Origin of the sequence: Cellulophaga baltica, assembly GCF_900102165.1 — a bacterium.
Lineage (GTDB): Bacteria > Bacteroidota > Bacteroidia > Flavobacteriales > Flavobacteriaceae > Cellulophaga > Cellulophaga baltica.
Genome location: NZ_FNBD01000008.1, coordinates 1 through 115,343, shown reverse-complemented (window position 1 = coordinate 115,343; position 115,343 = coordinate 1). Strand labels below are relative to the sequence as shown.

General features: G+C 34.8%; 102 protein-coding genes and 2 pseudogenes (1 of these 104 running past the window's edge). 29 read left to right on the top strand and 75 right to left on the bottom strand.

Annotated elements, in window-relative coordinates; genetic code table 11:
• The 5 genes from folE to BLQ19_RS14495 all read left to right on the top strand — a co-directional run.
• Nucleotides 1-506, top strand: the 3' portion of a protein-coding gene (gene folE / locus BLQ19_RS14515; protein ID WP_025615036.1) for a GTP cyclohydrolase I FolE. The gene continues 94 nt to the left of window position 1, outside the view; the window shows 506 of its 600 coding nt (coding positions 95-600); its start codon lies off the left edge, out of view; it ends in the stop codon at nucleotides 504-506.
• 63 nt (nucleotides 507-569) lie between these two features.
• Nucleotides 570-869, top strand: coding sequence for a hypothetical protein (locus BLQ19_RS14510; protein ID WP_024480651.1), 300 nt, complete (start codon nucleotides 570-572; stop codon nucleotides 867-869).
• Nucleotides 870-972: 103 nt separating this feature from the next.
• On the top strand, nucleotides 973-1,926 hold the full coding sequence (locus tag BLQ19_RS14505) for a tRNA dihydrouridine synthase (protein ID WP_074538829.1): 954 nt from the start codon (nucleotides 973-975) through the stop codon (nucleotides 1,924-1,926).
• Nucleotides 1,927-1,968: 42 nt separating this feature from the next.
• A complete protein-coding gene (locus tag BLQ19_RS14500; RefSeq protein ID WP_074538828.1) occupies nucleotides 1,969-4,161 on the top strand; it encodes a B12-binding domain-containing radical SAM protein in 2,193 nt (730 codons plus the stop codon).
• Nucleotides 4,162-4,185: 24 nt separating this feature from the next.
• Nucleotides 4,186-5,028, top strand: a complete 843-nt coding sequence (locus tag BLQ19_RS14495; protein ID WP_029446366.1) for a DMT family transporter — start codon at nucleotides 4,186-4,188, stop codon at nucleotides 5,026-5,028.
• On the opposite strand, the gene bamG is transcribed toward BLQ19_RS14495, so the two are convergent.
• Nucleotides 5,025-6,284: a BamG family beta-barrel-assembly machinery protein gene (bamG, locus tag BLQ19_RS14490; protein ID WP_074538827.1), complete on the bottom strand. Its 1,260-nt coding sequence runs from the start codon at nucleotides 6,282-6,284 to the stop codon at nucleotides 5,025-5,027. The genes BLQ19_RS14495 and bamG overlap by 4 nt on opposite strands.
• Nucleotides 6,271-7,602 (bottom strand): DUF4270 family protein, encoded by a 1,332-nt coding sequence (locus tag BLQ19_RS14485; RefSeq protein ID WP_074538826.1) that lies wholly within the window; start codon nucleotides 7,600-7,602, stop codon nucleotides 6,271-6,273. Before BLQ19_RS14485 ends, bamG begins: the two co-directional genes overlap by 14 nt.
• A 244-nt stretch (nucleotides 7,603-7,846) precedes the next feature.
• Here BLQ19_RS14485 and BLQ19_RS14480 point away from each other — a divergent pair, with 244 nt between their 5' ends.
• The 5 genes from BLQ19_RS14480 (at nucleotide 7,847) to BLQ19_RS14460 (ending at nucleotide 17,155) form a co-directional block, all read left to right on the top strand.
• Entirely contained in the window at nucleotides 7,847-8,845 is a 999-nt protein-coding gene (locus BLQ19_RS14480) for a Kelch repeat-containing protein (protein WP_083332256.1), read from the top strand.
• 74 nt (nucleotides 8,846-8,919) lie between these two features.
• Nucleotides 8,920-9,264, top strand: coding sequence for a DUF4907 domain-containing protein (locus tag BLQ19_RS14475; protein ID WP_024480658.1), 345 nt, complete (start codon nucleotides 8,920-8,922; stop codon nucleotides 9,262-9,264).
• 235 nt (nucleotides 9,265-9,499) lie between these two features.
• On the top strand, nucleotides 9,500-10,309 hold the full coding sequence (locus tag BLQ19_RS14470; RefSeq protein ID WP_254788384.1) for a sensor histidine kinase: 810 nt from the start codon (nucleotides 9,500-9,502) through the stop codon (nucleotides 10,307-10,309).
• Nucleotides 10,310-10,311: 2 nt separating this feature from the next.
• On the top strand, nucleotides 10,312-11,037 hold the full coding sequence (locus tag BLQ19_RS14465) for a LytR/AlgR family response regulator transcription factor (RefSeq protein ID WP_024480660.1): 726 nt from the start codon (nucleotides 10,312-10,314) through the stop codon (nucleotides 11,035-11,037).
• Between the two features lie 157 nt (nucleotides 11,038-11,194).
• The gene (locus BLQ19_RS14460; protein ID WP_083332255.1) at nucleotides 11,195-17,155 is read left to right on the top strand and encodes an endonuclease; all 5,961 of its coding nucleotides are present in this window, start codon (nucleotides 11,195-11,197) and stop codon (nucleotides 17,153-17,155) included.
• Between the two features lie 77 nt (nucleotides 17,156-17,232).
• Here BLQ19_RS14460 and BLQ19_RS14455 read toward each other — a convergent pair whose 3' ends face one another.
• Genes BLQ19_RS14455 through BLQ19_RS21060 form a run of 7 tightly spaced genes read right to left on the bottom strand, consistent with a single transcriptional unit; the run spans nucleotide 17,233 to nucleotide 21,471 of the window.
• Nucleotides 17,233-18,717, bottom strand: coding sequence for a cryptochrome/photolyase family protein (locus tag BLQ19_RS14455; RefSeq protein WP_074538824.1), 1,485 nt, complete (start codon nucleotides 18,715-18,717; stop codon nucleotides 17,233-17,235).
• Nucleotides 18,717-18,848, bottom strand: coding sequence for a DUF2256 domain-containing protein (locus BLQ19_RS14450; RefSeq protein ID WP_074538823.1), 132 nt, complete (start codon nucleotides 18,846-18,848; stop codon nucleotides 18,717-18,719). The genes BLQ19_RS14455 and BLQ19_RS14450 overlap by 1 nt, the downstream gene beginning before the upstream one ends.
• Nucleotides 18,849-19,478 carry a flavin reductase family protein gene (locus tag BLQ19_RS14445; protein ID WP_074538822.1) on the bottom strand — a complete coding sequence of 210 codons (630 nt, stop codon included), beginning with the start codon at nucleotides 19,476-19,478 and terminating at the stop codon, nucleotides 18,849-18,851.
• Nucleotides 19,468-20,604 carry an FAD-binding domain-containing protein gene (locus tag BLQ19_RS14440; RefSeq protein ID WP_074538821.1) on the bottom strand — a complete coding sequence of 379 codons (1,137 nt, stop codon included), beginning with the start codon at nucleotides 20,602-20,604 and terminating at the stop codon, nucleotides 19,468-19,470. Before BLQ19_RS14440 ends, BLQ19_RS14445 begins: the two co-directional genes overlap by 11 nt.
• Entirely contained in the window at nucleotides 20,605-20,892 is a 288-nt protein-coding gene (locus BLQ19_RS14435; protein WP_024480665.1) for a TIGR03643 family protein, read from the bottom strand. It abuts the gene before it with no gap.
• Nucleotides 20,893-20,894: 2 nt separating this feature from the next.
• Nucleotides 20,895-21,293 (bottom strand): DUF2452 domain-containing protein, encoded by a 399-nt coding sequence (locus tag BLQ19_RS14430; RefSeq protein WP_074538820.1) that lies wholly within the window; start codon nucleotides 21,291-21,293, stop codon nucleotides 20,895-20,897.
• A 1-nt stretch (nucleotide 21,294) separates the two neighbouring features.
• Entirely contained in the window at nucleotides 21,295-21,471 is a 177-nt protein-coding gene (locus BLQ19_RS21060; protein ID WP_038508188.1) for a Lacal_2735 family protein, read from the bottom strand.
• Between the two features lie 108 nt (nucleotides 21,472-21,579).
• Between BLQ19_RS21060 and BLQ19_RS14425 the strand changes: the two genes are divergently transcribed.
• The 3 genes from BLQ19_RS14425 (at nucleotide 21,580) to BLQ19_RS14415 (ending at nucleotide 27,571) form a co-directional block, all read left to right on the top strand.
• Nucleotides 21,580-22,038, top strand: coding sequence for a hypothetical protein (locus tag BLQ19_RS14425; protein ID WP_226990039.1), 459 nt, complete (start codon nucleotides 21,580-21,582; stop codon nucleotides 22,036-22,038).
• Nucleotides 22,039-22,112: 74 nt separating this feature from the next.
• Nucleotides 22,113-26,441: a CusA/CzcA family heavy metal efflux RND transporter gene (locus tag BLQ19_RS14420; RefSeq protein WP_074538819.1), complete on the top strand. Its 4,329-nt coding sequence runs from the start codon at nucleotides 22,113-22,115 to the stop codon at nucleotides 26,439-26,441.
• 5 nt (nucleotides 26,442-26,446) lie between these two features.
• Nucleotides 26,447-27,571, top strand: a complete 1,125-nt coding sequence (locus BLQ19_RS14415; protein WP_029446373.1) for an efflux RND transporter periplasmic adaptor subunit — start codon at nucleotides 26,447-26,449, stop codon at nucleotides 27,569-27,571.
• Between the two features lie 59 nt (nucleotides 27,572-27,630).
• Here the strand turns inward: BLQ19_RS14415 and BLQ19_RS14410 are convergent, their stop codons facing one another.
• The 4 genes from BLQ19_RS14410 to BLQ19_RS14395 all read right to left on the bottom strand — a co-directional run bounded on the left by BLQ19_RS14410 (nucleotide 27,631) and on the right by BLQ19_RS14395 (nucleotide 33,582).
• Nucleotides 27,631-27,840 (bottom strand): YgaP family membrane protein, encoded by a 210-nt coding sequence (locus BLQ19_RS14410; protein WP_074538818.1) that lies wholly within the window; start codon nucleotides 27,838-27,840, stop codon nucleotides 27,631-27,633.
• Between the two features lie 15 nt (nucleotides 27,841-27,855).
• The gene (locus BLQ19_RS14405) at nucleotides 27,856-31,050 is read right to left on the bottom strand and encodes an efflux RND transporter permease subunit (RefSeq protein ID WP_074538817.1); all 3,195 of its coding nucleotides are present in this window, start codon (nucleotides 31,048-31,050) and stop codon (nucleotides 27,856-27,858) included.
• Between the two features lie 139 nt (nucleotides 31,051-31,189).
• The gene (locus tag BLQ19_RS14400) at nucleotides 31,190-32,266 is read right to left on the bottom strand and encodes an efflux RND transporter periplasmic adaptor subunit (RefSeq protein WP_074538816.1); all 1,077 of its coding nucleotides are present in this window, start codon (nucleotides 32,264-32,266) and stop codon (nucleotides 31,190-31,192) included.
• An 8-nt stretch (nucleotides 32,267-32,274) separates the two neighbouring features.
• Nucleotides 32,275-33,582, bottom strand: a complete 1,308-nt coding sequence (locus BLQ19_RS14395; protein ID WP_074538815.1) for a TolC family protein — start codon at nucleotides 33,580-33,582, stop codon at nucleotides 32,275-32,277.
• Between the two features lie 232 nt (nucleotides 33,583-33,814).
• Between BLQ19_RS14395 and msrB the strand changes: the two genes are divergently transcribed.
• The 3 genes from msrB to msrA (BLQ19_RS14380) are packed head-to-tail and all read left to right on the top strand — an operon-like array spanning nucleotide 33,815 to nucleotide 35,314.
• A complete protein-coding gene (gene msrB, locus BLQ19_RS14390) occupies nucleotides 33,815-34,270 on the top strand; it encodes a peptide-methionine (R)-S-oxide reductase MsrB (protein ID WP_074538814.1) in 456 nt (151 codons plus the stop codon).
• A gap of 12 nt (nucleotides 34,271-34,282) precedes the next feature.
• Complete coding sequence (gene msrA / locus BLQ19_RS14385) at nucleotides 34,283-34,810, top strand: peptide-methionine (S)-S-oxide reductase MsrA (protein WP_074538813.1); 528 nt, start codon at nucleotides 34,283-34,285, stop codon at nucleotides 34,808-34,810.
• A 12-nt stretch (nucleotides 34,811-34,822) separates the two neighbouring features.
• Nucleotides 34,823-35,314: a peptide-methionine (S)-S-oxide reductase MsrA gene (gene msrA / locus BLQ19_RS14380; RefSeq protein ID WP_029664991.1), complete on the top strand. Its 492-nt coding sequence runs from the start codon at nucleotides 34,823-34,825 to the stop codon at nucleotides 35,312-35,314.
• A gap of 52 nt (nucleotides 35,315-35,366) precedes the next feature.
• Here msrA (BLQ19_RS14380) and BLQ19_RS14375 read toward each other — a convergent pair whose 3' ends face one another.
• The 6 genes from BLQ19_RS14375 to BLQ19_RS14350 form a co-directional block, all read right to left on the bottom strand.
• Nucleotides 35,367-35,780: a DoxX family protein gene (locus BLQ19_RS14375; protein WP_074538812.1), complete on the bottom strand. Its 414-nt coding sequence runs from the start codon at nucleotides 35,778-35,780 to the stop codon at nucleotides 35,367-35,369.
• 150 nt (nucleotides 35,781-35,930) lie between these two features.
• Nucleotides 35,931-36,284: a hypothetical protein gene (locus BLQ19_RS14370; protein ID WP_024480678.1), complete on the bottom strand. Its 354-nt coding sequence runs from the start codon at nucleotides 36,282-36,284 to the stop codon at nucleotides 35,931-35,933.
• 115 nt (nucleotides 36,285-36,399) lie between these two features.
• Nucleotides 36,400-37,089, bottom strand: coding sequence for a ribose-5-phosphate isomerase RpiA (rpiA, locus tag BLQ19_RS14365; protein ID WP_074538811.1), 690 nt, complete (start codon nucleotides 37,087-37,089; stop codon nucleotides 36,400-36,402).
• A 29-nt stretch (nucleotides 37,090-37,118) separates the two neighbouring features.
• Nucleotides 37,119-37,595: a DUF305 domain-containing protein gene (locus BLQ19_RS14360; RefSeq protein ID WP_074538810.1), complete on the bottom strand. Its 477-nt coding sequence runs from the start codon at nucleotides 37,593-37,595 to the stop codon at nucleotides 37,119-37,121.
• 622 nt (nucleotides 37,596-38,217) lie between these two features.
• Nucleotides 38,218-40,719, bottom strand: coding sequence for a heavy metal translocating P-type ATPase (locus tag BLQ19_RS14355; protein WP_074538809.1), 2,502 nt, complete (start codon nucleotides 40,717-40,719; stop codon nucleotides 38,218-38,220).
• Between the two features lie 69 nt (nucleotides 40,720-40,788).
• Entirely contained in the window at nucleotides 40,789-41,346 is a 558-nt protein-coding gene (locus BLQ19_RS14350; RefSeq protein ID WP_074538808.1) for a helix-turn-helix domain-containing protein, read from the bottom strand.
• Nucleotides 41,347-41,533: 187 nt separating this feature from the next.
• On the opposite strand from BLQ19_RS14350, the gene BLQ19_RS21415 reads away from it, so the two are divergent.
• Entirely contained in the window at nucleotides 41,534-41,728 is a 195-nt protein-coding gene (locus BLQ19_RS21415; protein WP_024480683.1) for a hypothetical protein, read from the top strand.
• A 71-nt stretch (nucleotides 41,729-41,799) separates the two neighbouring features.
• On the opposite strand, the gene BLQ19_RS14340 is transcribed toward BLQ19_RS21415, so the two are convergent.
• A complete protein-coding gene (locus BLQ19_RS14340; protein ID WP_074538807.1) occupies nucleotides 41,800-44,646 on the bottom strand; it encodes a DUF2135 domain-containing protein in 2,847 nt (948 codons plus the stop codon).
• Between the two features lie 400 nt (nucleotides 44,647-45,046).
• Here BLQ19_RS14340 and BLQ19_RS14335 point away from each other — a divergent pair, with 400 nt between their 5' ends.
• Both BLQ19_RS14335 and BLQ19_RS14330 read left to right on the top strand, forming a co-directional pair.
• Nucleotides 45,047-46,840 (top strand): hypothetical protein, encoded by a 1,794-nt coding sequence (locus tag BLQ19_RS14335; protein WP_083332260.1) that lies wholly within the window; start codon nucleotides 45,047-45,049, stop codon nucleotides 46,838-46,840.
• A gap of 340 nt (nucleotides 46,841-47,180) precedes the next feature.
• Nucleotides 47,181-47,408: a hypothetical protein gene (locus BLQ19_RS14330; protein ID WP_024480687.1), complete on the top strand. Its 228-nt coding sequence runs from the start codon at nucleotides 47,181-47,183 to the stop codon at nucleotides 47,406-47,408.
• A 148-nt stretch (nucleotides 47,409-47,556) separates the two neighbouring features.
• On the opposite strand, the gene BLQ19_RS14325 is transcribed toward BLQ19_RS14330, so the two are convergent.
• Nucleotides 47,557-48,813 carry an NAD(P)/FAD-dependent oxidoreductase gene (locus BLQ19_RS14325; RefSeq protein ID WP_074538805.1) on the bottom strand — a complete coding sequence of 419 codons (1,257 nt, stop codon included), beginning with the start codon at nucleotides 48,811-48,813 and terminating at the stop codon, nucleotides 47,557-47,559.
• Nucleotides 48,814-48,992: 179 nt separating this feature from the next.
• Between BLQ19_RS14325 and BLQ19_RS14320 the strand changes: the two genes are divergently transcribed.
• The gene (locus BLQ19_RS14320; RefSeq protein WP_074538804.1) at nucleotides 48,993-49,520 is read left to right on the top strand and encodes a glutathione peroxidase; all 528 of its coding nucleotides are present in this window, start codon (nucleotides 48,993-48,995) and stop codon (nucleotides 49,518-49,520) included.
• Nucleotides 49,521-49,570: 50 nt separating this feature from the next.
• Here the strand turns inward: BLQ19_RS14320 and BLQ19_RS14315 are convergent, their stop codons facing one another.
• From BLQ19_RS14315 to BLQ19_RS14275, 9 genes are all read right to left on the bottom strand, one after another.
• Nucleotides 49,571-50,062 (bottom strand): CIA30 family protein, encoded by a 492-nt coding sequence (locus BLQ19_RS14315; RefSeq protein ID WP_074538803.1) that lies wholly within the window; start codon nucleotides 50,060-50,062, stop codon nucleotides 49,571-49,573.
• A gap of 26 nt (nucleotides 50,063-50,088) precedes the next feature.
• The gene (gene tamL, locus BLQ19_RS14310) at nucleotides 50,089-52,404 is read right to left on the bottom strand and encodes a translocation and assembly module lipoprotein TamL (RefSeq protein WP_074538802.1); all 2,316 of its coding nucleotides are present in this window, start codon (nucleotides 52,402-52,404) and stop codon (nucleotides 50,089-50,091) included.
• A 14-nt stretch (nucleotides 52,405-52,418) separates the two neighbouring features.
• Entirely contained in the window at nucleotides 52,419-57,395 is a 4,977-nt protein-coding gene (locus BLQ19_RS14305; protein WP_074538801.1) for a translocation/assembly module TamB domain-containing protein, read from the bottom strand.
• A gap of 184 nt (nucleotides 57,396-57,579) precedes the next feature.
• Nucleotides 57,580-58,815: a sulfate reduction electron transfer complex DsrMKJOP subunit DsrP gene (gene dsrP / locus BLQ19_RS14300; protein WP_074538800.1), complete on the bottom strand. Its 1,236-nt coding sequence runs from the start codon at nucleotides 58,813-58,815 to the stop codon at nucleotides 57,580-57,582.
• Nucleotides 58,816-58,905: 90 nt separating this feature from the next.
• Nucleotides 58,906-60,036: a 4Fe-4S dicluster domain-containing protein gene (locus BLQ19_RS14295; RefSeq protein WP_074538799.1), complete on the bottom strand. Its 1,131-nt coding sequence runs from the start codon at nucleotides 60,034-60,036 to the stop codon at nucleotides 58,906-58,908.
• A 10-nt stretch (nucleotides 60,037-60,046) separates the two neighbouring features.
• On the bottom strand, nucleotides 60,047-60,676 hold the full coding sequence (locus BLQ19_RS14290; RefSeq protein WP_029446394.1) for a multiheme c-type cytochrome: 630 nt from the start codon (nucleotides 60,674-60,676) through the stop codon (nucleotides 60,047-60,049).
• A complete protein-coding gene (locus BLQ19_RS14285) occupies nucleotides 60,666-61,382 on the bottom strand; it encodes a cytochrome C (RefSeq protein WP_074538798.1) in 717 nt (238 codons plus the stop codon). The genes BLQ19_RS14290 and BLQ19_RS14285 overlap by 11 nt, the downstream gene beginning before the upstream one ends.
• 3 nt (nucleotides 61,383-61,385) lie before the next feature.
• Complete coding sequence (locus BLQ19_RS14280; RefSeq protein ID WP_074538797.1) at nucleotides 61,386-63,713, bottom strand: periplasmic nitrate reductase subunit alpha; 2,328 nt, start codon at nucleotides 63,711-63,713, stop codon at nucleotides 61,386-61,388.
• A gap of 10 nt (nucleotides 63,714-63,723) precedes the next feature.
• Nucleotides 63,724-63,957 carry a hypothetical protein gene (locus BLQ19_RS14275; RefSeq protein ID WP_024480698.1) on the bottom strand — a complete coding sequence of 78 codons (234 nt, stop codon included), beginning with the start codon at nucleotides 63,955-63,957 and terminating at the stop codon, nucleotides 63,724-63,726.
• Nucleotides 63,958-64,133: 176 nt separating this feature from the next.
• Here BLQ19_RS14275 and BLQ19_RS14270 point away from each other — a divergent pair, with 176 nt between their 5' ends.
• From BLQ19_RS14270 to BLQ19_RS14260, 3 genes are read left to right on the top strand one after another with little or no spacing between them, the layout of a single operon-like run.
• Nucleotides 64,134-65,333 (top strand): molybdopterin molybdotransferase MoeA, encoded by a 1,200-nt coding sequence (locus tag BLQ19_RS14270; RefSeq protein ID WP_074538796.1) that lies wholly within the window; start codon nucleotides 64,134-64,136, stop codon nucleotides 65,331-65,333.
• 6 nt (nucleotides 65,334-65,339) lie between these two features.
• Nucleotides 65,340-65,681: a winged helix-turn-helix domain-containing protein gene (locus BLQ19_RS14265; protein WP_025615069.1), complete on the top strand. Its 342-nt coding sequence runs from the start codon at nucleotides 65,340-65,342 to the stop codon at nucleotides 65,679-65,681.
• A 3-nt stretch (nucleotides 65,682-65,684) separates the two neighbouring features.
• The gene (locus tag BLQ19_RS14260; RefSeq protein ID WP_074538795.1) at nucleotides 65,685-66,125 is read left to right on the top strand and encodes a molybdenum cofactor biosynthesis protein MoaE; all 441 of its coding nucleotides are present in this window, start codon (nucleotides 65,685-65,687) and stop codon (nucleotides 66,123-66,125) included.
• Between the two features lie 100 nt (nucleotides 66,126-66,225).
• On the opposite strand, the gene BLQ19_RS14255 is transcribed toward BLQ19_RS14260, so the two are convergent.
• The 21 genes and pseudogenes from BLQ19_RS14255 to BLQ19_RS14155 form a co-directional block, all read right to left on the bottom strand.
• A complete protein-coding gene (locus BLQ19_RS14255; RefSeq protein WP_074538794.1) occupies nucleotides 66,226-67,515 on the bottom strand; it encodes an alginate export family protein in 1,290 nt (429 codons plus the stop codon).
• Nucleotides 67,516-67,645: 130 nt separating this feature from the next.
• The gene (locus tag BLQ19_RS14250; RefSeq protein WP_074538793.1) at nucleotides 67,646-68,137 is read right to left on the bottom strand and encodes a DUF7738 domain-containing protein; all 492 of its coding nucleotides are present in this window, start codon (nucleotides 68,135-68,137) and stop codon (nucleotides 67,646-67,648) included.
• A 76-nt stretch (nucleotides 68,138-68,213) separates the two neighbouring features.
• On the bottom strand, nucleotides 68,214-68,999 hold the full coding sequence (locus BLQ19_RS14245) for an MOSC domain-containing protein (RefSeq protein WP_074538792.1): 786 nt from the start codon (nucleotides 68,997-68,999) through the stop codon (nucleotides 68,214-68,216).
• Between the two features lie 291 nt (nucleotides 69,000-69,290).
• On the bottom strand, nucleotides 69,291-69,509 hold the full coding sequence (locus BLQ19_RS14240; protein ID WP_074538791.1) for a hypothetical protein: 219 nt from the start codon (nucleotides 69,507-69,509) through the stop codon (nucleotides 69,291-69,293).
• 60 nt (nucleotides 69,510-69,569) lie between these two features.
• Nucleotides 69,570-70,013: a GNAT family N-acetyltransferase gene (locus tag BLQ19_RS14235; RefSeq protein WP_074538790.1), complete on the bottom strand. Its 444-nt coding sequence runs from the start codon at nucleotides 70,011-70,013 to the stop codon at nucleotides 69,570-69,572.
• Nucleotides 70,014-70,136: 123 nt separating this feature from the next.
• Nucleotides 70,137-70,850 (bottom strand): pirin family protein, encoded by a 714-nt coding sequence (locus BLQ19_RS14230; protein ID WP_074538789.1) that lies wholly within the window; start codon nucleotides 70,848-70,850, stop codon nucleotides 70,137-70,139.
• A 190-nt stretch (nucleotides 70,851-71,040) separates the two neighbouring features.
• On the bottom strand, nucleotides 71,041-71,913 hold the full coding sequence (locus BLQ19_RS14225) for an AraC family transcriptional regulator (RefSeq protein ID WP_074538788.1): 873 nt from the start codon (nucleotides 71,911-71,913) through the stop codon (nucleotides 71,041-71,043).
• Nucleotides 71,914-72,101: 188 nt separating this feature from the next.
• Nucleotides 72,102-73,427 (bottom strand): YHYH protein, encoded by a 1,326-nt coding sequence (locus BLQ19_RS14220; protein ID WP_074538787.1) that lies wholly within the window; start codon nucleotides 73,425-73,427, stop codon nucleotides 72,102-72,104.
• Nucleotides 73,420-74,040, bottom strand: a complete 621-nt coding sequence (locus tag BLQ19_RS14215) for a YbhB/YbcL family Raf kinase inhibitor-like protein (RefSeq protein WP_074538786.1) — start codon at nucleotides 74,038-74,040, stop codon at nucleotides 73,420-73,422. The genes BLQ19_RS14220 and BLQ19_RS14215 overlap by 8 nt, the downstream gene beginning before the upstream one ends.
• 1 nt (nucleotide 74,041) lies before the next feature.
• The gene (locus BLQ19_RS14210; RefSeq protein WP_074538785.1) at nucleotides 74,042-75,058 is read right to left on the bottom strand and encodes a hypothetical protein; all 1,017 of its coding nucleotides are present in this window, start codon (nucleotides 75,056-75,058) and stop codon (nucleotides 74,042-74,044) included.
• A 136-nt stretch (nucleotides 75,059-75,194) separates the two neighbouring features.
• Nucleotides 75,195-75,896: a thioredoxin family protein gene (locus BLQ19_RS14205; RefSeq protein WP_217637583.1), complete on the bottom strand. Its 702-nt coding sequence runs from the start codon at nucleotides 75,894-75,896 to the stop codon at nucleotides 75,195-75,197.
• The gene (locus tag BLQ19_RS14200) at nucleotides 75,883-76,413 is read right to left on the bottom strand and encodes a TlpA family protein disulfide reductase (RefSeq protein WP_074538784.1); all 531 of its coding nucleotides are present in this window, start codon (nucleotides 76,411-76,413) and stop codon (nucleotides 75,883-75,885) included. The genes BLQ19_RS14205 and BLQ19_RS14200 overlap by 14 nt, the downstream gene beginning before the upstream one ends.
• A gap of 260 nt (nucleotides 76,414-76,673) precedes the next feature.
• Complete coding sequence (locus BLQ19_RS14195) at nucleotides 76,674-77,246, bottom strand: hypothetical protein (protein ID WP_074538783.1); 573 nt, start codon at nucleotides 77,244-77,246, stop codon at nucleotides 76,674-76,676.
• A 191-nt stretch (nucleotides 77,247-77,437) separates the two neighbouring features.
• Nucleotides 77,438-78,157, bottom strand: a pseudogene (locus BLQ19_RS14190) (3-ketoacyl-ACP reductase).
• 10 nt (nucleotides 78,158-78,167) lie between these two features.
• Nucleotides 78,168-79,694 carry a Dabb family protein gene (locus BLQ19_RS14185; protein WP_074538901.1) on the bottom strand — a complete coding sequence of 509 codons (1,527 nt, stop codon included), beginning with the start codon at nucleotides 79,692-79,694 and terminating at the stop codon, nucleotides 78,168-78,170.
• 4 nt (nucleotides 79,695-79,698) lie between these two features.
• Complete coding sequence (locus BLQ19_RS14180; RefSeq protein ID WP_369798386.1) at nucleotides 79,699-80,166, bottom strand: GlcG/HbpS family heme-binding protein; 468 nt, start codon at nucleotides 80,164-80,166, stop codon at nucleotides 79,699-79,701.
• Nucleotides 80,167-80,302: 136 nt separating this feature from the next.
• Nucleotides 80,303-80,875 (bottom strand): Crp/Fnr family transcriptional regulator, encoded by a 573-nt coding sequence (locus tag BLQ19_RS14175; protein ID WP_029446416.1) that lies wholly within the window; start codon nucleotides 80,873-80,875, stop codon nucleotides 80,303-80,305.
• Nucleotides 80,876-81,046: 171 nt separating this feature from the next.
• Nucleotides 81,047-81,412 (bottom strand): hypothetical protein, encoded by a 366-nt coding sequence (locus BLQ19_RS14170; protein ID WP_074538781.1) that lies wholly within the window; start codon nucleotides 81,410-81,412, stop codon nucleotides 81,047-81,049.
• Nucleotides 81,413-81,484: 72 nt separating this feature from the next.
• On the bottom strand, nucleotides 81,485-82,261 hold the full coding sequence (speB, locus tag BLQ19_RS14165) for an agmatinase (protein ID WP_074538780.1): 777 nt from the start codon (nucleotides 82,259-82,261) through the stop codon (nucleotides 81,485-81,487).
• Nucleotides 82,262-82,356: 95 nt separating this feature from the next.
• The gene (locus BLQ19_RS14160; protein ID WP_139150267.1) at nucleotides 82,357-83,265 is read right to left on the bottom strand and encodes a hypothetical protein; all 909 of its coding nucleotides are present in this window, start codon (nucleotides 83,263-83,265) and stop codon (nucleotides 82,357-82,359) included.
• 188 nt (nucleotides 83,266-83,453) lie between these two features.
• Nucleotides 83,454-84,014, bottom strand: coding sequence for a hypothetical protein (locus tag BLQ19_RS14155; RefSeq protein WP_074538778.1), 561 nt, complete (start codon nucleotides 84,012-84,014; stop codon nucleotides 83,454-83,456).
• A 520-nt stretch (nucleotides 84,015-84,534) separates the two neighbouring features.
• On the opposite strand from BLQ19_RS14155, the gene BLQ19_RS14150 reads away from it, so the two are divergent.
• Entirely contained in the window at nucleotides 84,535-87,030 is a 2,496-nt protein-coding gene (locus tag BLQ19_RS14150; RefSeq protein WP_074538777.1) for a PAS domain-containing sensor histidine kinase, read from the top strand.
• A gap of 110 nt (nucleotides 87,031-87,140) precedes the next feature.
• Here BLQ19_RS14150 and BLQ19_RS14145 read toward each other — a convergent pair whose 3' ends face one another.
• Entirely contained in the window at nucleotides 87,141-87,701 is a 561-nt protein-coding gene (locus BLQ19_RS14145; protein ID WP_081688240.1) for a DUF421 domain-containing protein, read from the bottom strand.
• 313 nt (nucleotides 87,702-88,014) lie between these two features.
• On the opposite strand from BLQ19_RS14145, the gene BLQ19_RS14140 reads away from it, so the two are divergent.
• Both BLQ19_RS14140 and BLQ19_RS14135 read left to right on the top strand, forming a co-directional pair.
• On the top strand, nucleotides 88,015-88,413 hold the full coding sequence (locus BLQ19_RS14140; protein ID WP_074538776.1) for a hypothetical protein: 399 nt from the start codon (nucleotides 88,015-88,017) through the stop codon (nucleotides 88,411-88,413).
• The gene (locus BLQ19_RS14135; protein ID WP_254788382.1) at nucleotides 88,373-88,699 is read left to right on the top strand and encodes a SemiSWEET family sugar transporter; all 327 of its coding nucleotides are present in this window, start codon (nucleotides 88,373-88,375) and stop codon (nucleotides 88,697-88,699) included. The genes BLQ19_RS14140 and BLQ19_RS14135 overlap by 41 nt, the downstream gene beginning before the upstream one ends.
• 84 nt (nucleotides 88,700-88,783) lie before the next feature.
• Here the strand turns inward: BLQ19_RS14135 and BLQ19_RS14130 are convergent, their stop codons facing one another.
• Both BLQ19_RS14130 and BLQ19_RS14125 read right to left on the bottom strand, forming a co-directional pair.
• Nucleotides 88,784-90,541 carry an FAD/NAD(P)-binding protein gene (locus tag BLQ19_RS14130; RefSeq protein ID WP_074538775.1) on the bottom strand — a complete coding sequence of 586 codons (1,758 nt, stop codon included), beginning with the start codon at nucleotides 90,539-90,541 and terminating at the stop codon, nucleotides 88,784-88,786.
• Nucleotides 90,542-90,682: 141 nt separating this feature from the next.
• Entirely contained in the window at nucleotides 90,683-92,494 is a 1,812-nt protein-coding gene (locus BLQ19_RS14125) for an alpha-amylase family glycosyl hydrolase (RefSeq protein ID WP_083332254.1), read from the bottom strand.
• Between the two features lie 219 nt (nucleotides 92,495-92,713).
• On the opposite strand from BLQ19_RS14125, the gene BLQ19_RS14120 reads away from it, so the two are divergent.
• Entirely contained in the window at nucleotides 92,714-93,259 is a 546-nt protein-coding gene (locus tag BLQ19_RS14120) for a hypothetical protein (protein WP_074538774.1), read from the top strand.
• A gap of 71 nt (nucleotides 93,260-93,330) precedes the next feature.
• On the opposite strand, the gene BLQ19_RS14115 is transcribed toward BLQ19_RS14120, so the two are convergent.
• Nucleotides 93,331-94,182 (bottom strand): SDR family oxidoreductase, encoded by an 852-nt coding sequence (locus BLQ19_RS14115; protein WP_024480729.1) that lies wholly within the window; start codon nucleotides 94,180-94,182, stop codon nucleotides 93,331-93,333.
• Nucleotides 94,183-94,367: 185 nt separating this feature from the next.
• Nucleotides 94,368-94,814 carry a response regulator gene (locus BLQ19_RS14110; protein WP_024480730.1) on the bottom strand — a complete coding sequence of 149 codons (447 nt, stop codon included), beginning with the start codon at nucleotides 94,812-94,814 and terminating at the stop codon, nucleotides 94,368-94,370.
• Nucleotides 94,815-95,076: 262 nt separating this feature from the next.
• Here BLQ19_RS14110 and BLQ19_RS14105 point away from each other — a divergent pair, with 262 nt between their 5' ends.
• Together BLQ19_RS14105 and BLQ19_RS14100 are read left to right on the top strand one after the other, a co-directional pair.
• The gene (locus tag BLQ19_RS14105) at nucleotides 95,077-95,229 is read left to right on the top strand and encodes a YqaE/Pmp3 family membrane protein (RefSeq protein ID WP_029446430.1); all 153 of its coding nucleotides are present in this window, start codon (nucleotides 95,077-95,079) and stop codon (nucleotides 95,227-95,229) included.
• 183 nt (nucleotides 95,230-95,412) lie between these two features.
• Nucleotides 95,413-97,542: a catalase gene (locus BLQ19_RS14100; RefSeq protein WP_074538773.1), complete on the top strand. Its 2,130-nt coding sequence runs from the start codon at nucleotides 95,413-95,415 to the stop codon at nucleotides 97,540-97,542.
• Nucleotides 97,543-97,596: 54 nt separating this feature from the next.
• Here BLQ19_RS14100 and BLQ19_RS14095 read toward each other — a convergent pair whose 3' ends face one another.
• The 19 genes and pseudogenes from BLQ19_RS14095 to BLQ19_RS14010 all read right to left on the bottom strand — a co-directional run.
• Nucleotides 97,597-98,031: an RbsD/FucU domain-containing protein gene (locus BLQ19_RS14095; RefSeq protein WP_074538772.1), complete on the bottom strand. Its 435-nt coding sequence runs from the start codon at nucleotides 98,029-98,031 to the stop codon at nucleotides 97,597-97,599.
• A gap of 111 nt (nucleotides 98,032-98,142) precedes the next feature.
• Nucleotides 98,143-98,913 (bottom strand): SDR family NAD(P)-dependent oxidoreductase, encoded by a 771-nt coding sequence (locus BLQ19_RS14090; RefSeq protein ID WP_074538771.1) that lies wholly within the window; start codon nucleotides 98,911-98,913, stop codon nucleotides 98,143-98,145.
• A 367-nt stretch (nucleotides 98,914-99,280) separates the two neighbouring features.
• A complete protein-coding gene (locus tag BLQ19_RS14085; RefSeq protein WP_024480734.1) occupies nucleotides 99,281-99,496 on the bottom strand; it encodes a hypothetical protein in 216 nt (71 codons plus the stop codon).
• A gap of 138 nt (nucleotides 99,497-99,634) precedes the next feature.
• On the bottom strand, nucleotides 99,635-100,435 hold the full coding sequence (locus BLQ19_RS14080) for a hypothetical protein (protein ID WP_074538770.1): 801 nt from the start codon (nucleotides 100,433-100,435) through the stop codon (nucleotides 99,635-99,637).
• A gap of 10 nt (nucleotides 100,436-100,445) precedes the next feature.
• A complete protein-coding gene (locus BLQ19_RS14075; RefSeq protein WP_074538769.1) occupies nucleotides 100,446-101,105 on the bottom strand; it encodes a hypothetical protein in 660 nt (219 codons plus the stop codon).
• A gap of 71 nt (nucleotides 101,106-101,176) precedes the next feature.
• Entirely contained in the window at nucleotides 101,177-102,337 is a 1,161-nt protein-coding gene (locus BLQ19_RS14070) for a YHYH protein (RefSeq protein ID WP_074538768.1), read from the bottom strand.
• Between the two features lie 177 nt (nucleotides 102,338-102,514).
• Nucleotides 102,515-103,162, bottom strand: coding sequence for an alpha/beta hydrolase (locus BLQ19_RS14065; protein ID WP_074538767.1), 648 nt, complete (start codon nucleotides 103,160-103,162; stop codon nucleotides 102,515-102,517).
• A 42-nt stretch (nucleotides 103,163-103,204) separates the two neighbouring features.
• Nucleotides 103,205-103,603 (bottom strand): VOC family protein, encoded by a 399-nt coding sequence (locus BLQ19_RS14060; protein ID WP_074538766.1) that lies wholly within the window; start codon nucleotides 103,601-103,603, stop codon nucleotides 103,205-103,207.
• Nucleotides 103,604-103,608: 5 nt separating this feature from the next.
• Nucleotides 103,609-106,341, bottom strand: coding sequence for a leucine-rich repeat domain-containing protein (locus BLQ19_RS14055; RefSeq protein WP_074538765.1), 2,733 nt, complete (start codon nucleotides 106,339-106,341; stop codon nucleotides 103,609-103,611).
• A 3-nt stretch (nucleotides 106,342-106,344) separates the two neighbouring features.
• Nucleotides 106,345-107,448: an AAA family ATPase gene (locus BLQ19_RS14050; RefSeq protein WP_074538764.1), complete on the bottom strand. Its 1,104-nt coding sequence runs from the start codon at nucleotides 107,446-107,448 to the stop codon at nucleotides 106,345-106,347.
• A complete protein-coding gene (locus BLQ19_RS14045; RefSeq protein WP_074538763.1) occupies nucleotides 107,441-108,691 on the bottom strand; it encodes a vWA domain-containing protein in 1,251 nt (416 codons plus the stop codon). The genes BLQ19_RS14050 and BLQ19_RS14045 overlap by 8 nt, the downstream gene beginning before the upstream one ends.
• Before the next feature lie 777 nt (nucleotides 108,692-109,468).
• The gene (locus BLQ19_RS14040; RefSeq protein WP_083332253.1) at nucleotides 109,469-110,071 is read right to left on the bottom strand and encodes an RDD family protein; all 603 of its coding nucleotides are present in this window, start codon (nucleotides 110,069-110,071) and stop codon (nucleotides 109,469-109,471) included.
• A gap of 191 nt (nucleotides 110,072-110,262) precedes the next feature.
• Nucleotides 110,263-110,733, bottom strand: a complete 471-nt coding sequence (locus BLQ19_RS14035; protein ID WP_074538762.1) for a COG3650 family protein — start codon at nucleotides 110,731-110,733, stop codon at nucleotides 110,263-110,265.
• A gap of 599 nt (nucleotides 110,734-111,332) precedes the next feature.
• Entirely contained in the window at nucleotides 111,333-111,869 is a 537-nt protein-coding gene (locus BLQ19_RS14030; RefSeq protein ID WP_175444438.1) for a GNAT family N-acetyltransferase, read from the bottom strand.
• 453 nt (nucleotides 111,870-112,322) lie between these two features.
• Complete coding sequence (locus tag BLQ19_RS14025; protein ID WP_074538761.1) at nucleotides 112,323-113,042, bottom strand: DUF2071 domain-containing protein; 720 nt, start codon at nucleotides 113,040-113,042, stop codon at nucleotides 112,323-112,325.
• A pseudogene (locus BLQ19_RS21860) lies at nucleotides 113,029-113,163 on the bottom strand (DUF6984 family protein); the annotation flags it as partial. The pseudogene BLQ19_RS21860 and the gene BLQ19_RS14025, both read right to left, overlap by 14 nt.
• 421 nt (nucleotides 113,164-113,584) lie before the next feature.
• Nucleotides 113,585-114,106: a hypothetical protein gene (locus BLQ19_RS14020; protein WP_139150266.1), complete on the bottom strand. Its 522-nt coding sequence runs from the start codon at nucleotides 114,104-114,106 to the stop codon at nucleotides 113,585-113,587.
• Between the two features lie 281 nt (nucleotides 114,107-114,387).
• Nucleotides 114,388-114,924, bottom strand: coding sequence for an alpha/beta hydrolase family protein (locus BLQ19_RS14015; RefSeq protein WP_074538759.1), 537 nt, complete (start codon nucleotides 114,922-114,924; stop codon nucleotides 114,388-114,390).
• Between the two features lie 99 nt (nucleotides 114,925-115,023).
• The coding region (locus BLQ19_RS14010; RefSeq protein ID WP_139150265.1) for an integrase core domain-containing protein at nucleotides 115,024-115,343 on the bottom strand (320 nt) is incomplete at its 5' end.

Sequence of the window (115,343 nt, the reverse complement as noted above, 5' to 3'; positions counted from 1 at the left end):
ACGTTACAAGAGAAGGATTAGTAAAAACTCCAGAACGTGCTGCTAAGGCTATGTTATACTTAACACAAGGATATCAACAAGATCCTGTTGAGATTTTAAAGGGTGCAATGTTCAAAGAATCCTATGATGATATGGTAATCATTAAAGACATTGAATTATATTCTCTTTGTGAGCACCACATGCTACCATTTTTTGGAAAAGCGCATATTGCTTATATCCCTAATGGTCATATTGTAGGTCTAAGTAAAATACCGCGTGTTGTAGATGTTTTTGCAAGACGTTTGCAGGTTCAAGAGCGTTTAACTCATGATATATTAGAATGTTTAAATGATACCTTGAAGCCTAAAGGTGTAGCGGTAGTTATAGAAGCTTCACATATGTGTATGATGATGCGTGGTGTACAAAAGCAAAATTCTGTGACAACTACTTCTGGGTTTAGAGGGCAGTTTGAGAAGCAAGAAACAAGAAATGAGTTTTTAAAATTGATTAGTTCTAAACTTTCGTAATCATAGTCGCATATTTTTTGGCATCTATTTTGATTATAATTAATTAAAATAGTAAATTTAAATATGTCAGAATTAAAAGATAATAAAGTACGCAACCTGTTTTTAAGCCTTCTTTTTGATGCTTTAGGACTCGTGTCGTTTGTAATTCCAGGAATAGGAGAGTTTTCAGATATTATCTGGGCACCAATTTCTGCTTGGTTAATGACTAGGCTGTACAAAGGTAAAATAGGGCAGGCTGCCGGAATGGTAACTTTCGTAGAGGAGTTAATTCCTGGGTCAGATTTTATTCCAACCTTTACCATCATGTGGTTTTATACCTATGTATTTAAAAAGAAAAAAGAAGAAGTGATTATAGAAGCATAAAAAAATCCTCGGGAAATTTCCCGAGGATTTTTTGTTTAATAAAGTAGGCTAGATAGATAAAAGTATTTGACAAGGATGTATCTTTGCCGCCAATCTATTTTTAATGAGTTTTACCTTACTATCTTCTCCATTACAGGGCTTTACCGATTTTCGTTTTAGAAATGCATTCCATCACTTTTTTGGTGGAATAGATACTTTTTATGCGCCTTACATTCGTTTAGATGGTAAATTGGTCATCAAATCATCGTATCAACGCGATTTACAGCTTGAAAATAATACCGATTTAAGTCTTATCCCGCAAGTAATGACTAATGATGCAGATGAGTTCCTATTTGTCGTAAAGTACATTCAAGATTTAGGCTATACGGAGTTAAATTGGAATTTAGGTTGTCCATACCCTATGGTGACTAAACGTGGCATGGGCTCTGGGTTAGTAAAAGAAGCAGATAAGATTGATCATATTCTGGACCGCGTACACGCAGAAACCAATGTTACCGTTTCTATGAAAATGCGCATGGGTTATGAAGATAGTAGTGAGATATTAGATACGTTTCCAATTTTAGATAAATACCCTATCAAAAATATCGCAATACATGCACGTATAGGTAAGCAGCTTTATAAAGGAGGGGTAGACCTAGATGCTTTTCAACGTTGTGTAGATAGTACACGTCATAAATTATATTACAATGGTGATATTACTTCCGTACAAACCTTTAAGAATATGCAGGAACGTTTTCCGAGTATAGACCATTGGATGATTGGCCGTGGTTTGATAGCGGATCCTTTTCTACCAAGTATGATTAAAGCAAATACGTTTGAATATCCAGAAGATAGATGGGCAATTTTTAGTGAATTTCATGAGACTATATATAAAGATTATGATGCTTTTTTATCGGGCCCAACTCCAATAAAGATGAAAATGCAGGGGTTTTGGGAGTTTTTCTCACAATCATTTTCAAATCCACAGAAAACATTTAAAGCGATAAAAAAAGCAAATAACCCAAGGGCTTACCAAAGTGCTGTAGCGGAAATTTTAAAGAAAGAAATGAGCTTGTAGGAAACTATAGCCTTACCTTTGCAGCTTATTTTTTAGTCCATTTTGAAAGATATTCTACTTATAACACCTCCGTTTACGCAATTAAACACGCCTTATCCCGCAACGGCTTATTTAAAAGGGTTTTTGAATACAATAAACATTTCTTCTTTTCAAATCGATTTAGGTATTGAAGTAATTCTAGAATTATTTTCAAAAAATCAGTTTCAAAAAATATTTGATTATGCCAAGGAGCATGCTACGATTGTATCAGAAAATTGCCATCGGATTTATGCTTTAAAGGATGTTTATTTACAAACGATAAATCCTGTTATCGCATTTTTACAAGATAAGAACCCAACATTTGCGCGACAAATTTGTACAGATGGTTTCTTACCGGAAGCCTCACGTTTTCAGCAGCTAGACGATTTAGATTGGGCTTTTGGTGAAATGGGATTGCAAGATAAAGCAAAGCATTTAGCGACTTTATATCTAGAAGACTTATCAGATTTTATCGTAGAATGTATTGATGCTAATTTTGGATTTAGCAGGTATGCAGAGCGTTTAGGGCGAAGTGCAAATTCTTTTGATGAATTATATGGTAAATTACAAGAAGAGGTTACCTATATAGATGAATTAACTTTAGCTATTCTAGATCATCATATAAGAAACGTACAACCTAAATTAGTATGTTTTTCAATTCCTTTTCCAGGTAATTTGTATAGCGGATTTAGAAGTGCACAGTATATAAAAAAACATTTTCCCACCATAAAAATTGGAATGGGTGGCGGTTTTGCAAACACAGAATTGCGATCTGTTACCGATACGCGTGTTTTTGAATTTTTTGATTACATCACCCTAGATGATGGTGAATTACCTGTGGAATTATTAGTGAACGCGGTTACCAATAATCCAAATACGCTAGGGGAGTTTAAAAGAACCTTTTTAGTGCAAAATGAAAAGGTAACCTATCTAAATACAGCGAAAAGAGCAGATTATAAGCAAAGTGAGGTAGGAACTCCTGATTATACCGATTTACTTTTAGACCACTATATTTCTGTAATTGAGATAGCAAATCCAATGCATAGCTTGTGGAGTGACGGGCGCTGGAATAAATTGACCATGGCACATGGTTGCTATTGGGGGAAATGTACCTTCTGCGATATTTCATTAGATTATATAAAAGTATACGAACCCGTTGCGGCTAAGCTTTTAGTAGATAGGATGGAAACACTTATTGAACAAACAGGAGAAAACGGCTTCCATTTTGTAGATGAAGCAGCTCCACCTTCTTTAATGAAGGCCCTAGCGATAGAAATTTTAAAACGAAATTTAATAGTTACTTGGTGGACCAATATACGGTTTGAAAAAAGCTTCACCTCTGATTTGTGTAAGCTATTAAAGGCTTCTGGCTGTATAGCAGTATCAGGGGGCTTAGAAGTGGCGTCTGACCGGTTATTAAAATTGATTGATAAAGGGGTGACGGTTGCTCAGGTGGCGCAGGTGACACGTAATTTTACGGAGGCGAACATTATGGTGCATTCCTATTTAATGTATGGCTACCCAACGCAGACCGTCCAGGAAACCGTAGATAGCCTTGAAATGGTACGTCAACTTTTTGAAGTAGGGGTGTTACAATCAGGTTTTTGGCATCAGTTTGCACTAACAGCCCACAGTCCCGTCGGGATTAATCCGTCAGCATATGGTATTATCCCAGATATTAAGGAAATCACCTTTGCCAATAACGATATTGATTTTAAGGATACTACGGGTATCGATCATGAGCAATTTAGTTTCGGCTTAAAAAAATCACTTTTTAATTATATGCATGGTATTGGTTTTGAAACTCCTTTACAGCAATGGTTTGATTTTAAAATTCCGAAATCACAAATTGAAAAAAACTTCATTGAGAATTGTTTGGAAACACCCCTTGCACTTAGTGCGAAGCCCACAGCTAAAATTCTTTGGTTAGGCGGTATGCCACAATTAGAAATTAGTACCAAAACAAAACGTGGACAATCTTGGGAGCAATTAAAAATGATGTTTCATGATCGAAAAAATGTTACCACCATTACTTTAGAAAAAGAGACAGGGGAGTGGTTGTATCAACAGTTAGAAAAATTACAAGTACAAGAAGGGGCATTGATCTCATTTGGAGTCCTAAAAGCAGATTTTGAAATGCAATTTGAAAACTTTGAATTGTTTTGGTTTTCAAAACCTCTGCAGACCTTAAAAGAAACAGGATTACTAACGCTTTAAATAAAGTAGAAAATAGCGTCATACATGAATTTTAAACAAGCCTTAGGGTATATGGTTATTAGTACTTTGTCTTTCACTTTTATGAATGCCACCGTAAAATATCTGGCTCATTTGCCCGCCTATGAATTAGTATTCTTTAGATCCTTAGGAACGTTAGTTCTAACGCTTTCTTTTTTAACATATCACAAGATTCCAATTTTAGGAAATAAAAGAAAATTACTAATTTATAGAGGTTTGGCGGGGGTTACCTCTATGACCTTATACTTTATGTCTTTAAAGTATTTAACGATGGGTACGGCAGTTTCTTTACGCTATATAGCACCAATATTCGCAGCATTTTTTGCCATTTTCCTATTAAAGGAAAAAGTGAAGTTTCTACAATGGATATTCTTCGGAATTGCTTTTGGAGGGGTAATGATATTAAAAGGTTTTGATGGCACGCTAGACCCATTTGGGTTGGTCTTGATTATAGCAGCTGCTTTTTTTAGCGGCTTAGTATATGTGACTATTAGTAAAATAGGGAAGCAAGATCATCCGGTAGTCGTTGTCAACTATTTTATGATGATCGCAACAATAACAGGAGGGATCCTTTCTATTTTTAATTGGGTAACCCCTAAAGGTATAGAATGGCTTCTTTTATTAGGTTTAGGGATATTTGGTTATTTTGGTCAATTGTATATGACCAAAGCATTTCAATCTGGGACTACCACTCAAGTAGCACCCCTAAAATATATAGAGGTGCTTTTTACGGTAACCGTAGGATTACTTTGGTTTAATGAAATTTATACCTTGTGGAGCATATTAGGTATAGTGATGATTATTGGCGGATTAATACTTAATGCGCTGTATAAATCTAGAACCTCTTAGTTTATTTTACGTTGTCTAAACCATAAGTCTTCCAAACTCATGTTTAGGGTGAATAGGTGATAGTTTTCTTTAATTAGGACATTTTCAATTACCCCTTTTGAGCCATAACTGTATGATAAATTTATCATGGAGTTAGAATTTTTACTTACAGGTAATCCTATCCCTGTAGTAATATTAAAGCCATTTATTTTTTTGTTATTAACTTCTAAATATCCCGTATCATAATTATAACCAAGTCTATAATTAATACGATCACTGTATTTAAAACTACTCTTATTCTTGATATATTCTAAACCTACTCCTAGAATATCTTGATCTACATAACTTCCGGAAAGATCTGTTTGATTGGTAGCATCCCAATAATTCTTTTTGTAATCTGCGCTAAGCATAAAAGACTTATATAGTTTTGCGCTAAAACCGATCCCAACTTCTAAGGGCAGGTCAAAATTATCTGCATTATCAGGTTCATCAGTCTCAATGGTTACACTTGTAGATCCTTCTATTACTTTGCTTACCGAACGATCAAGGCTTCCTTTTAAGCTAGTAGGAAATTGCATGGTACTTCCTAAGGTAAACTTATCACTGAGATCAAACTGCATTCCAAACCCTAGGCGAGCACCACTATAATTGGTGGTCTCGGTTAAATTAAAAGCACTGTTACTTATGGCAAAAGATTCTGTTTCTTCAATATTTCCAAATAAGAATGAAGCACTCATTCCAAATCGTAGGTTTTCTAAAAGTGAATATCCTAAATTCAGCTTCAAATCGCTCAACGAACCTAGACCTGTTACTGAGCTTTCAAAAGTTTCCGTACTTCCTTCAATATTAGATTGAATGCCAACTAAAGAATAACCAACATCACTATAGGGAACCATGGTAATACCGGCACCAAGACCTTCTGTAATTCTAAAGGCAAAAGCAATGTTAGAAAAATTTACATTTTTCTTATTTTCGCTATAACTTCTGTTACTATAGTTATTTAATTCTCCAGTAACTCCAATATCATAGAAAAAGGAATTTTGTGGAATTAAAGCATAATTAGCAGGGTTTAAGTTGTTAATTTCAGAATCTGTCTTTATACCAATTCCCGTATATCCTAAGGCATTAGACTTTCCAATACTTGTTTGGTTAATTACTCCTAAACCATATAAGGAATAGGGAGAACTAGTTAAAGCTTCTGATTGTGAATATCCTGAATGAATTGAAATGATAAGGGTTACTATACTCGTTAAATAGGATAATTTAATTTTCTTCATCGTAAACTGCATATGTAAGTTCTAGTTTTGTTTTTGTACTGGAGTTTAGTGTACCATTTAATATAAACCGGTCTACGGTATTGGAAAAATCTTCAGGAATTAAGAGTAATGATTGATCAGAATTTAGATCGGTAGTCAGGATACTTTCAATATAAGCGGTCAAATCTATTTCGTAATAAATATCATTGTACTCTTGGTTATCTGTATTTAAGAAAGCGGTTACTGTAGAAGCATCGGTATTGTATAACTGGCTCGTTATATCATTATTCTTATCTACGAGATACACAGACATGTAATCTTCTAAAGAAAGAAAATCAGTATATGAACCAAGGACAGGCGTAATTTTTAAAACAGCTTTTAATAAAGTACCTTGTCCGCCTACATTATTTACTGTTTTAAGATAGGGTAATTCTAATTTAGTGGCTATACCTGTTCCCGATTGAATAAATGTTTTGTCATCACTATCATCACTAGATAAACTAAGCTCACCATTCGTAAGTGTTTGTAAATAATCTACAGGATCTGTGGCCGAAATAGCATTAAAAAATGGGTTAGGAGTATCGGAAGTATTAAGAATTATATCAGTGTAGCTTTGGTCTCTATCTGTTTCTCCTGCGGTAGAGTAATAAAGGCGCAAATAAAAATCAGTAGTTGCTTTTGAAAAACCTATAACAGAACCGTTATCATCAGTACCCGGAAGTAAAGCAATGCCTTTAAATTCATTGGTGAATTCTGCTGTATTTGTAATGATTTTACTTTGTAGGTTCTCAAAAAATTCTAGTCCTAAGTCATCTGAAAGTTTTATCTCTAAGGAATCTGATGATTGTGGTCTTGGCGTATAACTCAAAGTTCCTAAATCTGTATCATCATAGGCCACAGAGCTGGTATTGTAGAACGCATTATTTTCATCCGGATCAAAGTTTTCTATAAGACGCTTTATATGAATTGTATTCGTATTAGTGGTATCATTATAATAGTAGCTGTCATATTTTAAAAACAGGACAATGCTATCAAACTCTGCTTCTGTATCAATCGTATAAGAGTTAGGTAGGAGACCTGCATAGGTACCGCTGCGAACCGTTCCAAAAACAGGATCGGTATACTGACCAATTAAAGCACGGTCTGATGTCGAGGTAATGATACTATCAAACTTTACGGTAGCGGCATTGACGGTTAAGGTGTCAATAAGGACTACTCTAATATTACTATCTGTAAACAAATCTCCCGCTAAAAAATCAGAATCATTAAGGTCATCACTACAACTACCTAGCAAACCTAGTAGTACTATTGTGCTAGAAAGCCACAATTTGTTTATCATAATTTATTTTTTTTGATAAATGTATAGGACACATAATTAGCACTAGAGTAGAATAGATAAATGCGGTTATTTTTAAGACCAACTCGTAATATATTACGATAAAGCAAGATGTTCTGTTCGTAGATTAATAGTAGGGTTTCATATGTTAAAACGCCCACTTTATCTATTCTGTTTTATTTGACTTCATAAGCAGTATAGATTTGAAATCGAATTAAAAAATCAACATATTTTAAAAAATTAGTTTATGAAAGAAATGACATTAAAATATAAGATAGCCTACTTATTTGGTATTAGCTTATTATTAGTAGCAACTAGCTGCTCCAGCGATGACGATGATGATGATACAGGAAACTGGGTAGAGAAGTCTGTTTTTGATGGAAGCCCTAGAAGTGGAGCAACTAGTTTTACTATAGGTAATATAGGATACATGGGCGTAGGTTATGATGGCGATGACTATTTAAATTCTTTCTGGGCTTATGATATAGAAGGTAATTACTGGTCGCAAAAAGCAGATTTTACAGGTTCTGCACGAAATGCAGCAGCAGGATTTACCGTAAATGATAAAGGGTATATTGGTTCTGGGTATGATGGTTTGGATGAATTAGCAGATTTCTATTCGTATGACCCAGGAACTAATGCGTGGACACAGATTGCCGATTTCCCATCTACACCTCGAAGAAGCGCTATTGGCTTTGGTTTAAATGGTACAGGATATTTCGGTACTGGATTTGATGGTGATAATGATCGTAAAGATTTTTGGAAATACAACCCAACTACAGATACATGGTCAGAGCTAGTAGGTTTTGGCGGAGACAAGAGACGTGCTGCTACTACATTTATTATAAACGAAAAGGCCTATTTGGCAACTGGAGTTTCTAATGGGGTTTACCTTACAGATTTCTGGGTTTTTGATCCTGCTACAGAAGTTTGGACAGAGAAGTTAGAATTAGATGAAGAAGATGATTATGCTATTACTCGCAGTAACGCTGTTGGTTTTACACTGAATGGTTATGGCTATATCGCTTGTGGAGATCGTAGTGGTGCTAGTACTTCTGTTTGGGAGTATGATCCTGCAACAGATACTTGGGAAGTAAAAACAAGCTATGAAGGGGTTACAAGACAAGATCCTGTAGCTTTCTCAAATTCTTCAAGAGCTTTTGTTGGTTTAGGAAGATCAGGAACTTTGTACTTAGATGATTTACAAGAATTCTTTCCTTTTGCAGAATATGACGATGAAGATTAATTTGATTTAGTTATTTACAATGAATAGGGTTGTTTTATCGAAAATCAGCCCTATTATTCTTAAAATTTTGATAAATGAAAAAGAGCAATCTAGATAAAACCATAACTTTAGCAGCATTCACGATATCCTTGATAGCAATTAGTATGGTGATCATGAATTATTTAAACACCACTCCTGCTTTAGATTCAGAAGTTTTTACAGTTAAAGGAGGGTTTGGATATCAAATACAAGCAAAAGATAGAATTATAATAAAACAAGAGTATATTCCAGCGGTACAAGGAGCAGTTCCTTTTACTTCTGAAAAAGATGCCCAGTTGGTCTCAAGTTTAGTTATCAATAAGCTATTACACAATGAGAGTCCTGTCATTACTTTAAACGATTTAGAAAATTTAAATATTGAAGTGTTGAATAGGCAGTAAATTTATGGTTCTAAAGAAAAGGTACTTTTGGCAAATTCTTATTCATGTAATACTATGGCTATTTTTTTATGGCCTTTTATTATATCCATTCATTTCTCAAGAAAGACCGTTTCCGCCAGATCTTCATATTCGGTTTATTTTTTCATTTCTATTATTTTATATTAATTACTATTACCTAATTCCTAAGCTTTTATTAAAGAAAAACGTTGCCAATTATATTGTAATCTCTATTGTCTTGATAATCATATTTGGACTCATCGTTAATATTTTTGGAAATTTAGCCTTTATAAAAACTATTCCTACAGAGCTTAGCGGCTTACAAAAAAAACATTTACGTTCAGAAAATCCTGAATTTCGTTCTTTCTTCATGTCTATCATTACTTTTGGTATTCCTTATGTGGTGAGTTCATTACTTCGTATTTATATTGAATGGAACCGCAATGAAGATTTGCGCAAAATTACAGAGAATGAAAAGGTGAATTCTGAGCTTCAATTTTTAAAAACGCAGTTAAATCCTCATTTTTTATTCAATTCATTAAATGCTATTTACTCCTTATCCGTAAAGAAATCGGAAAAAACTTCCGAGGCCATTATAAATTTATCAGAACTCATGCGTTATATGTTGTATGAAGCCGATAAAGATTTGGCCCCTTTATCTAAAGAGATAGAGTATATCAAAAACTATGTACAGTTACAGCGCTTACGATTGTCAGACACGGAGAATGTACTTTTAAAAATATCAGGAGAAGACAAACAGAAATCTATTGCTCCTTTATTATTCATATCATTTATAGAAAATGCCTTTAAATATGGTACAGATTTTAAAGGGAAAACCAATGTTAAAATAAGCCTCTCTATTTTTGATGATGCTATTCATTTTAGCGTGATCAATAAAATAGGTGCTTATAGAAAAGAAGCTAAAAATTCTGGTGTTGGACTAACGAATATTAAAAATAGACTTAACTTATTATATCCAGATTCTCATGAGTTGTTTGTGGAGAATGACGGTCTAAACTATTGTGTAAGGCTTACCTTAAAATTATAATTATGAAATGTATTATTATAGACGATGAGCCATTAGCAATAGATATCATAACGGATTATTGCAGTAAGCTAGATTTTATAGAGGTCGTAGGTACCTTTACCAATCCGCTAGATGCTATAACTATCATCAAAGAGAAAAATGTAGACCTGCTTTTTTGTGACATACAAATGCCCCAAATTAGTGGAATAGATTTTATAGCGTCCTTAGATAATAAGCCCTTATTTATTTTTACCACAGCCTATTCTCAATATGCGGTAGAAGGCTTTGAGCTTAATGCCGTAGACTACTTAGTAAAACCAATTCCTTATCATCGCTTTATAAAAGCCATTTCAAGAGCTAAAGAACTATTATCTAAAAAAGAAAAACCTATGGAAGGTAATGTGTTTTCATCTCATGGAGAAACCAACGAATCAAAGAAGTTTATCTTTGTAAAAGCAGAATACGAAAGTATCAAGATAAATTTAGATGAGATTGAATATGTTCAAGGTTTGAAAGACTATTTAAAAATTCATATCACCAATACCAATAAGACAGTATTGACCCTTATGAATTTTAAAGAGATATTGGATAAACTTCCTTCCAATCAGTTTCTACGGGTACACAAATCGTTTGTGGTCAATGTAAACTTTATCAAGACGGTACAACGGAATAGGATTGTTATCAACGACACCAGAATTCCTATTGGTGAAAGCTATAAAGCAGAATTTTTCTCCGTTTTAGGCTTGTAATTTTTTACTAGCATTTACTTTTCAACGATGAATAATACCGATAAGCTATGGTTATACGGTAAAAAGAAGATTATTTCTTAACGTTCTGTTAATAAAGAATAACTTCTTACGCATTAGAATTTCTTAAGTTTGGTGGTACTAAAATAATTAGACAACTATGAAACAAAATTACTTAAGAAAGAATCTACTGCTATGGATTCTGGCATTTTTAATGGTAAACTTTGTCACGGCACAAATTCCGTCCTACTACTCAGGAACGAATATTAGTGCTACCGGCGAAAGTTTAAAAAACAATTTGGGAACACTAGTAACCAATACGCAACATACGGTATTGAGTTATACTCCAGGAGTATGGGAAGCTTTAAAGCAAACAGATTTGGACCCCGCCAACCCCAACAACGTTTTCTTACTGTACGGCTATAATGATAGTGATGCAGATGTAACTAATGACAGAACACGTTCTAAGGATAATAACGGTGGTGGATCTGGACAATGGAACAGAGAGCATTCGTATCCAAAATCATTAGGGAATCCTAATTTAGGAACAACAGGTCCCGGATCTGATGCACATCATTTGCGTGCTACCGATGTACAATTTAACGCGACGAGAAGTAACCGTCCATATATTGATTCGGAAGGTACTGCCAAAGCTTTGAATAACGGATTTTATCCCGGTGATGAATGGAAAGGAGATGTTGCTCGTATGATGATGTATATGTACATTCGATATGGCGATCGTTGTTTACCAAATACGGTAGGATTAGGGAACTCAACCTATAGTCCAGAAATGAGAGACCTGTTCTTAGAATGGAATGCAGAAGATCCTGTGTCTCAAGTAGAAATTAACAGAAATGTTCTTTTAGAGGGTATTCAAGGAAATAGAAACCCATTTATAGACAACCCAGCCTTTGCAACGACTATTTGGGGAGGACCACAAGCAGAAGATAGATTCCAAAACACATCTACTGATATAGAAGCACCTACAGTACCTGCTAATTTAGTGGCAGCAAATGCAACCATTACAGGAGTAGACTTAAGTTGGTCCGGTTCAACAGATAATGTAGCGGTATTGGCTTACCAGATTTTTAATGGGACTAATGTTGTAACTGCTACTAGCAGTACATCTTTTACTGTTTCTGGCCTAGTAGCAAATACTACCTATTCGTTCTCTGTAAAGGCAATAGATGCCGCAGGAAATAGCTCATCGGAAAGCAATACAGTAACGTTTACCACATTAGAAGATACGGCAACGCCACCAACACCCACAGGAGATTTTATAGCATTTCAAGGCTATGAAAATTCTGTAAATGATACGTGGACGTATGTGCAATCTCCTGTGCCTTGTAATACGGGTGGAGATGTTTGGGATATTGTTTCTAATGTAGGATCTATAACTGGACCTAAATCAGGAGCTAATTTCTTTGGTATTCAAGATTTAGAAGGGAATTGCGCTACCGTTGATGGAGGTAGCTTAACTTTTAATGCTATAGATATTAGCAATTATACAGGGGTGACACTCTCTTTTGAAGTACAGGTAGATGGTTTTGATGTTGCCAATGGTGATGTTCTTACGTATGAAATTTTTCACGATGCCGTTTCGCAAGGGGTGATTACGATTACCGTAGGGAGTCCTTACAGTACTGCAGGTTGGGAGCAGATTTCTCAAGCAGTACCAGATACTGTTTCTAGTGTAAGCCTACAATTGTATGCAAAACAAAACGGCGGGAGTGATTATGCCGGTTTTGATGATGTACAATTACAAGGAACAGCCGTTGGATCAGGATCATCTGATCAAGGACTGTTAATTAATGAAATTGATGCAGATCAAGAGAGTACCGATGCTTCTGAATTTATTGAGTTGTATGACGGTGGCTCTGGAAATACAAGCTTAGATGGGTATCTAGTTGTGTTATATAATGGGAGTAATAACTTAAGTTATAATACGATAGATTTATCAGGGTATGCTACCGATGAGAATGGATATTTTGTTATCGGAAGTGCCAATGTTGCTAATGTAGATTTAGCGGCTTTTACGACCAATGGAATACAAAACGGAGCAGATGCAGTAGCACTTTATTTGGCGGATGCTGCTAATTTTTCTTCAGGAACGGAACTTGTTCTAGATGCAACTTTAGTGGATGCTGTAGTATATGGAACGAGTGATGGTGATGATGTAGAATTATTAGCTTTATTAAATTCGGGTCAAGCCCAAGTAGACGAAAACGAAGGTGGTAACGGTACAGTAAATTCTATGCAACGTAGTCCTAATGGGCAAGGTGGCGCTAGGAATACTAATTTATTTGTAATGAAAGAACCTACTCCGGGTACTTCCAATGGAGGAGGTGATGCTACGACAGATACTGAAGCGCCAACAATCCCTGCGCAAGTAACTACTACGACTATTGAAGCTACAAAGGTGGAGTTGTCTTGGGTGGCAGCAACAGATAATGTTGGTGTTACTGAGTATCAAATTTTTGAGGGAACAACTTTGGTTGGCACTACAGCGGCAACTACTTTTTCTGTAGAGGGATTAAGTGCAGCGACTGTATATTCTTTTACTGTCGTAGCTATTGACGCTGCAGGTAATAGCTCAGCACTTTCAGAAGTTTTATCAGTAACCACTAGTGGAGGCGGAACATCGCCAACCGGTGCTTTATTAATAACAGGTGTTTATGATGGTCCTCTTACCGGCGGAATCCCTAAGGGTGTAGAACTTTATGCCACGGCAGATATTGCTGATTTAAGCAGCTACAGCCTTGGTTCTGCAAATAATGGAGGTGGTACTAATGGAGAAGAATTTACATTTCCAGCAGTAGCAGTAGCTCAAGGAGAATTCATATATGTAGCTACAGAGGAAGTAGAATTCAATGCTTTTTTTGGTTTTATGCCAACATTTACGGATGATGCTATGGCCATTAATGGAGATGACGCGGTAGAGTTATTTCAAAATGGAATGGTGATTGATGTTTTTGGAGCTATTGATGTAGATGGTTCTGGACAAGCTTGGGAGTATACAGATGGTTGGGCGTATAGAAATGAAAATATAGGACCAGATGGTGCTACTTTTGTGAGTAGTAATTGGACTTTTAGTGGGCCAAATGCATTAGATACTGAAACGACGAATGCAACAGCAGGAACTCCTTTTCCAGTAGCTAGTTATACCGTTTCTGGACCGACTCAAATAGTAATCAATGAAGTAGATGTAGATAATATAGGAACAGACGCTTTAGAATTTATAGAGCTCTATGATGGTGGTAACGGAAATTCATCCTTAGACGGCTTAGTCCTTGTGTTATACAATGGAAGTAATGATTTAAGCTATAATGCAATAGACCTAACAGGCTATACGACGAATGAAAATGGTTATTTTGTTATAGGTAGCTCAGCTGTTGCCAATGTATCATTAGAAGCGTTTACCACAAACGGTATTCAAAATGGCGCAGATGCAGTAGCTTTATACGCTGGAACTGCAGCCGATTTTCCAAGCGGTACACCAGTTCTTGTGAATGATGTTTTGTTAGATGCGCTGGTATATGGTACAGATGATGGTGATGATGAAGGTTTATTAGTGCTTTTAAATTCAGGAGAAGCTCAAGTGAATGAAGCTGCATTGGGAGATAAAGACAGTCAGTCTATGCAAAGAATGCCTAATGGTGCTGGTGGAGCAAGAAACACATCATCCTATACCACAGCAATACCTTCTCCAGGAACAGCGAACGGAGCCGTAATTCCGGCACCTGCAACCATATCAATTTTAGCTGCTCGCAATACCGCTGAAGGTGATGTCGTAACCGTGAGTGGTGTATTAACAGTGTCCGATCAACTGGCAGGTTCTGCTTATATCCAAGATGCTACCGCAGCCATTGCAATTTTTGATACTTCCGTACATGGAGCAGGCAATTTTATGATTGGAGATTCTATCACCGTTACCGGTACCCGTAGTGCTTTTAATGATCAAGTTCAAATTAGTACCGTAACACAAGTAGAACATAATGGAACTCCAAATGTTGCAATTACACCACAAGTAATCACTTTAGCAGAATTAGGAAATCATCCAGCAGAATTAGTAACCATTTTAAATCCATCTTTTCCTAAAGCAGGAGATATTTTATTCGGAAATTCTAATTACACTTTGTCAGATGCAAGTGGTTTAGGAGACCTTCGTATAGATAATGACGTAGAGGCAATAGTAGGTTTAGGACAACCGGCTTCTTGTTCAGAAATAACAGGAGTTGTAGGTCGTTTTTTCGAATCATATCAGTTACTACCACGTGCCAAAGCAGACATGCCTTGTGCAACGGCTTATGTTCCTTTAGACAATGGTGTAGCTATAGGTAAAGACAAAACTTTTGATGTTGTGGCTTGGAATATTGAATGGTTTGGTGATGAAACAAATTCACCAGCAGTCGGTAATCCTCTTTCAGACGCAATTCAAAAAGACAGTGTATTAACCATTTTAAGAAAAATGGATGCAGATGTGTATACGGTAGAAGAAATTTCGGATGATGTTTTGTTTGGTCAAATGGTTAGTGAAATGAACGGGTATGATTATGTGCTTTCAGAAGCAGTATCCTATCCTAATGATGCCACTGGCACACAGCAGAAAGTAGGATTTATCTACAATACCGCCACCGTTTCTGTAGTTGCAACAAAGCCTTTATTGGCAAGCATTCACCCTTATTACAATGGAGGAGACGATACAGCCTTATCTGACTATCCAGATACCGATAAAACGCGTTTCTATGCTAGTGGACGTTTGCCTTTCTTAATGACGGCAGATGTAACCTTAGCGGGTGTTACGAAGCGATTTAATATGGTAGCATTACACGCCAGAGCAAACAGTAGTTCCGGACCACAATCGCGTTATGATATGCGTAAGTATGATGTGGAGGTATTAAAAGATACTTTAGATGCGCAATTTGCAGACGCTAACCTTATTGTCTTAGGAGATTACAATGATGATGTAGATTTCACCGTAGCAGATGAGGTTAGTTCTACCGTAAGTACCTTTGATGCTTATGTTCAAGATACCGTAAATTATAAGATTCTTACGAAGGTCTTGAGTGAAGGAGATTATCGCTCGTATGTGTTTAGAGAAAACATGATAGATCATATTACGGTGTCTGATGAATTATCAGCAAGCTATATTGATGGATCTGTTAGTGTAGGATATGAGTTTTATGATACGGACTATACCACAACAGTCTCTGATCACTTTCCAGTTTCAGCCCGTTTTATATTAGAAGAATTACAAATCACAGAGGTGGTAAGTTCAGAAATAACTTGTTCAGGAGAAGCGGCTACAGCAACAGTGCAGGTTAGTGGCGGTATAGCTCCTTATGCCTATGCTTGGAATGACGGACAAACAACAGCTACTGCTACAGATTTAAGCAGTGGTTCTTATTCTGTTATAGTTACCGATGCTACTGGTACTACCGTACAAGACTCCATTTATATAGAGACATTTGAACCTATTGAGTTTACAGTAACGGATACAGCAAAAGTATTTTATGGCTATGAGGCTGAAGCATGTGCGACTATTGGTGTAACAAGTACATGGGGTGGTGTAGCTCCTTATGCGTATTCTTGGAGCTCTGGAGAAGATACGGAGTCTATTACTGTTTGTCCTAACGAAACTACATTATATACCGTAACTATTACAGATGTTAATGGATGTTCGGTAAGCGGTGAGATTACGGTAGAAGTAGAGGATGTTTCTTGTGGTAATAACTACAGAAGACCAAAAGTTAGTATGTGTAAAAATGGAAGAACGATATGTGTTTCTGAAAGAGCTGTAGAAATATTGAAGAGAAAAGGATATACATTAGGTTCTTGTGCACCTCCAACCGATAACCCTGATGGAGATATGGCTTTAAAGATTTATCCAAATCCGTTTACTTCTTATGCTATCGTTCAACAGGAAAGTACCGAAAAAGGATACGCAACTTATATTGTTTATGACTACTATGGTAGCGTAGTCTATAAATCATACGATAAGTTAAGACCAGGGACTAATAAATCTGTATTGCCATTATGGTATTTATGCAGCGGATATTACGTTCTAAAAACTTATGTGAATGGAAATTTAAAAAGTACGGAGCAAATTATTAAGAAATAATAATACGATACTTAACTATAAAAACCGCCAAGAAATTGGCGGTTTTTTTGTTTTAAACGATAGTGCAAAAATAAATTTTACTTTAAACCTATTAAGAATTTAACGGCATGTTTTAAATGTGATTCTTTCTTAGCATCGTCCATCCGGTCAAAAGTAGAGAGTAACATTTTTAACCTTGGATTTCCTTTGAAAAAATCGCGATGTTCATGCATAAATCGCCAAAAAAGTCCATCCCAGGACTGTTGCCAATCTCCTTTACCATAATTACTCATTTTCATCACGTAATTACTACCGCTGATATAAGGCTTGGTAGCAAAAGATCCGCCATCTGCAAATTGGCTCATGCCATATACATTAGGAACCATCACCCAATCATAAGAATCTATAAACAATTCCATAAACCATTTATAGACTTCTTCGGGATCAAACTCACACAATAGCATAAAATTACCAAGTACCATTAGGCGTTCTATGTGATGGCAATATCCTGTTTTTAATATTTTCTTAATGGTAGTATCTATAGGTACAACACCCGTAGTACCGGTATAAAATGATTTTGGAATCTTACGTGTAAAGTCCCAGAAATTACGGGTACGTTGGTGTACACCTTTAAGTTCATACATACCGCGCATAAACTCTCTCCATCCAATAATCTGACGCACAAAGCCTTCTAAAGAATTGATTGGGATATCGTGCTTTTCAGCATAGGCTAGGGTGGTATCAATAATGAGATGAGGTGTTAATAAGCCAACATTTAGCATGGGAGTTAATACACTGTGATTCAATATAGAATTCTCACCAACAATAGCATCTTCATAAATTCCGAACTCTGAAAAACGTTGTTCTAGAAATTGATCAAACCAAACCTTAGAGGCCTCAAAATCTATAGGATAATATACTTCCTTGGTTAGTGCGCCATAATGATCAGAAAAATGAGTGTCTACGTATTCTTTTGCTTCTTTATGGTAGCTAGTGACCTCAGGAAAATGAATGGCAGGAGGTGTTTTTTTTGCGGGATATTTTTTCCTATTTTCAGTATCATAAGTCCATTTGCCCCCCATCGGTTCATCATTCTTATCCATAAGAATACCTAACCTTTTTCGCTCCTGCTTGTAAAACGTTGTTTGATGAAAGCTTTTTTTATCTTTCTTAAAAAAATGATTTAAATCTTCTTTATTGTTTATAAATAGAGGAGAGTCAAATTCTTTTAAAGTGATGTCCTGTTTTTTACTGGTTTCTTCAATTCTTTGGCGTAACCAATAATCAGAAACTTCTATATAATTTAAGTGATGTACACCTTCTTTACTCAGCTTTTTAATTAGAACACTGATGTTAGATAAATCGTCCGTAGCTTCAATATAAATGACTTTATGATTTTTTGACTCTAAGTAAGCTTCATAACATTTCATGCTAGCTCTATGAAAAGCAATTTTCTGTTTATGAAATTTGTATTGTTTGAAGAACAAATATTCTTCAATTAAATATATAGGAGCCTCATGTTCCAGTACCGGAGAATTCTCAAATAATTGGTGCGGAAATATTAGGGTAGCATCTTTCTTCATTAGTTTTTGTTTCTTCTGCATCGTTCCGAACAGTATTTTACATTGTTCCATTCTTTCTCCCACTTTTTTCGCCATGTAAATGGCTTATTACAAACCAAACATAGTTTTTGAGGTAGGTGATGTTTTTTCATTTAAAATTTAGGTACTTCACTAGTGCGGACATAGGGATATTCAGCTATTTTAGTGATAGCGTAATAGCTATTAAGCCCTGAGATTCCTACACTATTAATCTCTTCTAAATTAATGTCCTCACTACTTTCAAAAGAAGTGTCGGGTAGAATTAAACTCGTAATTTCACCAATGACGAGTAGGGTATTATTTTGCTTTATCGGTAAAGCCTCAATAAATTGCATTCCCATTTTAAAACGACTCTCTTTTACAAAAGGAGCCTTACACGTATCTATATATTCCTCTGTAAGTCCGCAACGCTCAAATTCAGAGATAGACGCATCAAATTTTGCTGAGGTATAATGCGCATTCTTTGTGAATTCTGGATGAATATGATTAATGGTATACGATTTGTTCGCTAGGATATTATCATACGTGTTTCGTGGTACTTCACCGGTAGGTCTTAAAATAAAGCCTAATAAAGCAGGATCACTACCCAGATGTACTACAGAACTAAAGATGGCGAGGTTTGTACTCCCTTCGTTATCAATAGTACCTATTAAGTTACCAGGTTTTATACCAGAAACGGCATTGATTATTTTAATACGGTTGATACGGTCTAAGTTTTTAAGGTCAGTACTATTAAGCTTCATGTATCATGTTGTTTTTAATTTCTTTTTTGCATTTTTTCCAAAACGCAAAAAAAGAAGGGTAATATCCGTTTACAGAAAACATCCAATCTCTAGAATCTTCTATTCCTACATAGTGACTATTGGTAGGGTGCTCTTTGTAATAATATTGGGTTTTAGGGTATAAAGCGCTTAGCTCTTGAATCTCTCCAACAAAAAGCTGAATGTTCGGTATGTTTTTGGCGAGTTCCAAAGCAAATTGTATGCTTTTTTCGGACACTGGGTATTTCACAAAAAGGGATGGTTCTAGGATTAATACCTTATTTGCGGGTTCATTTTTTCTCCAATTAGGATCTAAATTGTAGAAATTATAGATATGTATGGGTATATCAGCATCCAGAGTTAAAACTTCAGCATCGGGAAGTATTGTTTTTAGGTTGAGGTTTTTGGTGTCTTTTAAGGCATCGGGAATAGGCAGATTTTCAAATTCATCATAGGCTACTTCTAAGAAGGTATTGGTTTGGTGTGTATGACAGTATCTGTTGATATTCTCTTGATTTGCATAATATTTTTTATTGCTATTTGCTCCAGCTACCCATTGCCAGCTCAAAGCATTACTTGCCCAATCGGCATCTAATAGGTGATAGTACAACCATTGTGCAGGAATTTTCCAGTGACTGTTAGCTACATTGCATGCAATACTGGCTACATACATTCGCAGATGATTGTGCATATAACCCGTTTTGTAAAGCAAGCTAATTGCTTTATCTATTGCTATTATTCCAGTAGTACCCTCAGTAATTTTACTAGGAATTTCATGATTCTCAACGTTCGGTTGTGAGTGTTTCAAATCGGAATCTATAGCATTCCCTTTATGAATCCAAACTTGCTGCCAGTAATCACGCCACGCTAATTCTTGTATAAATTTTTCAGCATTAGAAGTTGTAAATTCTCGTTCTAAAAGCGATTGGTATACTTGTTTTGTAGAAATTACGCCTCTAGATATATAGGGCGATATATAAGATACGCTACCATCAATATAATTTCTAGAACTGGCATATTTCCTCGGGTCTATTAGTGCTATTCGTTTTTGAATAGCATCCATATCCGTCGGAAATTCAGGGTTTAAAAAATTAGGGGAAGTACTCATTTATCGTTTACTAATTTTATTACCAGAAATAGCACGTTGTCTAGAGCACTTGAACCTATTAATTTCAGGATTTCTCTTTTTTAAATGCTTCTGACTAACACCACTGTTTACCCTTTTTCGCCACCTTTTAAAACTACTTTCCTTGATATTGGAACGCATTAGCCTAATGACATCTTTTTCAGGAATTTTAAATTGGAATTCAATGGCTTCAAATGGCGTACGGTCTTCCCATGCCATCTCTATGATCCGGTCTAATTCTCGTTCTGTAAATTCTAAAGTGTCTTTCATAATTAAAGTTTCTCCCAAATTTGATCCGCATTTAAATAAAAACTACCCAAAGACTCAAAGTTGCATTGGTCTGGCGCTATTATGGATAAAAAATTAGTACCGTCCTGTTTGGAATACAGATGGTATTGTTCTCCTATAATAGGCTCAAAGCAGAATTTGGCATTATATATCAAATTATTATGATCAAATTCTGCCATCATTTTATCATACGCTTCTTTTAATTCTTGATACCTAGTTTGAATTTTATGATTAACCTTGTTGATAGATCTATTTTTCCATGCAATGGTATCCATAGGTTGTATTGCAGGAGCCCCCAAATTGGTACTATAAGGTTTTAAAGCTGCATCATACTTCTGAGTATCGGTATTGAAAACCACATTATCTGGCTTTTTTGAATTCATGTTATTCCATTTTTGTGCTTAACTGTTCTATCTTCTTCATAATCTCTTCTGCTTCATATGTCTTTTGATCACTCAATTTTCTATTGGATGTAGAGAGCTTATGCGCTTCCTGAAGCAAATTCTGGTAGGTTTCATAAAGCTTATTTTTCTCTGTTTTTTTCTTAAATAGTCCAAACATTGTAAAATGATTTAATAGAATTAATAGTAGTACTGAAATGTAAAGTTACAAAATGTTTAACTATTTATATTAAATATTAAACAAAATGAATTTGAATAATTTTATGACATGGATGAGGCGCATAAAATTTACGCTAGAGGTATATCGAAAAAAGGTATCTTTGTACTCATGTTGAAATTGGTTTCCATATCATTTTCATTCCTAATTTTCATGCAGAGTTTAGGAATTTGTTTCACTGATCTAGTTAAATTAAATCAGCTGATAGAACATGCTTCGTTTCATAGTGAAGAATACGGAGATGATATTATGACATTTGTTGCTAAGCATTACGGAGAATCTAAAGCGGAACATCAAAAAGAACACCAAGAAGAAAAGGAAGATCATGAAAAACTACCTTTTCAAAATCATTCTCATATTTCTACAGTTATTGCTATTGTAAGTCCAGTGTATAAGGCAGACTTCAATAAAATAGAATTCGTTCAGCACACGATATCTAATTTCCATTACCAAGAGCCTTGTTCTTCCTTACATTCTTTAGGCTTATTTCAGCCACCCCGTATTTCATAAATAGTTTTAGATCAAAATAAATTCCATTTCATTGCTTTGATTTGGAACAGTTCTAATTATTTATATATGAAAGAATGTTATCACATATTATTCATTTTAGTATTAAGAATAAGTTTGTAATTCTCTTATTCACAGTTTTTATCGTTGGGTTTGGATTGTATTCTTTAACTCAAATACCTATTGGAGCGGTACCAGATGTTACCAATAATCAAGTACAAGTAATCACCACGTGTAGAAATCTTTCTACGCAAGACATGGAACAGTTTATAACTTATCCTGTTGAGCTAGAGATGGCAAATTTGCCTGGTGTAGAAGAAATTAGATCGGTTTCTAAATTTGGACTATCTGTAGTGACCATTGTTTTTAAGGACGATATGGGTACTTTTTTGCCCAGGCAATTAATTGCTGAAAAAATTAAATCGGCTTCTGAAAAAATCCCAGTGGGCTTTGGATCACCAGAAATGGGACCTATTACCACAGGTTTAGGCGAAATTTATCAATATATTTTAGATGTACAGCCAGCGTTCAAGGATAAATACACCACTCAAGATTTGAGGACTATTCAAGACTGGATTGTAAAAAGACAGCTCTCAGGAATTCCGGGTGTGGTAGAAGTAAATACTTGGGGAGGTTTTTTAAAGCAATATGAAGTAGCGATAGATACTGATAAACTTTATGCTATGAATATCAGTGCGCATGATGTTTTTACAGCCTTAGAGACTAATAATAGTGTTTCCGGTGGCGGTTATATTGAGAAGAAGAATCAGGCTTATTTTATTCGTGGCGAAGGTTTAATTACATCTTTATATGATATTGAAAATGTGGTAGTAAAGAATATAAACGGACTACCAATTTATATCAAGGACGTTGCTAAGGTTGGTTATGGTAGTGCTAATAGGTTTGGTGCTATAACAGCGAATGGCGAAGGTGAAAAAGTTCTAGGCCAAGTGATGATGCTAAAAGATGCAAACTCAAAAAAGGTCATAGATGCTGTGAAGTTTCGGGTAGAAGAAATTAGCAAGTCGCTTCCAGAAGGGGTGTACATCAATGCTTTTTTAGACCGCAGTGATCTTATTGCTAAAACAACCTTTACCGTAATAGAGAATCTAGTATTAGGCTGTCTTATTGTAATATTTGTTGTGGTCCTGTTGCTCGGCAATTTTAGATCAGGACTGGTGGTAGCTTCCGTAATTCCGCTTTGTTTGCTCTTTGCACTATCCTTAATGTATATTTTTGGAGTAGACGCAAATTTAATGAGTTTGGGAGCTATAGATTTTGGGATTATTATAGACGGAGCTGTTATTATTGTAGAGTTCATTGCCTTTAAAATAAGCGCTACTAGTACAGAAATAATGGCCTTACCTGAAGAAGATCAACAACAATTAAAAGACCAAATTGCTCAAAATGGAGCATCAAAAATGATGAATTCTGCAGTATTTGGCCAGCTTATTATATTAATTGTGTTTATTCCAATACTCTCGTTGAGTGGGGTAGAAGGTAAAATGTTTATTCCAATGGCGCTTACCTTTAGTTTTGCTCTTATTGGCGCTATGCTATTGTGCTTCACGTACGTGCCGGTAGCTGCCTCATTATTCTTAAAGCCTCAAAAAAAGACTGCAAGAAGATCTATCTCTACACGTTTAATGGATTGGTTGGTTGCCAAATATGACCCTATTTTAGGATGGGCACTGCATAGTAAAAAAATAGTATTAGCTATTGCAGGTTTCTTGTTAGCTTTTTCGGTTTATTTATTTACACAAATGGGAGGGGAGTTTGTTCCCACTTTAGATGAAGGAGATTTTGTCATTCAGCCAGTACTTAAAACAGGAACATCTCTGAGTAAAACCATTGAGATTACGACTCAAATAGAAGATATATTGCTGACAAACTTTCCAGAAGTACAGCAAGCCGTGACTAGAATTGGTGCTGCAGAAGTACCTACGGATCCTATGTCCATGGAAGAGAGTGATGTAATTATCATTTTAAAACCAAAAGGAGAATGGACTTCGGCCACTACTAAAGATGAATTAGCAGATAAATTTAAAGAAGCTTTAGCGGTGATTCCTGGAATGGAGGTTGAATTTACCCAGCCTATTGAAATGCGTTTTAATGAATTAATTACAGGCGTACGTGCCGATATTGCTATTAAAATTTTCGGTGATGATTTAGCGCTATTGGCCAAAAAAGGAAAAGAAATTGGTGATTTAATTGCCAATGTTGAAGGTGCATCGGATATTTCTATTGAGAAAGTAGAAGGCTTGCCAGAAATGAGTATTAAATATGACCGTAGTAAAGTGGCGCGTTACGGATTAAATATTCAAGAATTAAACGATCTAGTAGCCATGGCTTTTGCTGGGAAAACTGCAGGTAATATTTTTGAAGGTGAAAAACGATTTGATTTAGTGGTTCGTTTGGATACCTCTAAGCGAAAAGATATAGATAATCTTCAAAATTTATTTGTAGATCTTCCCAATGGGGGTAAGATTCCTCTGAGAGAATTAGCATCCATTACCTATGAGAAAGGTGCCGCTAAAATATCGCGAGATAATACGCGAAGACGCATTGTTGTAGGCATAAATGTACGAAATAGAGACCTACAATCTGTGGTTGATGATGTTCAGCAATTGATTACAGAACATATAGCATTACCGGTAGGCTATACCATTTCATACGGAGGTCAATTTGAAAATTTGCAGAGTGCTAAATCTCGCTTACTATTGGCAGTACCGATAGCGTTGGCGCTTATTTTTATCTTATTATTTTTTGCCTTCAAATCTGTAAAAGAGGCACTAATGATTTATTCTGCAATCCCCTTAGCCGCTGTTGGTGGCATCTTACTCTTATGGATTAGAGATTTGCCATTTAGTATTTCTGCAGGAGTAGGTTTTATTGCCCTTTTCGGGATTGCCGTTTTAAATGGAATCGTCTTAATCGAACATTTTAAAGAGTTAAAAGAGGAAGGATTTGAAACGATTGAAGAATTAATAAAATATGGTGCTAAAGATAGATTACGAGCTGTTTTATTAACCGCTTCTGCCGCTGCATTGGGTTTTTTACCCATGGCCATTTCTACCAATGCAGGAGCAGAAGTGCAACGACCCTTAGCCACGGTAGTAATCGGAGGATTGTTTACAGCAACACTTTTAACGCTTGTGGTCTTACCCGTGCTTTATGCAATTTTAAGTAAAATTAAGCCGATGAAAATTAAAAATAAAAGTATTCTTACCCTTGTTGCTTTAAGTGTATTGGCAATCGGACAAGGAAAGGCGCAAGAAAAGCCGTTTCATTTAGAAGACCTAATTTCTATAGCCATTGAAAATAATGCTTCTTTGAAGGCTAAAAATAATCAACTTTTACAATCAGAAAAACTGGTTCACAGTGCTTTTGATTTTGATAAGACCCAAGTGTACTATGAGTTTGATGAAAACAATTTAGCAAGTAATAATGAGCCACTAAAAGTATTTGGAGTGCAGCAAGACTTCCGTTTTCCAACGGTGTATTTTTCTCAAAAGAAAGTAAATAAAGCAAGATATGCTCTCGCCGAAAATACGTTTGAAATTCAGAAAAAGTCAATCATACGAAACTTAACTTCTGCCTATTATAATTACCAAATAGCAATAGAAAAAGAAAAGCTGTATGATAGCCTAGATAGTTTATATACAAATTTTTCAACCATGGCCAGTAGGCGTTTTGAGCTAGGAGAAACAAATTATCTAGAAAAGATAACGGCCTTATCTAAAGAAAGACAAATTAGTTTAGAATATGCTGCAGCTCAAAAAAAGGTTAGAGAAACTTATATACATATAAAAGCTATTGTACAACTTAAAGATTCTTTATGGATAGCACCAGCACTCCATTTTAAGGCAAATTTAAACCTAACAGAACCCTTAGGAAGTCCTGAAGTTAGCTTATATCAAAATAGAGAGGCATTTTTCAGAGCAGAGAAACGCTTGGAAAAACAACAGCTACTTCCAGATATCAGTCTTAATTATTTTCAAGGAACTAATGAAAGTTTAAATGCCAATTTATATGGCTATCAATTGGGACTTAAAATACCTATTCTTTTTGGAGGAAAAAATGCCAGGATTAAAGCATCTAAATATGCAGAATCGGCTTCGGCAAAGGAATTGGATCAATACAAGGTTGACTTAAATCTAAGGAAAGAAGTACTCTTAAATGAGTTAGAGCAGCATACAGCAGCACTTGCCTATTACGAAACGGAAGGAAAACAACTCTCTAACGAAATATTAAAAACAGCACTAGGTAATTACAAAAATGGAGAAATTAATTTTTATCAATACCTACAGAGTCTTGAGAGTGCCTTTGAAATACAGTTAGCTTACTTAGATAAACTACAAGATTACAATCACACGGTTGTTGCTATTAATTATTTAACACTTTAAATATCATGAAAAATATCACTTATATAAGTACTCTAGTCGTTGTTTTATTCTTTAGCTGTAAAGATGCAGAGAAGGAGACGGCAATAACAAATTTAACTTCTAACTATATAGAAATTACGGCAGATCAATTTGAAAAGAACAACTATGCATTAAGAGGCTTTAACGAAGAAGATTTTCCTAAGGTGGTAAATGCTACGGGTTTAATAGATGTTCCTCCAGAGAATAAAGCACGTGTAAGTGCTATTATGGGGGGATACATAAAATCGACCCCTTTGTTAATTGGTGATACCGTAAAAAAAGGACAAGTATTGGTAACCCTTGAGAATCCAGCATTTGTTACGCTCCAACAAGAATATATGGAACTGAATGAACAGTTGGTTTATTTGAAGTCTGAATATGATCGGCAGCAAACAATGATGGAAGAAAAAATTACATCGCAAAAGAGCTTTCTAAAAGCCGAAAGTGATTATAAAACAAGCCTTGCGCGCCAGCATGGGGTAAAGAAACAATTAGAAATGCTTCACATTAGTAGCTCTAAGGCTGCTAAGGGAATATTCACCTCCGTGGTTAGTATTCATGCGCCAATCACAGGAACAATATCTAAAACCTTTGTCTCTATGGGTACGTATGTTTCACCTGCCAGCCCTATTTTAGAAATCATTAATAACGATCATATTCATTTAGAACTCTCTGTATTTGAAAAAGATATATTAGCTATTAAAAAAGGACAGGAAATAGCCTTTAAAATTCCAGAAGCATCAGATCAAGTGTATTCCGGAGAAGTTTATCTAATGGGCAATACTATTGATGAAAATAGAACAATTAAAATTCATGGTCATATTGAAAATGAAACGGAATACAATTTTATTGCAGGAATGTTCGTAGATGCCAAAATAAGTACAAGTTCAGAAAAGCAACAGGCATTGCCTTCAGAAGCTATTGTTTCCGCCGATGACTTAAAGTATGTATTGGTTTTGGATAAGAAAGAAAACGGAGTCTATTATTTTTTGCAAAAGGAAGTAAAAACGATGGATAGTTATCGTGAAAATACTTCGATCATTAATAGCAAACAGTTTGCTAGTGATGCTCAATTTTTGGTTAAAGGGGCCTTCAGTTTAATAGGAGCTTAACTAGAAACGCTCGATAGTACAGCGTACTATCGAGCGTTTTAATTTTTCAGGAGGTTCGCCTAGCAAGAAGCACAAGAACTTCCATTATTTTTTATCCCCAACTTCTTCAAAATGGTTTCTAAAAGACACCATTTGGTGAAGGCAGACTGTATTAAGTTTACGCCAATAAATACAGTAAACCAAATCCAGTTTGGACTCATATATACAGTAAGTACAACACTTAATAATATCATAACACCTACGATTACTCTAAAATATGTATTTAACATTTTGATTCTTTTTAATTATTTATAATTCTTCTTCTCTATCATATAATACACCAAGGGTACAACCAACAAGGTTAATACTGTAGACACAATAGTTCCGCCCATTAAAGAGATAGCTAATCCTTGAAAAATTGGGTCAAATAAGATTACGAATGCTCCAATAACAACCGTTCCTGCCGTTAATAAAATGGGGGTTGTACGTACTGCTCCGGCTTCAATACAGGCTTGTTTTAGCGGCACACCTTCTGCCGTTCTTAGATTGATAAAGTCAATCAATAATACGGAGTTCCTAACCATAATTCCAGCTAAAGCAATCATACCAATAAACGACGTTGCCGTAAAAAATGCTCCCATAATCCAGTGTCCTAGTATAATTCCTATTAACGATAAAGGAATAGCAACCATCATAACAATTGGTGCTTTAAAATTTTGGAACCATCCTACAATTAAAATGTATATTAAGATAATAGCTCCTAGAAAGGCAATACCTAAATCTCTAAATACCTCTAAAGTAATTTGCCATTCGCCATCCCATTTTACCGTATAATTATCTTCAAAATCTGGCTGACCTAAATACATTTCGTTTAACTCGTAGCCTTTTGGTAACGGAATCTCTTTTAACTTTTCTTCCATTCCAAGAATAGCATACGCCGGACTTTCTAATTCCCCAGCCATATCGGCCATCACGTAAACCACGCGCTTTTGGTTTTTACGATAAATACTTTTTGCTGCTATCGTTTCCGTAATTGTTACCAAATCTGCAATTGGTACCATAGTACCTTGTTTCGATTTTACTTTTAATTGCGAAATATCAGTAATGGTAGATTTCTCTTTTTCATCTAAAGCCAATATCAACCCAACTTGGTTAACAGCATCTTCATCATATAAATTAGTAATTGCTCTGTTAGACAATGCCATATTCATGGTATACGCAATTTGTTGTGGCGCAACACCATTCAGCATGGCTTTTTCTTTGTTTATATTAAATTGATATTCGGTTTGATCGGCTTCCACCATCCAATCAATATCTACCACATCATCTGTGTTTTTTAAAATCTCTTGAACGCCATTGGCGATTTTAATTTGCTCGTTATAATCAGGTCCATACACTTCTGCAACAATCGTTGACAATACTGGAGGTCCTGGTGGTACTTCTACCAATTTAATATTAGCGTTATACTTTGCTGCAATTTTCTGAATATCTGGACGCATTACTTTAGCAATTCCGTGACTTTGAATATCACGTTCGCCTTTATCAATTAAATTCACTTGGATATCTGCCATATTAGATCCACCACGTAAATCGTAATGACGCACCAAACCGTTAAACGTAATTGGTGCAGATGTACCAACGTAATTTTGATAATTAACCACTTCTGGTCGCGTCGCTAAGTATTGCGACACTTCTTGTGCTACAACTCCTGTTCTTTCTAGCGTTGTGCCTTCAGGCATATCAATAACCACTTGAAATTCATTCTTATTATCAAATGGTAACATTTTTACAGCAACCGATTTTGTAAAAAACAACACCATTGTCGCCATTAAGACCATAAACGTTACCCCTAAAAACAACCAACGCTTACCTTTGCTTTCTAATAAAGGACGTTCAAACTTGTTATAAATCTTATAAATAAGCGTATCCTCAACAGGCTGCTCTGGCTTCTCTTCTGCGCCTTTTTTATCTTTTTCTCTTAAGAAAATATAGCCTAAATATGGTGTAATAGTTAAGGCAACAAATAAAGACAATATCATTGCAATAGACGCTCCAATTGGCATTGGTGCCATATAAGGGCCCATTAATCCAGACACAAAAGCCATAGGTAAAACAGATGCTATAACTGTAAATGTTGCTAAAATGGTTGGATTCCCAACTTCATTAATCGCATATAAAGCTGCGTCTTTAAATGGTAAGCGCTTCATCTTAAAATGTCGGTGCATATTTTCGGCAATAATAATCGAGTCATCCACCACAATTCCCGTTACAAATACTAACGCGAATAAGGTAATTCGGTTTAGCGTGTAATCCATCATATAATAGCTCAACAAGGTTAAGGCAAACGTAATTGGTACCGATAAAAACACGACCAATCCACCACGCCAACCCATTGCTAGCATCACTACAAGTGTTACCGCAAAGATAGACCCAATAAGGTGCCACAGTAATTCCGATACTTTATGAGACGCTGTTTCACCATAATTTCTAGTGACTTCTACATGTACATCATCCGGAATTAAAGTACTACGCAAATGATCTACTTTATCAATAATCACATCAGCAATTTTCATTGCATCTGCTCCTTTACGTTTCGCTACCGAAATAGTTACTGCAGGATATTCCGACTTATAATCAGTCGATTTCACACTACCTTTTCCGTAACCTATACTCACATAATTTTGCGGTACTTCTGGGCCATCAATAATTTTAGCGACTTGCTTTAAATAAATAGGTTGGTTTTCTTGTACACCAATTACCAAATTTTCTACATCAGTAACCGAAGCTAAAAACGAACCTGTATTTACTAAAAACTCGGTGTCATTCTTATCAAAACTCCCAGCACTTAATTGGCTGTTATTGGCTTTAATCATTTCAGAAACCGACAAGAAATCCAAACCACTTGCGGCTAATTTATCTTTATCTAAAACCACACGTAATTGACGATCTCTACCACCAATTTTATGCGTAATAGCCACATCATTTATCTTCTTAATTTCGGCTTCCAACTCTTGCCCCACTTGGTTTAACTGGTAATCGTCATAATTTTCACTCCACAACGTTAAACCCAACATTGGCACATCGTCAATCGCACGCGTTTTTACTAACGGAAACGTAACACCTTCAGGCATTTGGTCCATGTGCTTATTAATTTCGTTGTATAATTTCACAAAAGAACGCTCAATATCTTCGCCAACATAAAACTGTACGATGACCATTCCTTGTTCTTTCGAGGAAGTAGAGTATACGTATTCTACGCCTTTGATGTTTGAAATTAATTGCTCTAAAGGCTTAATTACACGTGACTCTACTTCTGTAGGGCTTGCTCCAGGATACCCCACAAAAATGTCTGCCATAGGCACATCAATTTGCGGTTCTTCTTCACGCGGAATTAAAAACGAACTGTACACACCAACCACCATAAATACAATCATCAAAAGCACTGTAAGCTTAGACTGCATAAAGGCTTTGGCAATTTTACCTGCGATTCCTTCTTTCATTTTGTTTTATATTTTGGGCGTTTTAACAGGCTATCCGTTGCAATCTTTTTACTTGTTATCGCTACAAATTTGCTTAGGCAAATTCACTCGAACTGACGTAAAAAGGATTTTCACTGCTATCCTTAACGCAGCATATTAGTTATTGAATTGTAATTTTGGCTCCGTTAAACAGTTTTCCTTCAGCGGAAATAATGTATGCTTCATCTGCATTTAAACCAGATAATACTTCCACTTGATCTCCAAAAGTTCTACCTAAACGCAACCAACGTAATAATGCTGTATTGCTTTGGCTTACGGTATAGACTCCAGATAATTGTCCGTTTGTTACAATAGCATCAGTTGGTAGTAAAACCATGGATGATGTTGCTTTTCTTTGCACGGGAAATTGTACTGTGGTAAACATTCCAGATAAAATGTGAGCATCCGTATTGTCTAAAGCTATTTTTACTAAGTATTGTCCGCCTGTATTCTTGGCAGATGTACTTACTTCTGTAACTTTTCCTTTTATGGTTTTATTAATCGATTTAACCAAAACAGCAACAGCCGCTCCTTTTTTAATATCAGAAATTTCAGATTCAGGAACCATAGCCATCACCTCAAAATTCCCAGGTGTTTCCATACTTATTAATGATACACCTGGATTTGCCATGTTACCTGCTTCTACATTCTTACTAGTGACTGTTCCGCTAAAAGGTGCCGTAATATTGCTGTAAGCAAACTGCGCGTTAATTTCATTTTTCATTTGATTAGCAGCTTCTAAACGTGCCTTTGCCATTTCGTAATTTGCAGTCATATCATCCATCTCTTTTTGAGAAGCACTATTTTCTGCGAATAAATTTTTAAAACGATTGTAGTCTTTTTGAGCATTATTAAAAGCAGCATTTGCTTCTGTAATTCCTGCATTTACTTGTGCTCTTTTTGCTTGCAAATCGCTATTACTAATAGAAATTAACAATTGCTCTTTACGCACTTTATCTCCAACATTTACATGTACTTTATTAACGTATCCCATCATTCTAGTGCTTAAATCTGCACTATTAGTGGCTTGGATTTTTCCGCTTACACTTAAAAAAGGACTATTCGTATTTGCTGCTATTTGACTTGTTTTTACACTAATTGTTGGCGAATTATCGACAATTGTTTTTTCGTTTTCACCACCACAACTAACTATGAATAGCATTAAAGAAAGTGTTAGAATTGTATATATGTTTTTCATCTTAAAAATTATTCTTTAGTTAAAAATTGTATGTAGGCCTGTGTGTAATTGTACTCAAAAATAGTTTGGTAATATTCTAATTGTTTTTGTGCATATTGTGTTTCGGCTAATAATAAATCGGACGTTTTTTCTAAGCCTTCCTTGAATCTGTTGGTTCTAATTCTCAAAGCCTCTTCAGATTGTTGTAAGGCCAAAGTTGTTAATTTTAACTTATTGTCAGCATCTATAAATGCACGTTTTGCTTTGCTTAATTCTAAATTGCTTTGTGATACATATTGTGTGTATTCTAGCTTCGATTTTTCAAATTCGGCCTTACTTTTTTGAGCTTTTCCAAAACGTTTGGATCCTTGAAAAATATCCCAACTTAATTCTGCTCCAAACAGGTAGCCATTGGCATCTCCTTGAAAAATTTGATCATCATACATTTGATAATTTGCAAACGCATTTAAACGGGGTAAAAATGCCATTTTGTCTGCTTTATTCATCGCTTCATAAGCATTAGTTGCCAATTGCATTGCTTTGATATCAGCACGTTGTTCAGAGATTTTTTCATTCTTCTCCGCGTCAGTTATAAGGCTTAGCTCATCAGCTGGAGTGTATAGTACATAGCGTTCATCATTCATTAAAAATGATAAATAATTTGATGCGTTTTGTACGTTACTTTTTGCGTTTTGTAATTGATTTTGAACTTCAGTAACACGTACTTCTACATTTAAAACATCTGCACGTTGCAGGTAGCCTTGTTTAAAACTATCGTCAGCTAATTTTTTATTAGCAATTGCTGCTTCTGAGGCCTTCTCTAAAACCAGAACTGCTTTGTAAGCTAATTGTAATTGCATGTATGCTTTGTCTACTTCAAACACTAAATACTCTTGAGTACGCTGTGTCTTTAAAGACATTGCATCCATTTTAGATTTGGCAGCTTTACGTTGAAATAGACCGTCCAAATTGAATAAAGGTTGCTGAATCTCAAATTTAGTAGCATAATTTTCTATTTGAGAAGGATCATTTAAGGAGACAGGATCAAAATCATTCTGAGTTAAAATTTCCTGATTTAATTTAGAACCAAAAGCCATTAACGGATTGGTAGTTGCTATTCCTGTATGACTTGCTGTAATATTAGGTAGAAATACTGCATTTGTTTGTCTGTAATCTGCTCTAGCAGCATTAAATTCTTCTTTAGAAATCTTAATACTTGTGTTATGCGCTGCGACTTTTGACAATACTTCAGATTTTTTAATGGGCACCATTTCTTGAGCACTAACCAATAAACCGGTAAGGAATAAAAAGAAACTTATATAGGTATGGTTTTTCATCAATCTATGATTTGTTATTGCAAATTTACTTTTTGTCTTAGGGCTAGTCAGTAACATTGGTTACACTGCATAGAATAATAAAGTAATAATCCTTTTGATTTATAGCGTTTCTAAACTTGTATGTTTTGGCTTTCTTTTCCGACTAATTTTTCTAGTATTAAAGTTCTTGTGCCTAAAGCTTTTAAAGTATATTTAGGCAAAAAATTGAATTAATTAAAAAAGGAAAATTGTTATGTTAACATGGAAAGATATTATCTCGTTTGCTACTAAGGGAAACCCTGAGCCAGATAAGCGGGTAGAAAAGTCTGAAGAAGAATGGAAAGCACAATTAACTCCAGAACAATATAGAGTTATGCGTAAAAAAGGCACAGAAGCACCACATACGGGAGCGCTTTGTACTAGTTATGAGGCGGGGCAATATAATTGTGCTGGATGTGATACACCTCTTTTTGATTCTAACATTAAATTTGAATCTGGAACTGGTTGGCCTAGTTTTACACAACCTATAAAGGAGAATGCCATTCAGTATATAAAAGATACAACTTTTGGAATGGTTCGGGTTGAAGTATTATGTAATACATGCGATTCACATTTGGGACACATTTTTCCTGATGGCCCTGAACCAAGCGGTTTACGCTATTGCGTAAATTCAGAATCTATGGTATTAGATACCTCTGTTGCCAATTAAGAATAAAGCGTCATGTCAAAAATAGAAACAGCTACATTTGGTGGTGGTTGCTTTTGGTGTTTAGAGGCCGTGTTTAAAGCGATACCGGATATTATGGAAGTCGTATCGGGATATGCTGGAGGTAATTGTCCCGGAATACCTACGTATAGAGAAGTGTGCTCTGGTAAAACTGGTCACGCCGAAGTAATTCAAGTAAGTTTTGATACAACACGTATAACGTATAGCGATGTTCTTAGGTTATTTATGAATAATCATAATCCTACCTTGGACACCTATTTGAAAGGCGATTATGGCTCACAATATCGTTCTATAGTACTGTATCATTCTAAAGAACAACAAGAAATTGCACTAGACGTAATACAAGAAACAGCTATTGAGTTGGCTAAAAATGTCCGTACAGAACTATCTGAATTGTCTGATTTTTTTAAAGCAGAAGAATACCATCAAGACTATTTTAATAAAAATAAGGAGGCTGCTTATTGCCGTGGGATCATAGCGCCCAAAATAGAGAAGTTAAAAAATAATTTATACAAAACATAGAAGATAAAATTTATGAGTGCATTAAAAAAAGCATATATCGCGGGTGGATGTTTTTGGGGAATGGAAGATTTGTTCAGAGTACGCCCAGGCATAAAAGATACGGAGGTTGGTTATATCGGTGGTGAAAATGAAAATCCTACCTACCATAATCATACAAGCCACGCAGAAGGAATAGAACTTACCTATGACCCTACAGAAACATCATTTAAAGAAATATTAGATTACTTTTTTAGAATACATAACCCAACAACGGTAAATCAGCAAGGAAATGACCGTGGTGCTAGTTATAGGTCCACGATATTTATTCAAAATGAAGAAGAGAAAGCTATCGCTGAAGAGGTTATTGCTATTGTAAATGCATCAGGACGGTGGGAAGGAGATGCCGTAACTACATTAGAACCATATACCACCTTTTGGTTAGCAGAACCAGAACATCAAGATTATTTATTAAGAAGGCCTAATGGATATACCTGCCATTTTGAGCGTTTTGATACATTTTTATAAAAATAAAAGCCGACAATAAACTTGTCGGCTTTTAAATTTATGAAGCACATTATTAACTCACTTTTTTTAATACAGTTTGATTACTTTTTAGTTTTTTTTTATTCTTTTTCTTTTCTTTAATTTTTTTATACATGACATAGTTAATAAGTAGCAATATGCTACAAGCTACGGCTGTGGCACCATTCCCATCTTTAGCCAGTAAGTGTGCAATTATTCCAAATACAAGATTCATAAAGAAGCCTGCATAAGCCCACTCACGGATCCAATTAGTTCTGTTTAAGATTAAAATACTGATACCTATTACTTGGGCAGTTCCAATTACTTGAACTAAATAAGCAGGGTATCCTAATATTATGATTTTTAGAACAATAGCATCGTAATTAATAGCGCTGTTGAGTACTGCTCCTAGCATAGCCAAGGAGAAAATTACCAAAGAAATAACATAGTAGGTTTTTAGATTTTTCATGGGTTTAAGTTTTTAATTATTACCTTGAAATTAATTAAAGTAAACCCTTAAAATCTTTAAAACTTGTTGAAATACAGATAGCTACAGTTTATTAGCCCGTATGTATCGATAAAAACCCTCTTATGGATATTGATTCTCGATGGCGATCGTTTATTGTTGATTATTTTCTTTGAATTTAGAATAGATCCATTGTTTCTCTCTAAGCGAGAAATTCTTTTGTTCAAACCAATCGTAGGCAGCTATTTTTTCATTCTCTATTTGAGCATTTCGTATAGCTTGTAAAGAGACCAAGTGCCAATGTGTTCCTCGCTGCCTAGCAACCGAGTAGCCTATATCTTCTGTGATAAAGGATATTTTTGGCTCGTTGTACAAACGAGTACCGTTCTTTAGTATGGCTAAAGTCTTTGTAAGTTTAACGACTTCTGAAAATGAATACCGAATGAAATCATCGAAACCATCTTGTTTTGTATTGTAAACTTTATCCCCAACCTTTAATTTATCCATGTCTTATCTAAAGTTTGCAAAAATAAGACGAACATCGTTTTTAGACTAGGGTAGCGGATTGTTACTTATTAACAAATAGTTATATGTTTGGCATGTAGTAGGTTAGGGAGTAGTGTTATTTAATTTTATTTTTCTCGAATGTAAATACTTTAGAGCCCTTTCCCATTAATACTAAGTCAGTTGTCGTTAAAAAAAAGCCAGTTTCTACTATTCCGGGGGTAGTCATTAATTCTTGATTTAATTGTTCTAAATTGTAATAAGATTCAATATTTAGATCTAGAATATTGTTATTTTCATCTGTAGTGAAAGCAACTGTATCTTGTTTTCGGAGTACAGGCTCTAGACCTCTTTTTTGTAGTTGTGCTGCAATTTGTTGGGTAGCAAATGGTATCGTTTCTATAGGAAGTTTAAACTTACCTAAACGGTTTACTTGTTTACTAGCATCAGTAATTATTATATTGTATTCAGAATTTGAGGCTATTATCTTTTCTCTTAACAGGGCGCCACCGCCGCCTTTTATAAGTTGTAAATAGGGGTCAAACTCATCTGCACCATCAATAGTTAAATCTATTTTTTTAACATCATCCAAAGATAAAATTGCAATGCCATTTTCTTGAGCCATTTTCTCTGTAGCCTTAGAAGTTGGTACTCCATATAAGGTTAATCCTTCTTTCTTAATTCGATCTCCTAAATGACGAATCATATAAGCTGCTGTAGAACCGGTTCCTAAACCAATGGTCATGTTGTTCTTTACTAATTTTACAGCAGCAATAGCTGCTAATTCTTTTTCGGAAATTTTGTTCATTATTTTAAGTTAACATGATTTACAATAGTTTAATTTTCTTCTAAACGTTTTATCATAGCTTTCATTTCTTTTATTTCTTTTTTCTGAGCTTCAATTATTTCCTTGGAAAGTTTCTTTACTTCTGGATCTTTTATATGAGCTCTTTCACTGGTTAAAATAGCGATAGAATGATGTGGTATCATGGCTTTTAACCATAATAAATCTCCAACTATAGGTTGTTGTTTTCTCACTAAAGTTAAGGCAGATATAAATAACAAAAGACTAGCTAATACGATTGCTATATTTTTTTGCTTGTTTTTGTACATTGATCGCATGGCTATAAACATGATAATTGCCATCGTAGAAATTCCTAAACAGCTCATGTAAAAACGCGTTAAACTAAAATATACGTGATCTATAGAATAGGTGTTAAGGTACATTGTTATATACATTGCGATGAATGATGCTATCAGCATCAAAACAAATTTAGTATACACATTTCTTTTTTTCTTATCTGTTGAATTCATGTGTTATTATTTAAATTAGTGTGTTGTAATTTTCTGAATACTTTTAAAGTTTGTAAGCCAAAGTTGGCATCCGCTTAATACTGCAACTAATTGTAAAGAAGCAAAGGCTTTCAAGACTATAGTATAGAAAAAATTGCCTCCTAACTAATTCTAGGTATGTGCAATCCAAAGAACCCAAACGAGCACCAATTCTTAAGGCGAATGGTTTGATAAGTTCCCTCTCTATCTGAAACATAATCTGTGATGCGTTTTATAACATAAGAGGAAAAATCGCAACCTTTTTATGCACTAGGAGTATCAACTTCGGTAATCTGATCAATGAGGATCATATTTAAAGTGGACTACATATTTTTAGCTACAGCAATGGATTCAATTTTAGCCTATATCATGTATTCATTGTGTTAACCAAAAATAGTGTTCTTTAGGAGTTTCTTTTAATTCTAAAGAATTGTTTTTTAATTCATTCTGATAGCATCTAGAAGTGTTAAATTGTTAAAAGCTAAAGGACTATTAACTTCATTGCAAGAATGGTCTCCATGAATTTCATCCAAATTAGTTCAAATAAGAAGCCCAAAATAACAATATGCTAAACCACTATATTGGGCTACTTTTCTTTTATGTATTAGGAGTCTATTTTTACGTTTTTTAATCGTAAGGCATTGGCTATAACCGATACAGAACTAAAACTCATGGCTAAGGCCGCGATCATTGGTGATAATAACATGCCAAAAAACGGAAATAATACGCCTGCAGCAATAGGGATACCCACGGTATTATAGATTAATGCGAAAAATAAATTTTGCTTAATATTTTTCATAACAGCTTCACTCAAGCTTCTTGCTTTCACAATACCATGAAGGTCACCTTTTACGAGTGTAATCATAGCACTTTCAATAGCAACGTCAGTACCAGTACCCATCGCAATACCTACGTTACTTTGGGCTAGGGCAGGAGCATCGTTAATTCCGTCTCCAGCCATGGCTACAATGTGTCCTTGATTTTGCAGTTTTTTTACCTCATTTAATTTATCTTCAGGTAACATTCCTGCTTTGAAATCTGCTAAATGTAACTCTTTAGCAACAGCTGCTGCAGTTTCCTGATTATCCCCTGTAAGCATAATTACAGCAATACCTTTATCTTGTAAAGCTTTAATGGCTTTGGCGCTTGTAGCTTTTATTTTATCTCTTATAACAACAAAACCAACCACCACAGTACCAATAGATACGTAAGATACTGTTTTGCCTTCTTTTTGATAAGAAATCACTTTTTCTACAATCTCTTGTTGCATGTTGGCTCCTGCATAGGCCATCATTTTTTCGTTTCCTAGTGCTACTTTTTGGTTGTCAATTACGCCCTCTACACCTTTACCCGTGACAGCATTAAATTTGTCTACTTTTAAAGCTTCAATATGCTGTTCTTTACCATATTTCAAAGTTGCGGCAGCTAGTGGGTGTTCACTCAAACTATTGAGGCTTACAATATATTTTAATAGCTCATCTTCAGAAAAATCACTTGTAACGCCAATATTTTCCACGGTTGGTTTTCCTTCGGTAATAGTTCCTGTTTTATCTATAATTAGGGTATCTACCGTATTCATCACTTCTAAAGCTTCAGCATTTTTAATTAGAACACCATTTTTAGCGCCGGTACCTACACCTACCATGATAGACATGGGAGTTGCTAGGCCTAATGCGCATGGACAAGCAATAATTAACACCGCTATAGCATTTACTAGCGCAAAAACATATGCTGGCTCTGGCCCCCAAATAGCCCAAACTACAAACGTGATTATAGAAATGAGTACCACAACAGGAACAAAATAACCAGAAACCTTATCGGCCAAATTTTGAATAGGAGCACGGCTACGGCTTGCATCATTAACCATTTTCACAATTTGTGATAATAGTGTCTCATTCCCCACTTTTTCTGCAACCATCAAGAAAGACTGGTTCCCATTAATGGTACCACTATTTACTTTATCGGCTACCGTTTTGCTTACGGGAATTGGCTCTCCTGAAATCATAGATTCATCTACCTTGGTTTGTCCTTCAGTAATGGCGCCATCTACCGGAATTTTTTCTCCTGGCTTAACCCGTAGAACATCTCCTTTCGTAATTTGATCTATCGAGACTTCATTTTCTTGACCATTGACGACCAAGATTGCTTTGTTAGGAGCTAATTTTAAAAGTTCTTTTACAGCGGTATTAGTTTGGCTGTGTGCTCTAGCTTCTAATACTTGGCCCATTAAAACTAAGGTAAGTATCACGGACGCCGCTTCAAAGTAAACGTGAACCGCTCCCGATGTTGTTTTGAATTGTTCAGGAAAAAAATCAGGAAATAACATCCCAAAGAAACTAAATAGCCAAGCAACCCCTGCACCGATACCAATTAAGGTAAACATATTTAAATTCCATGTTTTAATACTTCTATAAGCTCTTTGAAAGAACATCCATGTTGCATAAAATACAACAGGTATAGAAAGGATAAATTGTACCCAATTCCACCATTTTTGCTCCATGAGGTCATACAGTGGATTATTCGGAATCATTTCGCTCATCGCAATGATAAAGATGGGAAGTGTGAAGCCAAAAGCCAACCAGAATTTTTTCAAGAGTTTTTTATATGATTTTTCTTCTGCCGAAAGATCTGGTTGCATAGGAACAAGATCCATTTCGCAAATAGGACAACTTCCTGGTTCATCTCTAATAACTTCTGGGTGCATAGGGCATGTCCATTGTTCACTATTAGAAACATTCAAATTCTGTTCTTCAACGAGATCCATTCCACAAACAGGGCAGTCGCCATGCTCATCATAGGTTTTATCTCCTTCACAATGCATCGGACAATAAAATGTACCCGTACCTTGTTGTGTTGTTTTTTTTGTGTTTGTTTCCTTAGGATGCTGGTGTTCCCCAGGAATATGTATACTATAATGTCCGCCATCTGCCGCTAAGGCTTTTTGAAAAATTTCTATAGGAATATTAGCATCCATCACAATGGTGGCTTCTGCCTTGTCTAAATCAACAGAGGCTTTAGTTACACCGCTAACTTTAGAAAGTGTTTGCTCTACATGAGTTCTACAACCGTTACAGGTCATTCCGTGAATATGATACGTGTGTTCCATCTACATCAATTTTAGGATGTAAAATTAAACAGAAGCACGGAGAAAGCTTTACATAATTCGGATTCTTATTTATACAATTTGGTCTAGTTTTTTTCTATCCCATTGCTCAAGATTTTTATACGTACTCATAGACATTCCTGTAACCGTTTTAAATTGACGTGCTAGATGACTACTTGACTTATAATTCAAGGTATATGCTATTTCCGAAAAATTTAATTGCCCTAGTTGTATGTATTCTTTTACTTTTTCAATTTTTAAATTGATGGTGTATTTTTCTAAGGTGATTCCTTCTAATTTACTGAATAGTTTACTTAAATAACTTTCTGTTTTCCTTAGTTCTCTCGCAACCATTGTAGCCAAATGTGCTGTGTTTTCTTCGTTTATTTTTTGAATTAATCGCACCTTTAATTGCTCTAGGAGTGACTCTTCTTCGTTCTGTATAATTTTAAAGCCTAAAGCGCTAGGTTTGTTGCCAAGATTTTTTTGTTCAGTATGTTCGCTGGGTTGTGCAACTACCTTTCCTAATTCAATAGTAGATACTTTGTAACCTTCTGTTGTAAATACGTCTAAAACAGAAGCAATACAGCGGTTACACACCATGTTTTTTATGAAAAAAGTAGAAGCCATACTTGCAATTTACATTTTAGTACTGATTTTAACTAGGGATTAGTCCGCATAGATTTCTACAACTTACTCGTAAAAAGCGTGTTTTTTGTCTAGTTTCTTAAAGAATATAAACCTACTAATAGATACTAGACTATATTTACAATCTTTTAATACCTCTATAAATTAACGCCTAATCAAAAGTACCGCAGTGGACACTTGCAAATATGTTCTTTTTACAGCAGACAACAAATATGTTGTAGAATATCTTTTGAGACAATTGGTATTAAGTACCAGTATTACAGAAGCATTAATTTTTGAAAATTATGATCTTGCTGTAGGCTTTAAAAAAATGTTAGTCAAAGACTGTAAATTAGAGTGTTCTATAAATACTTATATAGATTAAAGTATCATTATGCTCTGTTAGTTCTCTTTTACCAAAACAAATTTTTATTAAAATCGCCTAAGGCTATTCAATTATTTCTTAAATTCTATAGTTCCTACGTTAAAGTCTCCATTCTTAGCAGGCTCCAACTGAAGTGTTAATACTTCTTTTTGCTCTTCTTTTGTTCCAAAATTGGTATAGACCAATGCACGGACAGTAACTTTATCTAAAACAGTTTGTTTTCTAGAACCGTAAAAATTAACATCTATTCCGTAAGCACCATCTATAGCATGTTTAAGTCTAAACTCTTCAGGGCCGTAACCTTGAGTTACATCATAAGATATTCTTCCTCCTAGTCGGGTATTTGTATTGTTATAGGTACATCTTTCGGTATGAGGATCTGTAATCCATAAATCAATGTCTGTTTCATTAGCGTCCCAATCAATGATAATTCTAATATCAACCGGCATATTCTTTATAAAACATGGATTTATAAACGAAATGTCTAATTTTTCCTTATGCTTTGCTATGATATTATTTATATCATGAAGTGTAATTAGTTCTATCCCATTGAAGCGAGCCAGGCTTTCTGGTTCCCATTCTTTAGCGATCACTTGGTATAAGTTATCTACAGCTTTTTGATGTTCTCCTAATTCTGTATAGGTTAAGCCTAAGTCAATATACGAATGTGGCTCAAAAGATCTTGTCTCAAGCACTTCCTTAAAAACGGCTAATGCTTCGTTATAAAAATTATACTCGTAAAGTTTTCTTCCTAGGGTTCGTAATAATTCGGTGTTTTCTAATTCTAATTCTGCCAAATTAGAAATAACGCGTAAACCTTCTGCTCTCAGAGATTTTTGAAACATATAGGTTGCTACATCAAAATAAAAGGAAGGATTAGTTCTATTTTTTTCCTTAAGCGTTAAATAGGTGGCATATATATTTTCTTTGGCTACTGATTTTAAGGTGTTGATATATGGCTCATTACTATCCCATGCTACAATAGTTATGGTAGGTTTACTTTGTTTTTCAGATTTTTTACTGCTAAGCTCGTCTTCTGAAGCAATTTCATTTACTTCCATTATCATATCGGCTTGAGGCGATGATGCTATTCTGTCAGATACAGTTTCTCTTGAACGGGACTCTGAAGGAGTAGATTTTTTGAGTTCTGGTTTTTTACTAGGAGGGTTTTTCCACCAATCAAAATCAGCATTAAAGACCTGACACAAGCTTGAAATACGCTGTGCTTTACTATCCTTTTTTTGTTCATTTTGTGCCGAGATACGGCGGTAATATTCTTCTTGTAATGATAAGGGAGGTACAATCTTATAGTGTACATAATCTGCTACGTCATCTAAAACAATTAAAGAGGTATTAGGAGTCACGAGATTAAACTTTTTTCCATGAGACCGGATAGTGCTTGCATCTTGACGTACTAATAAAGTCTTAAGTTTTTTTTGTGCCCAAATACGTTCCCCTAAATTATGATCTAATGCCTCACTATTATCAATAATGATCTTCTTTATTTCTGTGATGTTATCTCCAAACCCGAAATGTAGGGTTACTTCAGCTTGATCCCCTTCAATTTTTCCGGAAAGACTAAAATTATCTCTTAGCTTTTGGGCGCTATTCGGGAAGACTTCTTTAATTTTAGTAGTATCAAATTCTGCTTTTATAAATTGCTTTTGCTCTTGAGTTATTTTTTCAATCGTTTGATTCACGGACGCCTCGAAAGCATTGATGTATATACCGTTAGTACACGCGGCAAAATAGTCTAATAAAGAATGATTGGCTATAGCAGCTGTATTTATAGCGGTAATAGGAGCTTCAAAATTCTTGTGATTTTTAGTCCCGAAAGTTGAAATTCCATCTGAGAATAAAAGTATATCTTCTGATTTAAAGCTAGAAAAATCGATGGCGTTAATCGCAGTTCCCCCATCATAATTTACTGTTTTTAGGGCACTAATAAGTGGGCTGCAAATGCCATTAGCAATTTGGTACTTTGTAGTGGTATGTATGGTGTTTGAAAATGTTACCAAATTTACTTGGCCCTGTTGCATCCAATTTAGATACCCTTCTAAAATTTCTAATTCATTCTCTATAGCTCTATCCTTACCAGAAGAAGAAACATCCCAAACTACCGTAATGTTCTTAGGTTTTTTCTTTTCGCGCTGCTCCGGTTTTATATTTAAATAGCTGTAAAAATAGTTATCTGATGTAACAGCTCCTTTATAGGTAACCACTTTAGAGACTTTTTTGGGCCTCGGAATAGCAAAAGTAAGGTGACGTTCTAAAGTTTTATTTTCTTCTTGATATTCGCTGATATAGGAGTTCCGTGCTTCCGTGAAATCTAAATTTATTTTTGGGCTTTTACTTTTTATAATTTTAGGTTTATTTAAGACGACTTCAACCTTTACCGAAAACTTTTTTAGAACGTGTTTGATGCTTAGCGGCAACTGATAAATGAAATTATCTACATCACCATCAATCTCGTGTTCAAATGCAACTAGGGCTTTCTTATAGCCTTGTGCTGGAATAGGGTAGACTCTAGCCTTAAAATTATTCCCTTTAGTAACTTCAGCAAGACCTGGGTCAACATTTCTGCGCGTTACCGCTTCAAAGGCTTGCGTAGCAGTTTCCTTATCAACAACAACCCCTTCCCGCATTTCTCCATTTACATCTAAAGCAAAACGGGATACGGTTACGCCATTTCCTAATGGGAAATTTAGTTCTCCCTGCATCACACGGTCGTTGTCATTATAAAATTGCATTTCCAAGGTCGTCGTAGCCATATTATCAATCACAAAAACATTGATGTGAAGACTGCTTAATTCAATAGGATTAGTTCCATTTTCTGCAGGGCTAATCATAGGAATTCCCTGAGCACATAAAGTGAAAGAATACATTAAGAATACAATGAAAGTAGCATATTTATTCATATTTTTTTAGATTTTCTATAAAATGGGAGACTAATAATCCTTCTTATAACGAACATTTATTCAGCTATGGTATAAATATAGGATTTAATACTTATGAAATGGGGTGGTAGATTATTAAGAGCCTAGATTTCAATTAGTTAAAGGTCACACATGGTAATCTGTTGTGGTACTTTAAATGATATACTAGTTTGAAAATCAGGTTGTCATATACTTTGGGGATAAAGTTTTAAGCATTTGTATTGTAATACACTATGAATAACATCTAAGCGATCTTGGTTAGACGACTTTGTTCTAATAAGGCGTCTTCATCTTTTAAAAAATGATAAATATCATATACTGTGGTTATTATTAGTGCCAGTTTTGAACTTAATTATTTCGAATATATAATAGTACTATAATGATGAAAACACATAATTTTCATATTCCTGTAATGGGAATAGGCTTTACAATAGATACTCCAATTAAAGTTGCACATTTAGGCATTGATTCTGTTATTTCTTTGGTAGACGATATTTTAATAGAAAAGCTAAGAAAAATGTATGCCACAAACTTCAATCAATCATATCAAGAAATTACAGAAAATAGTGAAGATTTTAGGGCTAAACGAATAAGCTCCTATTTAAATTTAGTTCAAGAAATCGCGCAGCATAAATTTAAAGAACTTAAAGATATCAGTAATGGTGTTAGCGAAAGTTTAAAACAGTATTTTGATTTTTATCCAGAAACTTCCTCTCTTAAGCAACAGTTTAATGCCCTTATAAGCAAACACTATGATCGTAGTGAATTGAAAAATTTTCTAGATGAAAATTTGAAAATGGGTAGTATTGATGTGAATATAATGACCAAAGTAGATAAGGAGAACATTTATAAAAAGGAAAAATTACCTACGATATATAATGATGCTCATGCAGCTCTTAGAGGCTATGCAAATAGCGAGTTAGTTTCATCAGTTATATTTTCTGCGGGTATGAATCCAAGACTGTATAGCTATTTAGAAGAATTTGAAGATTTTTATCCTGACGAAAACGTAATGATAAAAAAGAAAATTGTATTAAAAGTAAGCGACTATAGGTCTGCATTAATACAAGGTAAATTTTTAGCTAAAAAGGGACTATGGGTATCGGAGTATAGGATAGAGTCTGGTCTTAATTGTGGTGGTCATGCCTTTGCTACAGACGGATATTTATTGGGTCCCATATTGGCGCAGTTTAGGGATCAAAGAGAAGAATTTATAGCTGAAACTGCAGCAGTTTTAAGTAAAGCATTAACGCTAAAAAATAGACAGGTTCCGGAAGTATCTTTACCTGTAAAATTTACAGCACAAGGTGGAGTAGGGACGGCAGCAGAGCATGATTTTTTACGCAAGCATTATAAACTTGATTCTATTGGTTGGGGGTCGCCATTTTTATTGGTGCCAGAAGCTACTACAGTAGACGACGAGACTTTGGAAAAGATTAGTAAAGCAAAAGAAAGCGATCTGTATTTAAGTAATATATCCCCATTAGGAGTTCCTTTTCATAACCTCAAAGGAAATACTAAAGATCTAGAAAAAGCGGCTTTAATTGCCAAAAATAGGCCCGGAAGTTCTTGTCCTAAGAAATTCGTAGCGTTAAATAAAGAGCTTACAGACACAGGTGTTTGTACCGCATCTAGACAATACCAACATTTGAGAATTACAGCCTTAGAAAAAGAAAATTTAGCGCCGGAAATTTATCAAAAGGAATACAATAAAATCATCGAAAAATCATGTACTTGTGTTGGGTTAGGTACTTCCGCATTGATCAAATATAATCTAGATACTAAGACAGAGGGAGAGGGTGTTTCTATTTGCCCTGGACCAAATTTAGCATACTTTTCTAAAGTAATTAATTTAAAAGAAATGATTGGGCATATTTATGGCGAACGCAATGTTATGGATCGTATGGATCGTCCTAATATATTTGTGAAAGAATTAGGTATTTATGTAGAATATTTACAAAATAAGATAGAAGAGGTAGGAAATATTTTAGATGCCAAACAACATAAATACCTCTCTCTTTTTACAAATAATTTAAAGGAAGGGATCGGGTATTACAAAAATCTATTTCAGTCAAACATGCCTGAATTTGAAAATTCTTACTTAAAAGTACTTTTAGAATTGAAAAAAAGTGAAAATATTTTAAATAATTTAAATTTAGAACGACTAATGGTATAGACAGAAAAGTGATTACAACTTTACGAGGAAATAAAGAGGAGAAAGCGCAATTGAAATTAAATAATTAAAATTAGTCTCAATTCTTTGAACCCCTATGAATGTAGGGTTTTTCCTTGTTTAACTTTAATGGACGACAGTCTTTTTTGAGAAGCTTTTATATTTTTACATATAGTAAAAAAAAATGTTTTAGGTTTTCAAAATAATATTTTTTTGATCAATATTCTTCTTTTTCAGGAGGGACAGCACATTTTTATATCTTAAAAAAATCATAATCGTTATTTCTTTGTTGTATATTGCCTTTTGTTTAATTATATTTATTTAAGAATAAACAAAAATAACTATGGATATTTTAAAAGAAGCGACAATCTTTGAAAAAGCCAAAATGAGTCATATGTCTACGAGTGATAGAGTGGTAGCTTCAAGAGAAGCAAAACGACTAATTTTAGCAATTAATGAGCGTTATAAAGAAACAAAAGACGCAAGTTTAATGGAGGTAATGAAAAGATTAACCGTAAAAAAGAAAAAAATTGAGATTAGGTTGAAAGGAAAGCCTGATTCAGGAATATAATATTAAATTAATTTTAAAATTAAATGATCCATCGGTAGCCCATGCTATCGATGGATTATTCTGTTTAAAGCAACGTTGCTTACTTTGATAAGGGATGATGATATCTCCTCTTTTTAAGACTTTAGGGTTCTAAAAGGTACTGTGTTGCTTAGGATAACATTGTTCCTGAAATTGCTTCTACAACTCCTAAAGCAGCTCTTTCTCCCGATAACATTGCAGCATTTAATGAGCCATTTAGTTGGGTGTCTCCAGCTAGAAAAATTCCAGAAGTTAAACGAGTCTCAGATGCAGGCATATCATAGCGTAATTCATCTAATTTAGGGAGTGCCTTGGGGATATGGTATAATTTTAGGAAGCTTAGGGATTCTATACCACAGTATTCTTTTAATTCTGATCTTACCTTTTCAATGAGTGTTTCCTCAGACAAATTCTGGGCATCTATGACAGTTACGGACAACAACTCTTTAGTAGTAGTCATAGCAGTAGCCAAACAAGAAGGGTAAAAAATATTATTGATTAGCGTATTATTTTCAGGAATGAGACCAATCAATGGTTTTTGAATTAGTCTTTTTTTCGATTCAAAATACAAGGCATAACAAGACTTCCATTGCGTTTCCTGACTTTTTAGTCTAGGGATTAATTTACTGGGTTCTGTGGTGACAATGGTAAAATCTGTTGCTAATTTTGTACCATCGATAAGTTCTATTTCAGTATCATTTACAATCTTAACTTTTATATTGAATTTAAAGGATGTGCTTTTTAATTTTTCAGATAATTGCTTCGGAATCGCTCCGATTCCAGCTTTGGGCAGGGCAGCATGACCTTCTCCAAACATTTTATAGACAAACTCAAACATTCTGCTAGAGGTGGCTAAATTTGTTTCTAAGAAAATTCCACTAAAAAATGGTTTAAAAAAATTGGAAATCATTTTAGAAGAAAAACCAAAATCGGTCAAATACGCTAAGGTTGTTTGTTCTTTGCTAGAAAATATTGCTGAGAGTGATTTTTTCTTTAAGAAACTATTTAATTTTAAAATTAAGAGTTTATCTGATAAACTCCCTATATCAGAAAATAGTGTAGAAAAAAGCAACGAGATTTCACGAAGGGGGTCTCCAATATTTACCTGTTTAGCATTTTTAAAAATTGTAGCTCCTGGTAAAAATTTCTGTAATTCTAAAGCTTTGTAATCTAAATATTTCTGTGCAGCAGGATAAGCTGTTAATAACACCTGAAAACCATGATCTAACTGGTGTCCTTGGAATAGTTCTGTTTTTACTCTTCCGCCAAAAGTGTCTGTAGCTTCTAAAACAACGGGAGAGAAGCCAGCTTCTTCAAGAACCTTCGCCGCAATTAAACCGCTTATGCCTGCACCGATAATATGTATTTTTGGTTCCTGTTGTTTCATGTTAATTTTTGTTTAATTATTTAAAAGTAATAATAAACAAAATTAGTATTTTTGAAACGGCTTTACGAATCATTTTATCACTTTGTGCTTTTTAATTTTTAAGGATATAGTGATTTTCTATCTCATCGTATTTTGGTGCTGTAAAGTTGTACCAAGTGTGGCCATTTTAATATTGAATTATGAAGTTAACGACTAAAGCTAAAATTGCTCCAGCGAAAGAAAATATTCTTAAAAATCATTCTATTTATGATATTCCTATTAATGATTTGAACGGAGTTCCAATTTCTTTGGAAGATTTTAAGGGAAAGAAATTACTTTTTGTGAATGTGGCGTCTGAATGCGGATTTACAAAACAATACAAAGAATTACAAAGTCTTAGTGATACCTATAAAGATAACTTAGTTGTCATGGGCTCTCCTTGCAACCAATTTGGAGGTCAAGAACCCGGTGAAGCCTCGGAAATTGAAGAAGTCTGTAGCTTAAATTTTGGTGTCAAGTTTTTACTTACGGAAAAAATAGAAGTAAAAGGTGCTAAACAACATCCATTGTATGCTTGGCTTACTTCTAAATCATTAAATGGAAAAAAGAACTCTAGTGTAAAATGGAATTTTCAAAAGTACTTAGTAGATGACGCAGGGCAATTTATAGATTACTATTATTCTATTACAAAGCCTTTAAGCTCAAAAATAACAAAGCATTTAAAATAAAATTCTTGTGGCTTCTGGGAGGTTTCTAAATTAATAACCCTTGTTTGATTTTAAATTAATTCTATGCGGTCAATTTCTAAAATAAAGTGCTCTTCTTTTTTATTCCCTACTAGAAAGGCCAACTCTTCTATGCTTTGCTGATCATAGTTGGGTAGGTTTAAGGAAGTTCCTCTAAAGGCGGGAGTTAGCTTATCTAAAGCTATTTCTATAGTCTCCCATACTCCAGAAGTGTTGAAATAAGTCGTATAAGAATGTTTGTCCGTTTGTTTTGCCTTTACTCTAAATTTATACCTTTTCCCATCTCCTTTTAAAACTATTTTTAGCTTAGTGTAGGAGGATGTTTCAATGGTAGCAAACTGATACCGTAGAGAAGAAAAACCTCCATTGTTTTCTAAAGACACATTTCCCTCAAAAACTCCTTTACCATTTTCATTGATGAAAAATGATCCAGAAGATTTTCCACCCATCACTGCATCATCTATCACAGACCATTGTGACGTAATTTTGTTGGTTTCAAAAGTATAGACAGGTAAAGGTTTCATAGGTAACACGTGTTTCGTAAGAGTTCTTAAAAAGGGTATCCAATCGCAAAATTAAGCATTAGGTTATCATCACCTCCATCAAAAAAGGGGACTCTGCTGCGCTCTCCTTCTGGTAAGTAGGGCACGCGTATTGGCGAAGCTAGATCTAGTCTTATAACAAAGCTTTGTATATCTACCCGTAATCCAAAACCAACACCAGCGCCTAATTCTTTGATCCAGTCCTTGTCAAATTTACCCTGAGTTTTTAAGCGTTCAATTAAAGCAATCCCTTCGTCGGTCTCATCCTCAGAAATTTCAGGTTCATAGGTTAGCCATACATTTCCAACATCCGCAAATAAGGCTCCTTTTAGATAAGAGAAGATAGGAAAGCGGTATTCTAAATTTCCCTCTAGTTGTATATTTCCTGATTGATCAAAATAGGAAGAATCATCATCATCTTCCGCGACGAAAGTACCGGGGCCTAAAGAGCGTATCTGAAAAGCTCTTACGCTATAAGGGCCTCCTGAGAAAAATTGTTTTACGAAAGGAAGGGTAGAGGAGTTGCCATACGGAACACCCAGACCTGCATACAATCTGGTGATAAACGTTTGCTCATTTTTCCACCTTAGGTAATAGCGAAAATCCACATCCATTTTGGCGTACTGTGCATAATCTAGACCGAAAGCGGTTTCCTTGCCTCCATTTAAAAGATTTAAAGCATTCCCCGCAATATCTAAACTCGTGGCAAAATAGTTAGGATGAGACTTATTTTCATCTACCAATTCATTATAGGTAAATTTATAATTAAGACCCGCAATGAACTGTTGTTCAAAACTACTTTTTAAATACGGATTGTCATCTAGAATTTGATCAAATTCATCCGTAGTATTCGCTAAATTCACGTAATTAATACTAATTGGGTTTAGTTCATGATATACATATTTATTGGCATTCCAAGTATATCCATACGATGTATTGAAAGAAGTAAGTGTGTATAGCTGACTTCTATCCAGAAAATCAACTCCTAAACTAATCTTTGTTTTCGGAACGTTGTACTTAAATCTGCTGGGAGAAAAAGGTACGAGTCTCGGTATAATTAGATCTGTTTTTAATCCTCCAGCAATACTACTCAGGCCAGTATTGCTTCCTCCGGATAGTTGTGTTTCATAAGAAAAGCTACCTGTAATGCTCAAAGTTTCTCCTGCCCCAAATACGTTTCTGTTATTGTAGGATACAGATATTCCTGGTCCGGCAAATCCGTTAGACTTAGTAACCCCTTGGAGTTCTGCACGTACGGATCTTTTCGTAAGTGGAGAAAGAAATATATCCATATCTAGAGCTCCGGAACCATCACTGCCTGCTATGGTATCCTTTTCCTTAAATTGAATATTTACGTATTTGTAACTACCGATAGATGACAGCCTATTGCTAGTAAGCCTTGCTGTATTTGCGTTATATTTTTGTCCTTTTTCAAAGAGAATATAAGGTTGTAATTGCTTGGGCTTAAAAAATTCTTCTTCTTGAATAAAATTGATACCATTCACAATACTGTTATAAGCTACAGACGTAGTATCGCCCACTGTATATTTTGGGAATACGGTCATTGAATCTATCGTATAAGGTATAATAGACTTTGAAGGAGTATTCTTTTTTAAGCGGAGTAATAAATCAAATTTAGGGGTGTCATAACTATTAGTGTCCGCTTCAAAAATTAGAAAATCGGCATTAAAATTATAATAACCACGTTGCTTGAGTTGATTATCGATACGTTCGCGTTCAAATTTCATTAACTCCAGATCAAATCTATTTCCAGATTTTATGGGAGTATTGGCTAAAATATCTTGAATTTCAGAATAAATAGGGAGCGAGTCTTTTTGAAGGTCAAATTTCTCTAGGCGATAAGGGCGTGGTAGTTTTGTTGTATAAGTAATAGTAGCTGTTTTGGGAGTTTTGTCTATTTGTGAAGTGACCCTACTATTGAAAAATCCTCTATTATCTAACCTGTTTAAAATTAATTTTTCTACGCGTTGCGGATCAACATCAGAAAGATAAATAGGTTCTTCACCAATTTTTTTATTCAACCATTTGTTTAAGAAGCCTGGCTTTTCTTGTTCAGCCTTAAAGTGATAGTATAAACCAAGTCGCATTCCTAATATCTTGGTATTAGGTTCTTGAGGAATTAATGTATTTAATTCTTCAGCTACTTGATTAATTTTTACAGTATCCTCTTCTGTTTCTATTTGTATCTCTGAACCTGCATATAAAACTTCGTCTTCTGGTATAAATTTCGAAACCCCACAAGAGTATACTACTAGGGTGAGTATTAGGATGAATAAGGAGCGATATCTTGCGTTTTTTTTCAATGGGATGATTGGTTTTATTTATTTTCTTTCGTAATTTTCTTTTCTTCCGTATCTTTTTTCAAAGGATTGAATAGCTCACTAAAACTGTTAAACTCTCTATTAAAGATTAAAGCGACTCCTGTAACAATAAGCTGCCCGTCAATTACATTTTGATATTCATTTTTACGAAACCCCTTTAATCGGTATCTACCGTCTTCAGACAGTAAGTACTCTAAGCTTACATTACCAATAATTGGCGTCTCACTTTGTCCTGCTTGGGCGCTACCTTCTACATCTACGGCACTTCCTGCGGTTACAATTAGTCTATTATCAAAAAGTTTTTTCTGAGCGTTGATATTTAATTGGGTCCTATCTTGGGGACTATCACCTTGATAATCAGTGAAACTATCCAAATCAAAATCGAGGTCAAAACCTGTATTCCCTAGGAGTTTATTAGAAAAGGTGTTTAGTTGTCCTGAAAGCACCTTATTTACATTGTTACGTGCAATGGTAGCTGTACCACCGCTACTACCGTCACTTCCTGCGGTAGGGAAAAATCTATTTAAGGTTAGTAACGAGAATACTTGTTTGTTTAATTCCGATTCTTGGTCGTTAAGCTGTTGTACTTGGCTGTATACAGCACCACTTAGCGAACCTTGCGAATCTTCTGGCATGTCTAAATTAAAAGAAATCTCCGGTGTTAGCAATTGCCCATCTACATTTAAATACACCATAAATGGAAGTACTTGTTGGTATTTTGAGGTAACACTAGCGTCTTCACTAGAGGTTACGCTAGACATTAAAGGGCTTGCAGAAGCTTCTACATTATAAATGGCAGTAACATCTAGTTTTGCATCAGTAGGGCTCCCTAACCAAGTAATGGTACTACCGGGCTTAATATCAAATTTTCGTTTTACTAAATTATATAGGCTTGTTTCATAATGGCCATCTTTTAATTCGTACCTACCCGATAAACTCATGGTGCCATTAGAGGCCACGCTAAAATTCAAAGCAGCATCACCAGAAACCTGAAGGTTATCTCCTGTTTTTTTATCAATAATGACATTGAAGATGGCATCATCAGCAATCTCCAACACGGTATTTACTTTGTAACCTTTAAATAGGGAAGAAGTCTCTTCTTCATCATTTCTTGTAAGAATGGCATCTGGATTTTCTTGATTGACAAAAATGACAACGCCATCTCGTTCTTCTACATCTAATTGCGATTCTGGTACTACATACGTAATATCAGTAATTTTTCTAACTTTTAGGGAACCAGTTACCACGGGAAGACTTAAAGACCCATTGATCTTTACATCCGCATCCATACTGGCTTGGCCATAAAACAATTCATTGTCTTCCTTGGTGGAGTTTATAACTTGAAACGCATCTGCTTTTAAACCCAAATCAAATGATGGATTTGTAAAATCATCTGTCAGAACAGTGCCATTTAAAACAAAACTATTGGCTTTAGAATCGTTGATTTCAAAATTATCTAAATACAAACCACTAGTATTTATTTTTAGCTTTTCATCGGTGATTTTGAAAACTGAATTCAGCTCGGCAACATTAAAGATGGCATCCTTAAAATTAAAAACTCCTTCATATTCTGGGTTGGTAGTTGTTCCGCGTACTTTGGCGCTACCAGAAATAAACCCCTCCGAATTGGTAATAGCTCCCTTGGAAAATGCTTCAATGTTTTTAAGAGATACTTTGTTTAGCTCTAAGTCTAAGTTAAGTTGGGCGCCACTCTTTGCTGCGGTATAATCTCCAGTAAGATCTAAATCTATACCACCATCTTTTAGCGTTAAATCAAAATCATAAGCAGTATTACTAGTTGATGTAGCTTTGAGTTTAAGATTTCCTAACGGATTTTGAAGGGCTTTTAGGTCGTTAATTTTAAAATCGGCTATAATTCCACTAGCTTCAAACGGATTCTCAATGACAAAACTACCATTTATGTTCCCTGAAGCTAAAGCTTCGTCGGGGTTTAAAAGGCTTAAGAACGTTTGTAGTTTGAAATTATTGAATGTAATTCCAAAATGTTCACTATCAATTCCTTCAATAGTATTACTTAAACTTAATTCTTGATTTTCTTTGGTGAATCTTATGTTTTTAAAATTCAAAATATTTTCACCGATAGCTATGGTGTTATCCTCTGGAATAGTCCAATTCTTTCTATTAAAAATTAGCCCAGAAGGATTAATATGAAGCTTGGTTGTATCTTTAGAGAATCTTACTTCTGTGGCGATATGAGCTAAGGTCGTACCATCATCAAAAAATGTAAATTCAGTAAGCAGTGCATTGTTTTTTACAGTTCCTTCAAATACCGTTTTTTTAATTAAGATAGGATCGGAAGATAGGGCGCTAAACCCTGCTTTAAGATTTAAGTCTGTAGAATCGCCCTCTATTAAAACGCTAAGGCTATCAATAGTACTGCCATTGTAACTTGCGGAAGGTATAAACAATACAGCATTTAGCTTCTTAGCGCTAGCGTCAAAATTAGCCTTCATAGTAATGGTATCTAATTTATCTACATCTTTTAAAAACACTTCAGTGAGAATAGGAGTAGGCCTGAAAGCTAGATTCATAGAAAGAACAATAGGGTTGGTTGTAGTATCTATGGCTGTGCTATCAGTAAAATATGCTTCAAACTGCTTTTGTAATGCGGTATACACCATTTCTGGCGAACCGTTAGAATTTAATTGTCCAGTTAAGAAATCACTATCAATATTTACCTTAGAGCTGTTGGTGTTTATGATCGCTTTTAGATCTATCGCATCCATATGATATTGTTCATTGTCATACACTGCGACACTTTCTAAAACAGAGGTGTTCAATTCAAAATCTGTAAGGTTTCCGCTAAACCGCGCATTCAATTTAGTACCCACCTTAATGTTTTCTTGGGTGATTCCTAAAGCATACAAATCGGCACCTATAAGGTTTAGATTCAATTTTAGGTTTGAATTGATGGAGTCTAGATGAATTGGTGCATTTGCTTCAAGGTTTAAATTTTGATCCTTAAAGTCGGCGTTAATAACGCCCTTTCCTCTCACGATTTTACCGGATAGGTTTAGGTTAGAAAAATCATAATCCTTGAAATCTAATTGTGTGAAGTTAGTTCTTAGATCAGCATTTAAGCTATTTAAACTATTGCCACTGCCTTTCAAGTCCATAGTCATGGAAATGCCACCTAATTCATTATTTTTTAGTAGCTGATCTAATCTTAAATTGTCCAGGCTTAATGTACCTGAAAAGGACATTGAATTTTTGGCGCTAAACTCACCTAGAATTTTTGCAGTTCCTTCGGGAATTTTTAGCGCTATGTTTCCCTTTATGTGCTCTGTAGAGCCGATAGCAATAGCGTCTAATTGTATGGTTTTCGGAATAGATATACCTAAGTCCGTTTCTGAAATAAAAGTAAGAATGTCTTTCCTAATAGACGTAGCTTTAAGTGTTTTGAAATCAAAAGATAAGGCATCTGGATTCATCAGGTTGTAAAGCTCTCCTTTAGCAGTTAATTGCGTGTGTTCTCCCCAATTAAGTTTCATGGTAGTAGCAAGTGTTGAAAGGGATCCTGAAGCATTTAAATTCCCTGTAAATGGTTTTGAAGCGGCTTTTTTGATAGTCTCGTTTTGAGCTAAATTGGTTTGAAAGTAATAGGCGTCATCAAGATTTAGAATAAATTCAGGAAATGACACAGCGATAACTGAGTTTTCGGGTGCCTCTAGTAATTCTTGTATGGAATTGTATTTGATAGATGCATCACCATGAATAATACTCCTATTTGTTTTTAGTTCTAGGTCTGAGACCGCGGTAGATGTTGCATTTAAACTGGAGTTAAAAGCTAGATTTCTTAACTGAAAACCACTTTGTTCTTTGAAGGAAAAAGTTTTTAAAGACAACTTCATCTGTTTTGCTTTGTAGCTAAGGTTTTCAGTAGTAAAATTCAGATTGGAAATTGCGATGTCACTTGGGTTAAATTCTCCTGGAGTAATCGTTGGTTGTCCTACCTTCAAGTTTATATTATTGTGGTTAAGATCTATTTTAGCCACCTGAACGATGTAGTTAGGCCATTCAAATTTTGTGCTATTTGTAGCGGTTTTTTCCGTAATTGGTGTGGTGGAGTTTTGATTTTCTGTTAGTAAACTAATAGTTGAATTGTTTAATTTTAATTCATTGACAGTAAATACGTTGTTTGCTAAATCTGCGGTCTCTAAATCTAGGTTAAATTGTCCAATTTTAACACTGCTAGTGAGCTGATCTGGAATAGAATTATATTGAGCAGTTACTTGTTCTAGTTTAAAATTCTCAACAGCAATGTAGGGTAGTTGGGTAGCTGTACTATCTTTAGCTTCAGGAAACGGTTTCGTCTGCTTATACGTGATATCGGTATCATACAGCATTACATTTTCAAGCTTAAACTTCATAGATTCTAATACCATTTCATCGATATCCACTTGGAGTTTTCCTAATTTAATAGCGCTTTCGATGCCTAAAAACCCATCCGTGTATCGTACATCAAAATTGGAAAGAGAAACTTCTCCAATTGTAAAAGCTACGGGGGCAGATGCTTGTGTAGTTGTGACCGTATCTGTTGCCGCAAAAGCCTCAAGTAAGAAATTGAAATTAAAAGTTTCTACCTTTTCTGCTCTACTAATATTCGCTTTTACGCCATCCCAGATTAACGATTTAAGTTCAATGTCATTCCCAAAAACTAGAGGTGATAAAGGTACGTTAGCTTCTAAGCTCTTGGAGTAGATGAGTGTGTCTCCTTTGACATCCTCGAGGTAGAGTCCTTCTAAATAAAGATTTCCTGAGAAGGTCAGGAATAGCCGATCTATTTCTACGATCGTGTTGGTTTTTTTAGAAACGTAATTAACAACTTTAGACACGATAATATCTTGTCCCCACTGGCTTCTTATAAATAGTATAATACTTATAAAAAGCAGTAGAAGTATAGCAAAAACTTTGAGTATTCGCTTCAGAATTCCTTTTTGTTTCTTTCCCATTTGAAGTGGCAAATATCTGTAATTTTAATTTAAGATATGTGCTTTACTCCTCATTAGATTAACGCAATAGCATTGTCTATGAGTTCAATGCTCCGAGTAAGCTTTTTTTTTCCGTTTTATCTTTATTTAAATGTATTTTTTACAAGCTCCACGATGTTATTCTTATCATGAGACTCTAGTTGAATTAAACGTTTTCTGCATTCTTATCTTTATACCGCAACTCACCTAATTCAATACCAATAGCTGTTTTAGCAAGGATGGTAAATACAAAGGCTCCTAAAGCCCATATACTAATGGTAACGCCTATTTCTATTCCAGAAGGTAAGTATTCTACTATTTTACCGTAAGGTCCAGGAATAAAGCCCGGAACAATTAATCCAAAGCCTTTTTCTATCCATATGGCAACAAATAAGAGTCCACAACATACATATAGTACTTTAAGGTTATTTCTAAATTTATTAAAAGTAAGAATTATGGTAGCTAATACGTTTATAGGAATCGCTGTCCAAATCCAAGGAAGTAATGCTGTTTTTCCGTGTAAGCCAAAAAACAAATAATAAGCACTTTCACTATGGTGCGTGGGCGCATAAAACTCTTTAAATAGCTCAGAAACAAGCATTATTAGGTTTATCTGTGCAGCCACAGTAACAATCATTGCTATTTTTTTGATGGTTTTATCTTCTATTTTAAAAGCAGTAAATGTACGTATTACTGCTAGTACTAAAATGATTAAAGCGGGGCCAGCAGCAAATGCTGACGCTAAAAAACGAGGGCCTAATAACGCATTATTCCAAAAAGGACGTGCTTGTAATCCTTGGTATAAAAAAGCAGTTACTAAATGTATGCCTACAGCCCAAAATACAGATAGAATGGCTCCGGGTACATAAACACTTTTCTTTGCTTCTTTATTTTGATAGTGTTTAAACAGGATGTAAAATGGGATACTGATATTAATGAAAAGGTATCCATTTAACACGATAACATCCCAAGTTAGCATGGAATTGGGGAAGTTAAAAACACCTATTCCAGGAATCATGTGCCATAGTACGGAAGGTCCGCCCATATCTGCAACGACAAAAGCTAAACACATTATTAAAGCGGCGACCGCTAGTCCTTCTCCAATTAATACAGCTTGTTTAAAATCGATATCTTTCAATACATAAGTTGGCATCACTAACATGACGGCAGCTGCCGCAACACCTACCAAAAACGTAAAGTTAGAGATGTAGAGCCCCCAACTCACACGATCAGACATTCCTGTAGCGCTCAGCCCTTCTTCTAGTTGAATGGAATAACAATACATGCCTATTAGCATTACGAGTGTTAAGAACCCCATCCAAAGATGGTACTTAGCAGATCCTTTAGTAATAGTATCTAAACTATCGATTACTAAACTTTTAAATACTTTAAATATTCCCATTATATGCTATTTAAAATCAATTTGCCTAAGAATCAATTGTTATTCTGAGCACTACGATTTATATATTTTCTGTTGTTAACCTGCTTTGTATTAGTCCATGAAGTACCAGAACTTGGGTTCTGTTCCTAAATCTTCTTTAAGTCTAAAGACTTTTTTATTTTCTAAGACCCATCGTATGGTACTCTTGGGATCTAAAAGATTTCCGAAAATTCTAGCGCCTGTTGGGCACGCCTCTACACAGGCTGGGTTTTTACCTTTACGCGTACGTTGCACACAGAAGGTACATTTTTCCATAACCCCTTTTTTACGCATTCTGTTTCCTAGGTAATGCTGATTTTTGTTTACCTCATTCTCTGGAACCTCTGGTTTACTCCAATTAAATCTTCTCCCATCATATGGACAAGCTGCCATACAATACCTACAGCCTACACACCAGTCATAATCAATAACCACAAGACCATCTTCTTCTTTCCAAGTGGCTTGTACAGGACAAACTTCTACACAAGGAGGGTTGTCACAATGAAAACATTGCGTTCCCATATAAAAATGACCTTCGGCAGGGACCTCATGGTAGTAATTATCGTCTGCTTTATCAAACTTAAAACCTTCTCCGTCTTTCATTTCATGAATACGGATGTATTGCATTTCAGAGTTGCGATCTTGATTATTTTCTTCCACACAAGCGCTTACACAATTCATGTAGCCCTGACATTTAGAAATATTAAAAGCATATCCAAAAAGTACATCTTCGGCCGCATTTTCTGCGGTCATGCTTATGTTTTTATCTGTTCTTAATTCGTAAGAGCGCATTAAACGTTCTATTGTCCCTTGCTTTTCTTCATCAGTCATCAGCTTATAGTTTCCTTTAAACTGCTCTTCCCAATCAATCTGTGCTTTTTCTTTGCTTTTGTCACCGGTAGTTACGCTGCAAGAAGTACTTACGGCGCCAGCTCCAATAAGCAGGCTAGCGGTAAGTTTCCGAAAAGCACTTCTACGGTCCATTTTTACATCAAAGACTTGATCAAAACCATCTTTATGTCTTTCTTCTCCGATAGAAGCGTTGATCGCTGCTTCGTAAAATTCATCAGGACTTAACTCTTCTTCTTTTTTAGGTGTGCTGCTACAACTACCTTCTGCATTACCACAACCACAAGTTCCAGAAGATTTTTTAGTTTTATTTAGACCTAAATCTAAAGAGTACCATTTTTTATTTTCGCTCATACCTTTATTTTTAGTGATCTAAACCTTCTTTACGTTCTATTCCTTTTTGAGTATTGTATTGCACGGGCCATCTTGTTTCAAAGCTTGGACTGTGAGGATTATGGCAGTTGACACAAGTGTTTGATGCTCTTGGAGGAGCCCAGCCCGCTACTTTTTTACCATGTGCACCACCTTTCCAATCCTCAAATTGACTTGAGTGACATTGTGCACAGAGTTTATAACTTAGGTTGAAATCTATATTCTTACCTGTTAGGGTATTTAAGCTATTCATGTCTTCCCCGTTATGGCATGTAGCACAATCCATCGCATCACTATTGGCGTGATTTAATGTGATGTCCCAATGCGCTTTTTGAGCGGTTGTTCCTTTCATTTGCGAAACGGGTTTGCTATGACATTCGATACAGGCAAAAGATTTTATCTGTCCTTTTCGTTCTGGAATAAGAAATGTAAATTCTCCTTCGGTTATTTGTATGAGTTCTGTATCCATAAGCAAATCTTCAGAACTAAGGTTGCCGTGATAAGGTCTACTTTCTCCTTCTATCTTGTCCGATATGGAGTGATACCCGTCTTTTTCTTTGCAAGAGAATAAGGATATTCCTAGAAGTAATACTACGTAATATATTAGCGTTCTATTTTTCATTTAATTGATCAAATTGTCTTAGAAATGTACTGGTGTCCACATTTGGTTGCGCATTGGTCTTTGGTAAATGGCATTGTCTGCAATTTATCCGTTCAGGGTGAGATACTATTATTTCTTTTGGAGCACTAGGTCCTCCATGACATGAAATACAACTTTCTCGCATTTGTAGTTGATGAGGAATCATTGGCGGACTCCCAACTAAAGCATTATTTGCTCCTAGACCCACTTCAGGAGGTTTTGGCTTAGAAAAGTTAAAATCTTTGAAAGTGGTATTGGTGTTTTTTGTTACATGACATTGCCGGCAGTTTACCATTTCTGGATGCGGAGTAATGGGAGCATACGCATCAAACTTGGCTACAAACCCTCCATTTTGATGACATTGAATACAAGTATTACCTCCAAAGCTACGTTCTTTAGCAACAGGGTGAGGAATGCTTGGAGGTGCACCGGGATACGCTCTATGGTTGTAGTAAGTAGCTAATGATCGTTGGTGATCTTCATCAACAGGCATATTAAAATAATCTAGGCCTGCATCATCAAACCGTCTAAAAGCGCCACTTTCTGATGGAATGAAGTTCCCTGTAGGAGTTTCAATGACAGGAGTGTAGGCTTCTTCTAAACCTACTTGATAGCTATAATTCCAAATAACGATGAACGCTATAAAGATGGCTACAAAAAACGATATGATTCCAAGTCTTTTTTTCATAGTCTATACTCTTTCAACTTTAACCGCACACTTTTTGTAATCTGGTTCTTTAGAAATAGGACAGAAGGAGTCTAAGGTAACATCATTGATTAGCATATTCTCATCAAAGAATGGAACAAATACTTGTCCTTTAGTAGGTAAACCTCTTTCGTTGATAGATGCCGGTAATGTACAAGAACCACGACGAGAGGTAACCTTGATATTTTCTCCGTTTCTGATGCCTAGAACCTTCGCATCGTCTGGATGAAACTCTACATAGGCATTTGGCATAGCTTGATGTAATACTGGAATTCTACGCGTCATAGATCCTGTATGCCAGTGCTCTACAACACGACCAGTGTTTAACCAAAATGGGTATTCCTGATCTGGTTTCTCTGGTGCGTCTTCAAAAGGACGTTGCCATATGACGGCCTTACCATCTGGTTTTCCATAGAAATGAAAATCTTCTCCATTAGAACAAGCAGGATCATATTTAGCATTGTAACGCCATTGGGTAGATTTCCCATTTACATAGGGCCAAATAGCTCCAGATTCTTTCTTTAAAACTTCAAGAGGAGCCATATTATGTTTGGCACCTTCATGAAATTGTCGGTATTCATTATATATTTCTTCTACGTGATTCTCTTTACTATAAGGAAATAAATCTCCGTAACCCATTCTTTTGGCTACTTCAATAAACATCCAAGCATCTGGAGTCGTATCGCCAGGCCCTTCTACCATTTTACTCCAATGTTGCGTTCTACGCTCAGAATTACCGTATAAACCATCTTTTTCTATATGCCATGAAGCAGGAAGAATAACATCAGCGACATCTGAGGTAGGCGTAGGAAATACGTCTGAAACCACTACAAAGCAAGATTTCTTTTCCATTGCTGGTCGGTAACGACTGGTTTTTGGTAAGGAGACCAAAGGATTGGTTGCTTGTGTCCAAATAAATTTAATGTCGCCACGATCTACAGCTCTAAACATTTCTGTAGCATGGTAGGTAGGCTTGGCAGGAATACGCGCTACAGGAACTTTCCATATTCTAGCAGCCATTTCTCTATCTTTCTTGTTGGTTACAACGCCATGTGGCAGTTTATGTGTAAAGGTTCCCACTTCACGAGCAGTACCACAAGCAGAGGGTTGCCCTGTTAAAGAGAATGGTCCGTTTCCTGGCTTTGATATTTTACCTGTAAGTAAATGAATATTGTACACAAGATTATTAATCCAAGTCCCGCGCGTATGTTGGTTCATTCCCATACACCAATAAGAGACCACTTTTTTATTAGGGTCGCCATAAATAGCGGCTAAATATTTGATGTCTTTTACAGATACTTTGGAGTATTTGGCTACTTTTTCTGGACTATAGTCTTTTAAAAATTCTTTATAGGCTTCAAAATCTATAGCCTCTGGTTTATCGGTAAACTTAAATTTATCTTCTAAACCATAGCCAATATTAGTAAGCCCTTTGCTAAAAGTACAGTGCTTTTCTACAAATGATTTGTTAACCCATCCATTCTTTATAATTTCATAGCAAATAGCATTTGCTACAGCCAAATCTGTTTGAGGTTCAAATAAAATAGAACGGTCTGAAGCAGTACTAGAGCGCGTAGTACGTGTGGCGAAATCTATAATTTTAGCGCCGCGTACAGCTTTTTGTTCTAGCATTCTTGAAAATAATACAGGATGCATCTCAGCCATATTATTTCCCCAAGTCACAAAGTAATCAGCATGATCTATATCTTCATAGCAACCCATAGGTTCATCTGCACCAAAAGAGGTCAAGAAACCAGTAACCGCACTTGCCATACACAACCGTGCATTGCAATCTAGGTTATTAGTACCAATGGCGCCTTTCATAAATTTAGAGGCGATATAGCCTTCCGGTATCGTAGATTGTCCAGAAGTATACATGGCTACAGAATCTTTACCATGAGCAGCGATGGTTTCCTTCATTTTAGAAGCTACTAAATCTAAAGCTTCACTTATAGGCGTTTGAACATAGGTTCCATTTTTCTTTACCAAGGCATGCGTGAGTCTATCTTTAGATTGGATACACATAATTTGGTGATACCCTTTTACACATAACAGACCTTTATTCACAGAGGAGTTAGGGTCGCCTTTAACGGCTACAGCTTTTCCATTTTCAGTACCTACAAGAATTCCGCAACCAACACCACAAAATCTACAAGGCCCTTTTTTCCAATCAAGGTTGGCATTTTCAGGAATCCCTTCTTCCTGTTCGCTAGCGAAAATAATTCCAGGAAACATTGATGCAGCTGCAGTAATTGCAGACATCATGGCCATTTTTTTTATAAAACTCCTTCTATTTGTTACAGAATCGTACATAGCTATATAATTATTGAGGGGTGTTAAAACCAGAAACTAGAGCCAATAATTTTAGACTACTTAAAGCTTCAATTTTTTCTTTTAGAATTTCTTCTTCCTTTTCGTCTTGAGTATCAGTGACTAATGCTAAAACATTTTGATTTTCTGCAGGAAGTACTTCGCATTGTCCAAAACCTTTTAAGGCTGTCATTAACTCTTCTTTTTTTCCTAGGATAGGATGGACTAGATAACTTTTAATTGGCATACAAAATAATTTGAATTAAGAACGAAGTGGCTTGTTTTTTTAACAAAACACTAACTATTTAGCAAAAATCTGAAAAGATTCATAATTAAAAGATGATAATTATCATAGTTCGTTTTAAACTTTGAGCGCTATATTTGAGCGGAAATAACGTATTTTTAGGACGATAAAATAATACAATGGAGAAAGGTTCTACTTTAATAAGCATAGAGGAAGCACAAAATTTAGTGCTGACATGTAGTTCTTTAGCAACTATATTATTAGAAGTACCTCTAACCGATGCTTTAGACTTTGTTCTGGCTAACGATGTTATTTCAGAAATTGATATTCCTCCTTTCCGGCAATCAGCTATGGATGGCTATGCCTTAAAAATTAGTTCAGAAAAAACCTATACAGTTATTGGGGAAATAAAAGCAGGAGATCACGCTAATCCGCCTTTAAAAAATACAGAAACTGTACGCATTTTTACGGGTGCTCCTGTTCCTGATACTGCTGATGCGGTTATTATGCAAGAGAGAGTTGCAGTAGATGGCACGCGCATGTCACCACAGATGCCATTAGTGTCAGAAATGAATATACGTCCAAGAGGGTCGCAAATTAAACGAGGAGCTACGGCTTTAGAAAAGGGAACAGTCTTAAAAGGAGCACATATAGGCTTTTTAGCCAGTATTGGGGTAACTACTGTAACTGTTTATAAAAAGCCATCTATAGGTATCGTTGTTACGGGAAATGAACTTAAAGCTCCTGGTACGCCTTTGGAATATGGCGAAATATATGAGTCTAATGGTACCATGCTTTCTGCAGTATTACGAGAGTTAGGTTATTTAGATACCGCTATTACAACAGTTATAGATGATTATGAAGAAACAAAAAACACCTTAGCAGCAGCAATCAAAAAATACGATGTGGTTATGGTTACGGGAGGTATTTCTGTAGGAGATTATGATTTTGTTGGAAAAGCGCTAAAGGCAATAGGAGTAGCCGAAATTTTTTATAAAGTGAAACAAAAACCAGGAAAACCCTTGTTTTTTGGAAAGAAGGATAGTACTGCTGTATTTGGTCTTCCAGGTAATCCTGCTGCCGCCTTGAGTTGTTTTTATATCTATGTATATCCATTGTTAAAAAAGACAGAAGGTGCCACTCAAACGCAGTTATTACGGATTGAGATGCCTATGTTAGAAGACTATAATGTTCGCGGAGACCGTGCGCAATTTTTGAAAGCTTATGTAAATGGCGCACATGTTCAAATTTTAGGAGGTCAGAGTTCAGCCATGGTACGTGCTTTTGGAGATGCTAATGCCTTAGTATTTCTCCCCGAAAATACTACCATTGTAAAAAAGGGTACACCTGTTAAAACAATTCTATTACCCACAAAATAAGAAGTTATGAACGATACTAAAATTAGGAGTAGAATTTGGATTGAAGTAGGAGATAATGTGCTTATAGGGCAGGGGAGAGTAAAACTTTTAAAAGCTATTGAAGCTCAAGGGTCTTTGGCTAAAGCAGCAAAATCTATTGGGATGTCATACAAGAAGGCTTGGACCCTTGTAGATGCTGTCAATAAATCGGCTAAAGAAGCAGTCGTAACTAAAACGGTAGGAGGTACTAAAGGAGGTGGTACGCTAATTACCCCGTATGGACTAAAACTGATAGCAGCTTTTGAAACCATAAATAAAAACTGTTGGGAATTTCTAGACCAACAAATGAAAGAATTAAATCAATTATAAAATATGTCAACAACGTATAAAAACGTCTTTACTCAAGGCGCTATTTCATCAGAATTTATAGCTCAAGCTATTGCTAAACATCAATCTAAAACAGCAATAGGAGCACATAATATATTTTTAGGACAGGTTAGAGTAGATACTATAGATGAAAAAGTAGTTGCAGCTATAGAATATTCTGCATATGAAGAAATGGCGAACAAGAAATTCCATGAGGTGCGAGAAGCTACTTTTGAAAAATTTGACCTTACCTGTATGCATATATATCATAGTTTAGGTGCCGTAAAAGCAGGAGAAATATGTCTCTTTGTTTTTGTTTCTTCACCGAGAAGAAAGGTGGTCTTTAAGGCCTTAGAATATGTAGTTGAAAAAATAAAAGCAGAAGTACCTGTTTTTGGAAAAGAAATTTTTGAAGATGAGTCTTATCAATGGAAAGTGAATAGCTAAAGACGTCATATTCTTGTTTAGAATAGTTGAAACTATATAAAATATAAAAGGGTGCAGACTTATAATTAAGTGAGCACCCTTTTACGTTCTATTAAGAATATTAATCGTTCTTATTCAAATTGGTTTTAAAAAGTGTAGGGTTAATGGTAAGTTGTACCCATCCCCAATTATTTGTAGTATCATTAGCGCTACCTCCTTTTATTAAACTCATACTATCTGAAGCAAACATTTGAGAGTAGCCAACATTCAGTTTTACAAAAGGCATTAATTTTTGTGTATAGACAAGGTCTATTTCCGTACCTAAATAGGCATCAGCATCGGCAGTCAGATCTGCATTTGCGCTAAAATAATGTCCTTTGATAAGGAGATTAGATTTTTCTCCTGTCGTGATTACTGCTTTTGCATATAAATCATTAAGACCAACAGAATTGGCATGATTACCTACGTAAAAATAATCCATGAAGCCATTAAATTTATGATTGGTACCATATAGAGGAAAAAATGATTTGTTTTTTGCGTCGCCTTCTTGATCTGTACCACTTAATAATTCTACTCCTAAACCGTAGTTCACTTTATTAGCGTTGTAGGTAGCTTCTAAGGCAACTTGATATCCTGCGAGATCTGTAGTGGCATTTGCTTTTCCAAACTGATAGTAAGCGCTTCCAGCTATATTTACGCGTTCTATAGGAAATGTAAAATAAGAACCCAAGGTCTGTCTGAAAGAGACGCCATCTGCAATATCATTAGCATCTCCGGTAAAATCTTGGAATCCTGCATTTAAGAAAAGTAAGCTCGCAGTACTATTCTCCCATGATTTTTTCAGGTAAGCATATTGCATCGTTTTATACGAGAAAAATCCCTGAATAGTATACGCATTACCTTCAATAGCTTCTTGCTCCTGACTAAATGCACCACCTAGATCTAACATAAAATTATCTTTTCTATACTTAAGAATAGCGGCATCATGAAAACGTCCTTGCATAGCCCAATCTACGCCACCAAAAATTCGTTGGTCATCATAAGAAATTACTTGTCTTCCTAGTTTTGTAGACCAATTTTCATTGATTTGTAATGCAGCCCATGCTTCAAATAGCGAGAAAGAATCATTCCCATCTACATTTAGTAATTGTCTGGTATCTCCCCATGTGCTTACGTCTTGTAAGGCGATGAATACTTGTAGTTTTTCTGCTTCGTATCCAATATTTAAACGAGTACGTTGTTTTACAAATGCGGCAGGGTCGGCATCTTCTGAAAAGAGGGTGCTGTAGCCATGGCGGTATTCAAAACGAGATCGTACATCTGCATTTATATCAAGCGTTTGTGCCGAAATTTGTAGTGTTGTAAAAACAAAAAGAAATAATAATACGTATGTAAATTTTTGGTTGCCCATAATATATAATTTGACTATTAAGCAGCAAAGATTATATATTTGGGGAGAAATAAAGATGACTTTTATCACCTAAACTAAAATAATTTAGATACTTACAGGCCTACTTTTATGGGTAAAAAAAAGGAAGATTTTAAGCACTAGGATTCCACCCTAAAGCTATAGCTACTTGCTTATCTTCTTTAATGATAGACCGGATCATATAAGGCCTATCTAAGCCTACATTTTCAATAGTTTTCTCCATTGGTTCCTGGTCAATTAAAACCTCCCCTGTGAAATTATGCAAAGGTTGGTGTCCAAGACCATATCTATTATCCACAACCAACAGCAGCATAAGCATCTTTTCAGGATCTGCAGTAGAACAATAGATTCCTAAAGAGTCCCAAAGGTATACGTTATTTTTAGTTTGTTTGATAGGTTCAATTCTAGAGGCATCACCTAAAATAGTTTTTAAGGTGCTGTAATTGGTAGGGAAATTTATGCTTGTTCCATTAATTGTAATTTGATTGGGAGTGCATGCTATTGTAAGCTCCTCTTTATTACCTTTTCTCTTGCTAACATCTCTAAAATCAAATATTCCCATATGCTGCAAGATATTATTTTTTTGAGAATAGTAAGGAATCATAATCGTTTCTTCTGCAGTCGTATTCTGAAATGCTTTATCGCTGTGAGATAATTGTATAAGAAATAGTAAAATAAGGTTACTCTTTCATTTTCATTTCTACAGTTATAGGATCTGTTGCATGTATTGTCCCTAATTTTGTAGGGATAAGGTAAATTCCCATTTCTACTTTTTTATCAGTTCTAAATTCTTTTGCAAGTGTTCTTAGGGGTTCTTGTTTTTTATCCTTTTCTCCTGTTTTGGGATCTATGGTAATTAGTGTGCAGCGTTCTGTTTTTAATACAGATACAAATTCACATTGGCCAATGGTAATTTTGGCAATAGTATTCTCTTCAAAGGGTTTAAGACCAGAAATAACGATATTGGCTCTAAAACGATCTATTTCTATGGCAGTTGCTAATTTTTTATTTAAAGCGTTTACTGATTCTTGCGTTATTAAATGAATTGGATGAAGGTCACAAAATGAAATAGCATTATGACCTGTTTGGCGTAAGTTGTCGGTATTAATTTTAATTAAGCTACAGTCAATTTCTAAAATACTACTTAACCAATTGTTAACGCTGACTGGCGCTTCTTTTCCCGAAGCAGGTTCTTTAAAGATAGCAACCTCAATAGGGTTTAAAAAGTCGTTTAAATCAATACTTTTTCTTTTTCCTCCATATTCTAATACCAAATTATCTTCTTTGAACTGTGTTTTTATTTTTAATAAAGTAGGGAATTCTCTAGCCGTAAGGACCTCCTTTTCTGAATTTAAAATTGCAAAATAGCGATCGTATTTAAAACCTATGTTCTCAACTTCAGTAGTTTGTACCGCAATTCCTTTTGCTGATTTTAAAGGGTATATATGTAGGGAATCTATTTTCATGTCTATAGCTTAGAAGCCGTTGTCAAAGAGTAAATTAAGTTATTTTTTTATAAATAATCTAGGCTACTTCAGCGATTTTTACACAGCAGCACTACTTTTTCATCGTACTTGCTTTTAGAATTACACCATTCTAGTTTTGTAGCAATTTTCTCAGAACCTTTGTATCCGAACAATTTTTAAATCCAAATTTGGCATAGAACTCTGATAATTTTTCAAATGGGAGGCACCAAATTGTAGTAGGTAGAAATGGATTTTCATTACACAAATTTTTTACAACATGTTCAGCAACTCCTAAGCCTCTGAATTAGGAAATACATAAATCCCCCCTAGTTCTATATGGCCGTTATTAATCCTAACGAGTCTACCAATACCCGCTTTTTCATTATCTACGCTAGCTATAACAATATATTCATTTTCAAAGGTAGAGGCTGCAAAGTTTACTTCATTATATTTTGAATTTATCCAAGACAACTCATCCTTTTTAGCGCTTTTTATGGAGATTTTTTTCATGCTAGTTTGTTTAAATGCTTGGAGCTACAAAGAACTAATAATGGGGTGTAAAATTCTGGATTATCTATACACATTCGGGTTATGCTTTTCCATATAGACTTCTGGATGGGGGAGTTCTGTAAATCCAAATTTCTTATAAAGCCATTCTGCTGTATCCGTTAGTAAAATCCACCTTCTTAAACCTTGTAGATTTGGGTGCTCCATTATTTCACGTATCAACCAGGTGCTCAAGCCTTTCCCGCGATATGCTTCTAGGACAAAAACATCTCCCAGGTATGCGATAGTCGCATAATCAGATATTATTCTAGCATAGCCTATTTGCTGGTTTTTATCATACAGTCCAAAATTTAAAGAATTGTCAATAGAAATCTTCAAAGTATCTAGAGGTATTCCGTGGCTCCAATCGGTTTCTTTGGATAGAAAACTATGAATTTTTGAAATATCTAACTTCGTTTTATCTGTAGACAGGGTATAATCTCCTCTATAAACCTCTTTGATTTCCAATGTAGTCTGTATTAATTATAGCTTATATAAGAATTAAAAATAGCTATTTTTAACAACATACTATAAAAAGGCATAGCATACATTTGTTTCCATGCCTTTTCAAATATTTGAGATCGGTCATCTCTACATACCCATAGGTACTTCCATTAAAAGAATACGAGCATTTTCTGTAGCTTTAATCTGGATACTTTCTGTATCCCAAATTCCCAATCCGTCTCTTTCAGAAAGTTCTTCGCTTTGGATTTCTACTTCGCCTTCTAGGATGAAAGCATATATTCCATTCCCTTCTTTTTTAATCTTGTAGGTTGCCGTATTTCCTTTCGTAAATTTTCCAATATGAAACCAAGCATCTTGATGAATCCAAACGCCTTGATCTTCCTTATTTGGCGAGAGTATTTGGTATAACTCATTTTCTTTCTCAATGTCTTTTAATGAAATTTGGTCATATTTTGGTCTTATGTTTTTCTCTTTGGGAACAATCCAAATCTGAAGAAATTTCACCTCTTTATCCTTGTTTTTATTTTTTTCTGAGTGGGTAACTCCAGTTCCAGCACTCATTGCTTGAACATCTCCTTCTTTGATAATGGTAACATTGCCCATACTATCTTTATGCTCTAAATCTCCTTCCAGAGGAATAGATATAATTTCCATATTATCATGCGGATGAGTGCCAAAACCCATTCTGGCTTGCACACTATCATCGTTTAATACCCGTAGTACACCAAAATTCATCCGTTCTGGATTTTGATAATTAGCAAAACTAAATGTATGGTGAGAATTTAACCAACCATGATTTGCATGTCCTCTTGTTGCTGCTTTGTGAAGTATTGTATTCATAGTATTTATATTTTGTTTCTTATTATTTCATAAAGAACCCTCGTATAGATTCTAAATAGATACAGCAAAGATTGGGTATTTTAGGAGGCGATGGAATATGAAAAAAGGGGAGAAGCATATGAAAATCCGATATGGAGCTTCAAATAGGACTATAATCTGGGACAAATGTCGCGTCCATAGATAATGGATACTATTCTTTTATCTCGTTTTTCTTAAAGTTAGAAGGAGATACCTGTGTATGCTTTTTAAAAAAGGCACTAAAATTAGCAGGTTCATTGAAGCCTAATTCAAACCCAATTTCTTTGTTCGATAGATCTGTAAAATAGAGGAGTCTTTTGGCTTCTGTAATAATTCTTGTTTGAATATAATCTTTAGCAGTTTTACCAATTTTTGCTTTGATTGTGCGGTTTAAGTGATCTGGAGTGATATGAAGTTCCCGGGCATAATGGCTCGTGGAATGTTCCTGTTTAAACGTATTATCTACCGCTTGTTTAAATTTTCTAATAAGATTATCTCCAGAGCTATCTACATCAGATGCTATAGGATTCATAGCACAACTTGCATTACATTCTATCAAAAGTAGTTTTAGGAAGGCGCCAATTGATAAATTTTTCATGATAGCCTCACGATGATGCCGTTTAAAAATCTCATCAGCAAAACTTTGTATGATACCAAACTGTTCTTTGTTGGGCTGTAGCGGCGGACTTTGCCCATAGTTATGAAATAGGTTTAAACTAGCTATAAATGATAAGGGGATAGAATTTTCTATTAAAAACTGATTAGAAAAAACCATGGAGTATCCTACTGATTTTTCAGTTTCTATTACTTGATGCACTTGTCCAGGAGCTACAAAATAGATTTGACCTCCAGATAAGGTATAGGTATTAAAGTCAATTTTATGAAACCCCGATGCTTTATCAACAATTAGAACGGTAAAGTAATTATGCCTATGTGGTGCATCAACTTTACCCATTCGCTTAGTATAGATAGCCTCCATTTTAGATATTCCAAAACTAACGTCCTTATCTGGGTTAACTTTCTGGTATGTTTTGACCGTGCTCATTATTCCGTAATTCCTAGTCTATAAAAATACAGCTAATTCTCTATTCTTTTTAAGAAGTAGCTTGCTATTTATATAGGTGCTGTGCTGTAATGACAAGAATTCTTTGTTCCTATGCTTAAGATTGATGTAGTTATTTTAATACCGCACTTTTGTTAGTTCTAAAGCATATAACGAGTTACCTACAGCCCTTACTTTCTTTTATAGCTAGCTTTTGATGATGTCCCGTCTGGGTGCACAAATTCATAGGTATAGTTGCCTTTAGTGTCCCATCCGTAATTAATACTATAGCTAAGCGTATCTAGTTTATACGTCAATCGATATTGATGGAGTCCTGTGTTTTCAAAAGCGGTAATTTCTGCACCACGTAGTGGTCTTAAATCTGGTCTTACACCTTTTGTTCTTGCTTGTGGTGTTATTTCATTTTCTGGTGCTTGCGTATTAGGATTTAGTGCTACTTTTCCTTTCATAGCAGCTATTAAATAAGGGTATTCTTTTATTGCGTGATATTGATACGTACTATCAGAACTAAAGCGGCCCAAATTTTCATCTAACTGTTCTTTTGTTTCGCCATAAACAGGAAAGCCATCTAAGGCATAGGCAATAGGCTTGGTACTACCAACTTTAGCTTGTAAATGTACTGGTGGCAAATGGTAGTGATAATCATCGGCCCTTCCACAGTGTCCGCCCCATTGGTCTAATTCTCCAATAGCATTAGCGTCTTCACCACGGTTGTTTAGAGGATTAAAAATAGGAATACCGTTTGCAGCAATAGCAATGGCACCTTTCATAAAATTATCTTTTGTAGAAAGCGGATTTTCTGCCAATTCTGGTTGTAATGGAATAGCCCAAGCGTTAGCTCCTGTATAGTCATGATTGATAGGGACTTGTTGCTGCCAACTTGTAATTCCTGTCATCATTTCATGATCGGGAATGCCATCTGATTCGATATAAAAATAGGTGTCATCATATTTTGTGTTCACCTTGTCAAAAGCACCAAAAATGGAGACTAAGAAGGGCACATCATTTTCGGCCATTTTAAAACTACTTGTGGACGATTTACTTTTACAGGCTACAAAAACAACGAGTAGTGTTAACAAGCTAAAAGCCCAGTAAAATTTCTTCTTTTTTGATGTGTAGTGATACGTGAAAAGTGCAACTAATAATAGTAGTAAGCCTAAGGCAAGATATAAATTAATAGGAGAAACTATACCAACAGATTTCTCTTGTGGCAAAACATTCTGTTCATGAATCCAATTAGATTTGTCCAGAATATACTGTTGCTCTTCGGTTTTGAAATCGCTGATATCGAATACCATTAATTCATGGTCCTCATTACTCAGATATACTATTTCGTCTACTTTCTGTATGAAATCTGCCGTAATTGTTTTATCATCTTCTACTAATTTCCAAACTTTTGTAGGAGTACCATGCCCACCGTCATGAGCTAATAGTTGAACACTTACAAACTGTACTACTAGAAAAAAGAGTAGTTTCTTTAGTGATTTATTATTCATGAGCATCTATAAAATTTAAACTTGTTCTATCGAGTACCGTGGCTTCAGAAATGGCCTCCATGAAAGTATGGTAGTCCACTGTAATAGCATTAGCTTTCGGAAGCGCTTTGGGTACGTCTTTTAAGGCAAATAGGGCAATGGTATAGCTATGTTCTCCTGATCCTTTAGAACATGGCGAAGTATAAGAAACAGCGGTGCCATCTTTATTAGCACCCATATACCAATTTGGATTCTTGGCCATTTTATATGGAATCTCTGTTACGGTTGGGGCTATACCCCATAGCAGCAAATAAGAATTTACTTCTGTTTTGCTATCTTTTTTCGGATAATGATACATGACAATGGCTAGAGAATTTGTGCCTTCAGGAACATTAGACCAAGATAGCGGAATGGAGTTTTCTATATCATTTATTTTTTTTTCACATTTATAGTTGTCCAACAGCTTACCATTTTCCACAGCTTTACTCTGTAATTTAAAATCAGAGTGCAGGGTTTCAAAATCATCATAATTTGTAAAAGAGGAAGCCTTAGCAGGGTTTTTACAAGAATTAAATAAAATTACTGCCGTGGTGATCCATAGAAAAATACCCCATATTGCGTTTACTTTTTTCATATTAATTAATAGTATAGCGTACTAATACTTCATTATCTAAGACCACGTTCGTAGACCAAATAAATTGAGCATCATCATTGGCATCATCAAAAATAGAGGTGAAATTAGTGTAGGCAGGTTTATTATTTACGCCAATAGTATTATTAGTGTAGGTAGATGCATTGGGCCAATTACTATCATCAAAATCAGTTTTCATCCAATCATTAGGTAATTCCCAATGCAATGCATAAAATTCCGATCCATCTTGGCCACCACTAGTATCACAATTTTCAGAATACCTATAGGCGCCCTCTTCAGATACGCAGCTTAGATCTGTAATAGGTGCAGTATAGTAGGTTTGTGCTTTCCATTTTTCGTCAGTGGTAGCAATAATGTTGTTTTCTGCATCTTTTATTACAGCCACCATTCCGCCATCTCCAGCATGAAAATCCTTTCCTCTATTGGCTTCACAGCCGACACCAAGGTGTTCTTCCCAATCTACTAATTTCATGGCGATGGTAAAAGGTTTTTGAACTTTAAAGGAGACCATGCTAGAATTAAATTCTGTAAAAGGAACTTTATCTTTTCCAACAGCTACACCATTAACATACATTTCAAAATAATTATCAGCAAATATATAGACGGTAAATACCTCTCCATCTTCATCAATTTCAATGGTATTTGGTGTGCCGATAGCAGACAAGGCTTCTTGCGGACTTGCGTATTTCTTTTCTTCGCATGAATTAAATAAATCTGCTGCAAACGGAAAAGTAGTATTGGTGTAATTTGTAGCAGCAGGTACTACCCATTTTTTTCCGTCTGTAGACGTAATTTCACCGACATCTGTTTTTCTACCACGCTCACAAGTATATATATCTTCGGCAGTGGTAGTGGCTATTCCTTGTGTAATACTGGCCGTTCCTTTATAATCAACAGCTATTTCTGCTGTGCTGTTTTGGGCCGACTTTGTTTTCGTTTTATTGTCTGCACAACTCATGATGAGTGCAATACTAATCAATAAATAAGATTTATGTTTCATGGGGCATCTATTTTTAAAAGTTCGCAGCATATTTCTGGAACTCATTGTACACAAACTGATTTTCAAAATCAAAACCTTGAAGCAGACCTACGGTACTTCAAGGTTTAAGATAACTAATTAATAAAGGAAATAAATATTATCTACTAAATTTTACGGGACACCCAATAGATTTCGTAAAATTAGGATTTGGTTTTTCTCCGTTCTCTAAGGCGCGAATAGCATTTTCTATATAAGTTACCTTTACATCTTTAGCGTTTTTAGCATTATCATCTATGGTACCTATGTATTGTACTTTTAGTTGGGCATCTAGTAAAAACACATGAGGAGTTCTTAAGGCTCCGTACTGAGGAACTATTTTTTGATCCGTATCTGCTAAATAAACAAAGGGGAATTTTTTTTCTTTAGCTCTTTTTTGCATGGCCTCAAAGCTTTCTCGGTCATTTGTAGCGCTAACATTTGGATTGATGGCAACCACAGAATATCCTTTAGGGGCATACTCTTTATGTAATGAAATTAAACGATCTTCATACATTTTGGCAAACGGACATTCGTTACAAGTAAAAACAACAATATATCCTTTTGCATTTTTAATATCAGAAAGAGAGAATAGGGTGCCATCTACATTTTTAAGTTCAAAGTCAGTGGCTTTGTCACCAATTTTGTATCCTTTCATTTCACTTAAAGTTTCTGTTTGTTCAGGATTGTGACCTCCACCAGGAGGGCCTTTGCGTTCCCCATTTTCTGGCGGACCTTTTCTGTCTTGTGCTATAACATTCATACTTGTCATTAGGCCAACGACTAGCAGTGCAGCCAATAAAAATAAATTACTTTTTTTCATGTTCTTTGTTTTTTAGGAGGTTATTAACTTCATTATTTAAGTCTTGAATATCTTTGAAAGTGCGTTCATGATAGGAACGGTTTTTAGCATTAAAAATAATGGTGAATGGTATAGCGCCAGACCAATTTGGGTAAATTTTATCTATCCAAGAATTAGCATCTGGATCATCCAATAAGACAACCTTGGAGGTAATCCCTTTTTTCTCTAAAAAGGGTTTTAATTTGGTCTCTATATCTTCTGGGAAATCTAGACTTACTAATACTACCTCAACATTTGGATTGTTTTTTTCGTATTCTTGAAATACAGGTAACTCCTTAATACAGGGAGCACACCACATAGCCCAAAAATTGACAATATAAATTTTATCAGATTTGGTGTGCAGTAGGGGCTCTAAAGAATTAAAGTTGAGGATCGGAATAGTTTTGCTACTTCCTGAAGTTTTCTTTTTCCCAGCGGTAGATTGCGCATTAGAAAATAAAACAAGCAATAAACAACCAATCAAAATCCGTAGTTTCATAATTCCTCTTTTATAATTTAAAGATGCGAAGGCTTACCATACTAAAGAATTGGAATAGATGTATGGGGCCATTATCTATACGAAATAGCTAATTTTATCGATGAGATTATTGAACTCTATTTTGCTTCAAAATTTCATAGGTATGCTCTAGTTAGGACTACAGTATTGTTTGTGAGGTCTCACATTCTTATTGGAACTATTTTAAAGATGAACGCGTGCTTAAAAACACGATGAGCTACAATAGTTTTTTCTGCTTCCGTTTATTCTTCAGCAAATAAACGAGTTATAATTTCATCATTAATCCAATAATTTAGAAAAGGCCTTAATTTCAATACTCCAGGAATATGACTCCATTGCTGGTCCTCATAGACCATAAGTATTTTGAAATCTTTACTGGTTACTATTAATTTTTTATCGGCATCATAGGTATAACGCTCTCCATAAAGTTTTTTAAAGTGACGGGTGCCTTTAGCTATAAGTTCTTGCGTGGCTTCTTCTGTAAATTCAATATGAGTTTCAGAAACGTAATCTACTAAAGTATACGCATTGTCGGTATCAGAGACCAATTCGCCTATTGCTAAGGTTTTAAAATTCTTTATTTCTGTCTTGAAATTAGGATTGCTATGTAGTTCTCCAAGAAAGGAGTTGACTTGTGCTACCGGAATTTGTTCTTTGAGTTTGGGGTATAAAGAAGCATAGAATTCTTCCGTTTTCTTCTCTTCTAAAATTTGAAAAAGCGTGTTTAAATAGGTTTCTACCTCTTTTTTACTTTGGGAAAAATTAGCGGTTGTAAAAAGGAAACAGATACTTATTAGGAAGAACTTATTTTTCATGACGATGTAGATTTCTAAAGGCTCAAAATACGAATAATCAGAACCAATAACGCCAAAATACTATTCTTTAGGAGTTTATAAAAAACTAAATACTAAAAAACAACACATAGATGGGCTGCAAGAGCCCTTATGTGTTGTTTTAGAATTTTAAGATAGATTAATTAAAAATTGCTCCATTATGAAGTATCTGATTATGGGTTTGTAGACCATAACGCAGCGCTTTTCAGCATTGCTCTTCTTGGTAATTTTAATCCTGCCACTACTAACTCTGCAAAATCTTCTGGCTGTAAAACGCGGTCTTCAGAATCTTTATCTGCAATACCCAATTCAATAGTCATATCTGAGGCTATAGTGCTTGGAGTTAGTGTACAAACTCTAATATTATTTTTGCGTACTTCTTTCATTAATGATTCTGACATCCCTATAACGGCAAATTTAGAGGCAGAATAGGCAGATACATTTGCATTTCCACCAAGGCCAGCAGTAGAAGAAACATTGATGATATCGCCTTCATTTTTAGCCAATAAGTGCGGTAATACTTCTTAAGTTACGTAATACATTCCCATAACATTGGTTTGGATAATAGCACTCCATTCTTCTGCAGGCATATCATTAAAAGAGCCAAAGGCGGCAATACCCGCATTATTTACCAAAATATCAATAGTTCCTAACTCTTCAATTATACCTTTAATACTCTTTTTAACCTCTTCATGGTCGCCAACATCAAAAACGGCATATATAGCATTAGCTCCTAATGCTTTAATTTCAGAAACCGTTTCTTTCAAGACCTTTTCATTTCTTCCTGTGATTGCGACATCTATGCCTTCTTTTGCAAAAGCTAATGCCGTAGCTTTTCCCAAACCTCTGCCGCCACCAGTAATAATGGCTTTTTTATTTTTTAAATCGTTCATTCTTTTTGTTTTATTTGTTACTGGTCCAATAATCCATAACGAAAACATCTTCTATTATTGGTCCTATATTTTCTACGAGTGCGATGTGTGCTTTATGAAATAAATAAATTTCTCTGCCATGTGCATCATTAAATGTTAAAGTGAAGGTGTGCGTAAATTTTTTACTATTGCCCTCTTCACTATCATTTAGCCCCCATTCTAAATGTATAATTTCTGGAATTTCATTTTTAAGATTTTCAAAGGCTTTTTCAGCTTTGTTAATTTGTTCTGCTGTAGCCGATGCTTTAAACTTAAGATGTACCAAATGTCTTAAAATTTGCTCATTTTTTTTCGCTTCTGGTGAAATTTTATAGGAGACAATTTTTTTTAAATCAAAACGATTAGAACCAGCTATAAGAAAGTTAGTGTCTTCTATTTTATGCGACCTTAAACCATAATAAATAGAGAAACCAGTTTCTAAATAATTGATAGGGCTTAAAATACCTTCTTTATTGAGCTTTAGAAGTTGAATACTTTCATCGTCTCTTGTGCCAACTGCCAGTACCGCTTCATTAATAGTTGCTGTTACAATTTCAATTCTTGTTTGTCCTTGTAATTTGGTTTTTTCGTCATCTTTTAGCACAAAATGTGGAACCAAAGCCCCTTTCTTATTCACTTTGAAAACACTTACACCATCACCATGATATACAAAGTTTGGTCTTTTTATAAATCCACCTCTTTCGTAATATTTATGATGTCTATGCCCTACAATTACATACTTATTTTCACCAAGGGTTACCCCTGTTACTGGATAGGCACCTGTTAGGTATCTATCTGTAGTATTATCGCTAATATTATTGATGTTTTTAATCGTACCATTGTCATATATTCTGAAACTACTTACGCCGTTATCTTGAAATCCGCTAGTATATAAATACGTCTTTCCTTTAATTTTATGGCTAAACATTCCTATGATACCATCGGTATGTATGTTATTATCATCTTTCATAGAAACTACATGGGTCAGTTTTCCATCCGGATGTATTTTAAAACTACTTAAGCCCGGAGTTTCTTCTAAGCCACCAATAAATAAATAGGAGGCATTTTTCATATGAATCACCTGCAAAGTTATCGCAGTACCTAAGTGAGTTTCATTGGTGTCTTCGACTAAAGAAACACGTTCAAGGGTTCCGTTAGCTTGTATTTTAAAGGTTTCAATAGCATTACCGTGCTTATTGGCTACAAATAGAAAATGAGAATCACCGATAGCATCGGCTACCATTCCTCTTGCTGGTCCTGTTTGCTTGTAGAGTTCATGGCGGCTGATGGCCGTAAGTTTACCTTCCACCTCTAAGGCATATACGTCTATAGCACCATAGCCTCCTGCGTAGATATAATGTTTCCCTTCTTTCTCATAACTTGTAATGGTAACGGTATTCTTACCGGTGATACTCTGAATATCTTTTCGGTATAACATTAGATCATCAGTACTTTGAGCGAAGCAAATTTGTGATAAAAAGAATACGATATTTAGGAAATATTTTTTTAGAAACATCATGGTTTTAATTTTTAGTACGTTCATTTGTTGATGCTAGTATTGCTACCGCACCAGCGATAGCAATACTTCTATCTTGGTCTATGGTACCACCACTGATACCAACGGCTCCTATAATTACGCCCTTTTTATTTTTAATAGGAATGCCTCCAGGAAATGTTATTAAACCTCCGTTAGAATGTTCAATGTTATAAATGATACCTCCAGGCTGTGTTAAAGCTCCTAATTCTCCTGTATCCATATTGAAATAGCGTGCAGTCTTAGCTTTTTTAATCGCTACATCAATACTTCCAAGAAAAGAATCATCCATTCTCAAGAACGCTTTTAGATGAGCACCAGCATCTACCACAGCAATGTTTACTAGTGTATTAGAAGCTTCTGCATGTTTTTTTGCAGCAAGTAGAACTTCAAAAGCTTCTTGATGCGTAATGTCATTAGTAGCTTGTGCATTTGTTTTGCTAGAAAGTAATGACATCAGAACGATAATAATAATACATTTAATTGGGGTGTAAACTGTCATAAATAGTGCTTATAATTTTAGGCTACAAAAATTATAAACTAATTGGAGAAAAATGTTGAACAAGTTCAACACTATCTCTTTTCATGAATTTTTAGGCTTGTTTTTTAATTTTGCTCAAAAATTCATGCGTAATTCCTAAATAATTAGCGGTTTGTCTATCTGTAAGTTTAGCTACAATTTCAGGATAATTTTTTTTAAAATGATGATAGCGTTCTTTTGCTGTTAGGCTATGGTTTTGAACCAATCTTCGTTGCCAAGCGACAATAGATTTTTGAAACATAATCCTAAAGAATTTTTCAGCAATAGGTACCGTATCATATAAGGTAGTTTTATCTTCTTCACTAATCATTAAAATCTTACTATCTTCCAATGCTTGAATATTTAAATCTGATGGTTTGTGGTTCATAAAGCTGTCTATATCCATTAACCACCAGTCTTTCGCAGCAAAATATAGGGTGTTTTCGTTTCCTTTAGTATCCATAGAGAAGATTCTAAAACAGCCTTCTATGACAAATCCCTCAAATTTACAGACTTGCCCTTGTTGTAAAAGAAATTCTTTTTTCGGTATTGTTTTTGGTTGAAAGAAACTGCAAAATTCTTCTTGTGCTCTAGTAGAAAATTTGACATTCTTATTTATATGGGTAAGGAGTAAATCGTTAATCATTAATTGTTTGTTGCTTAGGAAATGTACCGAAAATAGGCTTGTTTAAGCGAAGCTATTTACGGGTGAAAATAAGAAAATAAAAAGTGGATAGAAAAAATAGGAGCGTATCAAAATAATATAATTTGATGGCTCATGAGTTAGTTTTTATTATTTCGGTTTAGAAATAGCATATTATAGCTGGGCCACATTTTTTGAAATCATACTATACCAAAGTATCCCAGCCCATAGCCAAAGCACTAAAATGTACAGGATTCTAAGAACTATTTTTGAAGCAATTATTTTACGAGCGTAGTGCCATAGGAGGCCGCCGAAAATAAAACCAACAGCCCAAAACATCCCCACAAAAATCATAGCAGGCCATACCCAATCTCCGCTCCAATGACTAAGAGTAGGGTAGGACTTAAAAAAGAATGATACCGGGTAATAGAGTCCGGCACCCAAAGCTCCCATACTTAGAAGCCCTAAGGCAGCTGTGACAAAGAATGCAATGGCAGAAAACTTTGTGGTAAAAGCTAATGATTTCCAAAAATTGAGCATAAATTGATTTTAAATACGATACTTGCACTAATGCCTACTTGAATACAGGCTGTTACGGATTAAAAGAAACGGTTACAACATTTTACCTAAAATTTCTTTCATCATTTTAGCCGCTAAAAAAGCGGTCATTTTTTGAAAATCTTTAGGCGGATTGTATTCAACAATATCAGCGCCAATAACTTTTGTATCTATACTTTGGATTAAATTGATGACCTGTCTGGAGGTTAAACCTCCAGGTTCGTGATGCGAAACTCCAGGAGCATAGGCAGGATCAAAACCATCCATATCTAAAGAAATGTATAATGGGTTTTTAAATTTAGGAATTTTGTTAAGATCTAAATCTTTCATTTGGTGTATTTCTACCTTGAATTTATCGGCCTGTTCTGCTTGGTGTGGATTTAAAGTTCTAATGCCTACTTGTACTAGTTTAACGGCAAAACCATTTTCCATAATTCTAGCAAAAGGGCAGGCATGTGAATAACTATCGCCTTCATAATCATTATACAAATCGCAATGAGCGTCAATATGAAGAATATCTAATTTTGGATATTTTTCGTGATGCGCTTTAATTATGGGGAATGTAATAGAATGATCGCCGCCTAAACTTAGAATTTTCGCACCTGTTTTTAAGTGTTTTTTTGTTATTTTTTCTATATCAAAATAGTCCGATATCTCAAAATCGCCTTTGTCCTCAATAGCCTCGTTTTCAATGGTTATTAGGTTCTCTGTATACATATTTGCAGATCCACAATTTAATACTTCACGTATAATTGGAGGTGCCAGTCTAGGTCCTTTTTCATAAGAAGATTTTTCATCAAATTTTATTCCTTGTATAATTATCTTATACATACTTATCTTATAAAAGTTAGCTTAATTTTTGTTCGCAACCGTTTGCTTTTGGATCTATACTTGAAGTATATGGAACCTCTAGTGTCCGAGAATCTTTACTCTTCGGAGTTTACGGTAGCTTTTTTAGTATTGTTTAAGTTGTACTCCACATAGACCATAATAAGGTTAAAGGCTAAAAAAAGAACAGGGTCAAAACTGATTAATGACTCGTCTAAATTTAGAATATGCAAGATAAAAAAAGTTAAGGGAACCAAGGGCACTAATATAAATATGGAAGAGGTTAAAATTGAAAATGTTTTAATAAGCCTAAACGTGTTTTCCAATAGAAATATCTTTGCGTATGTAACCATACGGTAGGTAGTGCTTAAAACAAAAATGAGTATAGCAATATCAACACCTTGCAAGATAATGTTGCTATCATCGAAATTTGGAACTATTAACCAGCGTTCATAACTAAAATAGGCGATAACCAAAATACAAGCCAATAGTCGGTAATAGAACATCTTCCTGTTATTAGAAATAAGATAATATAATTTTAAATGCCGTTCTTTAATTCGGTTTTTTATGACCTCTGGCACCTTTAAGAGGGGATTTAAAACTCCAAGTATTGAAAATAAAACAGCAATAACAACCTGAAAATATAGGTCATCATAAAAACGGGAGTAGTAGGAAGAATTGTAGGTAGCGAGTTCAAATTGAGATAACACAATGTTCAATAAAACCAGAACAATCAAAAAAATATGAAAGTACATTGGATTTGAATAAAAAGGGGACATTGAACTTTGTACGGGATTGGTGTTGGATTGGAGTAGGTCTGTTGAAAAAGTAGTAAGCAATTTTAAACGTTTCATTCTTGTTTGCAATAGGTAAACACCACATAACAAGAAAAAGGAGAAACCACTAATGAATATAAAAAAAATGACCACATTAGGGTCTTCTAGAAGAATAGCTAAAACAACAGAGAGACAAAGTAATGCCAAAAAAAGATAAAGAATTTTCAGCATGAGCTTTTTCGTTTTTTTTCTTATTTGATTTTTTCTTCTTCTTCATAGCGATATTTCAAATCCCCTGCAAAGTATTAAATTATAGGAAGTATAGCTGTACAATACCCCAATAGAAAATAGCTAAATATATTACCAATACTACAACCCCATATAAGTATTGTTATCTTGATACTTTTTAGCATCTAGACTTATTCTTTTGTAGGAACTATATCTTCTGTAAAGGTGTTTTTATAATTGTGTAATGCTAGTTCCATAGCCCACCAATATTTCTTTTTTGTAAGGAAGGTCCAATCCAAATAATCAAACAATCCTAGATACACCCATTCCCAAACAATACAATTAAGAAACATGGTCTTAGCAATTTTTTTCTGAATTATCTGTAATTCTATTTTAGAAATGCCATTTTTAGACAGTTTTTTTATAGCCGCTATTTTTTCAGTTTCTTCAAACGCGGTATCTAAAAATGGGCGACAGATATGCTCCCAAATATCAAACCTATTACGTAAAGGAATGTTGTTTTCTTTCGCAAATTTTTCTAAAATAGTAGTACTTTCACTTTTTAGAAATATAACTTCTTGGTCTTTATATACCAGAGAAGGAGGAATAGTGTTTAAATTTATTTCAGAGATATCCTTAGCCTCAATCTTTCTTGATTTGTGTATTGAACTGTATTTGAAATAATAACCCTTTGGAAACAGCAGTTCTTTCTTTTTAAATTCAATACTTATATTATCGTAAGTCGTACTCATGCTTTATGGATCGATGAATTCTTAGTGCCTGAAATATGCAAAAGGCCGTAATATAATTCCGATTAACTCAATGTTAGCACCTAAACATTCCTGTGTAACAATTCATATTATTTCGGACTTTTCAGTGTAAAATTAGCAAAGCTCTTGGAGTAGCACCACCCAGTTTACAGTGAATAATGCTGAGGATAAAAATTTTTAAAATGACGGTTCTCAAGGGATTCTTACCAAGACTTATCCCTTATATGGCGAAAAGCTTGACTAAACTTTTAACTTATTTTGTTGGGGCTCTTTAATTTTCTAATAATTATCATCTCTTCAAGTTTATGTGTTCAAGTTAATAATTTGCTGTAATTGTAGTAAAATTATAAGTGGGCGATACTTATATTTGTTAGTTAGATACTGACGGTACTGTGGTAATTGTGAATTGAAAATAAATGTTTCAATTTACATCCAGATAGTAGCAACTTTATCTGTAGACATCAAACAATACATATCTTAACACTTTGTAGATCATTTAATTATGAGTAACAAATTACAGCAAGAAAACGTGGCTTTTTTAGAAGGAGGAGGTCAAATGGGAGAACTAATGCGAAGCTTTAATTGGGCTGAAACAGCATTAGGTACCCCGAACTCTTGGCCACAGAGCCTTAAAAGCACCTTGTCCTTGCTCTTAAATTCCCATTACCCGATGTTGTTGTACTGGGGAGCAAATTATTATTGCTTTTATAACGATGCTTTCAGAATAAGCTTAGGTAGTAAAGGTAAACACCCTAGAATTTTAGGAAAAGAAGGTAAAGAATCTTGGAGTGAGATGTGGTCTACGTTGGGGCCTTTATTAGATGGAGTTTTTGCAGATGGAAAACCGACATGGAAAGAAAACCTCTTTTTACCTATCAATAGAAATGGTACTCTAGAAGATGCTTATTGGACGTTTGGTTATAGCGCCATAAAAAATGAAGAAAATGAAATTTCTGGGATCCTAACTATTTGCACGGAAACAACCAGTAGCATAGAAGCTGTACAGAAATTAAAGGCGAGTGAGGATGAACTTAAGTTTGCTATTGACGCTACTGATTTAGGTACTTGGGATTATGATCCTATTCATGATAAATTAAAAACAAACGCGCGCGTAAAGAATTGGTTCGGTCTAGATACAAGGGAAAAAATAGAACTACACCAAGCTACCAATGCTATTATTGAAGAAGATCGGCAGAGGGTCAATGGGGCTATTCTAGAAGCTTTTGAGATAAAATCTGGCGGCAAGTATGATATAAGCTATACGATTAGAAACAAACAAACGGGACAAGAACGGTATGTTCGAGCACTAGGGAGAGCATGGTTTAACGATAATGACATTGCCTACCGTTTTAATGGAACTTTACAAGACATCACCGATCAACAGAAAAGTATAGAACAATTAAAGCTTAATGAGAATCGTTTTAGACAATTGGTCAAGGAAATACCGGTAGGCATCTGTATTATTAGCGCTGATAATTACACGGTTAATGTGGTTAATGATATGGCGCTTTTTATTTGGCAAAAGACTTTAGAAGAAGCGCATAATAGGCCTTTGTTTGAGGTGTTGACAGAAATAAAAGCAGGAATACTCCCCATATTTGAAGAACTTATTGTCACCAAAAAAGCACAGTTCGGAAATGAATATCCTTTTATACTGGAGCGCAATGGTGTAAAGGAAACCGGATATTTTAATTTTATCTTTGAACCGATTATAGCGAATGGGGTAGTCACTGAGATAATGTTGGTAGCCTTTGAGGTTACCCAAACGGTTAAAGCTAGATTTGAGTTAGAAGAATCTGAACGTCAATTTAAAAACTTTGTCATGCAATCTCCTATTCCCATGGGAATTTTAAGAGGCAAGGAAATGAATATTGAAATGGCGAATGAAAGTTTATTAAACGTCATTTGGAGAAAAAAACGACATGAAGTTGAAGGGATAAGCATGCTAGAGGTATTCCCTAACCTTATCACTTCTAAATATCCTGAAATAATTCTTGGCGTTATGAAGACGGGACTTCCGGCATCAGAAAAAGAATCTTTTGTCTTTTTTGAAGATGATAATGGGTACTGGGAGTTCTACGTAGATTATGATTACATTCCTCTTAGAGATTTAGATGGTGTTGTGACCGGAATTATGTTCACCTGTACTGATGTTACAGACCGTGTGCAAGCCCGTAAAAAATCAGAACTCTTTTCTAAAAATTTAGAGAAGCAAGTTATTCTTAGAACCAATCAATTGAAAGAGGCTAATGATAAACTGCAAATCTCTATTAGAAGTCTTGAAAATAGAAATAAAGAATTAGAAGCCTTCGCTTACGTGTCTAGCCATGATTTGCAAGAACCGCTGCGCAAAATTCAGATGTTTGCAGATAGGGTAGCGAGTAGGGAAATAGCCAATTTATCTGAAAAAGGATTGCACGATTTTAATAAAATTATTAGTTCCGCAGAGCGAATGCGAACATTAATTGAAGATTTATTAGCATTTTCAAGGACCTCTAATCAAGAAGCTAAGTTTGAAAAAGTAGATTTGCAAGAAGTACTTTTGGAAGTGATAGATACCCTATCGGATAAAATTAAAGCTACAAAAACCACCTTAACGCATGATTCATTGGCAATCGCTACGGTAATCCCCTTTCAAATTAGGCAGATATTTCAAAATTTGATAGAAAATTCCATAAAATTTGCAAAAGAAGAAGAAGCTCCAAAAATTAAAATTAAAACCTTAATTGTTCCAGGAGAAAATTTGGGATATTTAAACCTCTCTAGCGAACAGACCTATGCAGAAATTTCTTTCTTAGACAATGGTATAGGATTTGATCCAGCGTATGCAGAACAAATCTTTGAACTCTTTAAAAGGTTACATGGTAAGCTGGAATATAAAGGAACCGGGATTGGTTTAGCTATCGTTAAAAAGATCGCAGAAAATCATCATGGGGCGATTATTGCAGTGGGGAAAGAAGGAGCGGGAGCGGAGTTTAAACTTTATCTACCTTTATAAAATTCACGGTCTATAAAGCAGTAACAATACTGTTTGTTGACGTATAGTTGGTGCTCATCATTTATACGTCAACTTTAGAATAAGGCTTGCTCAGGAATAATTCTAATAGGTTACCTACCTACATCTTCTAAAAGCCAAGGATCTATGTCATCCTCATTACTTTTATGTAGGACCACCATATCTCCAGTGGTTTCAAAAATTACTGCTTTGACTTCTGAAAGCTTTACCACGTTTGCTTCTCTTAATTTGGATCTTAAATCGCCCTCTGTTACTCGTACTTTCTTTAGATTTTCTTTGAGAATGGTACTGCCATCCATCAGTAAGGTAGGTTGGTTGTCTATTAATTTTCTAAAGGGCTCATACCTACGCAAATATGCCGCAGCTAATTGAAGTCCGTACACCATCACTAAACCTATGGCACCCTCTGTTAAACTCACAGAATTAGTCAAAACCGTGGTGGCCACCATAGAACCCACAGATACCGTCATTGCAAAGTCAAAACTAGACATTTTTGAAAAACTTCTCTTTCCAAATAAACGAGTGTATAGAATGATGGCCAAGTAAATACCTATAGCAGAACAAACAATTAGGAACAAGGATTGCTTATCAATCGTTAAAAGCTTATTGATTGCAGAATTAGAAGAAATTTTTAAAGTACCATAAAGTATCATAAGAAGTTTTATTAGGTGGTTAGACTGTTTTTTTGAAATATTAAGACTACAAAATTAGGACTACGGATCAATTTCTATTGACTGTAATCCACAAATTGGGTGTTTTATTACGCTAGGGAATAGTTGCTGTAAATTCTCTGATAAGAGAATGATAAGCTATCTTTTATTGATGTAACAGGGTTCATTATTTAACGGAATGGGTTCATTAACCGTGTTGATTTAGCTTAAATTTATTTTCAATCTAGAGTGATGTGGTGCTATCTAAAATCAGATCACTCTCGGTATAACGAATAAACAATCTAAATACAGAAACATGAATCAAGATATAAACAACACCCTAAATGAGATTACTGAAATTCACTTATCCTTAAAAGAAGTTTATCAAAAACTTTCTGAAGAAGCTACGGGAGAACAACAAGAGCATTATAAGGCAAAACAAGAGCATTATGAGACCTTATCAAAAGAAATGATTCAGCTGATTTATAATTTAGGAGGAAAATACATTGAATGTAAGAACCCAACAGAGCATGAGTTAGAGGATCTTGTTGCTATGATTAGCAATAAAAAAGATACTGTATCACTTGAGAAGGTGGCAGAGAAAACGGATGAATTTAAAAAGATGGCGAGAGAAAAATATGATACCGTGCTCCACGAGCATCAATTTTCACAGGATGAAGAAGAATTACTCAAAAATCATATACATAAATTATAAACCCATTGTTGATCATTCTATGGAGTTAGAGGAAATCATAGGAACACTGGCAGGCATTTTTACAACAGGCGCTGCTGTGCCACAGATAATAAAGGCATGGCACACCAAAAAAGTTAATGATGTGTCTCCTTATATGTTTTTTGTTCTTATCATGGGTGTTTCACTTTGGACCCTCTATGGAATACTCCTTGAAGATGTGCCTATCATCATCACGAATGGTATTTCAACTTGTTTAAATGCGACAATGTTTTTATTAATAGTTAAGTATAAGCGTAAAGCTGTTTAATTAGAAAAATTTTATAAAAGAGAAAGCGTAGTTAGCACCATACTAACTACGCTTTCTTTTTTTGTATTCTAGCTGTCTGTATGGCTATGATACCAAACTACTCTTTTCTTGGATTGATTTGATGAAGTCTTCTACAACAATTTGGCTAGTTAGTTCACAAGACTGCAATCCAAAAGAGTAGGGTCTTAGTCCAGAGGTGTGGGTAAACGATAAATCATACAAATTAGGAACTTCATTTCCAGACACATCGATAAGTTTAAAATTGGTGGAAATATCAATACCGTTTAATTTTAGATACCAGCTTTTTTTATTTTTGATAAGATTAAATTGACGCTGTTCTCCAATCAGATCATACATTTTTTTTATGCTTGATACTTTGCTTCTTGCGGCACGTACTTTTCCGCTATGGACTAGAGATTGAAAAGGGAAATTCTTAAGTGAAATCGATTTTTGCCCGGAGCAAGTGATAAACTTTTTATAGCTTATCTTTTCATTCCCCACCTCTATACTAGTTTCCTTCTGGTTGCTTGTTTTTTGATCTAGAAGCTTTACAGCGCCTTTCTTTAAGCTTAGTTTCCCTCTTTTGTGTAGCGCAAGCATAATTTTAGCAGATTCTAAAGGCATGGCAGCTATGACATTTAATAAGAAAGGCATCACCTCTTTATGGAAGGTATAATGATCTTCGGCAGCTAAAAGTTCCGCATGAAAATTTAAGCTATACATCAAATCATCAATCACCTCTTTCCAATAAATGGGCTGCTCTTTTTTTATGGCGCTTTGCGCTTCTACAAGTTCTTTTTCCATACCCTTGAACGGATCTGGATATTCATGTTTTTCAGTCATAACCGCTATAAAATCTAGAAATCCAAAATCTTCGTTTTGTAAGTGGCTTACCACATCAAGCAAATCATCTTTAAATAACGCTTTGCGTAAGGCAGGCTTACATACTAAATTAAAGTAAGTATCTAAACCTAGAAATCCGTTTTCATCCAATAAATCGAGTAATACATTTTTTGTAACGTGCCTATAGACTTCTCGCATAGGCTCTTTTTGTTCGTATTGCAAATGAGGCAACCAGCCATTAAAATCATGCATTACTATGGTAAAGTGTTCCGTGTTTGCATCCGGAATGTATTCAATTTCGGCCCCTTGTTTTTCAAAATGACCATGTCTTCTAGAGAGGGAAGAGACCACATCAAAAGCGCTCAAAGAGGCACCTAAAATACCTACCGTATAATTATCATAAGTTCCTTTTTTTGGTAATACTTTAGTAATAGGCCAAGGCGATGCAAAATACCCTAGCTGCGTATTATCCTCGTTAATCCATTCATGACCTGAAGCAATAATGACACCATTACAGATAATACGGTCCTTATCTTGTATAACTAGCTCAAATTCTTGTGTCGTTTCTGAAGCTATGATATCAATAACTTCCGCATTGCATAATTCTACAACCCTGATGTTGGCGTTTTCTAAAAGGCTTTTGTAATGTTCGTATTCATTTTTAAAATACTTCCCTAAGACAAGCCGAGGATAAACGACGGTTTCAGAAATCTTGTCTGCATCTATTTGTAATGCTTCTAACGCTTCTTCAGGTTGCTCTTTTAACCAAGAGGCTAAAGATTGGCTCAAAAGTGGAATCTCTTCAGAGGAGATATTAGACATATTACACAACTCCGTATATTTCTCGGAATACGGCATGCCTATGCCTGCATTCGTTTCTTTTTCTGTGATATATATGGTAGTAATTTCTTTAGAAATTACCGTGCTATTATCGGCTATGTTTTTTAGAACGTAGAGGGCTGTTGGGCCACTACCTACGATACCTATGCTTTGTTTCATAGTGTTAATTTATGATGTAATAATTGACCATAAAATTAGTTTTTGATAGGCATTCTAATTAACTCAAACACCAAAAAGAAAAACCCTAAAACAAGGTAGGATACTAGATTATTTTAGGGTTTTAAAATATAAATAAAGTTCTTATAAGGTATATATTTGGCAGCAATATCCGGGAATAGTTAATTTACCAGTCCATTCTTGACCATCTGTTTCTTCTTGATAATGATTAATCCCTTGGATCTCCAAATCAGAAAAATCGGGATCGTAACCATTCCATGAACTGTTAAAACGCAACTTCCAATCGGAATTTTTTTCCAAACCAATTCCATAATTTTGGTAATCTATAGTACTAAAGTTCAAAATAACAAGAACAGGTTCTTTATGATCTCTATCTTCTCTAATATATGCCAGTATTTTGGTCTCATTATTGAAATGGACTATCTGAATTCCTTGATCTCTTAGCCCTGCGGTTCTATCATGTTTGCCTGTTCTTAAGCAAATTAAGTCTCGAACCAATTTCTGAATGCCTTTATGTTTTTCGAATTTACTCCAATCTAAAGCTTCCGTATCTTGAAAATATTCATCTTCAATAAATTCTTGTCCTTGAAACAGCATGGGTATCCCTGGTGCGGTTAAGGTTAAAGCTATTCCTAAGATAGCGCGTTTTTTAGCAAAAGCGCTCTCAGCATCTCCAGGCTGTATTTCTTCCGGAACTCTTGCTTTACCATTGGCCACCTCATCATGAGATTCTGTATATACAATTCTAGTAAAGACATCTGTACTATATTTAAATTCTAAAGCATCTATAATTTTTTGTAAATCTCTAGAAGTGTCATAAGGATCTTCTAGTACTTCTCTCACGGGGTGTACAAAATTCATATCCCATTGGCTTCCATAACCTAAGCCATTGTGTTCAATGGGGTCAGTCACGATATTATCTCCTTTTAAATCTTCTGCAATGGTGAGTATATGTGGGTATTTCTCTTGTAATTCCGCATTTATATCACGCATTAAAATATTCCCTTCTTCAATTTCAGTATCATAACCTAGTCCGCCACCCTCATAACGTATATAGGAAGTAGCATCCATTCGTAAGCCATCACATTTATATTTTTCAATCCACATCAAGGCATTATCCCGAAGGTATTGCCGCACTTCTGGTCTGCCATAATCAGGTCTAGTATCTCCCCATGGCGTAGCGCTCCTATGGTCGTTATAGAAATAAATACCTCCCTTATCTTCGCCCCAACCATCAAATTGCCATAAGTCTACATCGGAAGGTCCTAAATGGTTATATACCACATCTATAATTACCGCAATTCCTTTTTCATGAGCAGCTTTTACAAATCTTGCAAAAGCATCAGGACCTCCATAATCTTGTTCTATAGCAAACGGATGAGCAGGATTGTAGCCCCATGAAATACCTCCTGCAAATTCGGCAACTGGGAGTAACTCAATACAGTTTATCCCTAATTTTTGTAAATAGGGAAGTTTTTCTATCACACTATCAAAATCAGCCACTTCGTTAGGATCTTTTCTATTGAATGTACCTACATGCAATTCATAAATAACCAATTCATTCCAGTGGGCCATTTTAAAATTATCATCACCCCAATCAAAATTCAATGTTCTTACAATAGAGTTTCCTATACTACTAGTAACTTCAAAAGCATACGGGTCATTACGTTCATATTCTTTACCATTGGCATGGATAATATATTTATACTCGTCACCTTCTTTGACCGAATCAAAGGCTGCTGCCCAGTACCCATTTTCTTCTAAAGCGAGCGGCATGTTTGTCCGCTTCCAATCATTAAAAGAACCCATTACAAAAACTTTTTCAGCATTTGGAGCCCAGACTCTAAATGTTGTTTTACCATCTTTTAAAACAGCTCCCATTCCCTGAGATTTGTTAATGGTCATATCCATCTCTTTATATGCTAATTCAGCCATTTTTTTATATTTTTAAGTACTTGTTTTCTTCCATCTAAAGTAGTCTTAGTACCTTAGTATCAGTATCCCTAATAGATTTTTTGTTAACCCTAATTGCTTTGTGCCTTATTATTTTTAGGAGCTTTGCATGTGTTGCGATTGTGTTAAATCTTATATGGAATAGAGTATAGCAGCTCTAAAAAGGAATGTACTTTTCAGACCTTAAAAACAAAAGAACTAATGGGCATCAGTAAGTATACAAAAAGAGCAATTATTGGCGGGGTAATTTCTTTAGTGGCCATCATGACAGGAACCTTTTTATTAGGAGAGTTGAGTGGTTATGAAGCAAAAGTGTTAATTAAACATTCCTTATCAGGATTAAATATGCTTTGCAATACCATTGTGTTGGCTTCTGCTACTATTTTGGCCTTACTGTTAACGCTCTTGAGTATGAGTTCTGCCTCGAATACAAAACTGAAAAGAGATCATTATTTACATGTGCTACAGATTGCTAAAATAGATACCGCGGTTTTTATAATCGCTTTGATTTCGTTTTTAATCTTTAATCTTCCTATTACAGAATCTGATAATGTTCCGGATAATTGGTTTAATGCAATTTACTATGGGAGTTTGATTGTTTCTAGTATCTTAAGTTCAGCATTAATTGTTGTTGTGCTAATGCTGTATAATACCGTAGTAAATATTATAAGAATTGTAGGGCTAGGGGAGAAAGATCATCCGTTGACCATAAAAAAGGATACCACGGATAGCGAGGAGGAGTCGTAAAAAAAGAGAAAATTTCAACTTGGAGTATTGAAATTTTCTCTCTGTTCTTAAGTCCTTTTTTTAAGTAGTCATTAACCACCCACGACGATACCGCCATTGATGTGTAAAATCTGTCCTGTCATATAACTAGAGTCTTCTGCTGCTAAATACACATAAGCAGGAGCAACTTCCGATGGTTGTCCGCAACGACCTAAAGGCGTATTTTTTCCAAAATCTTCTATGCCTGTCATGGTAGCAGGAATTAAAGGTGTCCAAATAGGGCCTGGAGCTACACCATTTACAAGAATGCCTTTTGGTGCTAATTGTGCAGATAATGATCTTGTAAAAGAAGTAATAGCTCCTTTTGTGGAGGCATAATCTATAAGTTCATTATGACCCTTGTATCCGGTAACTGAAGTGGTATTGATAATTCTAGCCCCTTTTTCCATGTATTGGTACGCCTGTTGCGTCAGGTAAATCATAGATAAAATATTAGTTCTAAAGGTCTCTTCTAAGTGTTCAATAGAAATTGCAGAGAACTCTTCTTCTACATATTGTGTTGCGGCATTATTGACTAAAATATCAATTTTACCGTAGGTTTTTATCACAGTCTCTATAAGATCTTGGCAGTATGTAAAATCTTTAAGGTCGCCACTAATCTTGATACAGTTTTGGCCTTCTTTTTCTATCATATCGGCTGTTTCTTCCGCATCTTTACGCTCGTTTAGGTATGCTATAGCTATATCTGCGCCCTCTTTGGCATAATGTACCGCTATGGCGCGTCCAATACCGCTGTCGCCACCCGTGATTAAAGCTACTTTTCCTTTTAGTTTTCCACTACCTTTATAAGTAGATTTTATGATCTCAGGCTTTTCATTCATGGCCGATTCCAATCCTGGTCTTCCTATTTCTTGTGCATCTTTTTCTTTTAAATCCTTACCCATTAGTCCTAGTTTTAAGTGTTGAATTGTTATGTTGAGTGCTATCCATATATATGTGAATAGTCCCTACAAAGAAAAACTTGTTTATAGAAAATGATTGATGCTAATGCATGAAAAGTTACCCTAATCTCATCTAGAGTAGAAATTTATAGCAATAGTTAATAAGGAAATTATAAGTGTGATGCAGCTTATACTTTAAGGATAAAGTGCTCTCTCTGAAAGTTGCATAAGAAATCTGACCAGTTCATACTCAGAATTTTCTGCATACAGTTCTTTAAATCTTGAAATCGGTTAGGTTTAATTACATAAAGATTGGCCCCTTTTTCATAACAACATTGGATGTCTAGACCACTTGAAGAGGTAGAATACATAGCCACAATAACATTTTTCAGCGTTTTATGACTTCTAATAAGTTCTAAACATTCCGTACCATTCATGACCGGCATGTTTAAATCTAAAAATATAATATCGGGGATAATGTCACTATTGGCGTCGGAGAAGCATAGCGGTTCTTTGCCATTAGCGAATTCTCTCAACTCAAAATTTACGTCTAAACTTTCTAGTCCTTCTATAAAGAAAGATCTATCATCTTCATCGTCATCAACTAACCATAATATCAATTTTTTGTCAGTCATATACGCAATGAAATTTGTTTTATTGTAGTTGGTAAAATTAGTTTATTTTTCGATTGAGTCTTCCAAAAAAATAAAGATTATCGATTCTTAACTTTAAATTAATAAATAAAATTGATATTAGCACTATTATAAACAATAAATAATGATTTTATTTGGAGCGGATCACATGGACTATGAAGCATATTAGCAAAGATTTCATCGTATTGGGTTAATCTATCCGATAAAGCTATGGTAACTTTGTAGAAACAAAAAACAATAAATTATGTCATTGATAACAATACTATTAAATATATTTTTACCACCGTTAGCCGTTTTTTTAAAGCACGGTTTAGGAACTACTTTTCTGATAAGCGTCGTGTTGACCATTATTGGTTGGTTGCCAGGCGTGATACATGCGTTTATAGTTAATAAATAAAATTTTGAGTCGTTTAGTTGATGAACGCCACTGTGTAAACAGTGGCGTTTTTTGATTTCAAGCATCATCGAATCTTGCAATTGAGTTAATCATTCTTTTTTTTAAGGTAGTTCAAATTTTTACATTTATTTAGCTTTATCTCCGATTGAGGCCACTATTGGAAACACTTAAAACCCTAACACAATGGATGATAAAAGAACACCTACAGAAAAAGACAAACAATTAGAAAATTATAAGGTAGATTATACAGATAAGCCCTTAACCACACGGCAAGGTTTAAAAGTTAATGATACTAATAACTCCTTAAAAGCTGGGCCTAGAGGTGCCACTTTGCTTGAAGATTTTTTACTGAGAGAGAAAATCCACAATTTTGATCATGAGCGTATTCCGGAGCGCATCGTGCATGCTAGAGGTAGTGCTGCCCATGGATACTTTGAACTTTATGAAAGTATTGAAGAATATTCCAAAGCGGGTATTTTTACCGATACTCAACGAAAAACCCCTGTATTTGCACGTTTTTCTACGGTAGCCGGTTCTAAGGGTTCCACAGATTTAGCACGCGATGTGAGAGGTTTTGCCGTTAAGTTTTACACGGAAGAAGGTACATGGGATTTGGTAGGGAACAACATGCCTATTTTCTTTATTCAGGATGCCATGAAATTTCCAGATTTAATACATTCTGTGAAGCCAGAACCTAATAATGAAATTCCACAAGCAGCTTCCGCTCATGACACTTTTTATGATTTTGTGTCTTTAACTACAGAGACCCTACACAACCATATTTGGGTGATGAGTGATCGCGGAATTCCACGTAGCTTGCGAATGATGGAGGGCTTTGGGATACATACCTTTAGGCTGATTAATAAGGAAGGAAAAGCACATTTCGTAAAATTTCATTGGAAGCCAAAATTAGGAGTACATTCCGTTACTTGGGATGAAGCCGTAAAAATTAGTGGTGCAGATTCAGATTTTCACAGAAGAGATTTATGGGAAGCTATAGATGCTGGGCAGTTCCCAGAATGGGAATTAGGACTTCAAATAATTCCTGAAGAAGATGAGCACAAGTTCGATTTTGATTTATTAGATCCTACCAAGCTTATTCCGGAAGAAATGGTACCTGTGAAGATTATTGGGCGTATGGTTTTAAATAGAAATCCGGATAACTTTTTTGCGGAAACAGAACAGGTGGCATTTTTACCAGGTAATGTAGTTCCTGGAATAGACTTTACTAATGATCCTTTATTACAAGGGCGCCTTTTTTCTTACCGAGATACGCAACTATCGCGTTTAGGAAGTCATAATTTTCATCAGTTGCCCATTAATAAATCGGTAGCACCTGTACACAACAATCAAAGAGACGGACACATGCAAATGGAAATTCCGAAAGGAAATACCGCATATTTTCCAAATTCTTTAGGTGGCGGATGTCCCTATTTATCCTCGGTAGAAGAAGGCGGATTTGAATCCTACCAAGAACGCATAGATGCGCATAAAATACGCACCAGAAGTGAAAGCTTCAGTGACCATTTTTCGCAACCAGCATTGTTTTACCGAAGCTTAGCCTCTTGGGAGAAAAATCATGTGATTGATGCCTATTCTTTTGAGTTAGGGAAATGTACGCATGATCATATTAAATCACGTATGCTATGGATCATAGCTCAGATTGATGAAGCGCTTGCCAATGAAGTGGCCGATAACCTAGGGATGAAAGTGCCGGATGATATTGAAAGGCCTATCAACCAAGCTATTGGAGCCAATGCTAATGTGGAAGATCATCAACCTAAAAAGAAAAAAATATATTTAGAAGAGTCTCCTGAATTAAGTCAGGCACACACAAAATTTGATACGATAGCTACACGACAAATCGCATTTTTAGTTGCTGATGGTTTTCATATGAAAGATTTTGAAGCCATGAAGAAGGCATTAGAAGCAAAAAATGCAGTAGTAAAGCTTGTGGCGCCACACGGAGGCACGGTATTGTGTGATGAAAAAATGGAGCACAAAGTAGATGCTGCGATAATGACTACGGAAAGCGTATTGTTCGATGCCATTTATATTCCAGGCGGTAAAAAGTCTATAGACGCACTTTTAGCCAAATCAAAATTCACCAAATTTATTAATGAGGCTTTTAAACACTGTAAAGCTATTGCGGTGGCTCATGAAGGTGAAACGCTATTGGATGCTACTGCCGTTGTAGATTTTAAGAATGATGCTGCAGTATTCATCAATAAAGATCCTAAAGATTTTATTGCAGCCGTTGCAAAGCACCGTAATTGGGAGCGAATGGATGTCGCTGCAGAAATAGCAGTATAAATTATAATATAAGCCTAGAGAAATTCTTTCAAAATCTCTAGGCTTTTTTTATGCTTAAAAATTACTTTCTTCCGCCATTTTTACCACCCCAACCGTTAAAATTAAATTAGCAAAACGACGCTGTTCACCTGTTTGAATAATCAATGTAGTAGCAGGTTCTCTTATTTTATCATAGAAGGCCCAGCGTTCCATAGCCTCCCACGTTACATCTCCTAAAAGCTGCTTATAGGCATCATGTATTTCTGCGTTAGCTTCTGCAGGTTTTTCCATAACGATAGCCCCTTGAATAGGACATACTTCTAAAATACCTTCAAGAACCGTAAGCGCATCTAACAATCCCGGGCGAAAATTTAAATGTACCATAGTAGAATTAGGACCGGTCATAGCACCAACAGGCAAATTCCCATCTGCAATAACTACCTGAGCAAAATGCCCAGAACGTGCAAGCGCTTCCATTATTGTAGGGTGAATTACTGGTGTCTTTAGCATATATTTTATTTTTAAAAATGAATTAAGCAGAAAAGATACGCTGTGTCGTCGTTACTTGTCTTTTCTATTTTACAGGCCGTGTATTATGAAATACGGAGCTGTTATTGTCTATTACATATTATAGACACCACCATTGATGTCTAAAGTGGCACCAGTAATGAAACCATCAAATTCTGAAGCTAAGTAAATAACGGCTCTAGCCACATCGTCTGCATTTCCTGCACGTTGAATAGGAATGCCTGCCGTTGTTACTGCGGCAGATTCTTTTGTGGTATGTGTATTATGAAATGATGTTCCTAGAATAAGCCCAGGAGCAACTGCATTTACACGAGTACCTTGAGGTCCTAATTCTGCAGAAAGCGCACGCGTAAAGGTTAATATAGCTCCTTTACTAGTAGAATAAGCTAATGATCCAGGATGCCCACCTTTACGGCCGGCGAGTGATGCTAAATTTACCACACTACTCGCTTCATTTTTAGCTAGGTGAGGAGCAGCTGCTTTAGTAACAAACATCATAGAAGTAAGGTTAATATCCATTACTTTATGCCAAAATTCGGCTTCCATTTCGTTTAACATTCTACGCGCTACTAAAGATCCAGCGTTATTAATTAGGATATCTAAACTACCTAAGGCTTCTACTGTTTTAGCAACCAAGGCATTCGCATCTGCTTCTTTTGTCAAATCGCCACTGATAGCTATCGCTTTTTGCCCTTTGCTCGTTGCATATTCTGTCAATTGGTTAGCGGTTTCTGCACTAGAAAAATAATGGATAGCTACATTGGCTCCGCTATCAATAAAATGTTTTGTAATTGCCTCGCCAATACCTTGTGCGCCAGCAGTGATTAGAACATTTTTCCCAGATAATTTAGTACTGTTTTTCATATGTTTTAGCTTCTAGTAGAATTTATTTTTAGTATAAAACTTAAAAGAATCCTCAAGGTGAATCCTTTTTCGTTTTTTACAAATATAATATATAGCAAACTATTTGCAGAAAACCTACGAAAAGTACCGTATGCATCTCAAAATGTTATAGACTAATCAAGTAATAAGCTTCTAATGGTGAATGGCCTATTTTTCAGGGAATAATAAAAGCGACGCCGTTCTTACTTTTTAAAAATTTACGTTTTGATACTTCTAGAGAATATTTACCTCTTTACAATTTCGCTCTTTAACCTCTAAATAACCATTTTCGTACAACTTAGAAGTGACGCTAAAACAATCACCTCCTTTAAAACTATCGCTATACGCTTTAATGGCTTTTTTTATCACTTAAAATAATTTCAGTACCTTCTTGTATTTTTTTAAAATAGTCATCTATTTGTTGAAAGGTTTCCACTAATTTTTCTTGTTGTTGATGAATGGTTTCAGCGGGATCAATCTTTTCCTGATAGTAGTTTTTCGTTGCCACATATCCAATAATTAATCCTAGAATTATACTAAAAATAAAGACGGTAATTGATTTCATTTTTAGATTCGTTTATATAGTTTAAGGTTGCTATTGTTTAACTAGTTGCTGAACATTATTAGCATTTTTTTGCCTACTTAAGGATATGGCCCCTCGTAGTAGTATAGGCCTATCTTTTTATCCTACGGAGTACAGCTCCTACTTTAATTGTATGTGAATGTGGTCATCATGCCTCACAGCCCTACAGCCATGATACCGTATTTTTTTATGCTTTAAATCCATTCGGGTTTTTAAATGGGGTTCTATAAATAATTTTCCTAAGGTTTCATTTTGTAGTATGGCTTGCATTAGTTCCTTTGTGCCTTTTTCAGAGAATACAAGAGAAGCATTAATACTGCCTAAAGTCAGGTATTTTGGATAATCATATTGAAAATAACCGTTGGTCAAACAGTTCTCTATTTGGTTGTATTCTTCAGGTTTAGGAGCTACAAAAGCTCCATAGCCGCTCACTGATTTTTTCTGGTTTACAATAATGCCCTCGGGAGTTTCGTACACCAAACTTAGATCTATTTTTTTGCCATCATTATGACTTAAATGGGGGAGGAGAGGAAATTTATTTAGAAAGGGAAAATTGGCATCTAAATAGCTAATTTTAATAGGAGTATCTGCTAATGCTGTAGCTGTGTGAAGCAAAAGTTTATTAAGTTCAGGAACTACATAATTTCTATTGAGCAATACAGTCATATAGTTGGTAGGGCGAATTTTTTCTGAATTTACTATTTTTTCACGCCCAAAAAGTGGCGCAATTATAGGAACCAGAAGCAGGGTAGCCATTAAGTATAGCCCTAAAAAAATAGCTGCCGTTTTAAATTTTACCGGTATACGCCATTTCTTTGAAATGATAAGGCTAAATATATAAATAAGGCCTCCAATTTGAGTGATAACCGTTAGAAGGGTAAAGAGTATAATTTGCAGTGTAATAGTAAAGAAATGCTTCAATAGGAATTTTTTAAGGTGTAGTGGCTACAGGTTGTACAATTCTAGTTTTAGGTTCACTACTTTGATCCAAATACAAAGAATGAATCGTATAGTGTTGGCCCTCAAAATCTCCCATCCGAATATAGGAAAGTACAAGCCCTTTTTCTAGAATTTTATGGTAGGAACAATCATCTAGCCATAAGAGTTTTATCGGTTTTCCTTCATACTCAGTATTGATCATTTCGTAATCGTCTTCTCCCTCTCTATATCTAGTGATCGTATCTGTTCCGGAGTAAAACGTGCCATATTTGTACAATTGGCATTTTTCTACATCAGCTTTTATTTGAACAGGTTTTATGCTTTGGTAGGGAATAAAGGGGTCATTATTTTTGTACCAAGCATTTCTGGCTATACCTTCAAAGCCCCCGGGATTAATGTAATTAATTAATGCAGCAAGTCCAAAACCTATCAATCCAAAATTAAGCAAATACATTTGGTCTTCAGTTACTAAAAGGTAACAGCCAACATAAAGCGCCAAGGCACAAATAATAATACCTCCCAGCATATAATTGTCTTCTTCTTGAAAAAAAACAATGTTAACTCCCATTAGAAAAACTGCAAAAAATAAAAATCCTAATAAAAAAACAGCTACTTTTTTTAATAACGAGATATAAGATGTAAACTTTTTCATGGTAGATACTCCGTGTTCTGTATTTTAAGACTTTTACTAGTTATGCGCAACATAGTTTAGCATCCTTTTATTTACTCTTGTACTTGCGTGTATCCCGGTAAGCCGTGTAAGCATTTAATAATTTGATTATCTCCTACGGCACCAGCATGGTAATGATAACCTCTTACCGCATCAGAATGCCCACCACATTCATCAAGGTCCGCTGCTAGATGATTATTTTTATCTTTTAAGGCATAGATACCAAACCCATCAATTGCATAACCAACAATTGGGGCATGTACGTCTGGTTGCTCAATTTCTTTTGTACCTCCAGCCACGGCGTGGTAATGATAGCCTCCATGCGGATTTACATGCCCTCCATGATCATCTAAAGGAGCAATGGTATGTGCGGCTAGTATAGCATGAGTGGGTGCTGGTGGATCAAAATTTACACCATTAAAAGCAATTCCTATTCCTGTTCTTCCTAAGTTTTGTGATGTATTTAAATATACTGGTTTTACGGGAATGAAAAATGTCGTCACCTGATCTTTAAAATATTCTGGCAAACATTCCACACAGTAATTGTTATATGCCTCTTCCACATCAGGTTTTGCCGCAGCTAAACAAGCCTCTTCCGTTTCTGTATATTTTACCGTACCATCTTCTCGGTATAGCTTCCACTTATCATCACTATAAAATTCATCAAGTTGGGCTATAAAATGCCCAGAGACATCGTATACCTTATCATCTTTGAACCATAATCCTCCTTTTTCCATTCCGTCTTCTATATGACGGGGACACCAAGGTCCCATTTGGTGTTCTGTAGCTTGAGAATGAGTTTTTATCACATAGCACAGCGTTTCTATTCCGGATAAGGTTATTTTTTCTTGAGTGATGTCACCAATAATATTATCTTGAATAAAATACTCCGTATTGATGGCCAAGGTTTTTATAGTCGTATTAATTTCACTCTTATCTATGATTTGCTCCTCTTCATATTTTGGTCCTGGGGCAGCCGTTAATTCGGTTTCACTTAAAAACCCATCTTGATTGGTATCAATAGCATCAAAATCATCTGCTAACGGACCATTAACTTCAGCTCTAGATAGTTTTCCATCTTTATCTGCATCAAATTCTGAGAATATTTGACTCAGTGATGGCCTGCCATCTTCGGTATTCGTGAGGTCTTTCTTTTTTTTAGAATTGCAAGAAATTAATAGCGATACTAGGAGTACAAAATAAAGGTTTTTCATGGGAAGAATTTAAAATTCGTTTTGACTATGTTATGGTAACTTAGCTATAGTTTAGGTTAGGTGATCGTTGTAATCTTACTTTATGGTAATCATATTAAATATAGGGGATTTATTTTAAAGAAAGGTGTGTACTACTATAGAATATAGCATGAAGTGGTTTCTGCCGTATTATGGAAATTATTTAAATTGATAAGTTTTGAGCGCTTTGTTTATGATATGGCTTATTTCTTTAGCGCGATCTACAATCATAAAGTGTTCACCATTTTCAATTAAAATGGTATTGGTTCCTTTCGGAGGGAGTACTTTATCTTTTGTTCCACCAATTTTAATCAAATTAGGAATTTTTGTTTCGTTATTCCAATTTAACAATTTTAGAATTGCCCACTTGGTAAATGTTAAATCGGTATCGTCAATAATAGCGTCTAGGAGCTCTTTCTTATCGGTACCAAACATGTAATGAGCTATAACTTTTGGAGGTTTAAATAAGCGTTCTGGGATTCGTGTTAGTAATTTAGATTTGCCTATTAGTTTTAAGAAGCCATTTAATTCATTTTTTGTTTCCAAGGAGGAAATAAGTAGGGTGAATTTAGGGGTAGTTAGTTGGCTAATTTCTGTAGCAATGAGACCACCAAAGCTTACGCCTAAAATACCAAAGTCACGAGTTGCTCCTATTTTGTAGTTAGTTATTAGCCTTTGGGCATAGGCTGTGATAGCTTCATTGCTTTTTGGAGTTAACCATAAAATAGGAATTAATTCATAGTCAAGCGTTAAAGCATTGAAAACTTGTTCATCTGCTCCAAGTCCGCTAAGCGCATATATTTTCATTTTTTTGCTGAATGTCCGTTAAGAATTAGAGCTTGGTGTTTTCTAGTGGCCGTGCTCTTTTTTGAATGCTGAAATTTGTGCCTCAAACATTTTACTGTCTTTAAAAGCACATAAATTACCATCGGGATCATGAAACTTAGCAATAGTGCCCCATGAATGTTCTTGATAATCTACCACAATATCTTTTGCTATCAATTTCTCTGCAAGCGCGCTTACATTGGGCACATTCATGCGTAAACAGGTCCTAGTACGTTCTTCTGCCGTTTTTTGACCATCTTGGGCAGTGTCTAATTCAACCATTAAATAAGAGCCTCCAAATTCAAAACATGTCAACGCTGTGGTTTCAAATAGTTTGGTTAGCCCTAGTATTTTTTCGTAAAAAACAACACACTCTTTATAGGCAACAGTGTATAATATAATTCCTGTTCGGTCAAATTCCATTTGGTTTATTCTTTTACTTTTCCAGAAAAATACATTCTTTTTATTTTAGGTAATTTACGTAATTCATCAGATATCGAAATTGGAATTTTATTATAGATAATTATTTCCTTTAGCTCTTTCAGTTCAGAAATTTTGTCATCCACGGAACTGAGTACAGTTGCGTTAATTTTTAAATGACTAAGCCTCTTTAATTTAAAGATTGCTTTAGGCATTTCAGTAGCCATAAACTCACCGTTAATGATTAATTCTTTGAGTGATATATGATTTCCTAATTCTTTTGGTAAATCTTTCTCAATAGAGCTTATATTGAGTCTTTTAAGTTTTCCTTTTACTTCTGGCAAATCTAATAGAACCTTAAGCTCTTCATTCTTTAGGTTATATGGAAACTGTATGTAATGTGGCCGTTCAATAACTTTAGGGATTAGTATATTTTGAACAATCTCCATTCGTATTTCCAAATCATTTGGATTAAAGTTTAATGTGTCCGCCCAAAATTTACCGGTTCTCTTATACAGTGCAGCGGCAAGCTTACCTAATAATTCTTTGGGGAATTCATAGTGTAATTTCCAAAAGGGACTATTATCTAAATTAAACCTAACGTTTTTACTCACTAATTTAAAAATTTCCCCAGAGACCTGACCTTTTAAAAAAGATTTATATTTTGCTTTTACATTGGCATTCATAGAAGTTTTTGCAATAGCAATACATTCTCCAATAACTTCGTCTGGCAAGCCTCCATTTTTCATCATCTCTAGTGCCATTAACTCTGTATCAGGGTCAGTAGACCATAGAATTTGTCTGAGACTTTCTTTATGTTCAACGGTTGTATCTTCCTGTTTTAAAAACTTTGGATTTTTTGTTTCATGTTTGTCATGTAATTCTTTTTCCGTTAACAGTATTACAGTATTTTTTAATTCCGCACTTATTTTAGATTTTTTAGCAATTAAAATGAAATCAGCGTCCTTAACTTTTGTTGTGTTTTTTAGGCCTAACTCTTTTGCCTTGCTTTTAAGTACTGTTTTGGTATCAAAAGTATTTCCAACAATAACTATTTTTTGGTCTTTTAAACTTGCCGTATTTAAATTAATAAAACTTTCGTTATTAGGGTTTAAATAAGCAACATTTTTGCGAATAAGATTAAAAATTAAATCATTCGAATATTCCAATAATAGGAGGGTGTTCTCCTTAATTTTTTTAGAAATAGTTTCAAATCGTGTATGATTAAATATCCAAAAACCAAGAGCTAAAAGTGCAGCGCGGGGTATGTCTACTTTTTCTAGATATTTGAGTAGTTTAGAATAGTCTCTAACAAAATCAGTATTTACTAATAAATCGGCATTACCAGCAGTCCTTACATGGAGTCCTGGTACTAAAAGGATTTCTATTGGAAGTTTTTCTAAAGAAGCACAATTTTCAACGGATAAACTACAAAAGTTTGTCAGTTCTTTTTCATTTAAACTAATAGAAGATAAATTTGGACAATTCTTTATAGTTAGGCTTTTTAGGGATTTGAGGCTACTTGTTAAATGAACATGCGATAAGTTTTCTGCTTTATTTATAGAAATTTCTTCAATATTCTCAGGAAGACGTTCTATCGTTTTTAAAAAATTGTTTTCATTAATAAAAAGTCTTTGTAACTGTTTGTTATCAGAAATATTTATTTTGAAATCACCGTTACCAGATATATTGAGTTGGTTTAAGTCTGGCCATATTGCAAAATCCATTACTTCAGAGGTGTGAAATACACCTCCATTATATCTTTTCACCCCTTTAGAAGGAAGTTGTTTAATGTCATCTTTAATTGGGTTAGTATGTAAAATTAAATCCTCAATTTGAGTGGACTCAAACAATTTTGGCAGAATGGAATCACAAGAAGGCAGATTTAAATCTAGTTTCTTTAATGCTGGTGCAGCTAGTCTAGGAAACTCTTTTAAGGTTTTGAGTTTTAATGTAAACTCTTGGAGGTTTGGTAATTGAAGTGTTGTTGGGAATTGAATAGCACCTTCCATTAAGTATGAGGTAATCGCTATTTTTTTCAAAGAGGTTGAAAAGATTGAATTAGGAATAGCACTAATATTTTTTTGAGTATGTAGGTCTAAATTTTCAATATGGGTAAACGCTACACCAGCTTCAATTTGATCTAGCTCTTCAACGTAAAGGATAAGTGTCTTTAGCTGTCTTAGTTTATTTATTTTAGTGGATATATTTCTTAAATCAGTAATTCGTAATGAAAGGTGTTCTAGGCTACTGCATTCCCATATTTCTTCTATGTCCTCTATATTTTTAGCTTGGATAGATAAGATTTTAAGCTTGCTAAGATTGGAAAAACCTTTACCTAACGTAAGCGCTATATTAGAAGAAAGCTTAAGTTCTGATAGATTAGATAGGTAGGGCAAAACGTTACTCAAGTCACTAATGTCACCAGTACCAAGGTTAAGGTATTTGAAAGCTTGCCTAGCCATACTATCTGGTAGTTTAGTCATATGATGACCTCTTCGCATACCAAAATATTCAAAAGGTTTTGAATTAAACCATTCTTCTAAATAGGCGGAGGCATCAAATGATTTTTTGTTAAAAGCTCCTTTATCAAATTCTATTTCTAGCGCTTTTAATGCCCCAAACCTATTGACAATAGTTGTAGGGTCTTCTGGTTTGGTAATATATACCCCTTCCATATCATGTCTTGCATACTGTAACCAGGTTGCCTCATGATAATCTCTTAGGTTCTTAAAGTTCATAATTTACATGTTTTTTAATAGCATCATACTTACTTCAGGGTCGTTCATAATAGTTTTCAAATGATTGTTTTTGGAACTTATTAAATCCTGCAAAAACGCAAGTCTCAAATCGTTAGGTAATACATCCATTTTAATAAATGCCTGTATATTTTGTATCTGCTCTTTAGAAGGGTTGGTTTTATTTACAATTAGGAAATTAGAAAGTCTTGAACATATGGTTGCTAGAATATCAACCCTAATAATATCTTTAATCACAACAGCTTCAATGTTTTTTCTTACCTCTTTTTCAAAATTTTTGGCATTAAGAATTTGAGAAGGTTCAATTAATTCAGAAAGATTTTGTTGAACAAACGTAATAAATGCAGAAACTGTTTCTTCATCCAAACAAGATGCTCCCAAAGTTTGAATTAGGGGCAGGTGATCTTCAAGCTTAGGAATAGATTTAATACTGTTAAAGAATTGTACGAGTGTTCTGGGGGTAGTTCTTGTTCCTGTAACAATTTCAGGATACGATAATACGAAGTTAATTCCTCTAGGATCAATTTTCTTTTCCTCTGCCCATCGGCCCCAAGATTTAACATCAAATTGCATGGTTATATGCATCATTCTAGTTAACAACGCATTGTCCATGGGAGTAACAGAATAATCACCACCATCAGGATTTGCTGTTAAAACAATTTGCCAGTTTTTTGGTAATTTCCAACTGACTAATTCATAATTTTGAAGTAATTGCATGATCCCTCTTAAAATCCTATCATCGGCACGGTTAACATCATCTATTAACAGTATTCCAGGACCTTCATCTTTAGGTACCCATTGTGGAGGCGCAAATATGGTTTCATTTTCTACAACCTTTGGCATACCTAGTAAATCGCCCATTTCTTCAAACTGTGCAGGCGCTATATAGGCCCATTTAAAGTTAAGATCATTCGCAATTTCCTTGACAAGTTCCGTTTTTCCAATACCATGATCTCCCCAAATACACACAGGAGTTTTTTGTTCTCCTTTTTCTTCAAAAGTAAGATTCGAATTAATAATGTGTTTTACAAAATCTGCTACGCCTTCTGACGAAGATTTTAAGCCAAAATATTGATAATCATTAGTCATATAAATTCACTTTTATCTTTTGTCCTTTTAATTGTTCCCATTCATTTGATTGCTCATCTATACCATCTGGAGTTATCACCCACAATATTGGATATTTAGACTTTGTAGTAGGAGGTAGCGCAAAACCGTCTGTGAAATATATAATTCCGTCCGGCCTTACTTCCTTGTTAGCTAACACTATAGGTGGGTTAAAATTGGTGCCACCTCTTCCTTTTATTTGATTAGGAAATTCGCCGTTATAGGCATATTTTTTTTGAATGATCACATCACATTCCACTATAGTAATTACGGCTCCTTGCCTCCATAAAAAATGTGTTTCGTAGAAGAATGCTTCCAACGCTTTTTTGTGAAGTGATCCGGAAGTATCTAGAGCAATTAATAAGTTTTGCCTTCTTTTTACAGATATTCCCGGACTTGTACCATATCTTTTAGAAGGCCTTCTAATGGTATTGTTTAAATAGGTGCTATTGCTTGATGCTGCAAATTTCCTAAGAATTCTTTTCCAATCTAGCTTTGGTTTGTATTCATTAAGTAAATTATTAAGGTAGTCTACTAATGAAGCAGGTAAATGCCCTAACACACTGGAGTTCCCTTGAAATCTATCCATTACATTCTTTACTTGATTGTAAAGAGCGTACTCCATAATTTTCACTTCAGATTCAGTTAACTCTTGAAACTGCTGCCAGTAGTGGTGTTTTTTGAGCTGTTCATTATTTTGATCAATAAGGTCTTTTAATTGGGCAATAGGGCCGTACTCTTCTTCATAGCTGGATACAGATTGATTGGGAGTTGTTGTAATAGCCTTCATCAGCATTTTGTAATAGTAATCTGTAGCTTGAAATGGTTCTAATGCTATGCCATACAGCGGTTTTAAATACGTAAATGTAGAAAGCATTAAAGCGCCTTCTGGTAATTGTGTGGGTTTGATGTATTGATTCACCACTAAATCTGCAGCTATATTAAATAATGCTTTGTTCCCATAACGTTTTAGAATAAATAAGTGTTTAAAAACAACATGAAGAATCTCATGCTTGATGAGGCCGTACTTTTTTTCTTCTTTGAGCAATTCCCAAAAGCTGGGATTAATACTTAATTTAATTAGGTTTTTACCGATTAAAGATACGCAGGCAGTATCAATAGATGTATCCATAGTCTTGGGCATTCCAAGCATAAAGTGGCCATAAAATGGCTCTGAAAGAAGTATTTTAGTACTAATCCGTGAAATTTCTATTGGTGGTGCCAAGCTTTATTTAAATTAAGTGCAAATGTGTTAGTTTTAAACAGTTCAATATAGGCTAAAGATTAAGAAAGCAACCAAATTATTTTATCATCGCCGTCATGTCGTCGGATTTTACCGCTTTAGCGCTTATTAACTATGCGCCTACAGGAGTAACAACGGGTTTATTTATGATTTATGGTGTGTTTAAGCACCGAATTTAGAAAAAAAATAGGAATAAAAAAGTTGGTGGATTTTCCAAGCAAGTGAGAACAAGCCATTAGTTCCTGCGCTGCAGTTTTGTTCTTTTAGTTTTTACTTTTCGTTACATTTCAATTTCTTAGGGTATTCTGCCAGCTATGGGGAAAATATTGTTTTCATTTTCTGCTATATTTTTCATGATAACTTCAACTCTTTTTTTATTTCCTGGAGTGGCTAATAGATAGAACTCATCTACTGTTATGATATTCGTTATAAACGAGCACTAGCCGGCGTCATTTAAAACCATGTGTAAAACCGCAGAAATAATAAATAAGATTGATAATATTAAAGTAGAACGGTTGTATTTTGGTGCATTTTAGGTATGGAAGAAGCTAAAGTGTTGTGTTTTAGGTTAATGACATATAATGCTTAGAAATTGGCTATTAACCCGTCTTTTTTATAGGTTGATATACCCTAAAAAGTTGGGTGAGGTCAAAAATAAAGGCAAGGGGGCAAAAAAGACATTTACAATGGGTAAACAATGGATAAGAAAATTAATAGAATGGAAATAATTAATCCGGTTTTAATAGTGTTATTTATGTCTTATTTTTTTAATTCAGATACTATTTTATCATGGTCTTTATTCCAAATCGTGTAAGTAAAAGTTCTTTTATTATGAAAAAACATTTCATCCTCTAAGATCGTTGCACTTGATAACATATAAAAAACGATACTGAAAAGTTGAAGTATATTCTTTATGAAACAAGTCAACGAGGAAGGGTTTTCTCCATAATCGTCAATCACTCTCATTCCGAATAGATACTTTCCAAAAGTTTTGCCTAATAGCGACTCTAATATGGGGTTTATAAGAAATAAAGCTAGAAATGCTAATAGGAATGGAGACGGACTTTTTTCAATGAACATAGTGTTAATCAAGAAAAACAAGCTCGAATAGCAGCCATAGTCCAATATTTTTGCCAATAGTCTCAACCAAAATTCATCTAAATTAGGGTTTAAGGGGAATTCATATTCAAAATTTTCTCCTCGACGTGTAATCGTCTTATAGGTTTTGCAATTAGAAATCCTTTTCGTTTTTTTCTTTTGTATTTCTATTTTGATAATAGAATCAGATAAATAATACAGAACAAAATAGGCAAGTAGCAGTGCTCCAAAAGCCATTATTTCAAATGTAAAACTATTCATCATAATTACAAGTATGGTTAAAAAAGGGGTAAAGATAGGGTAGGAGCTAAGGAGTATCGGTTCTGTTATGTACTTACTTTTTAATGTCTATTGTCACACAAAATATAGATGGCAATTCATTTTTATCGATAAAATTAATTGCTAGGTCTTAAGTCCTGAGCTTTTATGAATTATAGATTTTTCTATACAATCTTTTAATCGCAATCTATATCCGAGATGCTTCTTGCTTCTACAATAGTTTTTACTTCATATGTGCTCTTGTAATCCGCGGCAAAGCCATCTTCTGATTTTCCTTTATCAATAACTTCAATTCTTACAAATATTGGAGTGTAGGGTTTTTTATTTTTTGTCAAATTAAAGTATAAGTCATACAGTTCGTCTTCCGCCAAAATCCAAAATTCATTAGTATCTCCACAAGGAGAAAAACTACTAAGCTCATGTCCTAATGTCAACCTTCCTTTCATAATATGTTTTATAGTATCAGATGGGAATTGGTCTTTTTTAGAGTAGACTAGAAAATCTGTGTTTAATGCTGAATTTTGTTCTATTATTTTTTTAGTTGTAAAATTTTCAACACTATTTTTTTGTTTCTCCTTGCAAGAAGTTAGAAATAAATTGATTATCAATAGAACTACTAACAGTTTAGATATACCTTCTAATATCATGAAATTTTCTTATAATTAGTATTTTTTATAAATCACTTACAATGAGTATATTAAGTGTATTTCCGAATAAAGAAAACATTTTGTTTATTCCCAGGAACGAAGCAAAGGTTTTCTGACGTACCAAATCTAAAACATTTCTACATTATAAAAACAAGCAAAGTAATGAATAATAGACGAAGCTCTTATTTTTCATGGGTTTTATGTGCTTGTTTAGACAGCTTAGTAATCCAAACTATAAGTTTTTCCTTAGAAACTGCTTTTCAAGTCGCAGCAGTTTTTATACTTTATTTTATACTCATGCTGATAAAATATGAGGTATTCAACTTTCTCCCTCCAAGCAAACTTACCTAATATAGTTCCATTAGGTTCGCTTCTATAATTTAAGCCTGATTCCGCAATTACAAATTTGAACTTTTTTGAATTTTGAGGTATCGTTGTAGTCTGTTTATTTAAAAGCTTTTTGGATCTTCATGCTTCCAACTTAAAAAAAAATTGCGATGGATATTAGAAGGACTTTATACAGAGGCTATTCTTAAATTTAGTGATTCGCTTAGGTTGTTATTGGTGCTAAAATTGAGCATACTAGCTCAGAACTCTTGTTATTGTTGATCTTCTTTAGCTTCATTCGAAGAAAATAAATAAGAAAATACATGAAATACAGCCGTATTAAAGTTGAAAATGCTCACTTTTTTAAGACCCATTTTTTCATGAGCTCGCAATGAAGATTCATTATCACTTTTGATAAATAGAATTCCTTCGCGATTTGGTGCTCGATATAAAAGTTCATTAAACATCATTTGTGCTAATCCTTTTCCGCGTTGTGATTGGCTCACGCAAACAGGACCATAAATGTAGGAGTCGGTATTAGCAGGAGTGTATGATGTAAACATGGCATCTACAATAGGAACCTGCCTTTTTCTATTTGCAGCCTGTGATGTTGTGAGAAGAAAACCTACAATTTCGTCATTTATATAAGCTACAATCTGTGGCATATCTGTCATCATTTCTTCAATTTGACTGCGACTCAATTCGGCAGACAGGGTTCCCCCTTGAGAGATTTGATTTTCGGATTGAAGTTTTAAAATTCCTTCTAAGTCCATAACGTTTGCTACTTTAATATCAATGTTTTCCGCCATAGAATCACATTTTTAGTGTATTTAGAATTTTATTTTATAGTAAAACTAGGAGTTTTGTTTCAGTTGAAGCCTATACCGTAGCAGTTTAATTAAAAGTGATTAGAGCGCAAGAAATGTTATGGTTTGGCCTTAGTCTACCCGTGATGCTAAAGTTTTGAAGCTATTTTGATTTGCAAATGGACCTAATAAAATTTAGCGGGAATATAAACCGACTAATAGTTTTCATTAAGGAATAACAACATTATTATTTCATGAATACTTTTCATCGAGTTTCAAATATTTATTCATTTCTTATTTTTTATATATAGGTCTCTCAATAATCTTAAAAGATGTAGAGCGAAAGCTGATCATTTCGATCTGAGTACATAGCAAAACCCATAAAGATTTTGTGGACATTATAAATCTACACAGACCTTTCGGTTTAGTACAAATACCTATGTTTTTTATAGTGTGTTAGGTGCAGTTTTTAATTTTCTCCAATCCTATCCATTCGTGCTCAATGTCTTTCATCAAAAGTGCATTGTCAAATTTTACAGAACCTTTTGGGAAAATATCTTCATTCTCAAAAAAGCTCGATTTTACAAAGTCAACATTTAAAAGCGAGACTTTCCAATTATAAGCTTTTAATTCAAGACCATCATGATCATTTTTGTTAGGGGAATATCCAATAGAACCATTTTCAAAGAAATCAGATGCACACTGAAGGTTTTTAAATATACTTTCATCATTCCAAGTGATAGTTTTACTTGCTTTAATTGATAGAGAAGTTTTGTCAGCGCTTACAAATTTAACCTCATAATTACCATCACTCTCATTTACTGTAAAATCTGCTAAATGATGAATTCCAGGAAATACAGTTCCACCAGCTAAAGTATTTAGTTTTGAAGAAGTATCTCTTCTTGGAATATAAACTCCTTCTTTTTGCACTCCATTTTCAGTCCATTCAACCGCAATCCTATGTGCTCCATTTTCAGAAGATATACCAATTTGTTTTGGTAAACCTTTCGGTCTAATTTCTTTTAATCTGATTAGGCAAATTCCAGCAATTCCTTTTCCGTTCACTAATTTAGGTTTAAAAGGTTTTGGTAAATATTCTGCCAAAACTTCTTTGTCAACTTGGTAATTGATTAAAATTCTTCGGTCTATTACTCCTTTTATTTTAGGTATTTTCATTGTTGGGAGATTTAAGTTTCAAGTTTTTAAAAGTTGGAAAAGAGATTAACTGATCAAAGTCAACTTTCCAAAAGTCTAATTCAAAAAGCTTTTCATTACTGTCACAAGTTAATTTGATAGCAACTAGAACTCCGTATGGTTAGTCACGGTAAATCCGTTAGAATTTTCCGACATACGACTAATTTAATTCATTCGAGGGATACCTGCGAGGGAATTCCATAGTAATTAATTTTACACGGCTTAAGTTTGATTCTTTTTAATTTGTAGATTTAGTTAGAATCAATAAAGGAAAAAATAGGATTACTTTATACGGTATAGTTTTAAATTTTGGTAACATTTATAATTGGCTCTCCTAGACTATTTAAACAGTCCTTTACCATTGCAAAATCGGGTAGGCCATTTTATGAAACTTACGTTCCTGTATTGCCCAGATAAGTAGAAGATAAATACAATGAAAAAAGCTCAAAGAACCTGTTTTATAATCTATTAGTGTAGAAGAATAGTGTCTGAGATTAAAGAATAATTTTTTTTTCTGCTTTATATTATTTACTCTTCCTCTGTTTATGAGCATTATAATCAATATTTTTAGATTTAGAATAAACTGCTATTATCCATTTTCCATACTTACTCAATTCAAAATTTACTTCATCTCCAATCTTAGTATTGTAAAAACTACTTTCTGAAACATCTAAACTTGCAAAATAAGGGTTTTCTTCAAACTCAATACAATCAGAACCATTAGGTAATTCAAAATCTTTATATCCCTCTGTTTTTTTAGAAATAATTAGAGTAATTGTTATTTTTTTCTGTAGTTCAAGGTCTTTTCGAATAGGATTAAAAAAAAATATGTTTATGGCTTTTTTTAGTTGATATATTGTTGAGATGACTGGAAGAAGTAAAATTAAATATTTATAATATCCCAATTCTTTAAATTGAAAATTAAAAAATATTAAAATTAGTAAATGAAATATTACTCCAAACAAAGAACTATTTGCTTCTTTAGAATAGGCGTCAGAAACCTTTTGAGCATCTTCTTCAGACATATCGCTTTCAAAAATTTTCATATTTTTTATTTTGCTATTATACATTGGCTTAAATAAAATCTTGACTGAAACTCCATTTGTAAATAACGCACAATGTCAAGTATGTCGTAAGTATAGCAGAAAATTAGTACTTATTTTAGGTTTAGGCCTAAGTTTGGTTTTTTTTAATAGGTAATTTATTTACTAAGAATAAAGAAATAAACCAGTTCTATTTTTCTTAATTAAAAAGAGACTAGCAATATATATACCGGTTTATTAAATCTCATTTCACTTGCTTATAGATGATGATGATTTTATATTTTTTAATCTAAAAAACTTCCAACATCTGTAGTCCATTGCGCTTTATTTTTAATTAAATAATTTTCATGAACTGTCTCAGGGTATAGTTTTAGTTGCTTTTTTCCTTTTAAATTTTTAAATATCTCGTCAATTTCTTGCCGGCTCACTTTTTCATCTTGCTCGCCATACATTAAAAGAGTCGGACAAATTGTGCTTTTGGCATATTCTGACGGATTATGTCCAAATGCCCAAAATCCGTTTTGAATACCACCCCAAAATACTAATAAACCAGCCATAGGAAAAGTGGGAGCATTCATCGTTTTAAATCTAGAACAAACAGTTTGGTACATGGTTCCAAACGGACATTCAATAATAATTCCTTCAGGATTAATTTTATATACATCGATGGCTTTCAAGATGGCCACTGATCCCATAGAAGTTCCAAATAAATAAATGTCCTTATCACTATTCTTTTTTATATAATCATAACTAAGTTTTACTTGTTCTGATTCGTGAAACCCAATCGTAGTCTGGTATCCTTGAGAACCACCAGAACCCATAAAATCTATTAATAACGTATTGTATCCAAGGTTTAGAAATATATTTGATTGGTCTAGAAGAGTAGATTTTTCACCACCATAACTGTAGACTTCCCCTTCTTAGGACACCTCTAATTTCGATAAATAATTATTATTTAGGTCAGATTTGATGAAGAATTTAAATTCTTCATCAAATCTGGGCATGAATTCTTTAGGTGATATATTACCTAAAGATTTATGCGGGTGATTAAAATTATAGTCTTCTCTCCAGTTGTCGCTTATTTTTTGAAGTTGATAAATGTCATTGAAATAATAGGCATCTAATATATCCTCCCTAAAGAAACGGTTAAATCGTTCTATATATCCATTTTGCATTGGCTTTCCCGGTTGTGTATATTTAATTTCTATAAAGTTCTTTTTACACCAGTTCATAAAAGTCT

Bases quoted from the DNA above. Each gene is read 5' to 3' on its own strand.
- BLQ19_RS14510 (WP_024480651.1), top strand. From the start codon at position 570: ATGTCAGAATTAAAAGATAATAAAGTACGCAACCTGTTTTTAAGCCTT.
- BLQ19_RS14505 (WP_074538829.1), top strand. From the start codon at position 973: ATGAGTTTTACCTTACTATCTTCTCCATTACAGGGCTTTACCGATTTT.
- BLQ19_RS14495 (WP_029446366.1), top strand. From the start codon at position 4,186: ATGAATTTTAAACAAGCCTTAGGGTATATGGTTATTAGTACTTTGTCT.
- bamG (WP_074538827.1), bottom strand. From the start codon at position 6,284: ATGAAGAAAATTAAATTATCCTATTTAACGAGTATAGTAACCCTTATC.
- BLQ19_RS14485 (WP_074538826.1), bottom strand. From the start codon at position 7,602: ATGATAAACAAATTGTGGCTTTCTAGCACAATAGTACTACTAGGTTTG.
- BLQ19_RS14480 (WP_083332256.1), top strand. From the start codon at position 7,847: ATGAAAGAAATGACATTAAAATATAAGATAGCCTACTTATTTGGTATT.
- BLQ19_RS14475 (WP_024480658.1), top strand. From the start codon at position 8,920: ATGAAAAAGAGCAATCTAGATAAAACCATAACTTTAGCAGCATTCACG.
- BLQ19_RS14465 (WP_024480660.1), top strand. From the start codon at position 10,312: ATGAAATGTATTATTATAGACGATGAGCCATTAGCAATAGATATCATA.
- BLQ19_RS14460 (WP_083332255.1), top strand. From the start codon at position 11,195: ATGAAACAAAATTACTTAAGAAAGAATCTACTGCTATGGATTCTGGCA.
- BLQ19_RS14455 (WP_074538824.1), bottom strand. From the start codon at position 18,717: ATGAAGAAAGATGCTACCCTAATATTTCCGCACCAATTATTTGAGAAT.
- BLQ19_RS14450 (WP_074538823.1), bottom strand. From the start codon at position 18,848: ATGAAAAAACATCACCTACCTCAAAAACTATGTTTGGTTTGTAATAAG.
- BLQ19_RS14445 (WP_074538822.1), bottom strand. From the start codon at position 19,478: ATGAAGCTTAATAGTACTGACCTTAAAAACTTAGACCGTATCAACCGT.
- BLQ19_RS14440 (WP_074538821.1), bottom strand. From the start codon at position 20,604: ATGAGTACTTCCCCTAATTTTTTAAACCCTGAATTTCCGACGGATATG.
- BLQ19_RS14435 (WP_024480665.1), bottom strand. From the start codon at position 20,892: ATGAAAGACACTTTAGAATTTACAGAACGAGAATTAGACCGGATCATA.
- BLQ19_RS14430 (WP_074538820.1), bottom strand. From the start codon at position 21,293: ATGAATTCAAAAAAGCCAGATAATGTGGTTTTCAATACCGATACTCAG.
- BLQ19_RS21060 (WP_038508188.1), bottom strand. From the start codon at position 21,471: ATGTTTGGACTATTTAAGAAAAAAACAGAGAAAAATAAGCTTTATGAA.
- BLQ19_RS14425 (WP_226990039.1), top strand. From the start codon at position 21,580: ATGGATGAGGCGCATAAAATTTACGCTAGAGGTATATCGAAAAAAGGT.
- BLQ19_RS14420 (WP_074538819.1), top strand. From the start codon at position 22,113: ATGTTATCACATATTATTCATTTTAGTATTAAGAATAAGTTTGTAATT.
- BLQ19_RS14415 (WP_029446373.1), top strand. From the start codon at position 26,447: ATGAAAAATATCACTTATATAAGTACTCTAGTCGTTGTTTTATTCTTT.
- BLQ19_RS14410 (WP_074538818.1), bottom strand. From the start codon at position 27,840: ATGTTAAATACATATTTTAGAGTAATCGTAGGTGTTATGATATTATTA.
- BLQ19_RS14405 (WP_074538817.1), bottom strand. From the start codon at position 31,050: ATGAAAGAAGGAATCGCAGGTAAAATTGCCAAAGCCTTTATGCAGTCT.
- BLQ19_RS14400 (WP_074538816.1), bottom strand. From the start codon at position 32,266: ATGAAAAACATATATACAATTCTAACACTTTCTTTAATGCTATTCATA.
- BLQ19_RS14395 (WP_074538815.1), bottom strand. From the start codon at position 33,582: ATGAAAAACCATACCTATATAAGTTTCTTTTTATTCCTTACCGGTTTA.
- msrB (WP_074538814.1), top strand. From the start codon at position 33,815: ATGTTAACATGGAAAGATATTATCTCGTTTGCTACTAAGGGAAACCCT.
- msrA (WP_074538813.1), top strand. From the start codon at position 34,283: ATGTCAAAAATAGAAACAGCTACATTTGGTGGTGGTTGCTTTTGGTGT.
- msrA (WP_029664991.1), top strand. From the start codon at position 34,823: ATGAGTGCATTAAAAAAAGCATATATCGCGGGTGGATGTTTTTGGGGA.
- BLQ19_RS14375 (WP_074538812.1), bottom strand. From the start codon at position 35,780: ATGAAAAATCTAAAAACCTACTATGTTATTTCTTTGGTAATTTTCTCC.
- BLQ19_RS14370 (WP_024480678.1), bottom strand. From the start codon at position 36,284: ATGGATAAATTAAAGGTTGGGGATAAAGTTTACAATACAAAACAAGAT.
- rpiA (WP_074538811.1), bottom strand. From the start codon at position 37,089: ATGAACAAAATTTCCGAAAAAGAATTAGCAGCTATTGCTGCTGTAAAA.
- BLQ19_RS14360 (WP_074538810.1), bottom strand. From the start codon at position 37,595: ATGAATTCAACAGATAAGAAAAAAAGAAATGTGTATACTAAATTTGTT.
- BLQ19_RS14355 (WP_074538809.1), bottom strand. From the start codon at position 40,719: ATGGAACACACGTATCATATTCACGGAATGACCTGTAACGGTTGTAGA.
- BLQ19_RS14350 (WP_074538808.1), bottom strand. From the start codon at position 41,346: ATGGCTTCTACTTTTTTCATAAAAAACATGGTGTGTAACCGCTGTATT.
- BLQ19_RS14340 (WP_074538807.1), bottom strand. From the start codon at position 44,646: ATGAATAAATATGCTACTTTCATTGTATTCTTAATGTATTCTTTCACT.
- BLQ19_RS14335 (WP_083332260.1), top strand. From the start codon at position 45,047: ATGAAAACACATAATTTTCATATTCCTGTAATGGGAATAGGCTTTACA.
- BLQ19_RS14330 (WP_024480687.1), top strand. From the start codon at position 47,181: ATGGATATTTTAAAAGAAGCGACAATCTTTGAAAAAGCCAAAATGAGT.
- BLQ19_RS14325 (WP_074538805.1), bottom strand. From the start codon at position 48,813: ATGAAACAACAGGAACCAAAAATACATATTATCGGTGCAGGCATAAGC.
- BLQ19_RS14320 (WP_074538804.1), top strand. From the start codon at position 48,993: ATGAAGTTAACGACTAAAGCTAAAATTGCTCCAGCGAAAGAAAATATT.
- BLQ19_RS14315 (WP_074538803.1), bottom strand. From the start codon at position 50,062: ATGAAACCTTTACCTGTCTATACTTTTGAAACCAACAAAATTACGTCA.
- BLQ19_RS14305 (WP_074538801.1), bottom strand. From the start codon at position 57,395: ATGGGAAAGAAACAAAAAGGAATTCTGAAGCGAATACTCAAAGTTTTT.
- dsrP (WP_074538800.1), bottom strand. From the start codon at position 58,815: ATGGGAATATTTAAAGTATTTAAAAGTTTAGTAATCGATAGTTTAGAT.
- BLQ19_RS14295 (WP_074538799.1), bottom strand. From the start codon at position 60,036: ATGAGCGAAAATAAAAAATGGTACTCTTTAGATTTAGGTCTAAATAAA.
- BLQ19_RS14290 (WP_029446394.1), bottom strand. From the start codon at position 60,676: ATGAAAAATAGAACGCTAATATATTACGTAGTATTACTTCTAGGAATA.
- BLQ19_RS14285 (WP_074538798.1), bottom strand. From the start codon at position 61,382: ATGAAAAAAAGACTTGGAATCATATCGTTTTTTGTAGCCATCTTTATA.
- BLQ19_RS14280 (WP_074538797.1), bottom strand. From the start codon at position 63,713: ATGTACGATTCTGTAACAAATAGAAGGAGTTTTATAAAAAAAATGGCC.
- BLQ19_RS14275 (WP_024480698.1), bottom strand. From the start codon at position 63,957: ATGCCAATTAAAAGTTATCTAGTCCATCCTATCCTAGGAAAAAAAGAA.
- BLQ19_RS14270 (WP_074538796.1), top strand. From the start codon at position 64,134: ATGGAGAAAGGTTCTACTTTAATAAGCATAGAGGAAGCACAAAATTTA.
- BLQ19_RS14265 (WP_025615069.1), top strand. From the start codon at position 65,340: ATGAACGATACTAAAATTAGGAGTAGAATTTGGATTGAAGTAGGAGAT.
- BLQ19_RS14260 (WP_074538795.1), top strand. From the start codon at position 65,685: ATGTCAACAACGTATAAAAACGTCTTTACTCAAGGCGCTATTTCATCA.
- BLQ19_RS14255 (WP_074538794.1), bottom strand. From the start codon at position 67,515: ATGGGCAACCAAAAATTTACATACGTATTATTATTTCTTTTTGTTTTT.
- BLQ19_RS14250 (WP_074538793.1), bottom strand. From the start codon at position 68,137: ATGATTCCTTACTATTCTCAAAAAAATAATATCTTGCAGCATATGGGA.
- BLQ19_RS14245 (WP_074538792.1), bottom strand. From the start codon at position 68,999: ATGAAAATAGATTCCCTACATATATACCCTTTAAAATCAGCAAAAGGA.
- BLQ19_RS14240 (WP_074538791.1), bottom strand. From the start codon at position 69,509: ATGAAAAAAATCTCCATAAAAAGCGCTAAAAAGGATGAGTTGTCTTGG.
- BLQ19_RS14230 (WP_074538789.1), bottom strand. From the start codon at position 70,850: ATGAATACAATACTTCACAAAGCAGCAACAAGAGGACATGCAAATCAT.
- BLQ19_RS14225 (WP_074538788.1), bottom strand. From the start codon at position 71,913: ATGAGCACGGTCAAAACATACCAGAAAGTTAACCCAGATAAGGACGTT.
- BLQ19_RS14220 (WP_074538787.1), bottom strand. From the start codon at position 73,427: ATGAATAATAAATCACTAAAGAAACTACTCTTTTTTCTAGTAGTACAG.
- BLQ19_RS14215 (WP_074538786.1), bottom strand. From the start codon at position 74,040: ATGAAAAAAGTAAACGCAATATGGGGTATTTTTCTATGGATCACCACG.
- BLQ19_RS14210 (WP_074538785.1), bottom strand. From the start codon at position 75,058: ATGAAACATAAATCTTATTTATTGATTAGTATTGCACTCATCATGAGT.
- BLQ19_RS14205 (WP_217637583.1), bottom strand. From the start codon at position 75,896: ATGAAAAAAAGTAATTTATTTTTATTGGCTGCACTGCTAGTCGTTGGC.
- BLQ19_RS14200 (WP_074538784.1), bottom strand. From the start codon at position 76,413: ATGAAACTACGGATTTTGATTGGTTGTTTATTGCTTGTTTTATTTTCT.
- BLQ19_RS14195 (WP_074538783.1), bottom strand. From the start codon at position 77,246: ATGAAAAATAAGTTCTTCCTAATAAGTATCTGTTTCCTTTTTACAACC.
- BLQ19_RS14185 (WP_074538901.1), bottom strand. From the start codon at position 79,694: ATGATGTTTCTAAAAAAATATTTCCTAAATATCGTATTCTTTTTATCA.
- BLQ19_RS14180 (WP_369798386.1), bottom strand. From the start codon at position 80,166: ATGTCATTACTTTCTAGCAAAACAAATGCACAAGCTACTAATGACATT.
- BLQ19_RS14175 (WP_029446416.1), bottom strand. From the start codon at position 80,875: ATGATTAACGATTTACTCCTTACCCATATAAATAAGAATGTCAAATTT.
- BLQ19_RS14170 (WP_074538781.1), bottom strand. From the start codon at position 81,412: ATGCTCAATTTTTGGAAATCATTAGCTTTTACCACAAAGTTTTCTGCC.
- speB (WP_074538780.1), bottom strand. From the start codon at position 82,261: ATGTATAAGATAATTATACAAGGAATAAAATTTGATGAAAAATCTTCT.
- BLQ19_RS14160 (WP_139150267.1), bottom strand. From the start codon at position 83,265: ATGCTGAAAATTCTTTATCTTTTTTTGGCATTACTTTGTCTCTCTGTT.
- BLQ19_RS14155 (WP_074538778.1), bottom strand. From the start codon at position 84,014: ATGAGTACGACTTACGATAATATAAGTATTGAATTTAAAAAGAAAGAA.
- BLQ19_RS14150 (WP_074538777.1), top strand. From the start codon at position 84,535: ATGAGTAACAAATTACAGCAAGAAAACGTGGCTTTTTTAGAAGGAGGA.
- BLQ19_RS14145 (WP_081688240.1), bottom strand. From the start codon at position 87,701: ATGATACTTTATGGTACTTTAAAAATTTCTTCTAATTCTGCAATCAAT.
- BLQ19_RS14140 (WP_074538776.1), top strand. From the start codon at position 88,015: ATGAATCAAGATATAAACAACACCCTAAATGAGATTACTGAAATTCAC.
- BLQ19_RS14135 (WP_254788382.1), top strand. From the start codon at position 88,373: ATGAAGAAGAATTACTCAAAAATCATATACATAAATTATAAACCCATT.
- BLQ19_RS14130 (WP_074538775.1), bottom strand. From the start codon at position 90,541: ATGAAACAAAGCATAGGTATCGTAGGTAGTGGCCCAACAGCCCTCTAC.
- BLQ19_RS14125 (WP_083332254.1), bottom strand. From the start codon at position 92,494: ATGGCTGAATTAGCATATAAAGAGATGGATATGACCATTAACAAATCT.
- BLQ19_RS14120 (WP_074538774.1), top strand. From the start codon at position 92,714: ATGGGCATCAGTAAGTATACAAAAAGAGCAATTATTGGCGGGGTAATT.
- BLQ19_RS14115 (WP_024480729.1), bottom strand. From the start codon at position 94,182: ATGGGTAAGGATTTAAAAGAAAAAGATGCACAAGAAATAGGAAGACCA.
- BLQ19_RS14110 (WP_024480730.1), bottom strand. From the start codon at position 94,814: ATGACTGACAAAAAATTGATATTATGGTTAGTTGATGACGATGAAGAT.
- BLQ19_RS14105 (WP_029446430.1), top strand. From the start codon at position 95,077: ATGTCATTGATAACAATACTATTAAATATATTTTTACCACCGTTAGCC.
- BLQ19_RS14100 (WP_074538773.1), top strand. From the start codon at position 95,413: ATGGATGATAAAAGAACACCTACAGAAAAAGACAAACAATTAGAAAAT.
- BLQ19_RS14095 (WP_074538772.1), bottom strand. From the start codon at position 98,031: ATGCTAAAGACACCAGTAATTCACCCTACAATAATGGAAGCGCTTGCA.
- BLQ19_RS14090 (WP_074538771.1), bottom strand. From the start codon at position 98,913: ATGAAAAACAGTACTAAATTATCTGGGAAAAATGTTCTAATCACTGCT.
- BLQ19_RS14085 (WP_024480734.1), bottom strand. From the start codon at position 99,496: ATGAAATCAATTACCGTCTTTATTTTTAGTATAATTCTAGGATTAATT.
- BLQ19_RS14075 (WP_074538769.1), bottom strand. From the start codon at position 101,105: ATGAAAAAGTTTACATCTTATATCTCGTTATTAAAAAAAGTAGCTGTT.
- BLQ19_RS14070 (WP_074538768.1), bottom strand. From the start codon at position 102,337: ATGAAAAACCTTTATTTTGTACTCCTAGTATCGCTATTAATTTCTTGC.
- BLQ19_RS14065 (WP_074538767.1), bottom strand. From the start codon at position 103,162: ATGAAAATATATGCGCTTAGCGGACTTGGAGCAGATGAACAAGTTTTC.
- BLQ19_RS14060 (WP_074538766.1), bottom strand. From the start codon at position 103,603: ATGGAATTTGACCGAACAGGAATTATATTATACACTGTTGCCTATAAA.
- BLQ19_RS14055 (WP_074538765.1), bottom strand. From the start codon at position 106,341: ATGAACTTTAAGAACCTAAGAGATTATCATGAGGCAACCTGGTTACAG.
- BLQ19_RS14050 (WP_074538764.1), bottom strand. From the start codon at position 107,448: ATGACTAATGATTATCAATATTTTGGCTTAAAATCTTCGTCAGAAGGC.
- BLQ19_RS14040 (WP_083332253.1), bottom strand. From the start codon at position 110,071: ATGATGAATAGTTTTACATTTGAAATAATGGCTTTTGGAGCACTGCTA.
- BLQ19_RS14035 (WP_074538762.1), bottom strand. From the start codon at position 110,733: ATGATATTAGAAGGTATATCTAAACTGTTAGTAGTTCTATTGATAATC.
- BLQ19_RS14030 (WP_175444438.1), bottom strand. From the start codon at position 111,869: ATGGCGGAAAACATTGATATTAAAGTAGCAAACGTTATGGACTTAGAA.
- BLQ19_RS14025 (WP_074538761.1), bottom strand. From the start codon at position 113,042: ATGAAAATACCTAAAATAAAAGGAGTAATAGACCGAAGAATTTTAATC.
- BLQ19_RS14020 (WP_139150266.1), bottom strand. From the start codon at position 114,106: ATGAAAATTTTTGAAAGCGATATGTCTGAAGAAGATGCTCAAAAGGTT.
- BLQ19_RS14015 (WP_074538759.1), bottom strand. From the start codon at position 114,924: ATGGGTTCTGGTGGTTCTCAAGGATACCAGACTACGATTGGGTTTCAC.